Here is a 115343-nt window from a genome sequence, read left to right as displayed (position 1 = left end):
GCTTTACCGGAACTGGTAAGATTAAGCGTAATCATGCTTACCATAGTCATATCTTGACTAAGAAAACAAAGAAACAAAAGAGAAACTTAGTAGGTTACACCCTCGTTGACTCTGCAAATGTTAAGCAGGTTCGCGACTTGCTCAACTTGCGTTAATTAACTTTTAGTCAAACAATTTAAAAGGAGAAAAACTATGCCAAGATCAGTAAATCATGTAGCATCAAAAGCAAGAAGGACCCGAATACTGAAGCAGACTAAAGGTTATTTCGGAGCAAGAAAGAATGTTTGGACCGTAGCTAAGAATACTTGGGAGAAGGGACTTACCTACGCTTACCGCGACCGTCGTAACAAGAAGCGCACTTTCCGCTCACTGTGGATACAGCGTATCAATGCTGCTGCACGCTTGGAAGGTATGACCTATTCCACCTTGATGGGCGCTTTGAACAAAGCTGGTATTGAAATCAACCGTAAAGTTCTTGCAGATCTCGCTGTCAATAACCCTGAAGCATTCAAGGCTATCGTTGACAAAGTGAAGTAAAGCGAATTGAAATTAACAACATAAAAAGAGTTGCATCTCATTTGAGGTGCAACTTTTTTTTGATGCCATGCCACCAACTTCACCTGGTATTGCAACAGAATTTCTTCAGAAGGGTTAGCTCATCTCAGAGAGTGGCCATTACCAATGTGGATGTTTGCGAACATCCTGCGTGCGTTGGACAGCACTGGAGAGGCAAAGTAAGATGTCGCCTTCTTCCAGTGGCAACTGTCCATTGGGAACCAAAATGGTTTTCCCGCGTTTCACCATCATGACGAGCGTGCCCTGAGGAACATCCATCTGCGAGAGCAAGTTGCCGTTTTCGAGCATGGCTTCTGTGAGTGTCACCTCGCGCAACTTCGACCCCAACTCTTCGGGTATCTCCACCCCAAACTCGTTTCCTGTTTTTTCTTCGGGCATGTCAAGTTTGAGTTTTTTGGCGGAGAGCGAGATGGTAGTGCCCTGAATGGTAAGCGACAGCAACGTGATGAAGAACACAATGTTGAACAAGATGTCAGCACCCTCCACACCATTGATTAGCGGATAGGTGGCAAAGATAATGGGAACGGCGCCGCGCAGGCCCACCCAAGAAAGGAATGCCTTAGCCTTGAAGGGTATGTTGCGATAGGGCAGCAGGCAGAGGTATACGCTCAGCGGCCGTGCGACGAGCATCATGAACACGGCAATGGCCAGGGAGAACAGACTCACGCCAATGAGTTCGGACGGATTGACCAGCAGACCGAGCGTGAGGAACAACACGATTTGCAGCAGCCAGGTAAGGCCTTCCATGAAGGTGGTCATCTCGCGGCGATACGATAGGCGACAGTTGCCCACCACAAGTCCTGCGATATACACCGCCAGGTAGCCGTTTCCGTTCAGCAGGTCGGTCAGGGTGAATGTGATGAACACCATGCTCAGCAGCAAAACAGGATAGAGTGATGGGTTCGGAAGGTTGATACGATTGGCCAGCCATACGGACATTCGACCGGCACCGTAGCCCAATGCACTGCCCAACACAAACTGTTCGGCCACATCGAACAACAGGTCAGAGAAAGAAAGTTCGCCTCCCGACAGTGCTACATTCATCAGTGCGATGGTGAGCATGTAGGCCATAGGGTCGTTGCTGCCGCTCTCCAGCTCGAGCATTGGCCGTAGCTTGTGCTTCAGGCCGATGCGTTGTGTGCGCAACAGACTGAAGACTGATGCCGAGTCGGTGGATGACATGGTGGCCGCCAGTAGCATCGACACGATGAGCGACAGCCTGATATCCATCCCTGCCCACTGTGAGAGAGCAAAGATAAACCCGCCCGTGAGGACGGTGGTCATGATGACACCCAATGTGGAGAGCAGCACACCTGGGCCAATAATGGGCTTGATTTCCTTGAACTTGGTGTCCATTCCTCCTGAAAAGAGAATGACGCTCAAGGCTATCATACCAATCATCTGCGTGTCTTTCGGGCTGTCGAATGTTAAGCCGAGTCCTTCTTTGCCAAAACCCATACCGGTAAAAAGGAACAGCAGCAGGGTGGGGATGCCGAACCGATAGCCCGTCTTGCTGATGAGAATGCTAATCAGCACGAGGAACGAGCCAAAGAGAAATATGTTTTCTGCTGTAAAGGTAATCATAGCGCGTTAAGCAAATGGTTTAAATGTATGTCATCTTGTGAACAACTTCACCGTCCTTGGTGATTCCATTTATCATTTGCAAACTTACATAAAATTATTAAATTATATGTCTGATTGAGCAAGAAAAGCGCTTCTTCCTCATACGAATGTCATGAATAACTCATGCCATGAAAACATGCTTCCATGTATCGTAGTAGTCATTTCCTGTACATGTCAGCCTGATTGTCATTTTTTTTTCGTATATTTGCCAGTGGTTATCATGAAATAACCATTGTTCACGCTATTTTATTTACAACCAGAAATATATTTTATTTTAATATGATTCTTACACTCATTGTACTTCTTGTTACAGTCATCATGTTTGTCGTTGGTCGTCTGCGTGCTGATATTGTAGCCTTGTGCGCCCTGTCAGTGTTGCTTTTAGCTGGTATTCTGACGCCTGAAGAGGCCCTCTCTGGCTTTTCTTCCAAGGTAGTCATCATGATGATTGGCTTGTTTGTGGTGGGCGGTGCCATTCTGCAAACAGGATTGGCCAAGGCAGCCAGCCAGCGCATCATACGCTTATCCAAGGGCAACGACATCAAGCTCTTCCTGCTGGTGATACTCACAACCTCTTTCATCGGCGCCTTTGTCAGCAACACTGGCACGGTGGCACTGATGATGCCCATCGTGGTGAGCATGGCGGCACAGTCGAATACCAGTCCCGGCAAGCTGCTTATGCCACTGGCCTTTGCCAGTAGTCTGGGCGGAATGCTCACACTTATTGGTACGCCGCCTAACCTTGTCATTCAGGAAGCACTCACCGACGCAGGTTTTGAACCATTGTCGTTCTTCTCGTTCTTTCCCGTTGGCATCGTATGTATTACCTTAGGTATCATAGTGCTGTTGCCGCTGAGCCGTATATTCCTTGGCAAGGAAAAGAAAGAAGGTAGGCGCAGGAAGTCCAAGAGCAAGAGCATGGACGAACTGGTGTCCGAATATCAGTTGCAAAGCTATACGGAGGCCTACCGCATTGGCAGTCATTCGCCACTGGTGGGAAAGACGGTAGCCCAGCTCGACCTGCGCAACAGGCATGGCCTGTCGATTATCGAAATCAGGAAAGAACTAACCAATACCAATCGTATTATGCGGCAGGTTAAGCAAAATGTGCCAAAGCCATCTACCGTGCTGCGCGTTGGTAACCTGCTGTACCTTGCAGGTGACACCGACAAGATGGAAACCTTTGCTGCGGAAAATGGGTTGGCTAAGCTCGATGACAGTTCGGTTGACTTCTATGACATTGGTATGGCTGAGCTGGTGTTGATGCCCAATTCGCGCATCAACGGCATACGGCTTAAGGATTCGGGCATTGGCGAACAGTACAACATCAATGTGGTGGGAATCCGCCGCCATGGCGATTATATGCTGAAGAACCTCTCCGATCAGAAGTTATTGGCTGGCGACGTGCTGCTGGTGCAAGGCTTGTGGAGCAACATCGACAAGTTGGACATGGCTGAAAGCGACTGGGTGGTGTTGGGCAGGCCCATTGAACAAGCCAGCAAGGTAACGCTCAACTACAAGGCACCCGTTGCTGCGCTCATCATGTTGCTGATGGTATGCATGATGGTATTCGACTTTATTCCCGTTGAACCGGTTACTGCGGTCATCGTCGCGGGATTGCTTATGGTGCTCACAGGTTGTTTCCGAAATGTCGAGGCGGCCTACAAAACCATCAAGTGGGAGAGCATCGTACTCATCGCTGCCATGATGCCCATGTCCATAGCCTTGGAGAAGACGGGTGTTTCGACTCTTATATCCAGCTCGCTGGTCAATGCCTTGGGTAACATGGGTCCCATGGTGCTGCTGGCAGGGGTTTATTACACTACCACACTCTTAACCATGTTCATCAGCAACACCGCTACGGCCGTGCTCATGGCACCTATCGCCATGTCGGCCGCCTCACAGGTAGGAGTAAGCCCATACGCATTCCTTTTTGCCGTGACGTTGGGTGCCAGCATGTGTTTCGCATCGCCTTTCTCCACACCACCCAATGCGCTGGTGATGAAGGCTGGCCAATACCAGTTCATGGACTATATCAAGGTAGGCTTGCCCCTTCAGTTGCTCATCGGTTTGGTGATGACGTTTGTGCTGCCCTTGCTGTTCCCGTTCTAAAGACTCTGCATGCCTTTCATGAGGCATGTTTAACCCTCATAACGCCCAATTTTATTGTTTTGGCAACAGCATGGGCAAATGGGTTTGAAAGGTTGTGTGTGGAAATCACGATGCTCAACAATGATGAATTTTCTTGACAACAAACCTCTTCATATTTGGCGTATTTCCCAACAACCTTTTCAGTCTTTGCAAATACGGTTAGCATGCGAATGGTTTATAAGTAATTATAATACAATAAGTTATAAATCTTTTTACTGCTGGCCCACTGTTTTTCATGCATTTTTAAGCCAAAAGCAATGCTTTAAGGTTGTAATTCGCATGCTATTGCAGCATTAACCCATGCCTATTGGCCGCCAATAAGATGCATTTGTGTGCATAAAACCATCACTTTATTGGTAAAAATAGAGTTTTCGGACCCACCAATCAATCGATTTGCACCCTGCGTGCCTATCATTTTTTTCTAGATGATCAACATTGATGAGCTGTTTTAGGCCCGTTTTTCGGGTAAAATTTTCAACATTTACAAGGTCGTGATGTGGTTCATAACATTTTGCTTTGATGAATAATGGTGTTGCATTCAGTATGACAATTGATTGTTGCGAGGTTGACTGACAATGAAAAAAATATAGCAGGTGGCTATTGGATTTGCTGACAGACTGGTCGTGCGTCCCTACATTATTCTTATGACTGATTCAAAATAGGCTACATTTGTTGCCGTATAAGCATAGGATATTAAGGTGAGAACGACTTTTCTTGTAAATTTATATGGATAAATAAGATTGTTTTGTAAATTTGCAAACAATCAAATTCAAATTATTTTTTATGCTGAAATCATCTAATCTACGACATATCTTCTTGTCAACGCTCATGTTAGGAACTGCCACTTTGTGGGCCCAAGGTCCCAACCGCACGGGAACCTATTACGAAAGTACGAATGGAAAAACGGGTGCAGCGTTGAAGACAGCCTTTTTTCACGTCATTTCCGGTTCCATTCACGGTTCTTACGATGGTCTGTGGGCGATTTACCGTACGTCCGATCGGCGTGCTGACGGCAAACTTTACGACATCTATTCCAACACTACCAATTATATCATTGGCAGTAGTGCGCAAGGACATCAATATTCAGGTGAAGGCGACGGCTACAACCGAGAGCACACGGTGCCTCAGAGTTGGTTCTTTAAAGCCAAGCCGATGAAGTATGACGCTCATCACATCCTGCCCTCAGATGGCTATGTGAACAATCGAAGAAGCAATTTTCCTTATGGCGAAACTAAGGGTGAGAAGTACCAGTCGAACAATGGATTCAGCAAACTTGGAACGTGTACTTTGCCAGGTTACGGTGGAACGGTGTTTGAACCCAACGATGAATACAAGGGCGATTTGGCTCGAATTTATTTCTACATGATTACTTGTTATGAGAGTAATGTGTCAAAATGGTCGAGCGGAAGTGGAGGTGCCAACATCTTTTCGGGAAATGCCTACAAGCCGTTGGTCAAGTGGCAGATGGACATGCTACTGCGTTGGGCGAAGAAAGATCCTGTGAGTGACAAGGAGATCAATCGCAATGAGGCGGTGGCAAAAGCTCAAGGCAACAGAAATCCGTTTGTAGATTATCCGGGGTTGGAGGATTATATTTGGGGCGATTCTGTGAATGTAGCCTTTAGTTATGATCATTACCGCAGCGGAGGTAGCGTCGTGGTGCCTGATCCTACACCCGACCCAACACCCCAACCGGGTGTGGATGGCGTGGTTTTCAATGAGTCGTTTGCATCGGGCAAGGGGATGTTCACTGTCGACAACAAGAAATTGTCAAACGGGATGACTTACGTTTGGTTCAGTTATGCGAAAGACAACGTGCAGTGTATGAAGGCATCTGCCTATGTCTATAGCGCAAACCAGGCTGCTGAAAGTTGGTTGATATCGCCTGTCATCGATTTAACTGCGTATGAAAAAGCACAAATGAGTTTTGAACAGGCTTGCAACTTTTTAAAGAGTTACAAAAATAGGGGAGGAGAATTCTTGTCTGTGATGGTTCAAGAGGTAGGACAATCGACATGGACGAAGTTGAATGTTGAGATTCCTGGACTTGAAAATTGGAAGTTTGTACAGACCAATCCCATCAATTTGAGTGCCTATGCTGGCAAGAAAATACAAGTGGCTTTCGTCTACAAGAGTACCACTTCGTGTGCGCCAACCTGGGAAATCAGAAACTTGAAGGTGACAGGAAGTGTGCCTACGGGCATCTCCCGAGTAATTACCGATTGGAATAAGCTGGACCCAGCGGCACCGATGTTTGATTTGTTTGGGCACCGGGTGCGCAGGAATTACAGAGGAGTGGTGATTCAACATGGCAGAAAACATCTCAAGAAATAACGGCATTTAGTTGAGATAAATGGTGTGATACTGCTGAAAAAAATGTATATTAGCAGAAAAATTGGAGGCTTTCATGAGAAATGAGTTCCTTTTATGTAGTGTGTTTGCTCTTCTGGTGGGATGCTCATCAAGCCGTTTGACATCACAGCAGAAGGACGTGAAGTTGGCCTGGACGGCGCAAAAGGTTCACGAGGCCATTGAAAATAAAAAGATGGCAGTGGATATTAATTATGTCATTCCTTTCCGTGCGGGATTGAAGCATCTAGACTATGGGTATGGCATCCGCATGTCTGGCGACACGCTTTATTCATATCTTCCCTACTATGGGCGTGCCTACAATATTCCATACGGGGGCGGAAAGGCCTTGGTGTTCGACGCTCCTATTCAAGATTATGCTGTCAGTAGCCCTAAAAAAGGGTTGACAAAAATGGATATTTATGTGGAAAACGATGAAGATCGATACGCCTATATGATGGAAATTTTTGATAACGGACAGGTTGACCTGCTGGTAAGGGCGCAGAAACGAGAGCAAATTTTGTTCAGAGGAAAACTTGTTATCAAGGATGAAAACAAGCAATAGCAGACGTATCGACCTTCTTGCAGCCTGTGTTGGATGCGCATGGACAGGTGGATTGATGCCAGATGGCTTGTCCTATGATTTGATATGTCTTTAAAAAAATGTGCCAATCCATAGCTGTTTAAATCATGACCAACCAACGTTCACATTCCTATCGGCACCACCATCATCGCCATCACCACCACGGTTCAAGGTGGAAGAGAAGGCTGAAGGCCATGGCTATTGTGGTGTCTGTTTTGTTTTTTGTGTTCTGTTCGGTGGTTATCTTTTTCCCAGAGCAGTACAGAAGTTTTCTTTCAGGTTTGCAAACTACGGCTTGGCAAAGCGGTTTGCTGCCTCATCCCCGGAGCAAATATCATTATGATGGTATCGATGTTTCGCATCATCAAGGACCTATCGATTGGCCTTTGGTGGCCAGCGACACATGCATTCAGTTTGTATATATCAAAGCTACCGAGGGCAGTACGCACGTCGATACGCTTTATCAGTACAATATACGAGAGGCCAAGCGTGCGGGATTGTTGGTTGGGTCGTATCATTTTTTGACCTCTTCTAGTTCTATGCGTTCACAATTCAACAACTTTATCACCCAAGTTGACAGTACATCTCAGCATCTTTTGCCGATGGTTGATGTGGAATGGTCGGGGGTAAAAGGGTGGAATAAGCGCCAAATACAGGATAGTTTGGCTGTTTTTGTAGGGTTGGTGAAGCAACATTACGGTTCGTCTCCGCTACTTTATGCCGATAGTCGCTTCTATAATGCCCATCTTTCGTCCCGTTTTGATAAGCTACCCCTATTCATTGCTCATTATAGTGATGAGGCTCCCGTGGTGAATGGCGCTCATCGGCACTATATATGGCAACGCGATCAGCATGGATGGGTGAGTGGTATCAATCGTGAAGTGGATTTGGATGCGTTTGCATCCGGCACGACAATCACTGATATCCTGCTTCCATTAAAATCGAATGAATAATGACTTCTGGCAAGAAAAAGTTGTTCTAAGAGGTAAAAACCTGTCTGCCGAAGCCATTCATTGTGGTTTATTCTCGAATGGAATAATAGTATTTATCTTGATAATGATAGGAGTGGGAAGGATTTATAGTAGCTCCAATTCCACGGGACAGTGGTCGCTTCCTAAAATCTCTGTATGTATTTTAGCATCAACGAGTCGTTCTTTGAGTTGTTCTGAAATGAGAAAATAGTCAATACGCCAGCCGGCATTCTTTTCTCTTGCACGAAATCTGTACGACCACCACGAGTATGTTACTTGCTCAGGATAAAGATAACGAAAGGTATCTATAAAGCCATTGTTAAGCAAAATGGTCATCTTTTCACGCTCTTCGTCTGTAAAACCGGCATTGCGGCGATTGGTCTTGGGGTTCTTCAGGTCAATTTCTTCATGGGCAACGTTCAGGTCTCCGCAGATAATCACTGGTTTGATGGCATCCAATTGCATAACGTAAGCTCGGAAATCGTCTTCCCATTGCATACGATAGTCAAGTCGGCGAAGCTCATCTTGCGAGTTGGGAACATAGACGGTGATGAGGAAAAAGTCCTCCATCTCCAAGGTTATCACTCGTCCTTCGTGGTCGTGTTCGTCTATTCCCAAGCCATACGTCACGTTCAGTGGTTCGTGTTTGGTGTAGATGGCGGTACCCGAATAGCCTTTCTTGTCGGCATAGTTCCAATACGATTGATAGCCTTCAAACTGTAAGTCCAATTGACCTGCCTGCATTTTGGTTTCTTGCAGGCAAAAAAAGTCAGCGTCCAAATGATGGAATGATGCTTCAAAATCCTTCTTCACACAGGCCCTCAGCCCGTTAACGTTCCATGAGATAAACTTCATATACTTAGCTTAATCGTGAATAATTGTGTTTGGCAATCCTCAAGTTGCCATCTTATGTTGATTTTGAGAAGGCCGAATAGCCGTCCAATTGCTTGTTGATGGTGAGGAAACACCACAATGAAAGAGGACAGATGCCAAACACTATTGGTGAAAATTTATTTATATTCTCTTTGATTCCCCACGCAGAAGATTCATGAACTCCTCACGGGTTTTGGCTTGATTGAAGGCACCACTGAATGCACTGGTAGTGGTGATGGAGTTTTGTTTCTCCACTCCGCGCATCTGCATGCACATGTGTTTAGCCTCAATCACTACCATCACTCCAAGAGGTTTGAGTGCACTTTGGATGCAATCTCCGATTTGTTGCGTCAGACGTTCTTGCACTTGCAGACGGTGACTGTATATGTCTACCACGCGAGCTATTTTGCTTAATCCGGTGATGTGGCCGTTGGGGATGTAGGCTACATGCACTTTTCCATAGAAAGGCAGCATGTGGTGCTCGCACATGGAGAAGAAATCAATGTCTTTGACGATGACCATTTGATTGTATTTCTCATCAAACAGCGCATCGAGAAGCACTTGTTTGGGGTCTTGTGCGTATCCTCTTGTCAGCACTTGCATGGCTTTTGCCACACGCATGGGTGTCTTCTGCAGGCCTTCGCGCTGTGGGTCTTCGCCGAGAAGTGATAATATTTTTTCGTAATGTGAGGCCAGTTCGTCCAGGCCTTCACGAAATTCAGTATCTGAATTCATTTGTTTCTTCGTTCCTATTGTTTAATATTGTACAGTAATTTTGCCGCGTACAATGCTGGCTTGTTTATACCCAAGACCTTTCACTTGCTTGAGAATGTGAGCCGCTTCTTCATAACTTCGATAATTACCTACGCGACAAATCCATCTGGGAGAATAGAAATGAACGTAAACCGGCTCATTAGGAAACGTCTGTTTGATGATGTCTCTGGCGGCTTCTGCTCGTTGTCTGTCGGCTCGTGAGTTGCCTCCAGCATAGACTTGCACACGGTATCCATTGATCTTATACCCCTTCCGCATCACTTTTTTGCGCAAGTCGACGGTGGGAATCTCCATCTCATTGGTCGAAGTTTCTTCGTTTTGCAGTCGTTTATCTTCATGTCTAGCCGTGGAATCATGTTTCGTTTCAGCTCCCTCTTTAGGTTTCTGACCATTCTTCTCCGCCGGGTTTGTTGTGACTGCAGGTGTGTTTTGATTCTTTGTTGCTGCGACATTTTTTACGTCTTGCGCTTTGTTATCAGTCCTACCAGTCTGTGTTGTAGCGGTTTTCGCTTTTCCGTTAACCAATTCGTCGATATCCTTACTCTGGCTAACTTTGACAGATGCTTTTCCTGGCTCCTTCTTCTGAAGATGATCAAGGAAAGTCTGTGCATCAGCAAATGTTACTGAACAAATGATGATGATGAATAAAGTGACGAATTTCTTCATTTTTCTTGATTGTTAATTCAAAAATATCAAGTGAGACAAAGGCTCACTATTGGATGGGCCTTGCCTCACTCAACATGTGTGGAGTCTTATTTCTTCCAAGCGTCAATGATGCCCTTGAAGTCGGCGCATTTGAGTGATGCGCCACCAATCAGACCGCCATCGATGTTTTCTTTAGCGAACAATTCAGGTGCATTGCTAGCTTTGCAGCTGCCTCCATACAAGATAGTAGTGTCCTGAGCCACCTCGTTACCATACTTCTCAGCAACGATTGAACGAATATAGGCATGAATCTCTTCTGCCTGATCGGCTGTAGCAGTCTTTCCAGTACCAATGGCCCAGATGGGTTCATAGGCGATAATGATGTTCTTGAAATCCTCTTCAGAAAGGTTAAATACAGAACCTTCGAGTTCTGCCTTCACCACTTCGTTCTGCTTGTTGGCCTCGCGTTCCTCCAAAGTCTCGCCAATACAGAAGATTACCTTCAGACCATTCTTCAATGCCAATTGCACTTTCTCCTTCAAGATTTCTGGAGTTTCCTTGTAATATTGACGTCTTTCAGAGTGTCCAAGAATGACATATTGTGCTCCGGTGCTCTTTACCATCTCTGCAGAAACCTCACCTGTGTAGGCTCCTTTTTCCTTATCGGCACAGTTCTCAGCACCCAAACCCACTAAGTTTTTATCCAATACGTCTGCAACACATGCCAAGTGAATGAACGGTGTGCAGATGATAACGCCGCAGTTGGGCTTTTCTGCTACTAATGCTTCATTGATTTCTTTTGCTAAAGCAACACCTTCTTGCAGGTTCAGATTCATCTTCCAGTTGCCTGCTACGATTTTTTTTCTCATTTTACTATTCTTTTTTAAGAGTTGATTTATTATCTTTTTCTTTCTTTTGATAGCGTTCTTCTTTCTTTTTCTTGAACTTCAACCACTGGCTCCAGGCCCAAAGACGGTCGGCAATGGTTAGCAACATCAACGGCAGAATGAACCACAAGAAGATTTCAGTAATCCTGGTTGGCACGCTGTTGGCCGGCATTTGCCCAATTACCTCTTCGTTCAGCGGCCGTTGCATGTCGACTTCTTTCGGCAAGTCGTTGTGACTCCATTTCCTGATAATGGTTCCTTTTTTCAGTAAAAGCAGCCCAGGGTTACTCCTGATGATGGTCTTCAGCGTGGTTTCGTCAGTCATGTAGAACGGATATTCGGCGCCCGTTAGATCCTGCCAACGCTTGATGTGCGGCTCGGTGCTTGACGTGAGGCAATAAAATGGATAATTGTACGTCTGTGCATACTCGTAAATCCGGTCAATATCGCCAAAGTTTGAGTCGTCTGCATATTCCAGATGAGGCGAGATGAGCAAGAAGGTGTAACTCGTATCGTTCAACACTTCCTGGGTTAGGTCATCTCCCTGCTGGGTTTGTATGCTGAAGTCGTGTATGGGAGGTACGTACCCTTGCGCCGTCTGAACGGTCTTACTGTCCACGAAAGTCCAAGTAGAGTCTGGGTAATTGTCCAGTGTGAACTCCTTCGTCACACCATTTTTTTTCAGCAAGAACGTTGTTTCAAACTTGGGTTGCTCCGCTCCTTCGGGAATCACCATGCCCTGTTGAATGTTAGCTCCCACATGATAAGGCCTGAAATCGAACAGCGGCAGTTTGTACAGACAATACAGACTGGACACGATGATGAAGAAGATGGTATAGTTGAACACGATCCATTGGTTGGGCCTTGATATGAAGCGCCACATGCGTGTCGGCCAAATGGCCATGACGATGGCACAACCCAGCAGCACAATGTTCTTCAATAATGTCTCCGTATTGCTCAGTTTGATAGCATCACCAAAGCACCCACAGTCGCTGATGGGATTGGCGATGGCCAACCACAGCGTCACGACTGTCATGATTGCCATGAAAACCAGCGTGATTTTCGACACCACTCGCCGCCTGATAGCCAGCAGGATGAACACGCCCAAGCAGAATTCCAAAGCCGACAAAAACACCGAAGCTCCCAACGTCATCCAGTCGGGAACCATGCCTTGCCATGCCAATGCTTCCAGATAGTCTTCTATCTTGTATTGTGTCCCCAGCGGGTCAATTGCCTTGACATATCCCGAAAGGATGAATGTCACCCCCAGGAGCAGGCGGCAAACGTTGGTCGATATCGTCTTGAGTTTATTCACTGAGCCTGATAACACCGAAGACAGCGTAGTTGATGATGTCCATCAAATTGGAGTCGATACCCTCAGAAACGAGTGCCTGTCCATGGATGTCTTCCAGTTCTTTGATTCTTTGTATCTTTGTCAAGATAAAGTCAGTGTAGCTGCTCACGCGCATCGAGCGCCAAGCCTCATCGTAGTCGTGGTTTTTTTTCACCATCAGTGTGAGTGCTTCGTTCGCATGTCGGTCGTACAGCGCCATGGCCTGCTCGGTGTTGATGTCTATTTCGTCAACGAACCCCTTCTCTAGTTGAATCAATCCCACGATGCCATAGTTAATCAAGGCCATGAATTCCGGGCGGATGCCTTCGTCTATCATGGCTTCTTTCTTGATTTCCAACGAGCGTATGCGCTTGGCTTTGATGAACAGCTGGTCTGTCAATGACGACGGACGCAAAATGCGCCACGACGCACTGTAATCGTGAAGTTTCTTCTCAAAGAGCGTGCGACATTCGGTCAGCACCTTCTTGAACTGTTCTTCTGTCTTCGTATTGTTCATATTTATTGTTTGCAAAATTAGTCAATTTTCATGAAATATCCAAAGGAAGTGGATGTCGATTTTTCGCCGACAGATCTGCGCTGAATAGGTTGATAGGTTAACAACGAAAAAAATGAAGAATCGCTTTGCGGGGTTATCTCTCGCCAGTCGTTCTTCATTCTCTGTCTTCTGCGCAACCCTTCAGGCTGCATGATGTATTTGAAACCTGTGCTACAGCCCCTGTTTCTGCCGCATTCTAATCATTCGCACCACGCCACACATGGCCTCGTAGCGCGCTTTCAGCGAGTCGCGTTCCACCCTCATCATGTTGGCTTTGTACAGATTCGATTCCATGGGGATGCTTCTCAAGACAGTTTGTAGTGCCGAGTCAGTCTGGGCAATGTCGGCCTGCGCCTGCTTCAAGGAAGCGTTTTGCCAAATGCGCAAGGCTTCCTTGCGGCTCTCTATGGCTTTGGGAAACCGCATGCGCAGTGCCATGATGGAGTCGAGTGCTTCGTTATAGCAACCGTCCTTATATAAGGTCTTAATCTGGGAGAGCAATCTTGCTGCTTTTTCGTCTTCAGATGGTGTGCACGAACAGATGAGAAGCGTACACAGAATCAACCACATATATTTCTTCATGTCGCAAAAATACGATTTTTCTTTTTCATAGCATCCAAAACATGGCTAATTTTTAGTAACTTTGCAGCCACTTAAGAAGTTTTATAGTTTCAACATGCGTAATCTCTCCAATGCCGACTTGGCTCATCTCCTTGATCAACCTATCTTTCATCACCTATCCGCTGTGGCCGATGACTTGCAGCTGGAATGCTATGTAGTGGGTGGCTATGTTCGCGACCTTTTTCTCGAACGACCGTCCAACGACATCGACGTGGTGGTGGTGGGCAGCGGCATCAAAGTAGCCGAGGCCTTGAAGCAGCGGCTGGGCAAACAAGCCCATCTGTCGGTATTTCGCAATTTTGGAACGGCGCAAGTGAAGTATCGGGGGGTGGAGGTGGAGTTCGTGGGTGCCCGAAAAGAGAGCTACAGCCACGATTCACGCAAGCCCGTGGTGGAGGATGGCACCTTGGAGGACGACCAAAACCGACGTGATTTCACCATCAACGCCATGGCTGTCTGCCTCAACGAGGCGCGGTTTGGCGAACTGGTTGATCCCTTTGACGGTCTTTTAGACTTGGAAGATGGCATCATTCGCACGCCGCTCGACCCCGATATCACTTTCTCTGACGATCCATTGCGCATGATGCGCTGCGTGCGTTTCGCCACACAATTGAAATTTTTCATCGAGGACGAAACCTTTGAGGCATTGCAGCGCAACAGAGAACGCATCAAGATTGTGAGTGGCGAACGTATCGCCGACGAGCTGAACAAAATCATGATGACCGACCACCCCAGTCGGGGATTCGTAGAACTGCATCGCTGTGGATTGCTCGAACTTATCTTGCCTGAGTTCACCCTCATGGACATCGTGGAAACAAGGAACGGCCGAGCGCATAAAAACAATTTCTATCATACCTTGGAGGTGGTTGATAACATTTGCCAACATACCGACAACTTGTGGCTTCGGTGGGCCGCTTTGTTCCATGACATCGGGAAACCACGCAGCAAAAGGTGGGACGTACAGGCCGGATGGACGTTCCATAACCATAATTACATTGGATCCAAGATGATTCCAGGCATCTTCAGACGGCTCAAATTCCCCATGGACAGCAAGATGAAGTATGTGCAAAAGATGGTTGATATGCACATGCGTCCCATCGCCATTGCCGATGAAGAGGTGACCGATAGTGCCGTTCGTCGTTTGATGAACGATGCCGGTGACGACATCGACGGCCTCATGACGCTGTGCGAAGCCGATATTACCAGTAAGAACGCACAGCGCAAACAACGGTTCTTGGACAACTTTCGCATGGTACGCGAGAAGCTGGATGACCTGAAAGAACGCGACTATAAGCGGCTGTTGCAGCCTTGCATCGACGGAAACGAGATTATGGAGATGTTCCACTTGCAGCCATCGCGCGAGGTGGGGACACTGAAGCAGACCTTGAAAGATGCGGTGCTTGATAACAAGGTGCCGAACGAACGCGAACCGTTGATGGCTCTTTTGATTGAAAAAGCCAAAAAAATGGGGTTGGACGTACCTCAAAAATAGGAGTGAAAGAACTGCGGTTTTGTCAATATTTTTGGTCATTTCAAAACTTGCATTCTAGAAAAAATCCAGCTAATTTTAGCTTCAAAAATCACTTTCTGATGCCCTTGTTTGGCCAAAAGCATTGACTTTGGTCTTCTATAGCATGCTTTTTGACCCTGAAAAGCATACTCGTTGCAGGTCAAACTCAATGCTCTTGCCGTGCAATATGATTGCTTTTGAGGTGACGTTCATAGGGAATTAAGCAGGAAGTTGCTGTGGGTGAGGCACATACAAAATTCGCGTATTTTCGACCACCGAGGCAGTTGCTTGCAAATACGCGAGTATTTGAGCGGGTTTGCAAGATTTTTCAACATCCCAGGCAACCCGTTTTTGACATCTTGGTTGGGGTAAGATGGTATCGATATTAACGCTTACTTTCATCTTTCTCCTATCCGTTTGATGTGCGTGTTTTTGAATTTTGGATCACAGGTAGAATGTTTGTTCTCACTTGATGTAAATCCTCTATTTTCGTTATTTGCAGATAATATATGTTAAATGTAAGTGGTATTGATGCCATAGTGAGAAAAAATCATGTAAATTTGCATGACAAAAACTTATAGGCTTACAATAATTTTCAAATGAATTCTTATTGTATGTTTTTTGAGAAAGAATGAAAAATAATAGATTATATAAAGGTATGAGACAAAAAAGTATGTTTTTGTTTGCAGCCATGGCTGCACTCTTGGTTTCGTGTGGCGGTAGACCCAACATGAAATTCGGTGACAACGAATATCCTGTCACGCAAATCGAGTCGACGGGTTCTACAACCCAGACCACTTATCCAGCCGTGATCAAGGGTATTCAAGATGTTGAGATTCGGCCGAAGGTGTCGGGATTCATTACAAAACTGAACGTGAAAGAGGGCCAAACAGTAGGCAAGGGCCAGGTGTTGTTCGTGATAGACAACAGTACTTATCAGGCATCGGTTCGCCAAGCGCAGGCTGCCGTGAACTCAGCCAAGTCGCAACTCAACACCGCTAAGTTGACCTACGAGAACAGTGAGCAGTTGTTCAAGAGCAATGTCATTGGCCAATACGAATTACAATCAGCTCAAAATACTTACGCAACGGCACAGGCAGCGGTGGCTCAGGCACAAGCTGCACTGGCTTCGGCGAAGGAGATGCTGAGTTTCTGCTATGTGAAGAGTCCGGCGGCAGGTGTCGTTGGCAGCCTTCCTTTCAAGGTGGGGGCCTTGGTCAGCGCTTCAAGTCCCACGCCGTTGACCACCGTTTCCAACAACAGCACCATGGAGGTTTACTTCTCCATGACTGAAAAAGATGTGCTGGAAATGACCAAGACATCGGGCAACATGTCGGCTGTCATCGCGTCGATGCCAGCGGTAAAATTGCAGATGGCCGATGGCACCATCTACAACCAGCCTGGTAAGGTGGTGAAGATGAGTGGTGTGATAGACCAAACCACGGGTACCTTGACGCTGATCGCACACTTCAAAAATCCAGATCGGTTGTTGAAGAGTGGCGGATCTGGCTCTATCGTCGTACCACGGGTAAGCAACCACGCCATCGTTATTCCGCAGTCGTATGCAACTGAGGTGCAGGATAAGATTTTTGTTTATACGGTTGGCAAGGACAACAAAGCCAAGTACACGGAAATTAAGGTGGCTCCGCAAAACGACGGACAAAACTATATCGTGACAGAGGGACTGAAAGTGGGCGACCGCATTGTTACCAATGGCATCACAAAGTTGAGCGATGGCATGGAAATCAAGCCCATCACGCAGGCACAGTACGCCAAGAAAATAGCTGATGCAGAGAAACTTGGCGAGATTCAGGGTGACTACGGAAAGATGAAAGAGGCTTTTAAATAAAGGCGAATTTGATGGGTTGGGGTGAGAACCGGCCTATCATGAATGCTGAAAAGTAAGCGAGAAAACAACAACGAATTATGACATTTACAAAATTTATCAAGCGACCGGTATTGTCAACGGTGATCTCCGTGGTCATCGTGATCTTGGGATTCATCGGACTGTCCACGCTTCCCATCGAGCAATATCCGGATATAGCGCCACCTACCATTTCGGTATGGACCAGTTACATCGGCGCAGATGCTGAAACGGTGAAGAACTCTGTGCTCGCTCCTCTTGAGGAAAGCATCAACGGAGTGGAGAACATGGAGTACATGACCTCGCAGGCTACCAACGCTGGTTCGGCGCAAATTACCATTTATTTCCGTCAGGGAACCAACCCAGACATGTGTGCCGTCAACGTGCAAAACCGTGTTTCGCAGGCTCAATCCTTACTGCCGGCAGAGGTGAACCGCGTGGGCGTGACCGTTTCCAAGCGTCAAACCTCGCAGGTGTTGATGTACACGCTGACGTCAGAAGGTGGCAAATACGATGATAGGTTTTTAACCAACTACAACAATATCAACATCATTCCGGCCATCAAGCGTGTTCAAGGCGTGGGTGACGTGCAGAGCCCGGGTATGAAGACCTACTCTATGCGTATCTGGTTGAAGCCTGATGTGATGAAACAGTATGGCTTGATGCCATCTGACATCGCTGGCGCGTTGGCCGAACAAAACGTGGAAGCTGCTCCTGGTTCGTTCGGTGAACAGAGCAACATGGCCTACGAGTATGTGATGCGCTATAAAGGTCGTCTGAAAACAGCCGAGGAGTTTGGCAACATTATCTTGCACAGTACGCAGACCGGGCAGACCCTGAAGTTGAAAGATGTGGCAAAGATAGAACTTGGGGGATTGACTTATGCCGTGAGCATGCGCAACAACAACCAACCATCGTCCATGGGTATGGTTCAGCAAATTGCGGGTTCGAACGCCAACGACATTGCTAAAGCGGTGAAAGCTGAATTGGAAAATCAGGCAAAGAACTTCCCGCCGGGCATGGAATACAAGATTAATTATGATGTGACCGAGTTCCTTTACGCTTCTATCGCAGAGGTTCTCAAGACATTGGTCATTACCTTGTTGCTGGTGTTCTTGGTGGTTTACATCTTTTTACAGGACATCCGTTCTACTTTGATTCCGATGATTGCCGTTCCGGTGTCACTGATTGGAACATTCTTCTTTTTGCAATTGTTTGGATTCTCCATCAACTTGCTCACGCTGTCGGCCCTATTGCTGGCGATAGCCATCGTGGTTGACGACGCTATCGTGGTGGTTGAGGCCGTGCATGCCAAGTTGGATTTGGGGTATAAAAGTGCATTGACGGCCAGCATTGATGCGATGAACGAGATTGCGGGTGCCATTATTTCCATTACGTTGGTGATGGCTGCGGTGTTCGTTCCGGTGTCGTTCATCGGTGGAACATCAGGAACGTTCTACCGAGAGTTTGGTGTGACCATGGCGGTGTCAATCATCATATCGGCCCTGAACGCCTTAACGCTCTCGCCAGCATTGTGTGCCATCTTCCTGAAACCAAAGAATGAGGATGGAACCGAGCGTAAGATGAGTAGGATAGACCGTTTTCATGCGTCGTTTAATACCAGTTATGAGAAGGTCTTGGGTAAATACAAAAATCGATTGCAAAAGCTGGTTAGGAAGCCAATTCTTACGGGTGTCTTCATCGTGGTGGGTGCAATAGCCCTGTTCTTGACCATGAAAACAACCAAAACAGGATTGGTTCCAGATGAAGATACGGGTACGCTGTTCTGTACGGTGTCTATGCCTCCGGCAACAAGTGCGGTGCGCACGCAGCAGGTGATCGACCAGGTTGATGCCATGTTGGCCAGCAATCCGGCCATTCAGAGCCGCGAACAGCTGCAAGGATACAACTTCATTGCCGGGCAAGGGTCTGACCAAGCTACCTTTATTATCAAGTTGAAGCCTTTCAGCGAGCGTAACATGGGACAAAGTGCCATGGCGGTTTTAGGCATGATATACAAGCAGACGGCTCAGATTAAGGATGCTCAAATCTTGGCATTCGCACCTCCTATGATTCCTGGTTTTGCCTTGAGTAACGGTGTCTCCTTGGTGTTGCAGGACAAAACAGGTGGCGATTTGAATAAATTCTTCCAAGTAACCAAGGCTTATTTGGCCGAATTGAACAAACGTCCGGAGATACAAATGGCCATGACCTCGTACAATCCAAACTATCCTCAGTATCTGATTGATGTGGATGTGGCTAAGTGTAAGCAGGCAGGTATATCTCCTGCCACCGTTTTGAGTACGCTTCAGGGATATTACGGCGGCATGTACGCCTCTAACTTCAATGCATACGGCAAGCTGTATCGTGTCATGATTCAGGGCGATGTGTCCAGTCGTGAGCGTCCGGAAGGACTGAATGACATCTATGTCCGTACACCTGGCGGCATGGCACCCGTGCAAAGTTTCATTTCGATGAAGCGTGTTTTCGGCCCATCTAATATCAATCGGTTCAACATGTTTACGAGCATCAACGTACAAGTAACGCTGAATAGCGGTTATTCCACAGGTGAAGCCATTCAAGCCATCAAGGAAGTTGCCGCGACAGACTTGCCACAGGGCTACGGATACGACTTCTCTGGCTTGTCAAGGTCAGAGAGTGAGTCGAGCAATGTCACTGGCATAATATTTGTATTGTGCTTCTTATTCGTGTATTTGATATTGGCAGCGCAGTACGAAAGTTACCTGTTGCCCTTCGCAGTTATCCTCTCTATACCGTTTGGATTGGCGGGTGCTTTCCTCTTCACGCAGTTGTTTGGCCACAACAATGACATCTATATGCAGATTTCTCTGATTATGTTGATAGGTTTGTTGGCCAAGAATGCCATCCTGATTGTGCAGTTTGCACTTGAAAGACGACGCACGGGTATGGCCATCACATGGTCTGCCATTCTCGGATCGGGTGCTCGTTTGCGCCCTATCTTGATGACTTCGTTGGCTATGGTCATCGGTTTGTTGCCCATGATGTTTGCCATGGGCGTGGGAAAGAATGGTAATCAAACGCTGGGTGCGGCCGCTGTAGGAGGTATGTTGATTGGTACGCTCTGTCAATTGTTTGTCGTTCCTGGTTTGTTTGTCATCTTCCAGGCATTGCAGGAGAGATTCACACCGATTAAGTTTGATGATGAAGAGAATTCTGAAGCAGAGGCCGAGTTGCAGCAATACGCGCGTCGCCCGGTAGGAATCACAGTAGATGAGTATAATAAGGAATAGTGATGAAAATACAAAATATAATGATTATGGGACTTGCAGCATTGGCGTTGACCAGCTGCAAGAGCCTCTATGGAACGTACCAACGCCCCAATGTGAACACCAGGGGCATCGTTCGTGATTCGCTTTCGATGACAGATACGTTGGTTGTGACGGACACAACGAGCTTTGGTAACATGCCTTGGCGCAGTGTGTTTACCGACCCACAGTTGCAAACGCACATAGAAAGGGCGTTGACCAACAATGTAGATCTTCTGAATGCTGCGCTGAACGTGAAGATGGCTGAGGCACAATTGAAAGCAGCCAGGTTGTCTTTTCTGCCTTCTTTCACCTTTGCTCCCCAGGGAACCATCGCTTCTTGGGATGGTGGAAAGGCCGTTTCAACTTATCAATTGCCCGTTGCTGCCAGCTGGAATGTTGACCTGTTTGGCAATTTGCTCAGTCAGAAACGTGCCGCACAGGTAGCATTATTGGCCACAAAGGACTATCAGACGTTGGTTAAAACCAATATCATCAGCGGGGTAGCGAATATGTATTATACCCTTTTGATGCTCGACAAGCAGCTCGAAATCGTCAACAACATGCACGAATTGACCAAGGAAACGTGGGACAAGATGAAGGTATTGAAAGATCTTGGACGCGGTATTCGGTCGACAGGTGTACAGAGTGCCGAAGCTAACTACTACGCAGTGGAGGCCAAAAAGACCGATTTAGTGCGCCAGATACGTGAAACAGAGAACGCTTTGTCGCTCTTGATGGGACAACCGGCACAGAGTATTTCGCGCGGAAGGCTTGAGAATCAGGCTCTGCCCACCAACTTATCTACCGGCATCGGCATCCGGTTGCTGGCCAATCGTCCCGATGTTCATGCGGCTGAGATGCAATTAGCCGAATGTTTCTATGGCGTAGAAACCGCTCGAAGCCGTTTTTATCCAAGTCTGACGATTGCTCCTACCGGAATGTTTACTAACAGTGCGGGTGCTGCGGTCATCAATCCTGGCAAATGGATGTTGTCGGCTGTCGGCAGTTTGGTGCAGCCTATCTTCCAAAAGGGAAAGATTATTGCAGGCCTACGCGTTGCTGAAGCGCAATATGAAAAGGCCTACAACACATGGCAGAACAGCATTTTAAAGGCAGGAAATGAAGTGAGTAACGCACTTGTGCTTTATCATTCGTCAGATGAAAAGAGCAAGATTGAGGCTAAACAAATACAAACTCTGCAACAAAATGTGGAGGATACCAAGCTTCTTTTAAGTCAGTCGAGTAGTACATACCTTGAGGTAATCACTGCTCAGCAAACCCTTCTCAATGCGCAGATGGCTAAGATTACGGACGATTTTCACAAGATGCAGGCCGTTGTAAATCTCTATCAGGCCCTCGGCGGCGGTATGAAAGAATAGGGTAGGATGGTTGATAAGTTGACAAGGTAGGGCTCTTTAGACAAAATAGTCTTATGAAATAAGGTCTAACCCGCATGATGTATCAACTCATCTGCTAAAAAACAAAAAACTAAAAAACGAAGAATTATGGCATACGATATCAGTGAGAAAGCGGAAATATCACCCAAAGCGAAGATTGGAAACAATTGTAAAATCTTCCCTTTCGTATATATTGAAGAAGATGTTGTGATAGGAGACAACTGTGTGATTTATCCCTTTGTCAGCATTTTGAAGGGAACTCGTCTGGGATGCAACAACACCGTGCATCAATGTTCGGTGATGGGAGCCCTTCCACAGGACTTTGAATTCAAGGGAGAAGACACCGAATTGGTTATCGGAAACAACAACATCATTCGTGAGAATGTCGTCATCAATCGGGCAACCCATGCGGGAGGACAGACCGTCATCGGCCATGACAACTTCTTGATGGAAGGAACTCACATCTCACATGACACCAAAGTGGGTAATCAATGTGTGTTTGGATATGGAACCAAGATTGCCGGTGATTGTGAAATTGGCAATGGAGTGATTTTCAGTTCAAGTGTTATCGAGAATGCGAACACGCGCGTTGGCGATTACGCCATGATACAAGCTGGTACCACGTTCTATAAAGACGTGCCGCCATTCATCATTGCTGGCGGTGTGCCAGTAAGCTATGGAGGTCCCAACAAGACCATGTTGGAAACGTATGGCGTCACAGAAAAGGTTCAGAGTCACATAGCCAATGCTTACCGCCTGATATTCCATGGCCAAACAAGTGTGTTCGATGCGGTGCTGCAAGTAAAGGAACAAGTTCCCGGCGGTCCTGAAATTGAGAACATCATACGTTTCATTCAGGCTACAAAAGCAGGAATCATCGGTAAACTTTAGTTCGCATCGAACACATTTATATAAAGAATAGGATAGGTTGGCACAAAAGCTTTCCTATCCTTTTTTAATGCTCTCAACAAAATACTTGTGTATGCTTACATCCTCATCCAGCTCGGGATGGAAGGCTGTGACCAGCTGATGACCTTGCCGAGCGGCTACAATGTGTCCGTTGACCGTTGCCAATGCCTCAGCCTCGCCATATACTTGATTGATGTAAGGGGCACGGATGAAGGTCATGGGGATATCGTTTTCAATGCCTTCGAATGATGATACGGTACGAAAACTGCCCAACTGTCTGCCATAAGCGTTGCGGCAAACGTCAATATCCATCGTGGAAATGCGTGAAGCCGCTTGCCCATTCTCTTGTTTAGCCAGCAAGATAAGTCCTGCGCAAGTGCCAAACACCGGCAATCCCTCATGGATTTCACGCTGTATGGATGTCAGTAAATCGAGGTCATGCAGCAACTTCACCATCGTGGTGCTCTCTCCACCAGGAATAATCAGACCGTCCTTCGGCTGCTGCCAGTCGTCTTTGTTCCTCACTTCAAACGTTTCTACGCCCAAAGAACGGAGCATTCGTTCGTGTTCGACGAATGCTCCTTGTAATGCCAATATAGCTATTTTCATCTGTTTACTTTCCTCTTTCTGCCATTAGCACTTCAATCTCGTGTTCGTTGATGCCCACCATGGCTTCACCAAGGTCTTCTGACAGCTCGGCCAACCGCTTCGCATCGTTGTAGTTGGTCACAGCCTGTACGATGGCAGCTGCGCGCTTGGCAGGATTACCCGATTTGAATATGCCCGAACCCACGAACACTCCTTCTGCTCCGAGTTGCATCATCAGGGCTGCATCGGCAGGAGTTGCCACACCACCGGCGGCAAAGTTCACCACAGGCAGCTTGCCGTTTTCGTGTACATACTGCACCAATTCGTAGGGAACCTGCAATTGTTTAGCGGCCTCGTACAGCTCATCTTCAGCCATAGAGGTAAGCCTTCTGATTTCAGCCTGCATCATGCGCATGTGTGTCACAGCCTGAACCACGTCGCCTGTACCCGGTTCTCCCTTGGTTCTAATCATGGTTGCGCCTTCAGCGATGCGTCTGAGCGCCTCACCAAGGTTCTTTGCACCGCAGACAAAAGGTACTTCAAACTTGGTCTTATCAATGTGATAGACATTGTCTGCGGGCGAGAGTACCTCGCTCTCATCGATGTAATCAATCTCAATGGCCTGCAAAATCTGAGCTTCAACGAAGTGTCCGATGCGGCATTTGGCCATCACCGGAATGCTTACGGCCTTCTGAATGCCCTTGATCATGTGCGGGTCGCTCATGCGCGAAACGCCACCTGCCGCGCGTATGTCGGCCGGTATGCGTTCAAGAGCCATCACCGCACAGGCTCCGGCTTGTTCTGCGATACGTGCTTGCTCGGGTGTTGTAACGTCCATGATGACGCCTCCCTTGAGCATTTGTGCTAAATTACGATTCAATGTTTGTCTTTCAGTTGTTTTCATTTTATTTGTTTTTGTCGGTAAATACTTGGTGTTGAGTTTCCCATCTTCTTGAAAAACTTCGTGAAATGCGACTGCGAGTTAAACCCCAGCGCATACGCTATCTCTTGAACGGTCTTGCTGGTGGTGTCCAACAAGAACTTACTTTCGTGAAAAACTTGTTCGTCGATGAGGGTCTTCGGCGTTTTCTGCACGATGCGTTTGGTCACCTGTCCCAGGTAACGGGGACTCACGTTCAGCATGTCGGCATAGAACCGCACGTCGTTGTTGGTGGCATAATGCGTAGACACGGCTTTCATGAACGCGTTGAGCAGCTCGCTTCCCCGTCCTTTCAGTTCACCCATCTCGCTCATCTGCTGATGAATGTAAGCGTTGCCTCTACTGATGGCCTCTCTGAAATCATCTGTTTCGCCCAGAAAATAGGCGATGGCCGAGGTCAGGTTGCTGCCCAATCCGTGTGCGTTGGTTTGCCAAAGGGTGGGCGAGGGCTCTACATGCATGTCGCCATCTTGCTGCCATGCGATGAAATCGTGGTCATCGCCGCTGTGCAACAGCACGGCTCGGCACCCCATGTCCAACAGCTTTCTCATGCCGTTGACGATATCGTCGTGGGTCTTGAGCGGACTGTTCAGCAAGTAGGCTGCGTCGTTTTGCTTCAGGATAACCAGCGAGCACAGCGGCAACAGCTTGGTCTTGACGCTGTCAATCGTCTCTGGCGGCATCAGCAGGTCGCCCTGGCTCGACGTTACCACCGGGTCGTAGATGAGTTTCAGTGGTTGGCGTTTCGCCAAAATGCTCACTATGTTATCCAGCGTCTTCACGTTGCGAACCATGCCAACTTTCACCACCGAGGGCTTGATGTCATCAATAAGAGCTTCCACCTGCTCTGCCACAATGTCGGCCGGGATGTCGTAAAAGCGCTGGATGCCAAGCGTGTTCTGCATGGTGATTGACGTGATGACCGACACGGCATATCCGCCCAAGGACGTGATAACCTTGATGTCGGCCTGGATTCCGGCACCCCCAGAACCGTCAGAACCGGTGATTGTCAATATCGTGTTGCGCTGTTTCATGCTACGTCGGCCCCTGATGGTGTGGCACCATGCGCGCCGATTGTCAGATACAAAGGAAAACAAAAAAAGCGAGTTGTACAAATATTGTTCTCATTATGACAATGAAAAGGTTGTTTTGTGCAAGTCGTAACCCAGCGAGCAATGCGAAATTTTCTTGACAAAGCCTTCTTCATAACTCGCGTATTCGCAGCCTCATGCCCCTTTGCTCGCAAATACGGCCAGGATTTCGCGTGTTTGTAAGATGTTTGTGTTCAGTTTGTTATCTCTTTTGTCAAGGCTTCTTACTTTCAATAGCTATGCTTTTACCTTCCAATAGCATTGCTTTTGCCCGTCAAACCCATAACTTTAATCACTCAATGTCATGGTTATTTTTAGCCCAAAGTGCATAAGAAGTGTTGAAAAAGCATGGAGATTGGCCTTCAATGTGCATGAACACCCCGCCAAAACTCTCGTCACTGCATCTGAATCACCCTATTCTTTTTCTAGAAGAAGCGTTCGGGAAGTGTTAAAAAACGGTTGGTTTTCTTGACAAAATCCGGTTCTAGAAAATTATAAATCAGCAGGGTCTGGTCGTTTTGTGGATAATCATTTGTTTGGGTTGTGATGTTTATCAAGCAACAAATGTACAGTTTTGTTTATTAAAGCAGCAAAGCTATTTTTCTTGTAGAAAATGATTTACCATATTCGACAAGAAAAAAGATATGTTGATTCTTAGGAAGCAATCTGTGAGCTATGGGCTTACAGTACGTTTGAGCGCAAGCAATATCATTTGATTTTTACCGATAAAAAGTGGTAAAAGGAGGTTTAATTGTAAAAGAAAGTTAAAAACGATATTATACTTTTAAATCAACTTGCGTTTATAGTTTTTTTAACTTATATTTGTCCAAGATGTTTTAGTGACTATAACTCTTTTTTGTTATTATTTGTACTGTTTTTACTTTTAATTCATAATTTCATGTCGTGAGACAGGATGAAATACTCAATAATGATTAAATTGGGAGTAATCTTAACTTGAAAAATATGAAACAAAAATTAACGATTTTGCTTGTGGATTTGTTTCTCTGTATAGGAGTGGCAAATGCTCAGACGCTAATCAATGGTACCGTAACCTCTGCGGATGATGGCCAACCGGTGATTGGAGCATCTGTGATGGTTGTTGGGACAAAGACAGGCGTGGTGACGAATGTTGACGGTAAGTTTTCGCTTACTTCAACGAAGAGCAATCCTATGATTACGGTGACGTACATAGGAATGAAGACGCAGACCTTGCGCGGTACGCAAAACATGAAGATCGTGTTGCAGTCGGACGCGCAGAAAGTAGACGAAGTAGTGGTGACTGGTATGCAGAAGATAGACAAACGCCTCTTTACCGGTGCCTCCGCTAAAGTTAATGCCGCGGATGCGAAGATAGACGGTATGGCTGATATCAGTCGATCGTTAGAGGGTCGCGCGGCAGGTGTCTCCGTACAAAACGTGACGGGAACCTTTGGTACCGCGCCCAAGATTCGTGTACGTGGTGCCACCTCTATATATGGTAGCAGCAAGCCACTATGGGTGGTGGATGGTGTCATCATGGAGGATGTAGAGAATGTCAGTGCAGATCAGCTCTCCTCAGGTGATGCCAATACGCTAATTTCTTCGGCCATCGCCGGACTGAACGCCGATGACATCGAGAGTTTCCAAATCTTGAAAGACGGTTCGGCCACCTCTATTTATGGTGCACGCGCCATGGCTGGCGTGATTGTCGTTACCACCAAGAAAGGAAAAGCAGGGCAGGCACACATTAATTATAGTGGCGAGTACACCATGAGGCTGGTACCCTCGTATGCCGAGTTCAACATCATGAACTCGCAGGACCAGATGGCCGTATACCAGGAGTTGTTCCTCAAGGGATATCTTCCTTATGCAGGAACGTCCAACGCCTCCGACTCGGGTGTCTATGGAAAAATGTACCAGATGCTGAGTCAGTATGACGTGCGGACAGGGCAGTTTGCTTTGGAGAACACTCCGAAAGCCATTGCCGAATATCTTCGTGAGGCAGAGTATCGCAACACCGACTGGTTTGCCCAGCTGTTCTCAACCAATATCATGCACAACCATTCGGTTAGCATTTCTTCGGGAACGGACAAATCGCAGACGTATGCCTCGGTGAGTGCCATGTTTGACCCGGGCTGGACAGAGCAGAGCAAGGTGCAACGCTATACGGCGAATGTCAATTCGTCGTTCAACCTTTTGAGAAAGGTGAACTTCAATTTGATCGCCAATGCCTCCTATCGTAAGCAGCGCGCACCAGGAACCCTCAGTTCGTCGGTGGATGCCGTGATGGGTGAGGTGAAGCGTGACTTCGATATCAACCCCTACTCGTACGCACTGAACACTTCGCGCGCATTGGATGCAAATACATTCTATACCCGCAACTACGCACCGTTCAACATCATGCATGAGTTGGAGAACAATTATCTGGATCTGAATGTCATCAACTTCCGTGTTCAAGGCCGTTTGACCTATAAGCCCATCACACCTGTTGAACTCACAGTGCTGGGAGCGGTGAAGTACGATGCGACCTCAAACGAGCACAACATACTTGATGCCTCGAACCAAGCCATGGCTTACCGGGCCATGGGTACATCGACCATCCGTGACAAGAATCCGTTCTTGTACAGAGATCCCGAGAATCTAACGGCCCTGCCTGTGACGGTTATGCCTTATGGTGGTATTATGGAACGCACCGACAACCGTATGTTTGGATTCGACTTCCGTGCCACGGCGGCCTACAACAATGTCTTTGCCGAGGATCACATCGTGAACCTGTATGGGGGATTGGAAACCAATAGCTATGACCGCCATAAGACATGGTTCCGCGGATGGGGCATGCAGTACCAAATGGGTGAAATCCCAAACTATGCCTATCAGGTATTCAAGAAGAGCAAGGAAGAGGGCGCCGACTACTATTCGCTGCGTAACACGCATGTGCGCAGTGCCGCTTTCTTTGCAAACGCCACCTATTCATGGAAAGGACGCTATACGCTGAATGGAACCTATCGATACGAAGGTACCAACGGACTGGGTATGTCAAGACAGGCACGATGGCTCCCAACATGGAATATCTCTGGGGCTTGGAACGCACACGAAGAACCTTGGTTTGAGAAACTTAGGCCGGCATTAAGCCACCTCACTTTGAAAGCATCTTATTCACTGACTGCAGACCGCCCCTCGGTAACCAATGCACAGGCCGTCATAGGCAGTTTCACACCGTGGAGATACATCACCAAGGACAGCGAGTCGGGACTGTATATAGACGATGCGGCCAACCCCAATCTAACTTATGAGAAGAAGAAGGAATGGAACTTTGGCTTGGAGGCAGGCTTCTTGTCAAACCGAATCAATTTTGCAGTCGACGTGTATTCGCGTGACAATTACGACTTGATTGGGCTTGCCACTACGGCAGGTACCGATGGCTTTGTACGTAAATATGGAAATATCGCCTCGATGGAATCAAATGGTCTGGAGATAAGCTTGAGCACCACGAACATCAAGACGAAAGACTTCTCGTGGACCACCAGTCTCATCTACTCATACGTACATAACGAGGTGACTGATTTGGAAACGTCTACGCGTGTTATCGACCTGGTGAGTGGAGGCGGTTTCGCACGCGAGGGCTATCCCGTCAGGGCTCTGTTCTCCGTTCCATTTGCAGGATTGAATGGCGAGGGACTTCCCACGTTCACCAATTGGGACGGTACAACCACCGTGTCGGGCATCTATTTCCAGGACAGTAAGAAAGAGCAGCTTGACTTCTTGAAATACGAAGGCCCTACAGATCCCACCACCACTGGCTCGTTGGGAAACATATTCCGATATAAGGGACTGAGCATGAATGTATTCATTACCTATTCCTTTGGAAACGTGGTAAGGCTGGATCCTGTGTTCAAGGCATATTACAATGACCTGACTTCAACCCCAAAAGAGTTCAAGAACCGATGGATGCGGCAGGAGAGGAGAAAACAACAGACATTCCAGCGATTGCCACACAACGGCAGAACTGGAACGACACCGACCTGCGTATTGCCTACAACTCCTATAATTTCTCTACGGCGCGTATCGCCAAGGGCGACTTTATCCGCATGAAAGAGATATCTTTGGGATACGATTTCCCAAAGTCCCTATACGGTGCTATCGGTTTGAACAACCTTTCCCTGAAGTTGCAGGCTACGAACCTCTTCTTGATTTATGCTGACAAGAAACTCAACGGACAAGATCCCGAGTTCTTCAATACGGGTGGTGTTGCCGTTCCCGTTCCGAAGCAGTTTACACTTACCTTGCGATTAGGAATTTAAAAACATTTATCGATATGAGAACAATGAGATCTATATACCATACATTTATCCTGGCTTTGGGTGTTGCAGTACTCACAGGATGCGATAATTTTTTGGACGTGATGCCCGACAACCGTACTATTGTGGACGATGAGGTGAAGGTAAAGGACCTGCTCGTTTCGGCCTATCCTACCCACACCTATCAGATCTTCACAGAACTGATGTCTGACAATGTCGACGAGTATCCCAATACCTATACAGACCGATTCGTTGGTGAGTTCTATGCTTGGAAAGATCCCACGGAGAACAACAATGAGTCGCCCGAGAACTATTGGCAGAATGCCTACAACGCTATTACCACGGCCAACAACGCACTCGATGCTATTGACAAGCTGGGAGGTCCAACCACCCCTTTGTTGCGTGAGAGCATGGGCGAGGCATTGATGGTTCGAGCATACGGACATTTCATGCTGGTGAACATCTTCTGCAAAAACTACAACGCAGCCACGTCCGACAAGGATTTGGGTATCCCACTGATGTATGAAACAGGCTCGCTGATTGGCCAGGTCCCCGATAGGGGAACGGTTGCCGATGTGTACAAGTCGATAGATGCGGATATCCAGAAAGCCCTTCCGCTGGTTGGTGACAGTCATCTCAGTGTGCCTAAGTATCATTTTAATGTGGGTGCCGCTTATGCGTTTGCTGCACGTTTCTATCTGTATTATGAAAAATGGGACAAGGCCATTGAGTATGCCAACAAGTGCTTAGGAGGTAATCCTGCGTCGTTACTCAGAGACTGGGCTAATACGGCTAAGCTGCCCTCTAAATTTGATGTGCGTTCACAACATTATGTTTCATCAGAACTGAATTGCAATCTTTTGTTGGCTACGGGATTTTCAAAAGGTGGGTTAGCGTTCGGGCCATACAGGACTTGGAAGAAATACACGCATGGCACCTATATCTCTACCAATGAACTTGGCGGAGCTCAAAACATCTGGGGTGGCAGCACGAGGCTCTACGATGCTCCTCACACCTATCCAGGAACAGGCTATAGTTACGTGATTTACTGGCGCATACCTCATCTATTTGAGTATACTGACCCTGTGGCAGGTATAGGTTACAACAAGTCTATATTTACTTTGCTCACCACAGACGAGTGTCTGTTGAATCGTGCTGAGGCCTACATTATGACTAAAAAGTTTGACCAGGCGGCAGCCGATCTGACCCTGTGGATGCAGAATGCCACTAAGTCGAAGATGGTGCTCACGCCCAAAGAGATCGAGGAATTCTATAATAAGGCGAAGTATAGTTATGATGACAAGGAAAGTCCATTAGCCTCGACCATCAAGAAGCATTTGCATCCTGCGTTCACAATCGATAAAGAAGGCAGCACGCAGGAAGCGATGTTGCAGTGTGTGCTTGGCTTCCGTCGGATGGAAACCATTCATCAAGGCATCCGTTGGTTCGACATCAAGCGCTACGGTATAGAATATCCGCGCCGTAAGATATCTATGGCAGGAGAGCCCGAAGAGAAGACGGATTTCCTTTCTAAGGACGATGACAGGCGGGCACTCCAGTTGCCATCCAAGGTAATTGATGCAGGTGTTAAGCCTAATCCGAGAAATACAACTAAAAAATAATTTTCAAGAGTATCATTATGAATGTGAAGAAATTATCAATATACAGTCTGGCGTTGTTGTTAGGTGTGACCGCTTTCACGTCGTGTTCGGAAGATGAACTAAGCGACGAGAGCATCATCACCGTCGACGACGTTGACTACACGGAGTTTGACTATTGGCTGAAAGCTAATTTTATCAATACCTACAACATTGATTTGAAATATCGCTTTCAGGATATTGAGTCAGACCATGACTACTATCTGATTCCAGCCAACTATGAGCAGTCGGTGAAGTTGGCTCACGTCATCAAGTACGCCGTGCTTGAAGCCTTTGACGAGGCGGCCGGTATCAACTTCACGCGCAGTAACTTTCCCAAGCAAATTTATCTGGTTGGGAACTGGGAGTTCAAGAACAACGGCACGTTTGTACTAGGTACTGCCGAGGGAGGCAAGAAGGTTTTCCTGGCAGGTGTGAATCATTTAAACGAGAACCTTGGAAGTGTGTCTTCGCTGAATCATTATTATCTGAAGACCGTCTACCATGAGTTCACTCATATTCTTAACCAGACAAAAGATTATCCAGCCGACTACCAGCTGATCACCTCCACAGGTTATGTGGCAGGCGAGTGGAGTGATCCTCCGTACAATGGAAGTAATTATTGCCTGGAGCATGGCTTCATTTCTTCCTATGCGCAGCATTCTCATGGTGAGGACTTTGCCGAAATGGTTTCAATTTATGTTACCAATACCGCCGAGCAATGGGACGCATTGATGAAAAAGGCAGGCGAAGAAGGTTCTGGACTGATTGCTTCGAAACTCTCCATCGTGAAAGACTATATGGAAAAGGCATGGGGAATCGATATGGATGAGTTGCGAAAGATCGTACTCAGGCGCGAGGCTGAAGTTGTTGACGGAAAGGTCGACTTGTTGGATTTGACAGTAAAATAACGAGAGGAGACTATTATGAAAAAAAATAAATATTTCGCATATCTGCTGTTCTTGCTTCCCGCATTGTTGGCGGTAGTAGCCTGCAATCCGGAACAGGACGAATATTTTGATGTCCCATCATCCAAACGCGTCAACAATTTGTTGAATTCAACGCGACAAGCACTGATGAAATCGGAGCATGGATGGGTGTTTGAGGTTTATCCAGGGCTCAGGGACAAGGACCAGGAGAATGGTGGCTTTGTCTACACGGTAAAATTTGACAGCCTGCAGGCAACCATACGGGGCGAGATGAGTGGCAATCCGGCCGTTTCGGAAACATCCTATTATAAAATGACCAGTGAGGGTGGCCCCGGCATTATCTTTGACACAGGCAACAAATTGTTTCACATCTTGGCCGAAGGAACCAGTGACCGCTATCAGGCCTATGGAGGTGACATTGAGTACCTGATTGATAGCGTGGGCGTTGATGTTATCAAACTTCATGGCGCACGTTCGGGTAACACTTGCTACTTGCGCCGCCTCACCATGCCGGCCGAGGAATATGTCAAGGGCGTGATTGCCGTACAGTCCGATTTCATCTTTGGAACCTATGGTGGCAGCATTGGCGGTAAGAAAGTTGGGGTAGAGTTTGATTTGAATAATAACCAATTTTATGTCAATCCAGATACCACGAACAAAGCGTCTGAGGAAATGGAAGTAGCATTTGTATACACCAACAAGGGTATTCGCTTCTATCAGCCTATCACGGTGAACGGTGTCGAGCTCTCGGAGTTAGCGTTCGACTATGAGGCGGGTACACTGACGAGTGAGGGCGAGGGTGGAAAAGCCTTTACGCTGCAAGGGGTGCTTCCGGAAGGTTTCCGCAAGTTCAGTGAATATGAGGGCACCTACCAGTTGGTATACGACAAAACTAAAAAGCTGACAGTCAAACTCACGCCTAACAAGGAAAAGGGTTGCTACTACATGACCAATTTCTTTGCCAATTCACCCGAAACCCCTGTTGTACTTATTTACAACAAGGCCACTGGTACGCTATTCTGGAACTCACAACCTGTAGGCGAGGAAGGTGGAAACATCGTTTTCATGTGTGCATGGGCATTGGATGCTGGTGGAACCCTGACATGGAACACCGACGCCGGCATGAAGACATCATGGAATGGTGATGAGGCGCATCCTGTCTATACATGGGTGAACAACGGGTTGACTAATTATGTCATTGACTCGTTCATCATGTGGACATTGAAACCGTCAGGCGGAAGTGCTGGCAAATACAAAGGCTCCAAGTATCTTGTAGGGACAACGAGACTGAGTCATCAAATTGCGCATGTAACAAAAATGATTAAACAGTAAAGGAGAAAACGTATGAAAAGAATACATGGAATATTAGGAGTCTTCTTTCTTCTTATAGGCTTCGTGGCCTGTAGCAGGGACGAAGTGGACAACCCTTATGCAAAGGAATCTACTATTCGGGTAGACAGTTGCTCGGTGTTGTTCCAGGCAGCTCCGTCTACTGGGCATGTCAAGGTAGTGGCTCCTCATGGAATCACGAAAGTAGAGTCGGAGCACCCATGGTGTACGGCAACTGTCAGTGGCGATGTGGTGACCGTCAAGGTGGAGGAAAACGCTGGAGCCTTAGGTCGCTCATCGGTTCTGAAGATTTATTCGGGTGACGATTTTACAAAGGTAACCGTGCAGCAGACAGGCATCATCTTCGCCATGGAGGGAGGCAATGCCATGGCTTTCAATGATGCTAAACGCTCATTCAGCCTCGCACTGAAACATAATGTGGACGTTAAGCTCACCAGTATGGCAGATTGGATTACCTGTTCGTTGAAAGACGGAGAGGTGTCTATAGACCTCACGAAGAACGACACAGGACACATGCGGCAGGGCTACATCAAGTATCAAGCTGGTTCAACCATCGTAGACTCTATTAAAATCACGCAGTGTGATTTTGATAAGGATATTGTTGGTATGTATCATCTGGTGTTCTATAAGGATGCAAATAAGACACAAAAGGGTGCGGTCAACGTTAAAATTACAAAGGGATACATGAAGTTCCCGGGCTTGTTTACTGAGAAACTGAATGTGGATTTCGATTCAGAAACTGCGACATTATCAATACCTTCTTGCCAGTATCTTGGTGAAATGCAAAGTTTATACTTGTATACCTATTATGAGTCTGAGAAATATTGGACCGTAAGCAACAGCAAGGCTGTTTCTTTGGCTCCCTTCTCTTATTCAGAGAAAGAAGGAACTACGGCACCGCTGACCGCAATCATCAATGGTGAGGAAATGCAAGCAATGGTTATTGGCGCATTCAAGAAAAAAACAACTCCACCCAAGAGTGCAAACTTGGCGGGTAGTGCCCTTGATCTTTTCTATCCTTATCTGGTAAAAATCACTGAATAGCAAAGCACAGCAAACAGTTGATTACTGATGATAAAGTGAAGGATGACAATGCAGACAAGCAGTAATCCTTCATTAAAATGCACATCATTTATCTCTATCCTCTCTTTATTGCAAGTTTGGAGAAAAAGATAACTGATGTGCATTTCTTGTTTGTATCGATGAAGAACGTAACCAAGCAACCATTCGATGCCTCGCAAGTTGTTAATCAGCAACGTTCATGATTGGTGCAAAGTGATAAAACCATTGTAGACCTATCTGCTGGCATAAACATGGCTCTTTTATTAAAGAAAGGTTGTTTGTTGTCTAAAACCAATGTATTCACAACAAACTTGATGCAAAAACCAGCCATGAACCACAATGTGTGGAAGCACAACTGACCACGGCACTCACTTTTGTTAATAAATCTTTTATTTGTTAAATGCATTCTTTTTCTTTGACAAAATAAAATTGAGAAATAGCTCATATAAACCTTCAAATAATCAATTTGTGGCACATTCACACCGTACAAATCGCCAATTATCATGCTTTTGCCGCTCAATTGATATGCTTTTGCCTCTCAATCATCATGCTTTTGCCCTTCAACTTACATGCTTTTTCCTCTCAATTGGCATCTAATAGAAGGGATTTTAGCTCCAAACACATTACTTTTTGTTGGCGTTTTTAGTTCAAAAATCATTTAACAAGTTAGTAGTCAGTCTGTTAATAAATATTTCTCATAATTCGCATATTTGCAGAAATATGGCAGAGATGGCAGAAAAAACGCCTGCATTTGTGTTAAAATGACGTTGCGACAGAGAACATTTTACCGAAAAACGTTTCGTTTGACCTGAAAACTCAATGCTTCATTCTTCAATGAAAGCCCCGTGCAGAATTGACGTTAATTGTCGTTAAACCGTTGCTATATCGCTGTTTTTTTTGTTCCTTTGCAACAAATTTGGTGTATTATATCCGTATCGGAATGGGAAAAAAACGAAATAGAACCAGTAGTCATCGTGGACTACAGGCCATTACTCTTTGTATTAGCACAGCCTTGGTGCTTATTTTATTGGGATTGGTTGTGTTTTCAACGCTTACCGGCAGGAATCTTTCTTCGTATGTCAAGGAGAATTTGGTGGTGCAACTGATTTTGGAAAATGACATGACAAATCCTGAAGCTCAGAAGATTTGTGCCGACATCAAGAAGCGACCTTATATTAAACGCTTGGATTATATCAGTAAAGAACAGGCCCTTAAGGAGATTACGGCGGCCATGGGAAGCGACCCTTCCGAGTTTACCGATGGCGAGAATCCCTGCCCTGCCTCCATTGAGGTGACACTCAGGTCGAATTATGCCAATAATGATTCGTTGAAATGGATTACCGACGAATTGAAGAAATATCCCAAAGTCAATCAGATTAATTATCAAAAAGAGTTGATAGACAGCGTCAACCGCAACCTGGCTAAGACGGGTTTGGTGATGTTGGTGTTAGCCATTTTGCTCACCACCGTATCATTCTCCCTGATCAACAATACCGTTCGACTGGACATCTACGCACGGCGCTTCTCCATACACACCATGAAACTCGTGGGTGCCTCATGGAGCTTCATCCGCCGACCGTTTGTCAATCGTGCGATATGGATAGGTTTGATAGCCGGCTTGATAGCCAACACCGTGCTGGCTGCATGTATCTATGGCTTGTATGTCTCTGAACCTGACATCTTGAGCGTTGTCACATGGCGCGACATGGCCGTCACATCGGCTGTGGTGTTCTTGTTCGGCATCATCATTACGGCTATCTGCGCACATATTTCCGTGAACAAGTTCTTGCGGATGAAGGCTGGTGAATTATATAACATCTAAATAAGTAAACTCACAATCATATCGTCATGCACAGGATACAGGATACGCTGACGCATGGCAAAATCAATCAATAAGATGGATAGAAGAAACTTCGCATTCGACAAGGTCAACTTCATATTGTTGGCCGTCGGTATGATGATTGTCATCATTGGCTTCCTCCTAATGAGTGGAGGAGGCTCTACAGAAACGACATACAATCCGGACATCTTCAGCGTTCGCCGCATCAAGGTGGCTCCGGTGGTATGTTTCATCGGCTTTGTGTCAATGATTTATGCCATTGTTCGTAGACCCAAGGATCAGCATACTGAAGAATAAATGAGCATTATAGAGACCATCATTCTGGCAATCGTTGAGGGGTTGACAGAATTTTTGCCCGTGTCTTCGACGGGACACATGATTATCACGCGCGACTTGTTGGGCATGGAGGCCAACGATCCGTTTATCAATGCCTTCATTGTCATCATTCAGTTTGGTGCCATCCTGTCGGTTGTGACGCTCTACTGGAAGCGATTCTTCCGGCTCGACCACACGCCAGCACCGGCAGGAAGTACGCCAGTCAGAGCTTTCTTGCACAAATGGGACTTTTACTGGAAGCTGTTAGTGGCCTTCATACCAGCCGCTGTTATCGGATTACTGGCTAACCATTTGATTGAAAAGATGTTGGGAAGCGTTGTAGTGGTTGCGGTGATGTTGGTTATTGGTGGTGTTTTCATGTTGTTTTGCGACCGCCTGTTCAATCATGGAAGCGAGTCTACGCCGCTGACAGAGAAGAGAGCTTTGCGGGTAGGACTGTTCCAATGCATTGCAATGATACCGGGTGTCTCGCGATCGATGGCCACCATCGTGGGAGGAATGGCGCAAGGACTGACGCGTAAACGTGCAGCCGAGTTCTCGTTCTTTTTGGCTGTGCCCACCATGTTCGCAGCCACCTGTCTCGATGTGTTTAAGTTAATCAAGAATGGAGGTGTGGAAGCCTTGTCCGCGCATGTGCCCACTTTGCTGCTGGGCAGTGGCGTTGCCTTTGTCGTAGCGTTGCTGGCCATGAAATGGTTTGTGGCTTTCCTCACCAAGTATGGCTTCAAAGCCTTTGGCGTATATCGCATCATTGTCGGCGGTGCCATCTTGATTTGGTTGATGATGGGACATCAGTTGGCTATGGTTGATTAGCTGACAAGTTGACGAGTTGGCAAGTTGACGAGTTGATAGTTCATACATGATGAGTACATCACTCGTAAAAAACCATAAAACAACTCACAAACTCAAATACTTACAAACTCATCAACTCATCAACTCCCAAACTCATCAACTTAAAAACTCATTAACTCATAAACCCAAAAGCAATCACACCGTGAACTTTTATACAGGAGAAATATTTGCCATTGACAAGCCTTATGGCATGACCAGTTTTGGTGCTTTGGCCCATGTGCGGTATGTTATATCTCGCAAGTTGGGCGTCAAACGAATAAAAATAGGTCATGCCGGCACGTTGGATCCATTAGCCACGGGGGTGTTGGTGTTGTGTACGGGGAAAGCAACCAAGCAAATTGAGCAGTTGCAGGCACACGATAAGGAATATACCTGCACGCTCCAGTTGGGGGCAACCACTGCGAGTTATGATAAAGAACACGAGGTTAACCAGACATTCCCAACCGAACACATCACACGTGAGCGCATCGATGAGGCACTGAAACAGTTCGTTGGCGACATTCAACAAACCCCACCAACCTTCAGTGCGTGCAAGGTAGACGGCGAACGCTCATACAACTTGCGTCGCGCAGGCGAGGAAGTGGTGCTCAAACCGAAAAACGTTAGAATTGACGAGATAGAGGTGATGGATTTTGATTCAACGACCATGCTGCTCCAGTTGCGTGTCGTTTGTGGTAAAGGAACGTATATCAGAGCCCTGGCTCGTGACCTGGGACGCGCTTTGGACAGTGGGGCATACCTCACAGCACTGCGCCGGACCCGAGTGGGGGCTATCAAAGTAGAAAACAGTATTAACTTCGATCACTTTAAAGAGTGGTTGGATCAACAAGAAATAGACGAAAAACACCAATAAATGAAACTATCACAATTCAAATTCAATTTACCGGAAGAGCTTGTTGCTCTGTATCCTCATAGTGTTTACCATGAGATAGTTGATGACAAAGGAGAAAAGCATATCTCCCGAATGACGCGTCGTGACGAATCTCGATTGATGGTCTTGCATCGTAAGTCGCAGACCATTGACATGTTCCAGAAGAACAAAAAGGGCAAACCTGTAGAGGGGCAGTACTTGGAGTTCCGTCATGTACTCGACTATTTTGATGAAGGTGACACGTTCATCTTCAATGATACAAAGGTATTTCCTGCCCGCTTGTATGGAACAAAAGAAAAGACGGATGCCAAGATAGAGGTCTTTCTCTTACGCGAGCTCAATCGTGAAATGCGCCTGTGGGACGTGTTGGTGGAGCCTGCGCGTAAGATACGCATTGGTAACAAGTTGTTCTTTGATGAAAGCGGAACCATGGTTGCTGAGGTAATCGATAACACCACGAGTCGTGGACGAACGCTTCGTTTTCTTTACGACTGTCCTCATGAGGAGTTCAAGCAAGAACTTTTTGCGCTCGGTGAGGCACCATTGCCTCGTTATATCCTCAACCAGCGTGAGGTTCCGCATGCCGATGCGCACGACATGGAAGATTTCCAAACCATCTTCGCCAAGAATGAAGGAGCCGTAACTGCCGCCGCTACTGGTCTGCATGTTAGTCGAGAGATGATGAAACGGATGGAGATCAAGGGCATTCATTTTGCTTATATCACCCTGCATTGTGGCCTCAGTGCGTTCAATAACATTGAGGTGGAAGACCTGACGAAGCATAAGATGGACTCTGAGCCGATGAAGATAGATGCCCAGGCCTGCAAGATTGTCAACAAAGCAAAGCAAGAAGGGCATCGTGTTTGTGCCGTTGGAACGAGCGTTGTCAAGGCAACTGAAACGGCTGTCGGTACAGATGGCTTGCTGAAAGAGTACGATGGTTGGACCAGTAAGTTCATCTTCCCACCGTACGACTTTGGTCTGGCAGATACGATGATTGCCAATTTCTATCACAGTATGTCGCCTTTGCTCATGGAAACAGCTGCGTTTGGTGGCTACGAGCTGGTGATGGAAGCCTACAACCTGGCCGTGAAGCATGGTTATAAGTTTGGGTGTTACGGCGATTCACTCTTGATTTTGGACGATTAATCGCTGTCATAGACACGCAAAATGACTAAAGAGCATATCGTTTATCTCGCACTTGGTGCCAATTTGGGTGATAGGCGGCGAGCCATTCGCCAAGCTATTGTAAGAATAGCAGAACAGATTGGTCCCGTAGAACGCCAGTCTTCGCTCTACGAAACACAGCCATGGGGATTCTCATCGCCCCATGCTTTCATCAATGCTTGCATCTGTTGTCGCACCACCATGAGTCCGCTTCAGGTGTTAAGAGCTACCCAGAAAATCGAAAAAGAGATGGGGCGAGTGGAGAAGACGCACGATGAAGTTTACCAAGATCGCTGCATTGACATCGACATCTTGTTGTTTGACCATCTCAACATCCAAACTCCCGAACTGACAATTCCACATCCATTGATGCATGAGCGCGAGTTTGTGATGGTTCCTTTGCGTGAGATACTCAAAGAAGGAGAATAAAAAAAAGTAGGAGAAAACAAAAGTTGTTTCCTCCTACTTCATTCCTTAAGCTAAATAGCACGTTACGTTTTATCGACGCAAGCCAAGAGCCTTGATGATAGCACGATAACGCTCAATGTCATTATCATACAGATAATCGAGCAAAGAACGACGCTTACCTACCAATTTGGTCAATGAACGTGCAGTGTTATGATCTTTACGGTGCTTCTTAAGGTGCTCCGTCAAGTGGGAAATACGGTATGAGAACAATGCTATCTGGCTCTCAGCTGAACCAGTATCAGAGTTAGACTTTCCGTACTGTCCAAAGATCTCTTCTTTTTTTGCTTTGTCTAAATACATAGAACTTTGTTATTAAAAAATAAAAATGTTGTGCAATAATGCGGTTGCAAAGGTAATGCTTTTAATGTACATTTCATCATCGCTCTTTCATATTTTGTCAGCTTTGAGTCGTTTTTTAACATTTAATAAGTTCTTTTTTCTCGTTTTCTGTCCATGGATGTCTATTAAGGTAGAAAAAATATAGTTGATAGTTTATAATTACGAATGGTGCATTGCGAATTATAAATTAAAAGCGTTACCTTTGCAGTCGTAAAAGTTTAAGGTAACAGAAAATGCAAGACATTAGAAATATTGCCATCATCGCACACGTTGACCACGGAAAAACCACGTTGGTAGACAAGATGATGCTGGCAGGAAAATTGTTCCGTGACGGACAGGATAACAGTGGACAGGTATTGGATGCTAATGATTTGGAGCGCGAACGTGGCATCACCATTCTTTCTAAAAACGTTTCTATCAATTGGAAAGGTGCTAAAATCAACATTATAGACACTCCCGGTCACTCCGATTTTGGCGGTGAGGTAGAGCGCGTGCTCAATATGGCGGATGGTTGTATCTTGCTCGTTGACGCTTTTGAAGGCCCCATGCCGCAAACACGTTTCGTGTTGCAAAAAGCCTTAGAGATAGGCTTGAAACCCATCGTTGTTGTGAACAAGGTGGACAAACCCAACTGCAGGCCTGAAGAAGTGTACGAAATGGTGTTCGATTTGATGTTCTCATTGAACGCCACTGAAGACCAGTTGGACTTCCCTGTCGTATATGGTTCGGCCAAAAACGGATGGATGTCAGAGGATTGGAAGAAACCAACGGACAATATAGAATATTTGCTTGACAAGATTGTAGAGGTGATACCTGCGCCCAAGCAGTTGGAGGGTACCCCGCAAATGCTGATTACCAGTCTCGACTACTCAAATTACACAGGACGTATTGCTGTAGGAAGGGTGCATCGAGGCGTTCTTGCCAGTGGCATGAATGTCACCATTAGCCACCGCGATGGCAGTCAGGAAAAGACCAAGATTAAAGAACTTCATACCTTTGAAGGCATGGGTCACGCCAAGACCGACCAAGTGGGTAGCGGTGATATCTGTGCCGTTATCGGGCTGGATCGATTCGAAATAGGCGACACTATCTGTGACTTTGAGAATCCAGAGCCATTACCTCCCATCGCCATTGACGAGCCTACGATGAGCATGCTGTTCACCATTAACGACTCACCATTCTTTGGTAAGGAGGGCAAGTATGTCACTTCGCGCCACATCAACGACCGTTTGGAAAAAGAGTTGGAGAAAAATCTGGCTCTCCGTGTGCGTCCTTTCGAGGATGCAACCGATAAGTGGATTGTCAGTGGACGTGGCGTTCTCCACCTCAGCGTGTTGGTTGAAACCATGCGACGCGAGGGATATGAGTTGCAGGTGGGGCAGCCACAGGTGATATTCAAAGAGATAAACGGCGAAAAATACGAGCCTATCGAGGAACTCACCATCAATGTTCCCGAAGAGTTTTCCAGCAAAATGATTGACATGGTGACACGTCGAAAGGGCGAAATGACCTCCATGGAGAGCCAAGGCGACCGTACAAACATCGAGTTTGATATCCCTTCGCGCGGTATCATGGGACTTCGTACCAATGTGCTGACAGCCTCTCAAGGTGAAGCCATCATGGCGCATCGTTTCAAAGAGTATCAACCTTTCAAGGGAGAAATCACAAGACGAGTGAATGGCAGCATGATTGCCATGGAGACGGGTACGGCATTCGCTTATTCCATCGATAAACTTCAGGATCGTGGTAAGTTCTTCATCGATCCGGGAGAGGAAGTTTATGCAGGTGAAGTGGTAGGCGAACATGTTCACGACAACGACTTGGTAATCAATGTAACCAAGGCCAAGCAGCTTACCAACGTGCGCGCCAGTGGTTCAGACGATAAGGCGCGAGTGATTCCAAAGGTGGTGATGAGTCTGGAAGAGTGCTTGGAGTACATCAAAGCCGACGAACTGTTGGAGGTTACTCCTAAGAGCATGCGCATGCGAAAGATAACGCTCGACCATACTGAACGCAAGCGCTTGAACAAAGAGTGATAGTTCATGTAGCCTAATATACAAAGAAATCCTTGTCCCATGGGGCAAGGATTTTTTGTTCACACCCGGCAGTCCGACGCGTTATCAGGCTATGGTGTTTCTTATCTGCATCGATAGTTTTTCACCAAGTTCTATTCGTATGGTATCCAACCTATTAGAGGAGGCTTTTCAAAGTCATTGCTTTTGGGTGCCAAACTCAATCACTTTGGATGGCAAACTCAATGCTTTTGGATGCTAAACTCATTGCTTTTGCCATCCCATCTTCATGCTTATTGAAAAGAATGTCGCATTATCGCTGTCCGCTCCAATGAGAGGAGGTAAATTAACATCTATCTTCCTCGCAGTTTTAACGTGGGTTCTATAAATATTTTTTCAACACGTTAATCCACACTTCATATCCCTTTTCTGTTAGATGCAAGCCATCGTAGGTCAATTCTTGGCGCATGATATGTGTGCCTGGCTCAGTAAATAGAGGGAAGAGATTGATGTAAGTAACGTGGTTTTGCTTTGCCCATGCCTGCAACCTCGTGTTGATTTCGGGTATTTGTTCGGTCTTACCCACCAGTCGTTTCCATCTGCCTGTTGATTCGCGGATAGGAAGCATACTCTGTAGGTAGAGCTTGGTTTGTGGCGATTCGCGTCGGATGCGTTCCGTCAGTCGTATAATCATGTCGGCAATGCTGTCGGTGCTGAGGTCGTGGCTCACGTCGTTTACCCCAACCATCAAGAATATCTTGGCAGGATGTGCGGGCAAGATGGTGTGCAGTCGGTCGTAAATGCCTGTGGCTACATCGCCACTGATGCCGCGGTTGATGACCTTTTTGTTACCCAACTTGGCTGCCCAATCTTTGCCACCCTCCGTGATGCTGTTTCCCAACATCACGATGTTGTTTTTCTGTATGGCAGGTTCGTTTTCGAATTGCAGCATGCGTTGGTAGTAATGCTCATGGTACAAAGGTTCCTCATTGGTGATGCTGGCTGCAACGGCGTTGGCCACCAAGGCACGCAAACGTACGGTGTTGCCCTTGTCATGCGGATGTACGCAGTTGGTAAGCAGGATGATGGAGAGGTCGTTCACGGGGTCTATCACGATAGAAGTACCCGTATATCCCGTATGTCCGTAGGTCTCGTTGCTCAACAGATCTCCTTTATTCGAGGCGTATGGCGACGACACGTCCCATCCTAAGCTGCGTCCAAAGTCTTTCAGGCTTGATGGAATGTTGCGCATGGCATGGATGGTGTTGGGTGACAGGATGCGTTTGCCGTTCCACGAACCGCCGTTTTGCAGCATGGCACAAAGCACAGCCAAGTCGGATGCTGTAGAAAACAAGCCCGCATTGCCTGATATGCCCGCGTTCATGACGCGTGCCAAGGGGTCGTGAACCTGCCCTTTGAGCACTTGTCCGTTGGTTTGTTGCTCGGTAGGAGCGAGGGGATAAGCGGCAGAGTCGTTTCTTTTGCCCCATCGTGGCTCATCGGTGTTCGTCCAATTTCCCTTTTTATCTTGTGCGCAGGGTATGAAGTCAGTGTGGCTCATACCTAAAGGAATGAAGATGTTTTCGGCACAAAAAGTTCTTAACGATTGATGGGTAATGTGTTCAATAATGCGTTGCAAGGTGATATAGTTAAGACAACTATACCGCATGTCCGTACCTGGTTTGTATTGTCGCTGGCATTGATCGATGTAACGTGCCAACACTTGTTGCTTGTCAGCGTCGCGCTCGCTACTCAATTGTTTGACGGGAGCATAGGCAGGCAGGCCTGATGTATGTGTCAGCAGGTTGCTGATGCGTATGGTCGTGGTGTCATTTTGTTTGCTGTTCCAACTTTGAAAGTGGGGCAGATACATCTTGACAGCATCTGCAGTGCGCAACATTCCCCGCTCAATGAGGAGCATGCTAGCTATCGTTGTAGCCACAGGTTTGGTACACGACGCCAAGTCAAAAACCGTGTTCGTGGTCATGGGTTCCACCGTCGGAATGAGCTGACGGTTGCCGTATGCTTTGAGATAGGCCATCTTGCCATGTCTGACCACCGCTAACACTGCTCCGGGAATTTGCTTCTCACGGATGGCTTGATTGATAACGTTGTCAGCATTTTGCAGTCGCAGCCTGTTCATGCCTACTTGTTCGGGGTAGACTACCGGGATATCGTTGGCCCTGATGGAGGAAAGCATTCCCACCATCAAGAGCAACAGAAAGCTCATATGTTTCATCGTTGATATGTTTTTAAGTTAAGGGTGGTCATCATTCGTCTTTCGTGGGTAGTTTGGTTTCTTGCAACACCTTTTCTACTGAGCCGTGAAGTAGCAGCAGACTTTTGGCTTTGCCATAGTCTAACCCCAACAAGTCGACCAGCATGCGCGTGCCACGATCTACGAGTTTTTGGTTGGTCAGCTGCATGTTGACCATCTTGTTGCCCTTCACCCGTCCTAATTGTATCATGACAGCGGTGCTAATCATGTTGAGAATCATCTTTTGTCCCGTACCCGATTTCATGCGCGAGCTACCGGTGACATACTCCGGTCCTACAATCATTTCGATGGCTATGTCCGACTCTGCGGCCATTGGCGAATCAGGATTGCTGGTGATGCAGGCTGTCAGAATACCATGTTCGCGTGCATCGCGCAGTGCGCCCACAACGTATGGCGTCGTACCCGATGCGGCAATGCCAATCACGGTATCATTGCTGTTGATGTTATGCTCTGCCAGTTCGTTCCAACCATGTTCCTCATCGTCCTCTGCCGCTTCTACCGCATTGCGCAAAGCCGTGTCGCCACCAGCAATCAGTCCGATGACTAATGTTTTTGAAACGCCGAAGGTAGGCGGCAGTTCAGAAGCATCCAACACGCCTAAACGGCCACTGGTTCCGGCTCCCATGTAGAAAATTCGTCCGCCTTGTTTCATCCTTGGCACAATCAGCTTGACCAATTTGGCTATTTGTGGAATGGTTTTTTGTACGGCCAACGCCACCTTTTGATCTTCGGTGTTGATGTCTTGTAAAAGTTCTTCTACCGACTTATGTTCCAAGTCGTTGTACAACGAAGCTTCTTCGGTTATCTTCTTAAAGCTCATGACTTATCCTCCTGTATTTATAATGTGTGGTATTTGAGCAGTCCCTCCATGGGGGCCTTGCTGATGGTTCCTATCTTTACGCCCAATGCCTGTGCGGCTTCGGTGAGTTCCGATTGATAGACAAGGGCGATGGTGCCAATGCAATTCATGGGATACTGTTGGTAATCGTATTGCATGACGTTGCGACGGATAAAATCAGAGAAAGCGTTTACCAGCAGCGCGTGCACGGCTTTGTGTGTTTTATGCTGCTCCAAGAATACGTTTAGACTGGCTAAATAACGACTTGGAAATGGTTTGCGGTAAACATTTTCAATAATGTCGGCCATGTTGGTGTTGAACTGTGCGAAAAATTCTTCTTTAAGTTGATCATCCAACTGGTTTTTTAAGAGGTCGCTCACCAACCGCTTACCCAAGTTGGCGCCACTCCCTTCATCGCCAAGAATAAAGCCCAGCGCAGGCACTTGCCATGCTATTTGCTTGCCATCGTAGAAACATGAGTTCGACCCTGTGCCCAAGATGCAGGCAATACCAGGCTCTTTTCCGCACAAAGCGCGTGCCGCAGCCAAGAGATCTGAGTTTACTTCAACCTTTTCGTCTACCGTGAGCACCTGTCGCAGGGCATTTTCAACCACTGAAACCTTTTCGGGTATGCAGCCAGCTCCATAAAAGAAGATGTTGGAAAAATGTTTGGTGGGCAGGTGAGGCAGAAGGTTTTCTGTGATTTCAGCTACCATTTCGTCGGTCGATTGAAAGACAGGATTCATCCCTTTTGTGGTGATGACCTTTCCCAATTGATTGTCTTCAATGACCGCCCAATCTGTTTTTGTCGAGCCACTGTCGGCTATCAAATATATGTTTTGTTTCATGTCGTGCAGTAATTTTATAATTTAATGAATATACGTTTCTTATAGAGAATGTAGCCAAGACTCCAAAGTATCGTGATGATGAGCAGAGCATGGGCCAGCGATCCAAAGGTTTGTCCTAACAACGGTGAAAAAACATCACGGTAAAGAAAACCTGTGATTGAGGTTGGCTCATCGCCAAATGGGAACTGGAACGAACCAAACAAGATGGCAATCACACCACTCATGACATATAAGAAAAGTGGATTCATGCCAAATACTTCAAAAAAGCGGCACCAACGCTTATATCCTTTCACGTCGATGAGCCATATTAACAGGGCTAAAAGCGTTGAGGCCAATCCACAACTTGTCAGTACAAAGGTGGGCGACCATATCTTTTTGTTGAGCGGACAACCATAGGCAAGCAACAAACCACTGAAGGTCAGGATGGTTCCTGCAATGAACAGGGGAACGATGTTGTGTAAAATAAGACCTGTCTTGGGGTCGCTCGTGGTGGTGGCAGTAACAGTTTTTTGTTTGCTGAAAGCCAGTTTTCCAATCAAAAAGCCAATGAGGGTGTGGGCAATGGCTGGAAATGTACTTAACAATCCTTCGGGATCAATGCCGTTGTCGTGGTACATGTGCGCATCGGTAAGAACGGCTCGGTCGACAATGGACAGGATATTTGTTTCATCGTACGCGAAACCGTTGCCGCAAAACAATAAGATGGTGTAGCCTATCAACAAGGTGACGACGATGCCGAGCAAGTAACGATGACGCACGGTGATGGCCAACAGGGCGGTGATGCCGTAACAAATGGCTAACCGTGCCAACACGCCTGACAACCGAATGGTGTCGAACGACCATATAGTATGCCATATTTGCTGACCTAAAGTAGCATCTTCTAATGGGAAAGCCCAGCGATGGCAGAATCTTGAAAACCAACCAACGAATATGCCTACGAGGTAGAGTAGCAGCGTGCGGCGTATGATTTTGTAAACCGTTTGGCGGTTACAGGCAAACTGATACTTCTGCATGGAAATGAAAATACACATTCCCATGACAAACATGAAGAAAGGAAACACCAAGTCTGTGGGTGTCATTCCGTTCCATTCAGCATGCTCGAGGGGGGCGAAAATGTGTGCCCAGCTGCCTGGATTGTTCACGAGTATCATGCCAGCGATGGTGATGCCTCGTAGGATGTCGATGGCTAAGATGCGTTTACTCTGTGGCTTTTGTGTAACATTCATAGCGCAATATGATTTTAACGATATAGATAATATTTCTTTGACAGTTGCTTAAAGGTCTTCACGTCCTTGTTCCAATAAGGTGCAATATCCTCCCAGCGGTTGCGTTTCATGAAGCGTTCGCGTATTTGTTTAGAGCCACAAACTTTGTCGAACATGGAGAAACGGGCCTGATTGGCATGCTCCATGACCGAGTGTTCGGGATATAAACGAGCTATTTCTTGCATAAATACAAATTGAATGGGGGTGAGTTGAACTGTCTTATAGTTCGTGATATGTATCTGAACGCCTTGCAGTTGCTCACCTTTCCCTACGCTATAAAACGGACTAAGATGAATGGGACGGAAGGTAACACCAGGTAATCTATGGGCATTCATGGCCTTGGCAAGTTCTTCGGCCTTAATCCAAGGTGCGGCAAACAGTTGGAAGGGTAGGGTATATCCAACGCCAATAGAGAGATAACCAAACTCACCAACAATGCCGGTTGTTGGATAATACCATGCGGTAATGGCTTGTGGAATGTGTGGAGACGATGCGATCCACGGCAAGTTGGTGTCTTCGTAGGTCATTTTTCGTTTCCAACGTTTCATCTTAATGACCGTTAGTTTGCATTGAACGCCATGCTTCAACATACGCTCGCCATTAAGCATCTGCGCCAATTCGCCACAAGTAAGTCCGTAGATATAGGGAATGCGGAACTGACTGACAAACGACATGCAATCATCTTCCACCACATTGCCTTCAATGTGCAGACCGCCAAGAGGGTTTGGGCGGTCGAGAACAATGAATTCGATGCCGTTTTCGGCGGCCGCCTCCATGGCCAAACCCATCGAACTGATAAAGGTAAACGAGCGTGCCCCAATGTCTTGGATGTCGTACACTAACGCATCGATGCCACGAAGCATCTCTTTGGTGGGCTTTCGTGTCTTGCCATAGAGGGAGAAGATGGGCAAACCTGTTTTCTCATCTTTTTGGTCTTGCACCTTGGCACCTGCATAGATGTCGCCTCGCACGCCATGTTCTGGTCCATAGAGCGCCACCAGTTTGACACCAGGTGCATCGTGCAAGATGTCGATGGTCGACTTCAAATAGCGGTTAACACCCGTTGGATTGGTGATAAGACCAATGCGCTTGCCTTGCAATTGTTTGAAATTTTGACGTTCTAACACGTCAATACCAGTTAATACTTGTTTGTTTCTTGCCGGTAAAACGGTGGCAATGAAACAAAGCATGAAGGCAAGTAAAAATAGTTTTTTGAATGGATTATTTAACATTTTCAGCATCTTTTCGTCCATAATGAGGGTCAACTTTAATAATTAATGTAACCATGACGGTTGCCAAGCAGCAGGCAATGACCAACCAGAAGAAGTGTTCGTAGCCCAACCACTCTTGCAGATAACCGGCAAACATGCCTGGAATCATCATGCTCAGTGCCATGAATGCCGTGCAAATGGCATAGTGGGCGGTCTTAAATTCGCCTTCAGAGAAATACATCATGTACAACATGTAGGCAGTGAACCCAAATCCATAGCCAAACTGTTCGACGGCCACGCAAGCACTGATGATAATGATGTTGTGAGGAAGGAACATACTAAGGTACACAAAGGTAAAGCAGGGAAGCGTCATGCAGGCAGCCATTGGCCACAACGACTTCTTGAGTCCCCAGTTGGAAGCCGCAATACCACCGATGATGCCACCAATGGTCAGTGCAATAACCCCAATGGTTCCATAGACCAATCCCACCTCTTGGGTGCTCATGGCCAATCCTCCGTCAGCACTGTTATCTACTAAAAAGGGCACAGCCATCTTGAGTAAGAATGCTTCGGGCAAGCGATACAGCAACATGAAAGCAATGGCTATCCACAGTCCGGGCTTCTTGAAATAGGTTGAGAAGGTACGTCCAAACTCTGAAACGACGTCTTTAGCATGCACACCAGTAGCACCTACTTTTCCTTTGTCCTGTTGGGGATAAGGGATAAAGAACGTGTGATAAGTGGTAATGATGGTGAACAAAACGCCTGTTATGCCCAAAGTAATCATCCACGACAACGGAATGTTGCCCGTGTGCAGCTCTAAATATCCAGCAACGAACACCAAAACGCCTTGTCCGAAGATAGAGGCAAAGCGATAGAATGTACTCCTGATGCCGACGAAGAACGATTGCTGCGAAGGATTGAGAGCCAACATATAGAATCCGTCAGCAGCGATATCGTGGGTAGCAGATGCAAAGGCGGTGATGATAAACAGCACTAACGTAAGCGTAAACATGCTCACGGGTGTATTGCCCGAAGCGATGATGTCGGGTGAAGGATGTGGAAGGGTAAACGTCAGCAAAATGAAAGCCAAACTCATGAGGGCTTGCATCATCACAATCCACCAACGTTTGGTGCGCAGAATGTCGACAAACGGACTCCACAGGGGTTTGATGACCCACGGCAGATACAACAAACTGGTAAACATGGCCATGTCACCATTGGGTACACCCATCTTGGTAAACATAATGACCGATATGTTGTTAACGATAAAATAGGGGATGCCCTCGGCAAAATAGAGCGTGGGTATCCATGCCCAAGGACTGATGTTAGATGTTATATGTTTCATTCTTTATTCTCTGTTTTAATGCAGCTTCTATGTACGGAGTAAAACATTGGGTTTACAATCTCATTGAGTTTGTGCCTTAATCTCATTGAGTTTGCACCTTAATCTCATTGAGTTTGCACCTTAATCTCATTGAGTTTGTAACGCATAGATTCTATCATTCTATAACTACTTGATATTCAGTATAAAATTAGCTGTTCTTATTCTGTTTTTTGTTTGTTAAGAACCATACGAGCTTGTAACTCCCAAGTGCGGATTCGGTCTTTATAGATATTGTTGGCGTTTACTTGCTCTATGTTCAAGGCCGCATCCGAATTGCCGCCCCAACGACGGCACAGGTACAGCACGTCGAAGATACGTCCAATCTGATAGTGGCGCGAAATGTTCAGTCCCATGGCGTAGTCTTCACCATAACTTGTGTTGGGGAATCCAATTTGTCGTGCAATAGGGGTGTAGAAAGCACGAGGAGCACCGAGTCCATTGATACGCAATGCGTTGTTTCTTCCATTCTCAGGCGTCCACTCTCTGTGGTCAATCACCCCTGGAGGAAGCGTGTTGAGGTCGAAATCGGTCATGCGATAAGTGCCAATCACCATGGCACATTGTTGCTGGTAAAAGGCGTCTACGATGGTTTGTAGGGTGTGTTCGTCTGAATACAAATCGTCGCTATCCAACTGAACCGCGAACTTTCCGCAGTTGGCATGATGCAAACCATAGTTCCAGCAGCCACCAATACCGAGGTCGGTACGTTGGGGAACGAGATGAATGACACGCTCATCACCCTTGTGTTGGTCAATGATTTCGCTAGTGCCATCATCCGAATGGTTGTCAATCACGATGAGATTAAACTTGAAGTTGGTTTGTTGACGCAGGACAGACTGTATGGCAGCCTCGATGGTGCCGACCCTATTCTTGACCGGAATGATGACCGATGCCTCATATTCGAATGGAGTAAGGTTGAAATCTACCTCTTTGAACACGGGCTCGAGATAACCTCCAACAGCTTTTAGATGCTCGGTACACGCCTTTTCCATTTCTTTTTGACGTTCTTGGTTGCGTGGATCAACATAGTCGAACTGCTTTTCACCACTCTTTCGGTTGTCCTCTTCTATTTCTGTGTACAAGTATTCGTTAGCGTGAACCAAGTCATAACGTTGACTCAATTTTAGTCTAAGGTCATATAAGGCTGCGTGTTGATAAGAATTCTTCATTCGCTGACAACTTTCTTTCAATGCTTTTGAATTGAAAAGCAAGACCGATCCAAAATCGAAATCATCACGCAAAGAGCCTTGTTGGTAGTCTATCACAGGCGCATTAACACACCTGTCGTCCTTTAATTGATAATGGTCGGCATAAACAAGTCCTGCTTTGGTGTCTTCGGCTATTTGCTGTAAGCGTTCTAAAGCCAAGTAATGCAGCTTTAACGGTGTGGACTTTGTGATGAGCAAGCAGTATTCGCCCTTCGTTTCCTTTGCAATTTGTTGAATGGTTGTGGTTTGATAAAGGCTGTCTTTCAATGCGTGAAGTGTGACGAATGCGCTGACATCTTCAAATGCCTTTTGCAGTTTCTTGTACTGACTTTCATCAATGTATGGTAAAAAGCAATCTATTTGTTTCATAACGTATAAATGTTTTTGTGGTTAAATGCTATTGATATTTTAAGAGGCATAGCTCTCCACTGGCGGCCGTGACTAACAGTTGGTTGCGTCCAACGGGCACAACGGTGTTGATGAGTGAGTTGCCTATTTTGTGTTTCCATCTAATTTTACCAGTCTTCGCCTGTAAACCAAATATCAAACCATCTTTGGTGCTCCCCAAAACCACATCGCCTTGTTCGGCCATCATGGAGGTAGCGTGTTCGTAACCAAACTGTAAATTTGCTCTCCATAGTTGTTTGGGTTGTTCAGAGGTGGCGCTGTAGCACACCACACTGTCTTGCATGGTCTTGGCGTAGATGCGCGTTTGGTCTGCTGATAGGCCAATCGTTTCTCGTACTTTCGACTGATACGTGCGCCAAATGGTTGCACCCGTTGTTAAATCGATGGCCGTGAGGGCTCGTTCGGGATCTACAATAAAAACGCGATTCTGCGTGGCAACGGGCCAAACGGCTGCTGGCGAGAAGTGCATTCGAGTGAGATTGCCCGTCCAACGCCAGTTCTCATGACCGTTCTTTTGATTCAGCGAGTAAAGTGTGTTGTCCCATGCGCCAAAGATAACTTGATTGTTTGTAACCAAAGGCTTTGTTTCTACATATCCTTTTACCTTGTTATAGGTCCACACTACTTTTCCGTTCTGGATGTCAATGGCACGGAAAATATGGTCACTGCTGCCTATATATGCGATGCCTTGCTGGATGGTAACGGCTCCCAACACAGGTGCTTCGGCCTGAATACGCCATTTTAAACTTCCGTTTTTGGCATCAATGCCGTAGATGTACTGGTCGGCTGAGCCAAAAACCACAATCCCATTTTCAACCGCAGGCGTTCCCACAATACGGTTTCCCGACTGGTATGCCCACAGCTTTTTACCCGTTTTCAAGTTGTATGCCGTTAGTATGCCAGCGTCATCGCCCACAAATACTCTGTTTCCCTCAACGACAGGCGAACTATAGATGGCCGTACCCGTTTGTACGCACCATTTTCTTTTCACGTTTGGGTAGGTCTTGTTGACTGAAAAGTCAGGATAATTGTCGGCTTTCTGGTCGTGGCTGAACAGCTGATTGGTTAAAGAGTAGGCGCATATAAGCTGTTTCTTTTCTCCTATTCGTTGCTGGTAAACGATGATAGAGTCAGGAGAAACTTCATAAATGCCATATCCTGGCAGTGCGTCTTTATCGCGTAGATTGGATCGGATGAGTACGCCAGGGATTCCATCGTAAGTGGACTGTTTGTTTCTGTGATAATGGCCACCAACGAAAAGACGAATGTTGTAAGGCTTTACAGCATCGGTCAACTCATACCAATTGTCTACATCGCCTTCTAAAATAGGGTAGTGGGTGACCAATATCACCGGTTGTTTCTTGTCCTTGATGGTCGATTGAATCCACGATATATCTTGTGGTTTCACATGACCGAATGCCATGCGCATGAATGGACCTGTGTTGAAGCCCAAGAACTGAATGCCTTTGTGGAAAAATGAGAAGCGTTCGTCACCGAATATTTTGGCAAACATGGTACATCCTGATTCGCTCCACTTGGTTTCGTGATTGCCCATCACGATATAATAAGGATAGCGTAAAAGGTCTAAACACTGCTTTACTTTGTGCAGCGTTGCGTTGTCGCCCTCCTCGGTGATGTCGCCCGTAACGAGAACAAAGTCAAGACTGTCCGTTGCGTTAATCTGTGCGATAGATCGAAGCAAGTCTTCGGTTGGATTGGGATTATTTTGATTGAGGTGTATATCTGTCAGTTGGGCAAAGCGGAAAGTGCCTATTTGCGCTTGTACCTGTACACAGAAGGCAAGTGCTAATAAACTGTATATAAAGGTCTGTATTCTCTTCATAACCATAGGTATAATTTGTAATGGGATTTATTGTTTAAAGAACTGTATGACTTCTGCCATCAACTTCTCTCTGTTGGCAGCATCCAATATCGACTCAAATGGCACGCCCATGACCCATGTCTTGTAGTCACCGCGGTATGCCACTGCTGCACTAAAGTTGTTTTCGGGATAACGCATCACCGTATAGGCGTTGTCGCAAGCAGGTTCAATAGCGTCGGGCGATTCTACAATATAGGTTTTTGGTCCCAACGTGTGCGCGTAGTTGTAGGCAGCTGGTGAGAGATTGAATGACGATTTCACGGTCGACAACCGTCCTGTGACGGCCGCTCTACTGTTGCGCCACTTATACTTAAGTACGTTTGTTGCAAAGAGAATGTCTCCCTTTTGTGGCTTTGCCAATTTGTTATTCCACAGATCGCTGCCTACGTATGCACCCGATACGAATATGGATGTGCCTTGTTGGGTGTAAGCGGTGAGTATTTGTTGCATTTCGGGCGTAAAGACCTTGTAGCGCAAAGGATATATTTTGCCGTTGCCTAACTTTGTCTGTCGCTGTTTTCCCAAGATGATGTCAATCCATTGGATGTCTTTCTCAACACGGTTGAAGCGCTCCCGGCTACACGATTCGAACGAACAACCCGCCTTCAATATGGCATCTCCGTGCAGGGCGATGTAATCGAATGTGTTGCCTGCAATGACTGTTGTCTCTTCATTTCCGTGACTGTCGCCAAAGCCACCCGAATCATCATCGAGCCATGGGAGCGACCTGTTAAACTCTTTCTGGCTGCCTACATAACTGATATCTACCATATATGGTACACCGTGGTCTTCATTATCCAAGAATCCGGCATATAAAGTGTCTAACGGAGCGGGTGCAACAAAATCGGCCGGAGCCGATACTCGGTTGAATCCGTTTACCACCAAAGCCTTTTTAGCGTCTGCTTTTCCGCTGCGTCCTACGGCCACAATCTCGGATGGGAAGCTCACACCGCCCTCGTTCATCGCCACCACTTTGTAGCTGCACACCATGTCTTGGGGTACATCTGCCACATATTTACATTGCTTCACCACTTTTCCATGGTCAAACTCTCCATTTCCATAGCGCGTATACACAATGTAGCTGTTGGGTTTTGCCGTGGGTTCAAGTGTGTCTTCAACAGCTTGCCAAGTAAGTTCTACCTGCCCCTTATCCGTTAAATGGGCTGCCATGTGACTCACGGGGAGCGGTGTCACCACGTATTTTTGTTGGTGTTGTTTGCACGAAAAGCGTAGCATGGCTTTGTAAATGGCGCGACTTACCGCAAATCGGAAACGAGGATCAAGTCCATAACGCATGTCTGCAAAGTTCTGATGCGACAGCAATTCCAACAACATAGCTGGCACTCGTGGCGTGCGAGCCTCAAAATAAGTGGCGTCTTTGTTGCCCCTGCTGTGCCATGCGGGTTCAAATTGTGCCCGTATGTCTCGTAAAATACTGTTATGAATGGTTTCGGCATACTCCTTACAAAGTTGTCGCGAGGCGCCATTGGCAAACACACTGTCATACGATTGCGTGAAGTAAATGCCCAAAGTGCCAATGGTACTGTCGTTTTTGGTGACACCCGCATCGGAGTGAAAGGCCAAAGACATCTCTATGGGAATGTTCAAACCCCTGCCGCTGGGATAGCTTTCAGACCCTCCGGCCAGCCAGTTCACCCATTCGCCACGTGCTTGATAATCGTCTTTGTAATCGTCTTTGCCAGCCGTAGGACTGTAAATGCTGTCAGGAACGCCCGCCCATTGCATCCAGTAGCGTGCTGCTTCGGTGAAACGAGGGTAGGTACTTATTTCTGGTCTGCCGATATTGCCCATTCCTCCACCTATTTTAATAGCATCGGCTGTCACCACTTCGCCTGCTTTACCTGTCTTGTTACTGAGGACGATTCGCTGACTTTTGCCTAAATTCTTGTCAAAAGCGAATTTTCCAAGATAAATCCAGGTACCGCCACCCATTTGTTGATTGACCTTAAACTCGCTGATTCCTCCCCGATGATAAACGGTATAGCGGGCTGAATTGGTACTCCCAGGCACAGTATGATAGGCTATATAAACGGCGTATTCGCCTGTTTCGTCAATCTGTGGAACCCATTCGGCCGTGCTTTCTGCTCCTTTTTTTATCGAAGTCACCATGCGATAACTGCCCTCGGTAAATGGGTTTTGAAAGTTGGTATAGGTCTTTCGAAGGTAAGCGAAGCCTTTTCCTGTGCCGTTTTTCCAACTTTCTTTTCCGTTGTATTCACTATATTTTGCCTTTGGTTGAAAGCTGTTGCCGTCATTGTCCACAATGGCTTCAAAGCTGTTCCAATCCCTTTCGCGCGGAATCAGTACATTGGCTCCTGCTTGTTCGAGCATGGGAACTAAGAAAGGTAGCACATAACTCTGGGTATATAGGTCTTCAACGGTTTGTAAGAGGCGGCATCTCTGCCACTCCCAGCGGTCTAATTTGGCTTCGTAATATCGTCCATGACTTTGCCACATCGCAATATGGCGGTTTGACAGACCGTATTTTGGACGGTTATGAGTAGTGAGCTCTTGCACCAAAGGGGTGTCGCAAGTAGGTGCAAAGACCGCAGGTCTATTTTGAGCATGTATGCCAATGGTAAACAGCATACAACATACGTGAGTAGTAAGTATTGCAATTGCTTTCATATAGATGAACGATTGTTTGGGTTTATTTTGTCGTTATTTTCGTCGAATCAACAAGCATAGTCCTAAGAAGGTAAACAATGCGTTGAAAATAAGTATCTCGTAGCTAAACTGATAGCCATTGAACCATTGCATGGAGTGTTTGTCTAATATCAAACACAGCACAGGTGCAGCGATAGCTACCCATGGCACATAGCGGTCGTGTACTTGTTGTTTCATGATGATGCCAAAGGCGAACATTCCTAAGAGGGGACCGTAGGTGTAGCTGGCAAGGGTGTAGACGGCATCTACCACACTGGTGCTGTTCAGGATGTTGATGGCGATGATAACCACACCCATCAGGATGGCCATTCCAAGGTGTACACGTTGACGCATGCGTTTCACACGGTTCTCGCTCAGCGAGTGGCCACCAAGGATGTCGATTGTGAACGAGGTGGTGAGTGCTGTCAGGGCTGCTCCGGCAGCATTGTAGGCCGATGATGCCAGACCAACAATGAATAAGATGCCGACAATCATGGGGAGATAGGGCCCTGTGGCGATGGCTGGGAACAGTTTGTCGCCTGTTTCTGACATTCCATGCTGTGCTGCGAAGAGGTACAGCAGCACACCAAGCATCAAGAAAGCGGAAACCACGAAAAACTGAAGAATGATGCTGAAAATCATGTTCTTTTGTGATTCCCTGCTGTTGCGACAACTCAAGTTGCGTTGCATCATATCTTGGTCAAGTCCGTTGGTGGCAATCATCGTGAAGATGCCCGCCAAGAATTGCTTGAAGAAAAACTGCTTATCGTTGGGATCATCAAAAAACAACATTTTGCTCATGCTGCTTTGTCCAATCGCATGGAAAGTTCCGCTAAGCGAAAGCCCCATGTCTCGGGCGATGAAGTAAATACAGAGTGCCACCGAAATGATTAAACAACAGGTTTTGATGACATCTGCCCAAATCACCGATTTTACCCCTCCGCGATGCGTGTACAGCCATACGAAGCCCACAGAGATGAAAACATTGACAATGAACGGAATGCCCAGCGGGTCGAAAGCCAGCATCTGTAGGATAAAACACACCAGGAACAGGCGCACCGCAGCTCCCAACATCTTACTGATGAAGAAGAACCACGCTCCCGTATGGTAAGCCTTCAAGCCGAATCGGTTGCTCAGATATTCGTACACCGAGGTGAGCTTCATGCGATAAAACAGTGGGGTTAAGACAAAGGCGATGATGAGTTGGCCGACGATAAACCCCAAGACTAATTGCAAATAGCCAAACCCACTCTTGTTCACCATGCCAGGAACCGACACGTAGGTCACACCCGAAATGCTGGCACCAATCATGGCAAAGGCAACAATATACCATTTAGATTGTCGACTGCCCGAGAAGAAATCGGAGTTAGCTGTCGTTGATTTTCTAAACGACACGGCGAGTTGTAGGATGAAATAGATACCTACGGTGATGAGAATGATGATGGCGTTCATGTGGAAAGGATGGTTTTAGTTCATTCGCTTATTCTTGGTAAAGTAGATAGGGCCGCCGTTGTTGGTTAAATTGTTCAACGTCTTTCTGCCACTTAGCTTTAATCGTATCAGCGTCACAGCCACTCATGATCATCTCTCTGATGTAGCCTACGCCTGTTAGCTTTTCAAAGAAAGGCGTGAAGAACTTGCTGCCAATGTTTAGGTTGCGGTATGCATTGATGACATACGACAGGTCTATTCCTCGCCGCTGTATGAGTGCGGTGTCTGCGTTGCTCAAGTCAACGCCATGACACGTCTTCCCTAATTGTGGCGGATTCTTGGCACCAGCCACGCTTTGCGGCGTGAAGCTGTAGCCGTACCCTGTCATGTCAGGATGCCCATACTGCTGAAAAGGCTTTGATGTGCCTCGCCCCAGACTCACATTCGTTCCCTCGAAGAAACATGTGCTTGGATAGAGATACACCGCCTGCATGTTGGGAAGGTTGGGCGAAGGTGGGATGGGTAGCTCATACCGTGTCTGGTGCGTGTAGTTCTTGCAGGGGATGACGGTGAGTTTGCATTGGCGGTGGTTGCTCAGCCACCCTTCTCCGTTGATCATTCGCGCCAGCTCACCCAAGGTCATTCCGTGTACGATGGGGATGGGTAGGGCACCCACGCCCGATTTGTACTTCATGTCTAGGATGGGGCCGTCTACATAAAAGCCATTCGGATTGGGACGGTCTAAAACCAGTACCGGTGTCTTTACTTCCGCACAGGCATCCATGAGCTTGAGCATGGATATATAATAGGTGTAGAACCGCAGTCCTACGTCTTGTATGTCCACCACCAAGATGTCGGCACTTTTGAGAACTTGCAGGCTCGATTTTCCCTTCTTTCCGTTGTACAACGAATAGATTGGCACGCCTGTTTGCGCGTCCACAGAGTTGGTGACATGCTCACCAGCATCGGCTGTTCCCCTGAATCCGTGCTCGGGCGATATCACGCCAATGACCTTCATTCGGTAGTTGACCATGATATCCAGCAAGTGTTGATTGCCCACCATGCCGGTATGGTTGGAGAACAAAACGATTTTTTTACCCTTTAGAAGCGGGAAGTAAAGATGAGTTTGCTCCGCTCCGGTAACGACGTGTGATGTTGAGCACCAGCTGGTGGTGCTGAAAGTGCCTAAAAGCAGCAGTAGGGCAATCAGTTTTTTCATGTACTATGTTGATTTTTAGTTATGAGCAAAGATAGGTTATTTTTTTAGAATTAGAAATATAAAATCAAGAATATTCACTATTATTTGTATGATTTAACGCTTGATACCAAATGAGCACCGTTCCGAAAGGGTTTCTGTGGTTTTGCAAACAACAAGTGGAGCGATTGGAAATAATCACGGATTGCCCCTAATTTCCTCTGTTTCATGATGATGGAACCATGTCATTTGTTCGCTTGTTGAATTCGTGTTTTACTCTCAAGTCAATTCCTATTAGCCTTTGTTTTTATTCCACGGCAGTCTCTTGTTTGTGATTGAACAGCTGAATGGCAATGGGGATTGTTCGCCGAAGAATAAAAAGTGGGTGTTCTCCTCATCTTTTTCATCAAGAAGAATGATGGTGAAAGAAAATTGAAAAAATCTTTGTAACTTTGCGACTTCATGTAGCAAACTAAGTAAAAGCACGATGAATTTGATTGCAGTGAGCGGTTCTGATCAAACAGAATGGGCTTTTGTTGAGCAAGATGAGTTGGTTGATTTGCAAAAAACCGAAGGCCTGAATCCGTATTTTCAAACTCGCAGAGAGATGAGCAGGAGCATTCGTTTGGGTTTGGGCGAAGCCTACTTCAAGCGAAAGTTGGGACACGTTTATTTTTATGGGGCCGGTTGTAATGGTGAGGATAGGAAGAGAATGGTGGGTCATTCCTTGGTAGCACAGTTCAAGACGCCGGTCACGGTGGAGAGCGACTTGCTGGGTGCCACCCGTTCGATGTGCATAGATTCGGCTGGTATCGTGTGTATTTTGGGCACGGGATCCAACTCATGCTTCTATGATGGTGCTCACATCGTTAAGAATGTGCGTGCCGGTGGTTATATCTTGGGAGATGAAGGCAGCGCATCTTCTATTGGGCGCGCTTTTCTGTCGGATGTATTGAAAGAGTTGGCACCTTCTGAACTGATTTCGTCTTTTTATTTTAAGCGTCAAACGACAGCCCATGAAGTGATGCGCACTGTTTACGACAAGCCACTTCCACATTATTATTTATCCTCGATAGCAACCTTTTTGACCGATTATCAGCACACGGAATATGTGCGAGATCTGGTGACTGATAATTTTAAACGATTCTTAACGCGCAACTTGTTCCAGTATGCGTACCATCAATATCCCGTGTATTTTACAGGAAAAACGGCCGTGACCTTTGCGCCCTTGTTGCGAGCAGTTTGTCGTGAGGCAGGTTTTGAGCCTGAAATGGTTAGTGACCATATTATTGAGGGACTGATGAAATACCATGCCACACATCTGTTGTCTGAATAGGGAACTTGATGCATCCTGTTGATTGGACTATCTATTTGGTTACAAAGAAAAGTCACACTTCCCGTTCTCGTGTTGACATTTTTCTTGACAAACACCTCTTTATATTTCGCATATTTGTCAGCAACGCTCCGTATCTTTCAAATAATGAAAATATGGAGCAAAAACGTTCTCTCTTGATAGACAGGTGGTTACGGGTTTTGTGCGTTTCTTCTGCACCTCATGTTCGTTTGATTTCACGTTTAAAGCATGCTTTTAGCCGCCTTAACAGCATGCTATAAGGCTCTTAACCCATGTACTTTACCTGACAAAAGCATGTTGATAACCACCTTTACTCCATGTTATTGCTCAAATGAGCCTTTTACATTGCATTCGTAGGGAATGATTGTCGCATGTTTGCCTATCGTTTTTTTCTATTTCATCAATTTGTAAGTAGCTTTTTTTTGTCATTTATATTGACAAGTAAACACCTGTTCATGAAGAATTAGGTGTATTGTCCTGCCCTTTTAGTGTAAAATTAAACATTATTTGCAAGTTAGAAACATAAATTAATCTAAATAAAGTTTGTATTTTAATGATATATCGCTATATTTGTGCCGCAGAAGTAATTACTATGATTAGGTGAGCCAGATTAACCACTCTACCACTTCTAAGCTAAAACCTTTTTTTTGCAAACAATATTCAAGTAGAAATATATTATTAACTTAAATTTTGGGTCTATGAAAACAAAAAATTATCTATGTGCGATACTTACGGTCGCAGGTAGTGCTTTTGCGTCCCAACCGATGCTGGCATCAGCAAGTGATTGGAACTTGCCTGGTGTGATGATGCAACAGCAAGCCGTTCGTGGTATCGTAGTTGATGCCCATGGCGAACCTATTGTGGGTGCCACGGTTGTTGTGGTTGGTAAAACGTCGTCAGGTACGATTACGGATTTAAACGGTCGTTTTACACTTTCTGTGAATGCTGGTACTCAAATTCAAATTTCTTACGTAGGGTACAAGACGGTAACGCTTCGAGCAAGTGACAACATGCAAGTAAAGCTTGAGGAAGATGCCGGACAGCTTTCAGAAGTAGTCGTAGTGGGTTATGGTACTCAGAAAAAAGCCAACTTGACGGGCGCTGTGGCCAGTGTTGATCTTGACAAATCTCTGAGCAGTCGTCCTATAGCCGATGTTGGTCGAGGATTGCAAGGAGCGGTTCCGGGGTTGAATATTAGAATACCAACCGGTGAAGTTGGTTCGGATCCTTTGATTAAGATTCGTGGACAAATAGGTTCTATTTTAGGATCGAGTAATCCGCTTATCTTATTAGATAATGTAGAGATTCCAAGTATTCAGCTGGTGAATCCTGATGATATTGAATCGATTTCGGTGTTAAAAGATGCCGCTTCAGCTTCTATTTATGGTTCTAAAGCAGCTTTCGGTGTAGTTTTAATTACGACCAAGAGTGGTACCAAGAAAGACAAGTTTGAAGTAAATTATTCGAATAACTTCTCTTGGCAAGACCCAGCGAAGAAAATTGAAATGGGAGGAATCGATGGTTTGAGGTACACTCTTGATGCACACAAGAACCGTCAAGGTACAATGCCTGCCGGAGGTTTTTGGCGTGTCAATGATGAGAGTTTTGAAAAGATATTGCAATGGCAGGAAAAATATGGCGGTTCTGTTAACTGGAATGATCCGGTTGTGTATGGTCGCGACTGGATGTTTGACGGTGTAAACAAATACGGATACCGTATTTACGATGGTGTAAAAGCCATGATTCGTCCCTGGGCTCCGACACAATCACATAATCTATCCTTTTCGGGCAAATCAGGTAAAACGTCTTATAACATAGGATTAGGCTATTTAGGACAGAACGGAATGTCGAGAGCTGCAAAAATTGATGATTTCAAACGTTACAATGCTTCGATAAGTATAAACTCGGAAATCAACAAATATCTGTCGATTAGAGCAAGTTCTATCTATTCGGATCGTAATAAACGATATCCCGGCGTGGGAACTACAACAGCCGACCCATGGCTTTATTTATATAGATGGAGTGCATTGATGCCAATTGGTGTTACCGAAAATGGTCACAATTTGCGTGAGGCTGCCTATGAAATTGGTGCCTCTAATACCGACAATTTTGAAAATAAGTATTATAACATCAATTTGGGCTTTACCGTTAATTTTACCAAAGATTGGGATCTTAAATTCGATTATACTTACGATCATCAAATGCAGGAGCGTAATTCTTCTGTCATGCAATATGAAGCAGGGCAAACGTGGTACAGCCCTTCAGAATTGTTTGTTGATGGAAAACCTGTATTTGTGGATGAAAACGGCAATGTTTCTCCTGACGGAACGATGAGAGCCTATACGTTCCCGCTGCAGAAATATTTCTCTAACAACACAGCATCTCATGTCAGGGATTATAACCGGTTTGTGAATAGAAATACAGTTAATGCTTACACAACTTATAATTTGTATCTGGATCAGGAGAAAGAACATGCGTTTAAGTTCATGGCTGGTATGAATGCGGTTACAAGTAAGAGCAGATGGATACAAGGACAGAAAAACGATTTGATTGATTTGGAGAATCCACAGTTTCCATTGGCCACCGGCGATCAATTTATATCAGGTGACCGATTTTGGGAAGGTCAGATGGGCTTCTTCGGACGTGTTAACTATAATTTTGCAGACAGATATCTTTTGGAGGGCAACATTCGCCGCGATGGTTCATCAAAATTCCCCAGTCATTTAAGATGGGAATGGTTCCCCTCTTTCTCTGCAGGATGGGTGTTTAGTAACGAAGCCTTCATGGAATCGATTTCCAAAGTTTTCTCTTTCGGAAAGTTGAGAGCTTCATGGGGTAGCATCGGCGATCAGACAGTTCCTAACACGCTCTACAAATCAATTCTTAGTGATGGAGATTCTAATTGGTTAGGAGTTGAAAGCAGCAAGAGAAAGTACTATGGAACACCATCAATTATCGATTATGATATTTCGTGGCAGCGAATTGAAACATTGGATTTCGGTGTAGATTTGCGCTTCTTTAAAAATGAGTTAGGACTAACTTTTGATTGGTTCCAGCGTTATACGAAGGATATGATCATACCTGGAGAAAGTCTTCCCGTTACATTGGGAACTGGTGCTCCACAAGGTAACTATGGAGACTTGAGAACCAGAGGTTGGGAATTGTCATTAGATTATAGGCACCGGTTTGAAAATGGCTTAGGTATTAATATGACAGCCATGATTTCCGATTCTTATACTGACATTACGAAAGGTGCAGATCACTTGATTCCTTGGGAAAATCGTTCAGTTTATAACTCCTATTCAACAGGTAGACGTTATGGTGACATCTATGGATTGGTAACGGATCGTTTGTTCCAAAAAGATGATTTCGTTTATGATACAGATGGAAATCTTGTTAAAACGAACGTAATTTATAAAGGTACATTACGCAAAACCAACCAGCAATCAACCAAATATCCAGTTTATCAGGTACATTATGAAAACGGAGATAAGTTGATGTTTGCCCCTGGTGACGTCAAATTTGTCGATTTGGATCATGATGGTTACATTACTCCAGGTGCCGCAACCAACGGAGATCATGGTGATTTAACGGTTATAGGAAACTCTACACCGCGTTATGAATACAGTTTCAGGTTAGGATTGGATTATAAAGGTTTCGACTTTTCCATCTTCTGCCAAGGCATTGGCAAGCGTAAGATCTGGGGTAGTGGTCAGTTGGCCATTCCAGGATTTTTTGCCAAGGAAGGCGCTATGCCAAAAACATTTGCAACAGAATATTGGACGCCTGAACGCACAGACGCATTCTATCCAAGAGCTTGGGATTTAGGTGGTTCAAACTCTGGCTTCGGCATGCAAGTTCAAAGCAAGTATCTCTTGAACATGGCATACCTGAGAATTAAGAACATCAACATGGGATATTCTTTACCCAAGAATTTACTATCGAGTTTATATTTAACTAAAGCAAGAGTATATCTGTCGTTAGAGAATTTCTTCACCTTTGACAAGTTGAGAGGTTTGCCAATTGATCCTGAAGCCATTTCTGGATACTCTATGTTTAGCAGTTCATACAATCTATCACGTACGGGAACAGGAACTCCTGTGTTCAAGTCTGTTTCTTGCGGTATTCAATTATCCTTTTAATTAAAGAAATTATGAGACGATATAAATTTTTATTATTCATTATATGTGCTGCAATCTTTGCGAGTTGCAACGACATATTGGATCGTCCTTCGATAACAACAGCCGAAGATGATACCTACTGGAACAACGAACAAAAGGTTCGTTTGTATGCCAATTCATTTTACTCGTATTTCTTTGTCGGGTATGGTTTGAAATATTCTGACGTAGCATATACACCAACAAATTATAATTTTAACGATGATGTTGTCAGTCTTTCGACGCAGCCTCAGTTTAACCGTGTAGTTCCTACTTCGATAGGTAGTACGTCTTTGGGGCTCATGTGGAAAAGTGATTTTGCAGGTCCAACATGGAATTTTTCCTGGATTCGCAAGTCTAATGTGATGATTGATCGTCTAGAAAGAGATATGGGAAGCGTGCTGTCTGCTAATGCGTACAATCATTGGATGGGAGTAGCTCGCTTTTTTAGAGGGTTAGAATATGCACGATTGGTGAATGTGTTTGGTGATGTGCCTTATTATAACCATGAAGTCAAGAATACTGATTACGATGCATTGTATAAAGACCGCACACCACGCAATGAAGTGATGGATTCTGTTTACAATGATTTTGTTTATGCCATGCAAAATGTGCGACTGAATGACGGAGAAATGTACGTAAATCGTTATGTTGTTGCTTCGTTTGTGTCAAGATGGGCACTTTTTGAAGGCAGTTGGCAGAAGTATTACTATCACAATGACGAAAGAGCAAGCAAATTTTTCCAATTGGCTATAGAAGCTGGTGACATGGTCATCAATAGCGGAAAGTATGACATCGAACTGGATTTCCGTTCTTTATTCGGATCTACAGATCTTGCTAAGACCAAAGATTGCATACTTTACAGACGATATGATCCCGGTCAGGGCATCACGCATTGTGTTGCCTCGAAATGTAACATGAACTCTCCTACGGATGTAGGACCAAACTTGGATTTAATCAAGGCGTTTATTTGTACAGACGGCAAGGATTATCAGTCTTCTGATATTAAAAATGCCAAAGATTTCTCTATGGAGAATATGATAAAGACTCGTGACTCGCGCTTTGAAGCATCGTTCTTTGATACTCCAACCCCGATGTCTAAAAGTTCTTATCTATATATTACTAAATTTATTCCACGCCAAGCCTTGGATTACCTGAAAACTGGTGGAACCCCAACCGCAGAGTTTCAGGGAGAAAAGAATGTTACAGCTTACCCTGTGATGAGATATGCTGAAGTTTTGTTGAACTGGATTGAAGCAAAAGCAGAATATGCTACAGTGGGCGGTCCCGCAGTAATGCAAAGCGACATCGATATTTCTATTAATAAGATTCGCAATCGTCCTTTGGCTGAAGAAGCTATTGCAAAAGGTGTAAAGAAAACAGCCCCGATGCAGTTAACCAATCTCAACCAAGATCCGAACAGGGATAAATCGGTTTCGCCGTTGTTGTGGGAAATCCGTCGCGAACGCAGAATGGAACTTGCATTTGAGTATGCCAGAATTATTGATCTTCGTCGTTGGGGAAAACTCAATTACATGGACACTGAGGCCAACGAAGATTTATTGATAGGTACTTGGGTTAACTTCCCTAAGGAAGCGAAAGATCAATTGAAACCCGCCAATGCCAAGAAAATCCGCGTGGTGAAAGCCAATGGTAAAAAGGTGACTTTTGATGGAACTAACGGTGCAGAGATGGTAGGATTCTTCTATCCATTAGAGAATTTACCACGATTCCCATTCCTGGATCTTCCAAATGTGAATCCGTATCTTGCCCCAATTGGCACCAACCAGATCGTTGATTATAAAAACAAAGGCTATCAGCTGACACAAACTGAAGGCTGGCCATCAACAGCGAACTAACATTTTATGTATTTTAATAAAATAAGAAACTATGACGAAACATATTAATAATCTAGGACTGATAGTCGTTGCGTTGCTTTGCTGTTATGTTTTTACAGCTTGTGACGATGACTATCCGGCAAGTACGGTAGATCCTTATGAAACCGAATTGCTTGCCATCAAAATCTTGAATGCCGGACCTGATGGAAACAGAGTGGTCGAAGGAACGATAGATGAAGAAAATAAGATGATTAATTTCCCGAGGCTTGAAGTAGAATCAAACTTTTCTGCTTTGCGGGTAGAAGCAACTTTATCACAAGGAGCACATCTTAAAGATTCTGTATTTGATTTCTCTATGGATGAGGCTGATGCCTATAAAACGCTTATCCTCAGGGTGATGAATCAAAAGCGCTACAAAGATTATTTCATGAAGATAAGAAAGAAGATTCCTGTGTTTGGTGCAGACTTTGATAAGCCTTCCGTTTACAACTTCTCTGGAGATAAAGTTTACGACAGCTATAAATCTTTGTTAACGCGCTGTGCCGACTTTGACGGAGAGCATGTGTTGGTTGTCACAAGGAGTGAAACGAAGCCCCATTTGTTGAAACTGTCTGACTTGAAGGAAGGAAAAATCAATCCAATTAAATTGGATTTAACAGGTGTATCAGGTGGAACATTCCCCTACAACACAGGTGCTCTATCGGGTGGACACATCTATCTCGCGTCGCTTTCAGGCGGTCATGCTTCACCACTTAAGATTTACTATTATGAAACTCCGACCTCTGCACCAGAGTTGATAGCAGATATTAATGTTGGAAAAATCGAGGGTGCTGGTAACCGTCATGGTGATGCGATGACATTGAATCTTGATGAAAGCGGTAACGGATACATTTTCTTCCCAGACAATGGGGCCAAAGAAGTTCTTCGATTTACCGTTAAGAATTTCAAGACTATCAGCGATCCTATGGTGATTCCTCACAAAATGGATGTGACTACCTTTAACAGCATCCATAGAATTGAGAATTCTTCTGACTATCTGTGGGCTGGTATTCGTACTCCGATTATGTTGACCGATGCCAATTTGACCGTTAATTACTCGATGAAGAAAGATAACTTCCCACTAGAGTCGATTGCGCCTCGCATCTTTACGTTTAACAAATCACGCTATTTGATTACCTGTACAGCTGGTTTGGGAGGTTCAACTAAAGCAACACCGACATTATCCGTCTACGATATTTCAAAAGGCAATACTGTTAAGGAAGCGTTAGAGATATTTGATAAGGGCGATAATCACAATCCAGTGTATTCATTTATACTCGGCGGTTCTGGTAATGGTGCTCCTGGCACACACACAAATTACTATATCGAAAAAGATGCGAATGGCAAAGATGCCAAACTGTATATATTTGCTTCTCGAGCCAATTCTGGATTTGTTATCAGCGAATTCCCAGTAAAAGTAGCTGAGGACGATTAATATATTACGACCAGATAGAAATGAAAAGAATAAATAGATTTATATTTTTTGCCTTTATTGTGATGTTTCTCTTTTCGTGTAACGAAGAGAGAGACGATCACAACAAGGGCAAAACCCCGCCTCCTACACCTTCGGGACCGACTGCAGAGCAACCTATTGTTCCACGAAAGGAACTGAGAGGTGTATGGATGGCAACGGTTTGGGGACTGGATTGGCCTATGGGGAAATATGATCAGGTTTCCCAGAAAGAATTATACTTGAAATATTTGGACCTTTTTAAGGACAACAATATCAATGTTGTATTCTTCCAAGTAAGAGGAATGGCTGATGCGTACTACAATTCACAATATGAACCATGGAGTAAGAGCATCACCGGAAAGGCAGGTGTTGATCCTGGGTATGATATTTTGAGATTCTTAATTGACGAAGCGCATAAGCGAAACATTGCTTTTCATGCATGGATCAATCCTTATCGCATATCGACACGTACAGGCAGTGATACATCTTTTCCTAAGTTAGATTCGAAGATTCCTGCAAATCTTGTGAAAGACTATAACAAAATTCGCATTTATAATCCCGCTCTCCCTGCAGCTCAGGATCGTATCGTGAATATTGTCAAGGAACTGATTACCAAATACAACGTTGACGGCGTTCACATGGACGATTATTTCTACCCGTATCTTTCAAGCGGAGAAGGCATGAACGACCAAAACGAATATGCAACGTACGGTCGGACTTTTAATACGATTGAAGAATTTCGTAGAGATAACGTCAATAAGGTTGTGAAAAACCTTCATGACATGATCAAAAATACCAATCCAAACTTGGTGTTTTCCATTGGTCCTGGAGGGAACATTGAGAATAACATGAACTTGATGTTTGCTGATGTTGCAAAATGGTCAAAAGAAGGTTGGGTAGACGTGATTATCCCTCAACTATATTTCCATACAGGTAGTTCAATCTATAATTTTGATAAGGGATTGGCTCGCTGGAGTAATATGATTACTAAGTCTAAATTAGTGATTGGATATGGAATATATAAGTTTGGAGACAGCAAGCAAGGCTCCGCTTACATGAACTCTTCTGAGCTGACTAAGCAGATGCGTCTTGCGGATGAAAATCCTAAAGTGATGGGTGGGCTTCTCTATAGTGCTAAATATCTCTTTTCGAATCCTGTAAACATCATGAGTGCCATCAAGCAGCGTTACAAAGAGCCGGTAGTAATGCCGTACTTGCTGGTAGAAAACCCCACTTTGCCCAATGCACCAAAGAATCTCAAAATAATGAATGACATTCTTCATTGGGATGCTGTTTCGGGTTGCTATTATGCCGTTTATTTGAGTACAGGATCAAAACGAATGGCAAAACTGGTAGCAACGACGAAGGATAACAATGTAAAATTGTCGCGACTAGGAACCTATTTTGTGACAGCCGTCAATGAAAAAAACAACGCTGAAAGCAAAATTTCCGATTTGATAAAATATGGAAACTAAGCGGGGCCATATTTAATAAGGTGGAATGAATCGAACTGTCTGGCAGAAATGCAGGATAAAGGATTCGGCATTTTGATGTCAACAGCTCGATTGCTTCCATTGAAATCTAATGCTAAAGTAATGTTTTTTTAGATGGAATATATAGATGATAAAAAGAGGAAGGTAGTTTAGACTGTCGACAAAAATCTGTTTTCATCTATATATTTCATTCTAAAAGATAACAACCAATGGTCATAAAATGAACAACGTACCATTGATTTTGATTTCTATTGTTTAACTATTATCTGTCTATTATGAAAAGAAAAATGCTACTAATTTGTATCATCTGTCTACCCTTCATCGGGCAAGCGCAGGTGTTGAAGGTAGGATCGATGAAGAAGATCGACCTTCCTAATGGGCCTACAAAAACAGTTGTCGGGCTAAGTCCTGTGGGAGATTATATCCTTTTGTCTACAGCTTCCAACAACGGTCTTGTAAAGTTCGATTTAAGTACAGGGAAAACTCAGGAATTGACATCAGGAAAAGGAACAGGATTTAACGTTAAAATTTCCAATGATGGAAAACAAATTCTTTATCCTGAGAGTAGTTATTCCAAGAATAATTTGCGTCGTGTGAGTTTGAACGCTATTGATTTATCTACAGGTAAGACGCAACAGCTTGTGAAACCGTCGCGCAACCTGCAAGGTTATTCAATTGGTGGAGCAACTGTTTCGGTTGTCAAAGACAACAAACAAAAGCTAACTCGTCTACAACCCAATGCCATCAAGCGCTTTGAGATGCCTACGTTGTCCATCAAAAATCGTCAATTACTGATTACTAAAGGCGGAAAGACACAAGTTTTCTCGCCCAATGGAAAGCAATTCAGCTACATTTGGCCTTCTGTTTCGCCTGATGGAACCAAAGCCCTCTACTATGTTTGTGGCGTTGGTGCCTTTGTTTGCGACATGAATGGTTCAAATCTCAAATCTCTGGGTACACTGCGTGCTCCTCGTTGGTACAACAACGATGTTATAATTGGTATGAACGATCAAGATGATGGTGAGTATGTTTATGCCTCTTCTATCGTAGCCAAATCATTAAGCGGACAAGAGCAAGTCTTAACTAATGATTCTGTAATCGCCATGTACCCCTATGCAACGTTGAAAGGCGATAAAATCGTCTTCTCTACTCCTGCTGGTGAGGCATACATGATTGACATTAACATTAACAATAGATAAAGTACAATGCTATGAAGAAATATATTTTACTCACATTATCATTGCTCTTTGCATTCGTTGCCGTTCAAGCAAGAAACGGGGGCAATGATGTTCGTATTTATTTGAATGCGGGGCATGGCAGCTGGGGACCTAATGACAGGCCAATGGCAACAATTCCGTATCCGGCAAATCCAGAAACAGGTCGTCCAGATACGCTTGGCTTTTATGAAACAAACACCAACTTATGGAAAATCCTGAAGTTGGGTAAAACGCTGGAAAAGATGGGTGTGAAAAAAGAGAATATTCTTTATTCCAGAACCCTCAATGGGCCTTATCCTTATGTGAAAGGTGCACCCGATGAAGAGAAATACAATCGTAATTTGTCGGAAATATGTGCTGAAGTTGAAGCAAATAATATGGATATGTTTATCTCCATTCACTCAAATGCAGCAGCAGACGGCTCACTTACTAACTATCCTTTGTTCCTTTATCGTGGACAAGATGGTAAAGGAAACGACTGGTCACCTGGAAGTTATGATATGTGTAAAGCATGTTGGGAACCGCATTTCACAAACGACATTGATATATACAGCTATTACAGCAAGACCCAGATGAATATTCGAGGCGACTCTACATTCTATGGAGGAGCTTGGGTTAGTCCAGTTACAGGGAAAAAAGGTTATCTGGGCGTACTTCGTCATGGTGTTCCCGGTTTCTTGCTCGAAGGTTATTTCCATACTTACCAGCCTGCTCGTCACCGTGCCCTCAATCCTGACTATTGTGGACAAGAAGGTATACGCGTAGCACGCGGCGTGTGTGATTACTTTAACCTCACACCTGAAAAAACAGGTTATATCATGGGAACAGTGAAGGATATGCACGAGAAAATCGTTCACCAACTGTTCAACTATGCGCCAAATACAAACGATCAATGGTTGCCACTCAATGGTGCAGAAGTCACCCTTTTGAAAGATGGAAATCAGGTAGGAGCCTACAAAGTTGATAATAACTACAACGGAGTTTTTGTTTTCGAAGGACTTGCCCCTGGCGATTATACACTTTCTGTAAAAGCAGATGGTTACAAAGAGCTGACAGAAGAGTATAAAAAAGCAATCAAAGTTGAGGCTAATCAGACGTCATACGCCAAACTTTTGCTTGAATCAGAAAGCTATGTGCCACCTGCAATTGTTTATGAAAACTATCCCGAACCTAATTTAAAGAGTTATATAGGCGTTCCTGATAAAATAGAGTTCTCCAATTCTTCGAAAGCCTATGAAGATATTACTGGAAAAATGCAGCGTGCCATTGTTAGAGGTGATTCTACGATTATCTTATCAAACAATAATGGCGAGCCAGTGATCAGTCTGATCAATAACAAGACAAACGAGTTTGTTAAAAAACTCAGCATCAATGGTATTGCAGCGGCCGAACCTGATAATGATGGGTTCAAATCGCGTTTGAGCGATATCGCTTTCACAGCTGATGGAAAGCTTGTTGGTGTAAATAGTGAGGAATGCCAATTTAATGACGGCCAAGTCAGAGAAGGCTCTACCCGAGGAGAAATCTTCGTTTATAAGTGGGATGATTTTGATGCAGATCCCGCCGTATGGGTATCCACCAAATCTTCAGCCAACTATTATAATGCCATTGTTGGCCGTACGCTGGCTGTCAGCGGTCCGTCTAACGACTGTCATGTGTTCATGTCTGCCGCTAATTATTGGGGTGATAAACATATCAAGCGCTTCATCGATCTGAACATTGTTGACAATCAGATTGCAAGTACGGTGTTTACTGAAAAAGATATTAAATCAACAGCTCCAAGTCCAGTTAACAAATTGGCTACAGGATTAGAAGTTCTTCTTCAGGTTTCACCATTGGCAGACGATCAATATGTCATTGACGGAACCGAATTCCTGCCTGTTGAGTTCAAGCCAGCTAAAACAGTTAACGTCAATAGCGAAGTACTTGGTCAGCTTTCCGATCAAGATAATTTAGTAGGACAGGCGGCAACTGGTGTTTCATTCTTTAAGTATGCTCATCATTCTATGATGGTAACTCCATTTGTTACGGATGGAAAAGTTGGCGGCTTGCGTCTCTACGATATTACTGACGGTATTGATAAAGCCAAACTCATTCAAACAAATACTGAATTGCCAGAAGCACTTCCAGCAACAACCGATATGGGTACAGGATCAAGTGTTGATGGACAAGACATCAATTTGTATCTCATCGTAGGCAATGTGATTACCACATTTACTACGAAAGGTATCGAACAGTCTGCCGTTAAACGTATTATGGCTTACGATTTGAAGGGCGAACAGTTGCCTGACAACTCATATAAGTTCACTTTCACTTCAAACGACAAGGCGCAATCTGCACAATTGGTATTCACTGATGCGGCAACAGGCGAGGAAGTTGGAACTGCCGACGTTCCTGATGTTAAACAAGGAAGCAATACTATTACCTTAGCAGCCGATCAATTGCCAGGGCAATCGGGCCAAAAGCTTAATTGGGCTGTAAGGTTAACAGGTTCTGCGGTTGCAAATATCAGTCGTTTAACCTCGAATGATGCATCGATGCAATATCCAAAGACCGTATTTGTGGCTGTTGACAACTCACCTGAATCCGATTATTTCGGTCGCTTCTATGTCAATGCATATTCTATTGGTATGTATGCATACAATCCTGATTGGACACGTATCAATGAAAATCCTTATATAGGGAAAGAAGCCAAGTGGGGTTCACAGTACCGTTTGGGTGTTGATTCTAAGGGAACTGTCTATATCTCTGATTGGAGTGACGATCATTCCGGCGTATATCTGATGAATCCTGCCGATCTTGAAGGTGAATACACTCAATTCTTTGTTGGCGAACGCAATAGCGACGGTCTATTTGTTAATAATGGCGTTAATGTCGGTTCATCATCTCCAGGTTTGTGTGTTTACGGTACTGGAGCTGATACGAAGCTGTTCGTTTCCTTGGAAGACTTTGGAAAGGATGTCGGAGTTTATAATATCGGTAACGAAGATGGTACGATAGCATCAACGTGGGATAAAGCTCCAAGTCAAATTTTCAAGGTTGGCAGATACGAAATCAATGGAAACTGTAATCTCGTTGGTGGACTCGACGGAGGTGTTTGGGTAGCTCAGTACCGAGGTGCCGGAAATAACGTGAAAGGTGTACCATCTTTGATTTACGTTAATCATAATGGTGAAATCGTATTCAATTCAGGTACACAAGAATTTGCACCCCTGTTGAATGGTTCTGCTAAAGCAGGATTTGCCGTCAACAGAGATAACTCGTTGTTGGTGATCAATGATGGTACAAACGTACTCCAATTCTTTGACATCACATGGAACGACGGAGTACCTACGTTGACCCCTAAATATTCGTATAAGGCTTCACTCACGGGTAGCGGCATTCAGCAAATGGCATTCGATTATGCTGGTAATTTGGTGATTGGTCATCAGGGCGTATCGATTTTCTCTATACCTTCCGAGAAGAATGTAACTACGGTTCCGGCAAAGAAATCGCTCGTTATCAACGCAACAACTGGCATTAACGAAGTAGCAGCTGCACCTCAATTGAGAATATCACCGAATCCGACAACTGGACGCATTCATATTGAAACGTCAGAGGCTATTAAGTCTGTACGCGTTTACAGTGTTTCGGGCTCATTGGTTGCTGAAGGCTTAGACGATTACATGGATTTGAGCCGTCTGCCCAATGGCATCTATATTGTCAAGGTTAACAACTTTAATGGTGTTCGAATCATCAAACGGTAAACGTTGAATAAAGAAAGAAGACTTTTTGCTGGTTGATAACTATTGAAAAGTTCAATTGAGCTATCGGTTATCGGCAAAAGTCATTTAAACTTTGCAATCTGCAGGCATGTTTTTAGACATTGCCTGCAGATTTTTTTCATTGCTTCTATGTATCTAACTATCATTAGCCGCTTTTGTGTGGTATGGTCGCTTTTACCACCAAGGCCTTTGTTTGTGACTGAATAACAGCAGCTCGATGGGAATTGCCCGGCGAAGAATGAAAAGTCTTGTTATCGCATACATGTAGAAGAACGATGGTGAAGACTAATTGAAAAAATCTTTGTAACTTTGTGACTTCATGTAGCAAACTAATTAAAAGCACAATGAATTTGATAGCAGTGAGCGGTTCTGATCAAACAGAATGGGCTTTTGTTGAGCAAAACGAGTTGGTTGACTTGCAAAAAACCGAAGGCCTGAATCCGTATTTTCAAACCCGCAGAGAGATGAGTAGAAGCATTCGATTGGGTTTGGGCGAAGCCTACTTCAAGCGAAAGTTAGGTCACGTCTATTTTTACGGGGCCGGATGTAATGGCGAGGATAGGAAGAGAATGGTGGGTCACTCCTTGGTTGCACAGTTCAAGACGCCGGTCACGGTGGAGAGCGACTTGCTGGGTGCCACCCGTTCCATGTGCATGGATTCGGCTGGTATCGTATGTATTCTGGGTACGGGGTCTAACTCGTGTTTTTATGATGGTGCTCAAATCGTTAAGAATGTGCGTGCCGGCGGTTATATCTTGGGAGATGAAGGCAGCGCATCGTCTATTGGACGTGCTTTCCTGTCGGATGTATTGAAAGAGTTGGCACCTTCTGAACTGATCTCGTCTTTTTATTTTAAGCGCCAAACGACAGCCCATGAAGTGATGCGCACTGTTTACGACAAACCACTTCCACATTATTATTTATCCTCGATAGCAACTTTTTTGGCCGATTATCAACATACTGAATATGTGCGAGATCTGGTGACTGATAATTTTAAGAGTTTCTTAACGCGCAACTTGTTCCAATATGCATACCATGAGTATCCCGTGTATTTTACAGGAAAAACGGCTGCGACCTTTGCGCCCTTGTTGCGAGCAGTTTGTCGTGAGGCAGGTTTTGAGCCTGAAATGGTTAGTGACCATATTATTGAGGGACTGATGAAATACCATGCCACGCATCTGTTGTCTGAATAGGGAACTTGATGCATCCTGTTGATTGGACTATCTATTTGGTTACAAAGAATAGTCACACTTCCCGTTCTCGTGTTGACATTTTTCTTGACAAACACCCTCTCATATTTCGCTTATTTTTCAGCAACGCTCCGTATCTTTCAAATAATGAAAATATAGAGCAAAAACGTTCTTTTCTGATAGACAGGTGGTTACGGGATTTGTACGTTTCTTCTGCATCTCGTGTTCGTTTGATTTCACGTTTAAAGCATGCTTTTAGCCGCCTTAACATCATGCTGTAAGACTCTTAACCCATGTTCTTTGCCTGGCAAAAGCATGTTGATAACCACCTTTACCCCAAATCGGTCATTAGGATTTCTCTGTGTCGTACGGCAAAGAGAAATCCTTTAATTTTTTCCATATGGACAAGAATGATTGTCGTGTTTTTAGTGATCTGGCTAAATATAGGATATGCTTGTCTTTTGTTCTCCCCAGATAGGCTGGCGTTGATAACAATTCGTACCGAATTGTCTTCAGAAATTTCTTCTTGTTGGAATTAATCAGCGCATGTCTGAACAACGACATAAAATTATATGCCATTACAATGAAACTCCTACATGCCTCTGTTGCCCAGAAGTTATGTGTGACAAAATCATCAATGGAGAAATCATTCTTCAGTTCCTTTATTCTGTTCTCAGAATCCGCCCTTCCACGATATGAGTCATATACAATCTTGGCCGGCAGGTCAAGGTCTGTTACGAAGCAGCTGTATCGGTATTTCCCGAAATCTCCCTCATACTCGAAAAGATCCAGCTGTTTGATTTGCTTTCCCGCTGCTTTTGGGCGCTTCTCAATTTCTTGCCTGACCATCACAATGCGTCAGGGTTTCTCCCAACTGTTTGCTTGATAGATGGTTTCGGATATTTCCAATCCGTCTATCTGCTCTATCCATTTGCGTTCATGGGTAAGACTGTACTTTATACGGTTATTGAAACGGCAGGCTATGATATAGTGTAACCCTTTGTTTTCCAGATAGTCAAGTATTTCCTTTGCAAAGAAGCCACTATCCATGCGGACCAGTCCGACACGTTTGCCCTCAAGTATTGAGAGTGTGTCCTCAAGAAATGACAGATAGTTGGTACTTGCAGATGTGTTGCCAGGACGTAGCCAGTAATTTGCTATCATCCTCACATCGGAAACGAATGCAAGAAGCGGATGGTGCGATAGTCGTCCAGGACGTTTTGGGTTGTACCCTTTGGCTGCTCCCTCCTGGTTTCCCTCACGGACCATCACGGTCGGATCGAAGTCCAAGGTGTAATTGTCGAACTTCAACTCTGAGAAAAACCAACGGAACAAATTTCCGAAAACACGCTGGTTGACAGCTTGGGAGAATTTGTTGAGATAGCGCTGGTATGCACGATGGTCTGCTCCGCGTTTCCACCCAAGTAGATCACATAGTGCAGTGTCATAACGTACCACGTCAAGATGGCCAAAGCAACTTGCGCCACACCATACACCTGCAAACAATCCCAATATTAACTGGATCGGGTCGTAGCCCCGATTGGATCCTTGAAGCGGAACACCACTTTGCATAACATGCTCTTCAAAATGGCATTTCTCAAGCATTTTGAAGAACAGGGAAAGATCACCAAAAGGTGTTATTTCCTTATTTACGAACTTTATCCGTAGAGTCAACCAGCAAGTGCAAAATTACAAAACGTGTTTGAAGAATTCACTCTTTGGTGTAGCAAAGTTTAATTTTTCTCTCGGTCTTTCGTACATTTTTTTTGTATCGACATAATTCTCTTGTCCGTATAACGTTCAAACGAATCCTTTTTCGGTATATACTGTCTGATTAGTTTATTTGTATTCTCAATCGCTCCTTTTTGCCATGAGCAATATGTATAGGCGAAGTACACAGGTACGCCTAAGTACTTGGTAATGTCCTTATGTGCCGCAAATTCAGGTCCGTTGTCTGTTGTGATGGTCTTCAGGCAGTCCTTGTATGGCAGCAGCAGTTTCCTAACTACCTTTGCCAGAGGCTTTGACTGTTTTCCAAATGCAGTTTCTGCATAAGCAGCATACTGGTAGACTTCTCCACTAGCGTGAGTATGGCGTGCTGGTCAGGGTCTACGATCAAGTCCATCTCAAAATCTCCGAATCTCTTCCCGTCAACTTCCTTACTTCTTTCATGGATGCTGACCCTATCTTTGATTGGAAGATGTTTGCTCTTGGGACGATGCCTGTACTTCATCTTATGCCTTGTGTGCTTGGCAAGTTCCACTGTTGTGTCATTGTGGATGATGTTGTAGATGGATTGATGGGACACCTTTATCCCCTCATTCTTGCGCAAATAACCTGATATTTGTCTTGGAGACCACTGGTCATTGATGATATATTCCCTTGATTCTCCAGACCAATTCGTCGGGGAGTCTGGCATTCGTTACCGTCCTCTTTCTGCGCTGCATGGCCATATCCTGCGCCTTTGTCCAGATATACTTTCCCGATGGCGTGCTGTTGTTCTTTAGCTCACGACTTATCGTAGCTTCACTCGTGCCCACAATGCTGGCAATTTCTTTTCTCTTTGTTTTCTTTTGGAGTAAGGTGAAAATTTGCGACCTTTGCTCCGAGGTTAATTGATGATACATATACAATACAAAGTTAATTAATCTTTGGGAGACTGCGGTCTCCCTTTTGTTTTTTTTTGTATTGCTGATTGTGCTCTTCGGGGGCTTCGCGCCCCCGGCCGCATGGCAAACCTCCGCGGTGTTTTTCATGGTTTTTGTACAATCCAAACACCAACAAATTTTGCACTTCGATTTTGAATCTTCAGACGCTTTTTCTAATGACCGATTTGGGGTAAATGGCGAATGAGCCGTGCGGAGATCATGACTATTCTCATCTGTTTCCACTTCAATGACTTCCGCAATTTCAAGCATTACTATCTATTTTATGTCAGGGAGCACATGAGGGATTTGTTTCCCGAGCAACTCTCCTATAACCGTTTCATAGAACTGGAAGCAAGAGTTGCCGTTGAGATGATGCTGTTTCTGCAAGTGTGCTGTCTGGGACGTTGCACCGGAATAAGTTTCATAGACAGCACGTCCATACCAGTGTGCCACAACAAGCGCATCAGTCGCAATAAGGTTTTCAAGGAATACGCCTCAATAGGGAAGAGCACGATGGGGTGGTATTTCGGCTTCAAACTGCACTTGACTTGCAACGAGCGTGGAGAGTTGGTCAACTTCATGTTCACCAAGGCGAATGTGGATGATAGGGATGAAAGAGTGCTCAACAGGCTCAGCGACAACCTCTTCGGTAAGTTGTTTGCTGATAAGGGATATATATCCCAAGGGCTTTTCGAAAGATTATACAATGATGGCATTAACCTTGTCACGGGGTTGAGGAGTAACATGAAGAACAAGCTAATACCCTTGTATGACAAAATATTACTCAGAAAGAGATCGGTCATAGAAACCATCAATGATGAACTGAAAAACGTGGCACAGCTGGTACACTCCAGACATAGGAACGTTTTTAATTTTGATATAAATGCACTGTCGGCACTTGCAGCCTACTGTTTCTTTGAGAAGAAGCCGGCTATCAATGTAGATTTCTGCATAGACCGACAAGGACAGCAGCTTACACTGTTCTAAAACCAGTCATATCAGAGTTTGATGGAATTTTATGGATAACCTCTGTCTCAAGATAGAGGAGAGATATTTATGCCTTAGGTGAACTATTGAGAACGGGACATTTTTATCCCGAACTCAGGTTGTAAGTACTTTCCTATAATCAATTGACAGTTTTTTTATTTTTTTGATCTAAGTTGCTTGTTAATATCTCTATGAACGCAATAGTTGAGTGCTGTGACAGAAGAAAGATATAGATAAATTATATAATATTAGTATAATTTATGATTGTGGGGGGGGGGTAAAAAACTTACCTTTGCAACAAATTATTTGAAGGTACTTTTCACACATGGTATCTCTTTTGATGAAAAGTTAATAAACGTAATGAATACAAGATGAAGAAACCTTATTTGTCCCCAAGTATTTTAGTGCTCGCATCACAAGGTAATGTTGGGCCAAACATCGGTTCAGGCGATGATGATGCTGAGTTGCAGCCAGACGAAAATGATGATGAAGGCTCAACTCAACCGGCCAAGTGGTCATTGTTTGAGTAGTGCATGGGTTAAACACATGCAGACATGCTTTGACTATCTATGCTGTGCTGAGCGCACAGTTCATGGGTAGCATGTGAGATGAACAACAAAACAAATTTATTGATATCAAAGATGAGAAATTATTTACAACGAATGGCGTTATTGCTGTTGATGTTGCCATTATGCATGGCCGTATCGGCGGTTACATTTGTCAATGTGACTCCTGACAACAGCAAAGTGACGAAGGTTGATGTGGGCGAGCAGCTAAGCAGCATCACGTTGACCGTGACGTTGGGTGCCGACGAGGCGCTTAACGGACAGGCACAGTTGCGGACCAGTACCAACGAGACAGACCAAGTCAATAATGGGAGTGGCTTTCTTTCAGACAATGTGCTGAAGCAGAAAACCGCAAATCCCAACGTGTGGGAAATAACATGGTTGAACGTGCCGGTAGGGAAATATAAGGTTTATTTCCAACAAGCAGGTGGAACGGCACACACATTCTTGCACGATGTGGAGATAGTGGAGATACCTTCAACTGATCCTCCTGTGATCTCGTTCAAGGTGAAAGACGCCACGTGCAACACGTCGCCAACAGACACCAAAAATGGTAGCATAACCGTGAATGTGGAGAAGGGTGTAGCTCCTTTTTCCTATAAAGCCACCATTCATCACGCAGACAATACTACTGAGGAGAAGACCTTGGAGAAGACTCCGAATCGTGCATGGATTGTAGACGGATTGGCATCGGGCGATTATATCGACGTGACCGTTACCGATTCGAAAGGCAAGACCGTCACGAAGAAATCTGAGTTGGTGGGCTTCGGAAAGACAACAGTGTCTTTCGGGCAGGACATTTTCATTAAGCAGACAGGCGATTGCACATTTGATTATTACATCAGGGCAACCATTAAAACGGAAAACCAAGATGCGTTGGATGCTCAGACCGAACTCTTGGCGCAGACATTGAAGTTGCGTAGTAATGCCGATGGTAAATATTACGATGTGGAACATGTGGCGGCTTACGACATGGCAAAGCCATATTATTCAGGCCAGTACTATCGTTTTTACAAGGTTGCATCTGCTGCCAACCTCTCGTCACAACGATATAATAGAATTTTTGGCTTGAAATATTCTACCCTTTGTGATGGAGAAAAAACAACGCGTGACTACTTTGCGCATGTGCGTACGCTGGATGAAATGATGAATTTTAGCACTTCGTCAAAGGGAAGTTTGAACCCTGCTGACTGTTCTTACCAAGACGCTAAGTTCACCATTAAGTATGATTTTCAGGGAGGAACAGGGCAATATTATTATTTGTACTCCTATTACTTCATGGACGAAGCACACCGCTATGCAAAATTGTTTAAAAAAAATGAGGATGGCACTTATCCTTCCACACCAGTCAAGGAGGATGTGCCTATGCCCATCAACGAGTTTGATACACGATGGTCGCAGACAATAGAAGTGGCTGAACCGGGTACGTATAAATTCGTATATGCCCCTGGGTGCCCTGATTTGAAAATAGAAAAGGAAATTGTGGTTGAACCTATCAAGCCTGAGTTTAAGGATGTAAGCGATTGGATGTCTCCTACTATAAACAAAGAGTTGGGAATACATGGCAATACCGCTGGCTTGGCAATAGGCCTTGCTAATGTTTCTGCCCCATTGACCCTGACCGTGAAACGACTTGATGACAAGAGAGATTTTGTCATAACCGACTTTGCGGATGACAAACCGTACACCAAGCACATTGATTTCCCACAGGATATAACCTACGACAAGTTGCGTGACGCCTATTTCATCGCCGACCTGCCTGCTGGCAAATACGCACTTGATTTGAAAGACAATTGCAACAATACTGCAACCTATAACTTCGAAATTCCAGAGAGCAAGCTCCAGCATTACAAGCCAAAGCGCGATGAGGGCTACAAGGACGGAGTGTATGTAGGCGTTGATTGCAATGGCAACAATGTGGTTAAGTTCGATTTCGGTCCGGAAGGAGACAATGTTGCATATGCTTATAAAGCCAGCACGGGGGAGCAAGGAGCATCAAGTAGCAGAAAGACATGGGCATCTAATGTAGATCCTATCACTCCATTGGAAAAACTGACAGGCACCAACTATTTTGGCGCTGCCTTTGCTCCGAGTTTATATAATGGACACAGTTATTCTGATGGGAACAACATCTACTCTGCCATAGCGAAAGAAGATAGATATTATAATAGTGACGAGGTTGTCATCCGCCCTGATGAGCCAGGCGATTATGCCCGCAAGACATACAAGTTTGATTTCACCGATTATGCTGACAAGGCAGCGTTCGAAGTCTTTGGTGCCATGTGCAATCGTGATGGTAATGGTACCGGCATGGTGAGTGTTGGTGTTGCTAAAGGCGTGAATGTAGCGTTGCCCGTTAAGTATGAATTGTATAAGACGGAGGATGGTTCGACCCGAATTGGGGAACCACTTAAGACTTACGAAGCCACCAGCGCACAGGATGCTCTCAATGTAGTATGGAAAGATGTGGAGGTAGGGAAGTACCTCGTTCTTACCATTTTTAACGGCACATGCGAAGGAAAGAAATTTGTTCAGGTATCGCCTACCGACATACCAGAGCCTTCGGTGGAGACAGAAAACGGTTTCGAGGTGAAGAGCATTATCAACCTTGACATTACCGACGGTATGAAACCGCTACATCTTTATTTGCCTGTTTCACCTTATATATATAATGTAGAATGGTACGACATTACGAACACTCCCGAAAAGAAAGTGTTTGACGGTAACGATATCAACGTGACATTCAACGAGCCAGGCGTGTACACCTATCAGGTTCGCACCACGTTTACTGACCGCACATCGTGTCCGGGAAGCTCAGGTGGTGACCGAATTGTGAAGTTCTACGTCACAAAGACCGACAAACCCAACTACTGGGTAGGCTCGACGAGCGAAGATTTCAGCACCGCTTCCAACTGGACAGCAAACAAGGTACCTGACTATGAAGAGGACATCGTGTTTGCTACGGAAGAGAATAACAACGGACATGCTGCCGAAAGAGATTGCCGACTGACAGAAGGAAAGTCGCCTCTTTCGTTTTGGGCGGCAAGTCTGATTAACGAAAGCAGCGAGGCGATGGTTGTTCCAGCAGGTAGTGCTTTGGTGGTTAAGAGTGGAACGGTGGGCTTCGCGCATGAAATTAAGCAGGATGGAAGCTTAGATCCTGTTCGCTTGAGGATTGAGGCATCCGCTGAAGATGTGCCAAACGGAACTTTCATTGCGAAATATCCCGGTGCGGCATCAGACAAAGTGTATGCCGAGGTGCAAATGTATGTACGGTCACGTAAACTTGAGCAGCCTACATCATGGACAGATAATTTGGAGGGTTCGCCTACCAAGGGTACGACTTTCCCTGTAAAATATACGGATCAATTCTTTGGAATACCGTTCCAAGAGATGTCATCGGGCATGCTCGGCGGTTCATATATTTACAAATATGATGAGGCGCATAACGCTAAAAACCAGTTCTATCAAAAGTTTGTTGGTTTGAAAGCTAAGGCGCCGATGACCGCTTTTGCAGGCTATTCAATTCGAAATGCGTCTACAACGCCTAAGATTAAAACTATGAAGGGATACCTAGATTTTAACAATGTGACGTTGACGCTCACTCAAAAAGCACCGAAAGTGAATGGCGCTACAAATCAAAGCGACGCCGTGAATTATTGGGGGTTGGGTCAAAACCTATTTGGAAACTCCTATACGGCACCCATAAGCTCAGCTGCTTTGGCACAAGCTATCGGATCCAACACTAATGTGGAGAATACCGCATACCTATATCGTACAGGCAGTGGGAAAGACTGGGGAGAAAAGGTCGTAACTGGAGATAATGAAGGAGCGGGTTCTTACCAGGCCGTGCCATTGTTCGCTGCTTCTGATTTGACTTTCTATGTAATTCCTTCTATGCAAGGTTTCTTGTTGAAATTTACGTCAGAGGAAGTCAAACCAAATGGTGACAATGCTGTGTTGACATTGGATTACAACAAGGTTGTGACATTAGATGGCAATAGTCCACAGATGGCTAAGCGTTTTGGTGCTGCTCCAAGCGAAACTTCTGGTTCTGTGAAGTTTGAGCTAACTGGTGAGCATGCACACGAGACGATGTGGTTGTTGGAAAATGCCAACACGTCTGACGACTTCGATAATGGTTGGGATGGCTTCAGACTTGGAGCCGAATCGGTGCCTACAACGATCTATTCCAATGCCAAACCAGGCATGTTGCAGGTCAATACCACGAACGATTTGACCAAGGCGAACATCACCGTGAAAACAGGAAAGGCAGGCAATTACACCTTAACCCTTACCCGTAGAAGGCTCAACCAGTATCCCGACTTGAAGCTTGTCGACCTGAAGCTGCAGCAGTTGGTACCCTTTGATGGCGACAAACTGTCTTACATGTTCACCGCTGGTGAAGGCGAGACGGCTACAGACCGATTTACATTGGTCAACACCACGGCAACAACGTTCTCAGATTGGACTACAAGCATATCGTCCATTGATAACGACATGGAAGGTGAAGTAACAGTTTATACGCTGTCTGGACAAATGGTGGCACGATTTAATTTGCCCCAAGACAAGAATTTGATGAAGAATAGTATGAAACGAGGAATTTATATCTTATCGGTTAAGAACGGAACAGTGACCAACAACCGAAAATTTATAATTAAATAATAACGCATTCTCTCGTTTGTTTATAAAAGGAGGTAGCTTCCCAATTCATAGAGGAAGTTACCTCTTTAACGTAAGAGGTGTCAAGATTATTATGGATAACGTTTTCTGTGGATATCATCTCTATGGAAATTGAAGGGAAGAGCGAACACAACTTTATTATTTAATAAGGATATTTTTACAACGGAAAACACCTGCAAAGTTGCAAATGTAAAATTAGTGACATGCTACATTGAGTGAAAATAAATGCTGAATTTTCTTTACAAAGTACCTCTCATAACTCGCATAAAAATAACCAACGTCAAAGTTGGTCGCAAATACGCTAAAAATGAGCGAGGTTTGTAACAGTCTGTTGTTAAGGATGTTATGCAGAATGTTGCCTATTTCATCCCTCTCTCTCTTGAAATTTAACAATATTTAGAGAATATTTGGATTTTAGGTATAAATAAGTAAAAGAAATTTATAGTTAGCTTGTCTCTGATCCGACGGGAAGTTGGAAACATCTTTGATGGGCGTGATTCGCCTTTTCTATTCATAGGATGACCCTAATCGATATGTAGAAATAATAAAAGAAGATTTCTATGTGGAGATTACATAAAATATAGATGATACTAAAACGGTTAATCCTTCGACGAGGATTAACATATATTATTTTTTGGATGCCTTATCATCACGACAAGAAGGTGTATTATATTAAGAAAAAATGGTAATATATGCACAAAGCGTTAGCTAGAACTCAGGCTTCATAATTGCTTTAACAACCGCTATGGGTGGTGCGGTGGTGTGGTAGCTTGGTTCACGGTTCATTCTTCGATTTCAGATAAACTTCGAACTAAGTTTGCGATGAAATGACTGGATGTTTCGATAGGGGAGTAGTTGATGTATCTCATACTGCGCCGGAGATTACGCCGGAGCACTTTGTTGTTGTTTTGCACAAATCCTGCTTTGCCTTCTCTGAAATGCCATTCCTTTGTCGTATCGATTTCTGTATGGGTCAGGGTTCTTAAAATCAGAGGATAGGCCTCGCGTTCTACATTCTCTACGAAAGGTATTTCGTCTTGCTCAAAATTAAAGACAACAATCAGGATGCTTCCCTGAAGTTGTGCCATGCGTTGTAGGTGAAGTTTGGAGAGCCAGGTTTCAAGTTTGACAAAATCAACCTTGTCACCTCTGGTTCTTAAGTAGCTACCCAGTTCGATGATGCCTCTGACGGAGATGCCTTTGGCTAATATGTGGTTGACGTTAAAGATAATGATGTCAAGCAGTTGAAGTGTTTCCATGGAAGTATCAATTGCATGACGCTCATCGTGTTTGATTTTTTTTAAACGCTTGTTTAACGTGGGATTGCTGAGATGTGGGTTGGTAAACCATTCCTGTTCATCCTTGTCAGTCATTTCCTGCAAATCAAGAATGAGCTTTTGTGGAATGTGGATGTTAGTATCATACTGATGGTTCTTGATGCCTTTCAGCGCGATGGACACTACGTTTTGAGATGCTGCCATCTGAAACAGTCGGTTCCACTTGAAGGTCGTCATGGGCTCTAACGTAACATACTCATTGAGTGCTCCAGAGCGCAGCAACCGAAAGAAATTACGTTTGATGATATCCATATTTGATGACGTGTGAATGAAACCTGATTGATGTCGCCCAGAGGCGCGTCCACAGTAGCTGTAGGTCAACGCGGCCGTTGCTGATGGGCAAGGGCTGATTTCCTTTTTTTACAATTGCGTGCGACGATAAAAATCCATGTTTTCTTTCGTCAACAACTCTATCGGCATGTAGTTTACGGGTTCAACCTTCTTTTTCAGTACGATGGCTTTGAACAACGTGTCAATGCAGCAGTAGCCTTGCTGGTAGGCATGCTGAGCGACCAGGAACGACACGCTGCCCTGTCTGAGGCATTCAGCGTTTTTGCCCACCATGTCGTATCCCATGATTTGGGTGCTTCTTCTGTTGGTTCTTAACAGAAAGTCGCCCATGATGTGTGCTTTAGAGCCAAAGGTGATGCAATGATGTATTTGAGGATACTCATTGAAAAAGTTTTCTAACCTCAAGTCATATTCTTTTTTGGTGGCCTTCATGGGCAAGCCCAACTCGATGATTTCAATCTCGGGAAAGTGTTCTGACATGTAATGTCTGAATCCAACCTCACGATTTTCCTGCTGTTTGCTGGTCACCTTTCCGTCCTTGTTGCGCTTCATCAGCACGATTTGTTTCTCTTGATGGGCTACCATCATCAGAATCCTTGCCGAGAAGTAGCCGCTTTTGAATGAGTCTTGTCCGAAGAAGGAGAGTGGATTCAGTTCGGGCATGTACGAATCGAGCAAGACGAAAGGGATGTTCAATTCGTGCAATTGATCTGTGAACGCTCTTGTCAAGTTGAGTGTTGCCGGAACGATGATCACCCCGTCGGGCTTCTCTTGCAAACAGGTGGCTGCCACCTTTTTGAACGACTCTTCTTTGAGTCGCTCGTAATAGAGCGTTTTCGTCTCGAGATTGAAGTCGCGTCTGGTTTCTATGGCTTTCTTTGCACCTTCTTCAATTTCCTCCCAGTAAGTTTCAGATTCATGTTGTGGGATGATGAGATAGAAGGTGTATGACTTGTTGTACGCCAAGGCACTGGCATACACGTTGGGTTGATAATTCATCTCCGAGAGTGCTTTCTCCACCTTCTCACGCGCTGAGGGAGAAACGTTGGGACGTCCGTGCAAGACCCTGTCAACCGTTCCAACCGAAACGCCCGCCCGCTGGGCGATATCCTTGATTCTGATTTTTTCTGTCATATCACATTTAAAATATGTGCAATCATCGTGTAAGCCGAACACAACGTAAGTTTACTTACTTTGTTGAGGCGCAATCTATGTGATGCAAAATTACAAAGAATAGTTGTATTGTGCGAAAGCACAGTTGCATATTTTAAGCATAATCAATATTTTCCTTCGATTTTCTTCATTTTCAAACAGCAAATGGTTATCTTTGTGTGACAGATTATTTGCCAGCCTAAGCATGTGTCATCAAGAAACAACCAAACGCATCTATTCGGTATTGCTCACACTTGTCGTTCTCTTGTGTGCGATAGCTTGCTCAGACCCTCACGGTGACGACGTGGTGGCTCTGAACGAAAGAGCGTACCAGTATCGCTACCGCAATTTGGATAGTACGTTGCTTTATGCCAATCGGGCGTTGCAACTGGCAGGCAAACATGGTGATGGTTATGCCGAAGCCCTCAACCATCTGGCGTTCGTCCATATAGCAAGGATGGAATATGCCAAGGCAGATTCGCTGCTGTCTGAAGTGCGCAAATCGACCAACAATCAAATAGAATTGTTAGTGGCAGATGTTCAGTTGATGCGTCTTTGCCAACGTTGCTCCAAAAACAAGGACTTTTATGTTTATCGAGAGAGTGCCATGAGGCGTCTACATCGAATTGAGGAGGAGTACAACAGTTTGGATGAGCACCAAAAACGCCGAATGATTTATGCCGAAAGCGAATTTTATCTCACCACCTCCACCTATTTTTATTATGTGGGTTTGGAAGATTTATCGCTCGATGCCATCAACCAAATTGATGTCAACGGCGAGATAGCTCAAGACACCTCCCAACTGTTGAATTATCTGTATAACGTTGGTGCGGGCGGCATCATCCTCGATGGCACGCGTGAGGAAATCAACCAGGTTGAGTTTGAGTATCTTACGCGATGCTATGTGCTGGCCAAGCAGCATCATTATCCCTATTGGGAGGCCAACTCGATGCAGGCCATGAGCGAGCATTTGCAGCGAAAAAGATACCGAGACAAGTTGATTCGCGACAATTTGCCCTCCATGCAATTCATCAATCCGTACGACATGCCCGATTCGTTGTTGGCCGGAAATTTGGCGCAACGCTCGTTGAAAACATTCATTCAATATGGCGACGTTTATCAAATTGCCGGCTCGTATCGAACGCTTGCGGAGTGTTATTGGGAGTTGAAAGATTACAAGTCGGCCTTGATTTGTCTGCACAACGCATTGGAAACCAACCATGCCATCAATCAAGCTCCCGACCTGGTGGCATCTATCCGAGAGCAATTGTCACTGGCTTACTCGGCCATTGATGACAAGCAAAACAGCGATTACAACCGAAATTTATACCTCGACATACAGGAAGGAACCAGGCAGGACCGGCAGTTGGAGGCCCGCGCTGAACAATTGGATGTGTCATCCAAGCAGTTGAATCGGATGATTCTGGCCATCATCATCACCATCGTTGTCGTATGCTTGTTGTTGTTTATCTTCTACTACATGAGAAAGAGGAACGACCGACAGGCTTCAACGTTGACAAAACTCATGGAACCCCTTGAAAAATGGAAGCACGACAATGAAGAGGCACTCGAGGAAAACCAAGAGAAATATGAAGAGATTGAGGAAGAAAAACATGTTCAGCAACTGCACGTTTCCAAGAATAAGAAGCGTAATCTTGAGCAACGAACCAAAGTGTCGCTTGTCAACAGCATCATTCCTTTGATAGATCGGATGTTGCACGAAATACATCAACTGACCAAAAAGACCGAGGCGAAGTCCATCAGGGACGATCGGTATACCTATATCGCGGAGTTAGCCGAGCAGATTAATGATTATAACAGCATTTTGACCCATTGGATACAGTTGCGGCAGGGTGTGTTGAGCCTGAGGATTGAAAGTTTTCCGTTGCAAGATGTCTTTAATTTGTTGTCACGCAGCCGGATGAGTTTCTCCATCAAAGGCATTGATTTGCAGGTAATGCCCACCCAAGCTGTGGTCAAGGCCGACAAGACGCTCACCGTGTTCATGCTAAATACCTTGGCTGACAATGCAAAGAAGTTCACGCCTTCTGGCGGACAGGTTCGGATAGACAGTAAGGAGGGTGACGACTATGTGGAGATTAGGGTAGAAGATACGGGCGTTGGCATGTCTGAACAACAAATTGAGCACCTGTTCGTCAACAAGCCCATCGTTGACCACACGCTTGAAAGCGTTGATGGCAACCCTCCGTCGCACCGCATCAGCAACGGATTCGGGTTGATGAATTGCAAGGGCATCATCGATAGATATCGTAAAACCAGTAAGATATTCAACGTCTGCACTATTCGTGCCGAGAGCGTAGAAGGCAAGGGTAGCACGTTCGCCTTTAGGCTGCCGAAGGGAGTAGCACGTACCATCGCGGTGCTTTGCATGGTGGGTTCGTATTTCATCAACGTGAACGCAGGCGAGTCGGGAAGTGTGCCGCACACGCCCCATCCGATTGGTCAAGCGGAGGTGGTGCAGGGCGAGTTCATCCAGCAAGCTACTGCTTTTGCCGATAGTGCTTACTTCAGCAACACTACTGTCCACGAAAACCCTTTAACATTTCAAAAAGTAACAAATTGATAGTTACCCATCAAAATTGAGGCAGAGCTGCAGGTTTTTTCCTTCAGTAAATTCTTCCTCTTTCTGTTCAATGAGCAAGTCACACAATGGCATTTTTGTCAACAATGCCGTGCTTAAAATTCTTAGAACATCATAGGTTTGAAGCTTTAGCCCCATACATTCTTGTACGATAACGACAAGACAATATGCAATGATAGCTGCATAGATTTGTATTTTTACAGCATTCTCCGAGGTTCCATAAAACTCTTTGATGCGCAGATGTTGCTTCAGCCATTTGAAGAACAGTTCTACTCTCCATCTGTATTTGTAAAGCATAGCAACCTGTTCCGCTGTAATTTCAAAATTGTTCGTGTAAAATACAAATGTCCTATTACCATCATAGTCATAGAATACCACTCGTCGAAGTTTATTTGGATATTGCTTCTTAGTCTTGTATCCCTTGAAACGTATAATTTGGTCAGCCATAATTCCAGATGAAGGGTTGTTGTATTCTTTATCCTCTATGACCTCAAACGGCATTTTATGCTTCTCTCTCACGACAAAGTAAGCTTCTGCTCCTTCTATTATATAAAGTTTCCTAGTTGCCATATACGCTCTGTCAAATATATAGAAACTCTCTTTCTCATAGGGAATTAGCTCCATCACTTGAGAATCGTGAACTGAAGCGTCTGTAATGACAGAAAATGTCGGAATGTCTGTCTTCACGTCATACAGTTCATGCAATTTCACTCCTCCTTTCCCATGATGCAGTTTAGTCCACCAGTATACAGAAAGGCACAATGATATTGTTGAGGAGTCAAACGCATAGACATTGTTCGATATGAAGAAGTCCTTGACGACTCCTCGTTTCTCTCTTGCTATGGAAACCATCTTGTCTGCAAACTCTTGGAATATCTTGACTTCGCGTATTTCATTGGCCTTGCTCAAATTGCTTCTACTGACATTCTTTCCAAAACCAAGATGGTGGAACGCTGACTTGAACGGAGTGATGGTTACAATAAGGTCTCGTAATCCCTCACGATTAGACAACTGACCAAATAGAAGAACCATCAGATGATTCCAACAAGTGAAACTCTTCACATATTTATTACCTTCATACTTTTTTATCAACCATTTGAAATGGTCTGTCGGCAGAAAGTCGCACAGCTGTGAAAATACGTATCGACCTTTGTTCATAAGTATCTGCTTTCAAATTGTAATTTGTGGCAAAGATACTCTTTTCAAAAGTAGGGAGTCTATTTTATCTCCTACAAGCTTGTATTTATAGGCGTTTCAAGAGATTATTAAAAGATTTTCGTGGACAGTAGTGCTTCAGCAACATCCAAGGAACTTATCAGAAAACCCTGTTGTTTGCAGACAGTTGCCTGTATTATCTCAACCGCCATTACCGAACATGCAGACCTCATGGCGTAGATACGATGACCATCATGTCAAACAGTACCGCATTGCCGGCAGAAATTAAATGGTTATACGATAGTATTCCAACCAATTACAACATCATCCTTGGCATCAGAAACGAAAGTGCCGTGGCCGCATTGGCCTTGCACAAGTGGGCCTTGTACGCTTATAACAACAAGGCTTATACGCAGTTGTTCCGCGAACGCAGTGCAGACAGTACGTTAGGCACGTATGTTCAAATGATGCAACGTTCAGAAGTTAATAAGAATGTGGCCCTCGTCATCCTTTCTTTGATTTTCATGCTGATATTCCCAGCCTATTATTTTTTGTATGATCGACATCGGGTGTATTATCGGTTCAGCGTTGATCGAATCCAGGAAATCAACCAGACGTTGTTGAGTGAGGCCCCCGCTCAGGAGAAATTACAGAAGATACAGACGCTTTGGACGTTCAACCGCAGAATGTTGAATACCCGATTTACCAAACTTAACGCTATCGTTGAACAAATCATGGATGCGTTACGAGATCGCATTCATGTGGAGGAAGTGCAGACAACCAGCATGGAACTGGCTCAAGACGAATTGCGAAGAACGAGTTACGAAAACGACCAGTTGCACATCAGCAACAGCGTGTTGGACAACTGTCTTTCAACCTTAAAGCACGAAACGATGTATTATCCCGCTAAAATAGGTGTTTTGGCTGATGGTAAAGACGAAAATCTTCCAGTGTTGAGCGAGCTTTCTTCTTATTACAAAGACCTGTACATGCTGCTGAGTGCGCAGGCCATGCGACAGATAGACAATCATGTCAAGGTGGATGACGACATGCTGCGCTATCTGTTTGACATCTTGAAAGAGCAAAATGGCGGCGAGCTGGTGCTGACTGCTGAAGACAAAGACCCCGTATATTGTCTTATTCATGTAAAGATGAACAATCTTCATCTCTCCGATGAACAAGTCGCCGCTCTATTTACGCCCAATACCGTTGACATGCAGTTCATGCTGTGCAGGCAGATTGTTCGTGAGGTAGGAGAGGCTACCAATGCGCGTGGCTGCGGCATCCAGGCTGTGAAAGATGAGACAGGACGAATAAACATAAATATCACCTTAACAAAAACGATATGGAAGAATTTAAAATTATCATAGTAGAGGATGTTCCTTTGGAACTGAAAGGTACCGAGGGCATCTTTAAAAACGAGATTCCTGAAGCCGAAATCATTGGTACGGCAGAAAACGAACAAGAATATTGGCGCCTGATAAAGCAGCAGGTACCTGATTTGGTTTTGTTGGACTTGGGACTTGGTGGCTCCACGACCGTTGGCGTTGAGATATGCAGGCAAACGAAACAAAGCTATCCGCAGGTGAAGGTGTTGATATTTACCGGCGAGATACTGAATGAAAAATTATGGGTCGACGTGCTGGACGCGGGGTGCGATGGAATCATCTTGAAAAGTGGCGAACTGCTCACGCGGGGGGATGTTGGCAGTGTGATGGCCGGCAAACGCATGGTGTTCAACCAGCCGATATTGAAAAAAATCGTGGAGCGCTTCAAGTTAAGCATCCATAACCAACTGATGCGGCAAGAGGCGCTTGTGAATTATGAGATTGACGAATATGATGAGCGTTTCCTCCGTCATCTGGCCTTGGGCTATACCAAGGAACAGATTACGAACTTGCGCGGGATGCCCTTTGGCGTAAAAAGTTTGGAAAAGCGACAGAACGAGTTGATACAAAAGTTCTTTCCCAATGGCAACAACGGGATTGGAATCAATGCCACCCGACTGGTAGTCAGGGCCATTGAGTTGAGAGTGCTTGACATTGATAATTTGCAAGCCGATGAAGAGTAAGGTCTTTGCCATCGTTACGTTCAGCTTAGGAATCGTACAAATTCTGCTCATTCTGGTGTCGTGGTTCATAACAGCCACGATGCCCATGTCGCCTGTGCGTTCGTTGTTGAGCAGTGAGGGAATCAGATGGTTTTTCGGTCAGTTCACTTACAACCTCGCCTCTCCCTTGCTCGTCTGGCTCATTCTTGCGGGAATGACGCTGGGCGCATTGAAACAAAGCAGACTGTCTAAGGCTTTTACACCTTCTGCCAGGAAGGAATATCGACAGCGTTTCGCACTAAAATTGGTTTTGCTCGAACTGGTAATCTTCGCAGGGATTATTGGTTTGTTGACACTCATGCCCCAAGCCATCCTGCTGAGCGTGACCGGTCATTTGTTTCCAAGTAGTTTTTCGCAAAGTGTCTTTCCAATAGTATGTTTCATGGGTTGTGTGGCATCCGTCACCTTTGGCTTGTTAAGTGGCGCTTTTCGTTCGCTGACTGATATTTTTAATGCTTTGTCAGTCGGGATAAGCAGGCTCTCTCCCTGGCTGGTGGTCTATGTGATGGCTGCCCAACTGTACCATTCTTTCTTGTTCGTCTTCTAATCTATCCCATACCACATTTTGTGGAAAAGATTGGGGAACGAAACGGGCTGCAAGCCCAAAAACTTTTAGCCCAAAGCAACGCCCAAAGTAAACGTGTGATAATATGTATGCTCTAAAGGGGCAAAAGCAATCGGTTATCATTGTATTTCGATTGCTTTTGCCCCCGTAGGTCATAGCTTTTTCAACGCATTCAATCCCAGGGTGTTACCCTAGGCAAAAAAACTTTTGGGACTTGCAGCCTGTTGGGTGTCGCGTTAACCAACCAGAAAAAGACGTGGTTGGTTATCGAAGTTTTACACCCTTTTCGTGAAAAAGTGACAAAAGTAAGTAGGTGGGGCGGGAGTGTCAAGCCATTCCCCTAAGACAGTTCGGATAATTCGAGCCATCTCATGCTTTTTTCATCCAGCTCTTCTTTTAAAGTGGGTAGCAGCATGCTCTTGGTTGTGAGGTCTTCAACGGTCAACTTTCCGCTGCATATCTCTTCTTCCACATCCTTTATCTGTTGCTCCAGCTTTGTAATGTCCTCATCCAAAACTTCAAACTCTCGTTTTTCTTTATAAGAGAGCTTTTTCTTTTCGTTGTTTCTGTAATCCTTTGCGGCAGGCTTCTCCTTCTTTTCTTCTGGCTTCTGCTCGATGGGTTTCAGGCTGTTCCACTCTCTGAATTGCGTGTAATTGCCGGGGAAGTCTTGAATTTCGCCCTCACCCTTGAACACTAAGATGTGGTCAACTACCTTGTCCATGAAATACCTGTCGTGACTGATGACGATTACGCACCCCGGAAAGTCTTGCAAATAGTTTTCCAGCACCTGCAGTGTTTGAATGTCTAAATCGTTCGTAGGCTCATCAAGCACCAGGAAATTGGGATTTTTCATCAACACCGTGCAAAGGTATAACTTGCGCAACTCGCCGCCACTGAGTTTGTAAACAAAGTTGTGTTGCTGCTCAGGCGTGAACAAGAAGTGTTGCAGCAGCTGCGAGGCCGTCATGCTTTTGCCGCCACCCAGATTGATGTTCTCGGCAACGTCACTGACCACATCAATCACTTTTTGCTGTTCGTCAAACTGTAATCCTTCTTGAGAGAAGTAGCCAAAACGAACGGTTTCACCGATGTCGAATTTCCCACTGTCGGGTTCAACGAGCCCCATTAACAACTTGATGAACGTTGACTTCCCGGTTCCGTTGTTGCCGATGATTCCTAATTTCTCAAATCTGGCAAAGTTGTAATAAAAGTCTTTCAGTATCACTTTGTCGCCCCAAGCCTTCGATACATATTGACACTCGAAAATCTTGGAACCGATATACACATTGCTCGATTTCAGTCTGATTTGTCTTTCCTCAACCTTTTGTTTGGCTACCTGTTGCAGTTCGTAGAAAGCCTCCTCACGATAGCGCGCCTTGTGTCCGCGAGCCTGTGGCATGCGCCGCATCCATTCCAGTTCGGTACGATACAAGTTGTTGGCACGCGCCACCTCTGCCCGCTTGTTTTCGATGCGTTCTTGGCGCTTTTCCAGATAATAACTGTAATTACCGCGGTATGCGTAGATGGTTCGGTCGTCTAATTCAAGAATCGAATTGCACACGCGATCCAAGAAAAAGCGGTCGTGCGTCACCATCAGCAGTGTCTTGTTGCCCCGCGACAGGTAGCTTTCTAACCACTCCACCATTTCCAAATCCAAATGGTTGGTCGGCTCATCGAGGATGAACAGTTCGGGTTCTGTAATCAGAACGTTCGCCAAGGCCACCCGTTTTTGTTGTCCACCACTCAGTTGTCCCATGGGTTGGTCAAGATCATCAATGTGCAACATCGTTAGTATTTGCTTGGCCTTTAATACTTTCTGTGGATCGCCTTGATGATTAAAGCAAGCGTCTAACACCGATTCGTTTTCATCAAACAGGGTCTTCTGTTCAAGATAACCAATCTTGAGATCTTTCTTCATGATAATCTCGCCACCGTCTTTGCCTTCCTTACCGGTAAGAACCGACAGCAGGGTAGACTTGCCGGTGCCATTCTGGGCGATGAGACCGATGCGCTGACCTTCGGCAACGGAGAAGGAGATGTTGTTGAACAAAACAAGGTCGCCGAAAGATTTCGTTAGATTCTGAACGTCTAAATAGGGTATTGGTCCAGCCATGTTTACAGAAGTGATTGGTTTATTTCATCGATATAAGCCAACAATTCTTCGCGGCCCGTTCGTTTTTCCGAACTCGTAATAAAGTAAGGTGGCAGTTCTTCCCAGGCATCTTTTAATTGTTCCATCCACTGGGCTGCATTGGCTTTCGCCTTCACCGTGCCCAGTTTGTCGGCTTTGGTGAACACAATGGTGAAGGGTATCTCGTTTTCTCCTAACCAATCGATGAACGCACGGTCTATCTTTTGTTGCTCGTGGCGCACGTCAATCAGCACGAACAGGTTGACCAACTGCTCTCGTTGCAAAATGTAGGTGTTAATCATTTTCTCAATATCCGCCTGCACTTTCTTGGATCTCTTGGCAAATCCGTAGCCCGGAAGGTCAACCAAGTACCACTCATCGTTAATCAAGAAGTGATTGATGAGAAGGGTTTTGCCCGGTGTGGATGATGTCTTGGACAGTCCCTTATGGTTGCAAAGCATGTTGATAAGACTGGATTTTCCTACATTCGAGCGTCCGATGAATGCATATTCTATCCGATTGTCTTTGGGACATTTGTCTATGGTTGGCGATGATATGAGGAATTCGGCCTTCTTTATTTCCATATTCTTACGTTCTTTCTGCAAAGATAATCATTATTAGGCAAATATGCTGCGGCCATCAGATAATTCTTCGGGGAGGCTCGTTCTGTCAAATATATTTGGCAGTTCAGCCAACAACCACTATCTTTGCAGAAGATAGGCTTCGCCTCAACAAAGAAAGTAAACTTTCTCTGTCTTCGGCTTGCACTATCTTTTCATAAGATAGGCTTCGCCTCAACAAAGCAAACAAGCTTTCTTTGTGTTCGGCTTGCACTATCTTTGCACAAAAAGAAAGTAGATATGAATAAATTTTTAACCAAGATAAGGCTGTTGCTCTTATTCGTGGTATGTAGTAACTTGTTGGCAAGTAAGGCCGATAATCTGAAAAAACGTGAGTTTCGAGGGGCTTGGATACAGTGTGTAAATGGCCAGTTCGAAGGAATGGGAACGGCCAACATGCAGCGCACGTTGAGTTATCAATTAGATGAATTGCAGAAGAATGGTGTCAATGCCATCATCTTCCAAGTCAGGGCAGAGTGCGATGCGCTCTATCAAAGTAGTTATGAGCCATGGAGTCGTTTCTTGACAGGCGTGCAAGGACAAGCGCCCTATCCTTTTTGGGACCCACTTCAATGGATGATAGAGCAGTGTCATCAGCGAGGGATGGAACTGCACGCATGGATTAATCCTTATCGTGCCAAAACCAAGAGTACTTCCGCTCTGGCCGGCAATCATATTGCCATCAAGCAACCTGGCAAGGTATTTTCGTATGCCGGACAGTTTATTCTCAACCCGGGCGACCCCGCCAACAGGGAATATATTTATAAGGTGGTTGACGACATTGTGCGTCGCTATGATGTGGATGGTTTGCACATCGACGATTATTTCTATCCTTATCCAGCTCCTGGTGAAGTCATTCCCGACGGTCGCGAATTCCAACTCTATAATAATGGATTGAAGAACGTCAATGACTGGCGTCGCTATAACGTCAACTTGTTCATCAAAGAGTTGGGAGAAAAGATACACCAGCGTAAGCCTTGGGTGAAATTTGGCGTTTCGCCCTTTGGTATTTACCGCAACAAGAAGAATGATCCAACACTTGGCAGCAACACCCGGGGATTGCAAAATTATGATGATCTTTATGCCGATGTCTTGTTGTGGGTGAACAAGGGTTGGGTAGATTATTGCGTTCCGCAGTTATATTGGCAAATCGGTCACCCAACGGCCGATTATGACACGCTCATCAGGTGGTGGAATCGTTATGCCGGTAACCGACCTTTATACATTGGCGAGAGTGTGGATCGTACAGCGAAGTATGCCGACCTGCAAAACCCGAATAGCAATCAACTACCGGCAAAATTCCGTTTGCACGATCAGATGTCGAATGTGAAGGGTACTGTTTTGTGGTATGCCAAGGCTGTGGTGGATAATGTAGGCAACTACGGAACGGCTCTTCGCAACTACTATTGGAAATATCCGGCCTTGCAACCCGAGATGCCGTTTATTGATGGCAAGCGTCCAAAGAAACCTCGAAAGGTAAAACCTGTATGGACAAGCGACGGCTATATCCTGTTTTGGACACAACCTCGTGGTAAAGATTGGGATGACGTAGCAACAAAATATGTGGTTTACCGTTTCAACAAGGGAGAGCGTGTCAACTTGGACAATCCCTCCAAGATTGTCGCCATCACTTCGGAAACGATGTATAAACTGCCTTATGTTGATGGCAAAACCAAATATCGATATGTGGTTACTGCGCTTGACAGAATGAACAACGAGAGCAAAGCTAAGAAAAAGAGCATCAAGCTGTAATACTCTTTTCGTATTAGAGCTTCTAAAAAAGAATGGTGAAATGAAAATGGTAGGGACGTGACTCATCATGTTCCGCCTCATTTGAAATCATTGGCCCTCACCATGCAGGGGCGTGATTCATCATGCTCCGCCGAACGGCATTCATGAAAGGGTGTCAAATGAAAGAGGCAGCCAGGTAGCTGGAAAAAATAAAAAAGGTTCAAGAAAAACAGAAATTTGTTTTCTTGAACCTTTTTTGGGTTGGTAGGGATAATCGGGCTCGAACCGATGACCTCTGCAATGTGACTGCAGCGCTCTAAACCATCTGGGCTATACCCCTGTTTGCCGCATCGTAGAGAACGACGACACTGCAAAAGTATATTTTTTTTGTATTCTAACAAAAGGTTAATCGCTTTTTTTATAAAAATCTGTTTCTGTCATGATATTTCCCTTTAGTTTTTGACAGATTCATAGGATATTTTTACCTTTGCAACCATTAGTTTTTTAATGTAAAAAGATTTTACACATAATGATTCATTTAAAAAGAGAAGCCAATTTGTTGACGATAACATCATTGGTTGCTTTTCAATCATTGGCTTACCTGCCCGCGTTCGCAAATCCTGGCACAAGGGCGATGATGGTGACGGATGACAATCATGCCAATGTGCATGCAGAGATGGTAGACACGATGAGGTTCAACTCGCCCATCAGTCTTGACGAAGTAGTGGTGACGGGGCAGGGCGGAGCCATTGAACGGCGAAGGTTATCCTCGAACGTCACCAAGATTTCAGGTAAAGACTTGCAGAAGTTGACCGTGGGGCGTATGGACGAAATGCTGCGCAACGCCATCCCTGGGGTTCAGTTTTCACTCTCAGGTGCGCAGCCCGGCAGCACCTCTGTCATCAAAGCCCGGGGATTGTCCTCGGCGTTTTCTAATTCTACCCCCATCATCTACATCGATGGCGTTCGCACCGACAACCTCAACACCGGTGCCATTCTCAATTATTCCAAGAAAGGTTATGGCGCCCAGCCTTACACCATTGGCGACATGCCCATGGGTGAGATGGCGGCGTCGAGCGCGCTGAGCGATATTTCCATGGAGAACATCGACCATATAGAGTATGTGAGCGGTGGAGCGGCCACCACGCTCTATGGTTCTGATGCGGCCAATGGCGTGATACAAATCTTCACGAAGAAGGGAAGCTCGGATGGTTTTCACGCTTCCGCGTCAGTGGACATGGGATGGGACAAGGCCACCACGCAGTTTTATCACTTCCGCCGTACGGCCGATTTGCTCAACCAGACGGGTTTCGAGCAGCGTTACCGGCTGTCGCTTGCCGGCGGAAACAGCAAGTATGGGTATAGCCTGGGTGCCAACATGATGGAAAACACGGGTGTGGTGATACACAACAACAATGCCCATAAGCGTTACGACCTGCGTTTTGGCTCGCGCGCTCAGCTCACTACCCAACTGGAGTATCAGAACTCATTTGGCTTTGTGGCCGATGATTATAATCGCAGTCGCAATGGCAATCAGGGTTTCTATACGGGACTATGGTTCACGGAGGGCAGCGCTTCCAGCCGCTTCAAGTTCACCGATGCCAATGGCCATGAACAGAGATATCCTGCCGATATCGATGCCGCCGATGATGACACGTTTGAGAAGATGCGAGCCTTTGTGGACAAAGCCGAGGCTTTGCAGCACTATCGCGAGTCGACCAAACATTTCCAAACATCGCACACCTTGCTTTACAAGCCATTGCCCCAACTCACCGTTAAAGGCGTTTTTGGAATTGACTATCGGGCTAACAACAACAAGGAAATCGTGACCAACGAGTATCTCATTCATATTGGTGAGAAGCATGTGGGCACGACGGATGCCGGTCGTGTCAACAATTTCGACCGCAATTACTTCGGGCTCACCGCCGACATCAACGGACAGTACAAGTTTTACCATGCCAACCGGTTGAGCAACGTGCTTACTGCCGGCTTCCAATATTTCAACACGCATGACCGTCAGGCCATCTATCGCGGTACCAACGTGCGCGATGGGGCCAAGGTGATGAGTGGAGCCGGAACCGTTCAGGCCGACGAGTGGCTCAACTTCCTGCACAGCTACAGCTTTTACGCGCAGGACAACATTGGGCTGTTCAATAAATATTACGTTGATTTAGGCGCACGCGTGGACTACAACACCGCATTTGGCGACAATGTGAAGTGGCAGTTTTATCCCAAGCTCGGCCTGTCTTACGTGATGAGTGACGAGCCATTTCTCGCCCCATTGGTCAGCAGTGGCATGCTGTCCATGCTGCGCGTGTTCTGCAACTACGGTGTCGCGGGCAGCTATCCGCCGCCATTCGCCTATCAGCGCACCATCTCCGTGACAGGCTATCAAGGCAAGCAGGCTGGCACGTTCGGGCAGTTTGGCAACCCTGACTTGGGACCCGAGAAGAAACATTCGTTCGAGGTGGGTTTCGAATCATCTTTCCTCCATGATGTCGCCACGCTTTCATTCACCTACTATCACTCCGTTACCAAGGGTGCGTTGTTCACGGTTCCCACCTTGCCGTCGGCCGGACGCGCGGCCAGCTACTTGGCCAACATTGGCGAAATCAGTAACCTGGGCGTTGAGATGGCACTTGCCCTCAACATCGTGCGTACCAAGGACTGGCAGGCCACCCTGCGCACGGCTGTTAACACCAACCGGAACCGCGTATTGAGTGCAGGTGGCACGGTGCCGTTCAGCATTGGCGGGTTCGGTCCCGAAACCATTCAGACGGCAGTGGAGGAGGGTAAGCCCGTAGGCTTCTTGCGCGGCAACAAGGCCGTTCTCAATGCCGATGGCACCCTCAAGGAGGTGCTTCGCATGCAAGATTTGGGTTCTACTATCCCCACCTGCTATGGCAATGTGTCGATGGATGTTCATTATAAAAACTGTAGTCTGTGGATGAGTGGTGACTATCAGACAGGTAGTTACGTTCACTCGTTCGACCGTCAGTTCCGCTTTCAAAAGGGATTGAAAGACGATGTGGTGCCCCAGAAGGCACTCATGGGCAGGAAGCAGAAGGACGCATGGCTCGACTTTACCAACTATTTCGTGGAGAAGGCCGACTTTTTCAAGGTGCGAAACGTTGGCTTGAGCTATCTTTATCACCTCAAAGGCTCAAAGCCCGTGGTCAAGAGCGTGCTGTTCAGCATGAGCGTCAACAATCCGTTGAACTTCACTGCGGCATCCGTAGACCCCGAAGCGGTCATCTCGGGCGCGCACTCGCAAGGGGCTGTGGCATCGGGAGGACTGAATTATGCCACCTATTCGTTACCCAGACAATATATTTTCTCACTGAAATTCAATTTGTAAAATCATGCAATCAAACTTATCATATTCCCTCATCATCGGGGGAACGTTGCTGTTGGCCTCGTGTAACTTGGTGGCCCCCGGCGACATCGAGAATCCTAACGTCACAGAAGATGGTTATCTCCAGGGAGGCAACGCCATGGACACTTGGGTGAACGGTGCCGAGAAGACATTGGCCCTTACGGTTGGTGACTTCTGCTTGCAGACCGAAATCATCTCTGACAACTTTTTCAACAACTACACACGCGAGAGCAAACTCTTTGACGAACCGAAAATATTGTACAACGATCCCGACGTGAATGGCTTGGAACGAGCTGTGCAGCAGTTGCGCGCTACGGCCGATTTCGCCTTTGACAAGGTGAGCAAGTATGACAAGAACGTCACGAAGGCGCAGCTGTTCAAACTTCATACCATCAAGGCTTACGGCTTTTTGCTCGGCGGTGAGAACTTCATGGCCCTGCCTGTGAGCGAGCGGGGTGCGGTGAAGACCTGGCAAGAGCTGTTGCAACTGGCGCTGCAATCGCTGGGAGAAAGTGAGAAATATGCTGAAAACGACACGCTTCGGTCGTTTGTTCACACGCTCAAGGCGCGCGCCTATTACCGTCTGGGCAAGGTAGACGAGGCGTTGGAGGAGAGTGGCATGGCGTTGAAGCTGTGCGACAATCTGCTGTGGCAGGTGCAGTTTGATGGCTCAAACAGTGTATTCAACGCGATGCAGGATGACATCTGGAAAGCCCTGTATCAGCCATTGCCGCGTCTTAACTTTCTCAATCCCAAATATGTGCAGCTCACGTCCACTTATGAAAGTCCCATCTGCATAGCCAAAGCCGAGGAGAACCACCTCATCATGGCCGAAGCCTTGCTGGCCAAGAAAGAAACGGACAAGTGCAAGGCGCAACTCAAACAACTGCTCGGTCTGGTTAAGTCGCGCCCCGTGCGGCACGATGTGAAAGATTGGGCCAAAACACGAGCCGTGGGAGGCATCAAGGAATATCCCGACGGAGCCGCCTACACTGTTGCCGCATCGCCGGGTGAACCTTATCGTGAGGGGTTGGTGTTGAGCCGAAAGAAGCCGCAAGTGGTGAGCGTGCCCACGGTTTCAGGTACGTCGGTGACGGCAGAGATGATAGACCGGTGCCAAGGCCACGACGCTCTGCTCGAGCTGATTTACCTGATGCGCCAAGAAATTTTCATTGCAGAGGGACGGCGCATGAACGATTTGGGCATCCGCTTACCCATCAGCGAGGTGGAGGCCAAAGCCAATCCTGCGGCCGCTCCTTACATCAAAGCGCATATCCCAGCTTTCATACCGCTTGGACAGGGCATGGATGCTTTTGAGCTTGATAAGAAAAACTTGCGGGTCACCATCCGATATAACATGAATCATCTCATCGTCGGCAACAAGACCACAGCTGATGTCGTGCCATTCGAATAGTGGCGTATATGCGTAGGGGCATGATTTATAACGTTCCGTTAAGAAAGAAAAATAAAAAAGGTAGGGGCAAGTTCAAGAATGCGACGGGACTTTCGCTCCAGCTCCGCATCCTTGTTCTTAAGCTCCGCATCCCTTTGCTCAAGAAGTTTAACAACAGCTTCCCGAGTTAGAGAATGGTAGTCAGATGTTATTGTGCAACGAGTCGTATCTATCACATTATCAACTTTTGTTTCGTTGAGTACAAACATAAGTTTTTCGGGCAAAGGTAGTAAAGCAAGAAAGCTACACAAAGGCGGCTAATATTGGATGCTAACTTTTTTATTCATAAGTTTTCAAATACCACATAGGTAATAAATAATGGACATCTGGAGCTTTTCGGCTTACCAAATGTCCATTACGCCAAAATCATTATATTCCTACATGCTTTTCCCAAAGAAACAGACACTTGTTATTTGTGATGATTTAAATAATCTGCTATTATAAGCAATAATAAGTTGATAGCAAGTAGGCTAAAGTTGAATATTTTTGCTTTCTTACATTTCGATTTCATTTCTGGTGTATTGCTTTGCTTGTTGTATTCATCAAAAATCTCTCTATATATATTATTTCGAAAGAATATCATGTATTCAAAAATCACCCAGAAGACAATATATCCCCAAGCAACAAGTTTGTCAACACGAAGTGGAGTTCCAAGTAATAAACACACGAAATAATCAATATTTCCTATTAATGTAAATGATAAAATCATATGCAAACCGCAAGCATATAACATCGACATAGTATAGCTCTCTTTATGCCTTCTGTAATAGCGATACACTATGTAGTGTGTGATATAATAAAATTCTATCAAATTTTTAAATGTTATTTGTTCCAAAAATCTAAGTCATTATACTCCTACATGCTTTTCTCAAAGAAACAGACACTTGTTATTGGTAATGATTTAAGTAATTTGCTATTATAAGTAATAATATATCGAGAACAAGTAAGCTAAAGTTAAATATCTTTGCTTTTTTACATTTTGACTTCATTTCTGGTGTATTACTTTGCCTTTCGTATTCATTAAAAAGTTCTCTATATCTCCCATTTCGGAATAATACTATGTATTCGAATATCATCCATAAGATAGCATATGCCAAGATTGAAACTTTATTAAAGTGCCCCGGTATATTAAGGAATAAACACACAAAATGATCAATTAAATCTATAAATCCTAATGATAACCCACCAAGAATTGTGAAAGCATACATAATCGATGTGTCACAGGTTTCATTATGCCTTCGGTAAAAGCGATATATTACATAATGTACGATATAATAAAAATCTATCACCTTTTATATTATTTATTCCAAAAATCTAAGTCATTATACTCCAATGCACTTTTTCCCAAAAATATCAGTTAACTTGTCATTCTTGGAATCATAGCTGTAAATAGTCTGGTATTCAACAGTGCCGCTTGGATGAATGATCGCCACTTTTGATTCATTCAGTTTGCCAGTGTATGTGTATGAGTTGTCAACCTTCTCAATGATACCATTAAGTTTCTTCTTAATACTTCCTGTCGTATTACCTTTTACGTCAGCGTGATTTGTCACGTCCCTACCTGTTTTTCACATAGTTGACGAAAGCGTAGCGGTGGGCGTGGCGCTCGTCGATGCCATGTTCCTCGCGTGATATCTCGTGCCAGTCGTCATAAGGGGGGAAGAACACGTCTGCGTGTTCTGGCACGTCGTCTACCTCAGTGAGGCACAGTCGGTCGGCTCGCTCGATGGCTTGTTGGTAGACATGGGCACCGCCGATGATGTAGATGTCCTCGTCGTCAGCGCAGTGAGCCAGTGCTTCGTCGAGCGACGCGAAGCTATCGCAACCCTCAAAATGGGTTTGCGTACGACTCAGCACGATGTTGCGCCGGTTGGGCAATGCGCCTTTGGGCAGCGACTCGAAGGTGCGCCGCCCCATGATGACGGTGTGTCCGGTGGTGAGTGCCTTAAACCGTTTCAGGTCGTTGGGCAACCAATATAACAATTTGTTCTGATAGCCGATGGCTCGGTTGCGCGCCACGGCTGCGATGATGGTGATCAACATGATATTTACTTTTAAAAACGGCCTCTCCCCCTTACCCCTCCCCAAAAGGGAGGGGAGTGATTAGCCGGTTAATTTGCACTTTTGGCCTCTCCCCCTTACCCCTCCCCAAAAGGGAGGGGAGTGATTAGCCGGTTACTTTGAACTTTTGGCCTCTCCCCCTTACCCCTCCCCAAAAGGGAGGGGAGTGATTAGACAAGCCATCAACTCGTCAACTCGTCAACTTGTGAACTCGTCAACTATATATACTATCAACTTGTGAACTCGTCAACTTGTGAACTCGTCAACTAAATCTCTCACACCGCCACCTCTGCCTTGATGTGGGGCCAGGGATCGTAATTGAGGAGCTCAAAGTCTTCGTATCGGAAGTCGAAAAGACTCTTCACGTCTGGATTCAGCTTCATCTGCGGCAGTTCACGGGGCGTGCGGGTGAGTTGCAGCTTGGCTTGCTCGATGTGGTTCAGGTACAGGTGCGTGTCGCCCGTGGTGTGGATGAAATCACCCGCCTTCAGTCCTGTGACCTGCGCCATCATCTGTAGCAGCAGGGCATACGAGGCGATGTTGAACGGCACGCCCAAGAAGGTGTCGGCGCTGCGTTGATACAATTGCAGCGACAAACGCCCGTCGGCCACATAAAACTGAAACAGACAGTGGCAGGGCGGTAGTGCCATTTCACTGATGTCGGCAGGATTCCAAGCGGTGACCAGCATTCTGCGGCTGTCGGGATGATGCTTAATCAGGTCGATGACGTTTTGTATCTGGTCGATGGTGCCGCCGCGATGATCGGGCCACGAACGCCACTGATGTCCGTACACGGGACCCAAGTCTCCGTTTTCGTCCGCCCACTCGTTCCAAATGCTCACGCCATGTTCTTGCAGATATTTCACGTTGGTGTCTCCTTTGAGAAACCACAGCAGTTCGTAGATGATGGACTTCAGGTGCAGTTTCTTCGTGGTCAGCACGGGGAATCCGTCCTCCAGGTTGAACCTCATCTGGTGCCCGAAAATACTCTTCGTGCCAGTTCCGGTGCGGTCAGTCTTCACCTTACCTTCTTCGAGGATGCGATGTAGCAGGTCTAAATATTGTTGCATAGTTCGTTTGTTTTATTCAATGTCAATGATGTGTGGCTCTTCCTTGGGGTTATACTGGCTCTTGATGCGCCATTCGTTGGGGTAGAGGTTGTTGGCTCGGTTGCCGATGTTCTTCATGAAGCCCAGCGGCAGACCGCGGTAAGTCACGAGGATGAAGCCCCGCGGGGTGTCTGCCGGCAGGGCGATGGCCTGACTTCGCAGATAGTTCAAAGCCTCAGCATGACTGAGTTCCACCTTCGGAAAGGCCGCCGCGTTGAGACAGGTAGACAGAGCGAGCGACTCACTGGGAATCCAATTCTTGCCCTTCTGCTGACCCAGGCAGATGCCGGCCGACAACACGCGCAGTTGGCTGGCAGCCTTTTCGTACAGTCCAACCAGCGGTTGTCGCAGAGCCAGCAGCTCGTCACCTTTATATATATAGCAGAAATTGTCGGGTTGCAGCAGCCATTCACGAACCATGTCGTTGTCCTTGCCGCTGCCGCTTTTCGCCTCTTTGCCCTTTGCCCCTCTCAAACTCGATTGATTTTTGAAAGACTTGTCCGGCTTTCTCTCCCCATCTTTCCGCAGCACCGCCATAAACAGACCTTCGCCCATTTGCTTTCCCTGGGCATTGTGATAACCGGGAATAAAGCGGTAAACGTGCAGAGGTTCAGCGAGATAAGGCGAACCGCCGATGGGCTTGCTGCCCTGGTTTTCTTGATGCAATGGAGTTGGAGCAATAACCCAATGAGTTTCCGTGTCAATAGATAAGGTTTTAGCCCCCAATTCACTACATATCCACGCCACGTTTTCCTCATTCTCTTTGGCGTTGAAAGTGCAGGTAGAATAAATCATCAGTCCGCCCGCCTCGAGGCATTCCCAGGCATCAGCCACGATGTCGCGTTGCAGGCGAGCGCAGTTCTCCACATTTTGCTCGCTCCATTCATCGATGGCGTTGCTGTTTTTGCGAAACATGCCTTCGCCGGAGCATGGTGCGTCGCAAAGAATCACGTCAAACCGTAGCCCGGCCTTGCGGTAATCAGCTGGATAATTGTTGGTGACAATCACGTCCGTATGTCCCCATTTCTGCACGTTTTCCGCCAGCACCTGCGCACGGTTTCTCACCGGTTCGTTGCACATCAGCACGCTTCCCTCGGGCAGTTCCGCACGAGCCAGCGTTGACTTTCCGCCCGGGGCGGCACACAGATCCAGCATCTTGACCGGTTCTCGAACATATTGTCTGAGCACGGCCGACAAGAACATCGACGACGGTTCCTGCACATAGTAGGCACCAGCGTGCAGCAGTGGGTCGAAGGTGAACGCGGGCCGGCATGCCAAGCGATAGCCCTGGTCGCACCAAGGCACCCGGACATGGGGCACGGCAACCCGGGCCGATGGACATTTCTGGCGGTTCAGCCGGATGCAAGCAGCGGGTTCGTCTTGCAAGGCTTGCACGAAGTCATCGTACAAGTGGTTGCCCATCAGGGTGCGGGTGTAGGTTTCAAATGCTTCGGGAAGATGCATTGGCTTGTTTGTTTCGTGCAAATGTAGAAAAAATTTTGTTTCTTTGCAACTAAAAGCATGGCTGTTGCGTCCAACAAACAGAAAATTAAAAAATAAGGATTGAAAATATGAAACAGTATCTTTTAGCATGTTTGATGTTGCTGGCCATAGGCATCAACGGAGCCACGGCTCAAGGTCATCATCGTCACCATCAGCCCGTAACGGGTGTAACAACGTCGGTCGACTCGCTCAACCAGGGTGTTGAGGCCTATTCGGACACCACCTCCGCGGCATCCGCTCCCGCTGATTCGATGGCGGAAGATTCGGGGTACAATGCTGCTGCTGATGACGACGCCTACTGGGATGACGCAGACTCCGACTTTGTTGTCGAAGGAATTCCCTCCTGGTTGAGGCATCTTGGCGGCTCCTTCGGGGCCAAGGCCTTCGCCATCGTGGTGTTATTCTGCGTGTTGTTCTTCATTTTGTTGCCAGTTATCATCGTGATTATGGTGTTGCGCCATATCATCAAGCGACACAACGACAAGGTGGCGCTGGCCGAAAAGGCCGTGGAGAACGGGCAACCCATTCCCGAAGAGTTGCTGCGGGTGGACAAACAGAGTTCGGAATATCTGTGGAAGACGGGCATCCGACATGTCGCTATCGGCGTGGGACTTATGGTGATGTTCGGCATCTGGGGATCAGAAACGCTCATTGGCATTGGTGGACTGATTGTCTGTCTGGGCATCGGACAACTCGTCATGGCGAAGACTTCCAGCAAAAATCACGATGAATTGAAATAGCGTGAAACCCCTCGACGATTTAACCCTTGTGCGACAGGTGACTGTTTCTCACGACAAGCGGGCCTTCGACCAGCTGGTGGTGAGGTATCAGTCGCCCATTCGGCGTTTCTTCTTGAGTCAGACCTTAGGCGACCAACCGCTGAGTGACGATCTGGCGCAAGACACTTTCGTCAAGGCTTACACCAAGTTGGTGCAGTACAGGGGACAGTCGAAATTCTCTACCTGGCTCTACCGCATCGCTTACAACGTGTTCTACGACTATACGCGACAGCGAAAGATGACCGAAGGACTGGATTCGCCAGCCGTTGCCGTACGCCACGCTACGGTGAGCGACAGTCAGCTGAAGATGGATCTGTACGATGCCTTGGACATCCTCACGCCCACCGAACGACTCTGCGTGACCCTGCAGCTCATGGAAGGACAGCCCATCGACAAGATTGCCGACATCACAGGACTGGCGGAAGGAACGGTGAAATCGCATTTGTTCAGGGGCAAGGGTAAACTAACAACTTATTTAAAACAAAATGGTTATGATGGAAAATAAGGATGACGAACTGCTCAGACAGTTCTTTGCACAACATACTTTCGAGCTCGCCGACAATGGTTTTACCCAACAAGTGATGCAGAAGCTGCCACGGCGGTTGGTCAACCTCAACCGCATTTGGGTATTCTTCTGTTGTCTCTTGGGCGTGGTCTTCCTGCTGGTGAGCAACGCGCTGAACCAGCTGCGCATGGTGTTCAGCAATTTCGTGGGCGACATCAATGGCTGGATAGCTTCCATAGAACTGGGGATACAAACGCCCATCATGGTCTATCTCACCATCCTCACCTTTGTCTTCCTCGGTGCTTATCAGGCGGTGGAGTCCAACCGCTGATGTGACCACGAATCGTGTTGTTAACTACGAATTACACGAATTACACGAAAGAAATTGCTGTACAGGAACGCAAACCATTAAATTCGTGTTATTTGTGTAATTCGTAGTTGAAACCACCCAAGCTTAATTCGTAGTCGTAACTACTCAAACTCAATAAATATTCCTCCGTCATCCTCTTTGTTGTTGTCGTGGTTCTGGGGTTTGGGCTTCACTTTCAGGTTGCCCTTTTCGTCAAACAAACCGTAGGTGGTGCGCAGCACCTTGAACTCTGTGCGGCGGTTCAGTTGGTTGCATATCTCTTGTTTTTCGGGGTCCAACTTCTTGATGAACGCTTCTGTCAGCACGTCGTCTTCTTTCAGCCATGGGTAACGCTCGGTCAGCTTCTTGCGAACCACCTTTGGCTTCTCCTTCCCATAGCCCACGGGCGATAGGCGGTCTTTGGCAATGCCACCTGCAATGAGGTATTGCACCACCGACTCGGCGCGCCGCTGCGCCAACTGCTTATTGTATTCCTTCGAACCTTTATAGTCGCAGTGCGCGCTCAACTCGATGGTTACGTTGCCATTTTCGTTGAGCAGCTTTACCAGCTCATCGAGCGCCTGTTTGGATTCGGGACGCAGGGTGGCCTTGTCAAAGTCGTAGAAGATGTTGTCTATCAACACCGGAACGGTGATGGAGGCCAGCGGGAATTGCAGGGTGTATTCTTTCGATTCGTCCACCTTGCCCACGCGCAACTCTTCGGTGTGGTTCAAAAATCCCTTGCATGTGGCCAACAGCAGATAGTCGACATCCGGCTTGATGACGTAGGTAAACGACCCCTCGCTGGTCACGCTCAGTGTCTTGTTGGTGCCGTCGCTGCCCACGATGCGCACCTGTGCGGCCGGCAGTTCGTAGCCATCCATCTCGTACACCCATCCCTTGATGGTCTGTACAATCTCTGGATTCTCAAACCAGTAGATGTGGTCCCAGCCCCGTGCGTCGCCTCGGTTGGATGAGAAGAAGCCTCGGTTGTACGCCCCCTCGAACGTCATGCCGAAGTCGTCGCCCTGCGAGTTGAGAGGATAGCCGGGATGGAATAGGCGATAGGCCGATGCCTCTCCCTGCTTCGTTGAGTCTTGCCGCCCCACTTGTTCGGCGGAGGCGTTGGGTAGAGCGATGTAAATGTCCAGTCCGCCCAATCCTGGATGGCCGTCGCTGGAAAAATACAGGTCGCCATTGGGGCGGAAGGTGGGGAACATCTCGTTGCCCGGCGTATTGATGGGTGCCCCGAGGTTCTCCACGCCACCCAGTCCGGCCGGTGTGATGCGCACGCGCCAGATGTCCATTCCGCCCATTCCCCCCGGCATGTCCGAGACGAAGTAGAGCCATTGTCCATCGGGCGAGATGGCTGGATGGGCGTAGCTTGAGAGCGTGTCGCGGGTGATTTCCAAATTGTTGGCTTTGCCCCAAGCCGCATCCGCTCTACTGGATTTCACGATCTTGGCATAGCGGGGATTGGTGGCGTCGGTCACACATTGGGTGAGGTACATCTCCCGTCCATCGGGACTGAAGGCACACGCACCCTCCTCGGCATCGGTGTTCAGTCCGCCCTGCACGGGTTCGGGCTTGCCCCAGTTGCCTTTGTCATCCTTGACAGATACAAAAATATCGGCGGGCTTGCACCCCGTGATGCCGCTCAGCTCGTTGCCCGTGGCCTCGTTGCGGGTCGAGGTAAAATACAGTTGGTCGTGGTCGTCGCCCAGGAGCATGGGCGAATAATCGGCGCGTCGCGAGTTCAGCACGTTCATCTTCTTCACCGTGTACCGGCTGCCCGCCTCTTTCCATCCATTGGCACGCTGTGCCGAGAGCAGTCCTGTGCGGGCCAGCTCATGGTCGGGCATCGAGTCGAGCACCAACTGGTATTCGTTGGTCGCCTGTTTGTAGTCGCCGTGCCGGAGCAGTTGGCGAGCCAACCCCAGGTGCGTCATGATGTCGTCTTGCCGGTATCTGATCACGTTGCGGTAGGCGGCGATGGCCTGTGGCGTAGCGTTCAGTCGGTCATAGCACAGCGCCATTCGCTTGGCACGCTGGCCGCGGGTGTCTCTTTCCTTGGGCGGTGTCTTGCGATAGGCCTGCTTAAACTGGTTGGCCGCGTCGTGATACTCGCCAATGACTAAAAACTGTTCGCCCTTCTTCATGTTCCGTTCCGCACCACAGCCGGCCAGCAGTAGGGTAATGAGGATGAGCAACGTGAGATGATATCGATTGTGCATGCGTGAGGTCTACATTTATATATATGATATGACAACGCTAATATAGTTGCTTTTATTGCCCCGCTTCCCTGTTTGCTGTCAGTTTTTCTCTCTCAGATTTCGTAAAAACACCCATGCGAATGATGTGTTATTTTATTCGTATTTGTATAAATTACATTTAATTAACTTTTCGGGGGGGGTAATTTTAACAAAACTTCATAACTTTGCCACCGTAATATGCACGACTCTTCCAATTTCTTGAGTCGTATTTTTGAAATAAGTTAAACTAAATATAGATTTTATGAGGAAAAGTTATGTAACGCCAAGCATCTTATTGCTACCCCTGCAAATCGGTCCCAATGCAGGAGTGAGTGGCGAAGACAGTGGGGGTATGAAACCGATTGGAGCAAAGAAAGGCGACTTCGACGAAGACGACTTCGACATGTATGGTGGCTGGGGCGACTGATGCCCTATGTTGCATGTACGCTTTGAAAAACAATGAAAGTTCAGAGAATTAAAAAAAAAGAAATGAAAAATTTTACTTCTTCGAGGTCGTATAGACCTCAAGTGTGGCAACGCTGCCTGCTCATGCTCGTCATGATGCTCACCTGTGGCGTGGCGGCTTTTGCACAAAGCTACACCTACGAAATTAGCCATGTAGATGTCATTTGTGGCAACGATGCAGGTTCTGTGACGCTGACTATTAAAAACACAGCAGGAAACACCATTAATGGTTCTGCAGAAATCCGTAAGACGGGCGACCCTGACCATATTGTTAATACAGGGACTGGAACACTTGATGATGACGGCAACTTTGTTGCTGGTGAGGGAAACACATGGAGCAAGACATGGGCAGGTGTTCCCGCAGGCTCGTATGATGTGTATTTCCGTCATGATGGAACGAGGGATAAGGCTGGCACGGTGACCGTTGTCAATGTTACGGAAAATTATACGAGTCCAACCCTGACCTCAAAGATTCAGGCTCCATACTGCTCTCCTGGTGGAGCTGCCAATGGTAAGGTAACGGTAACGGTAAAAGATGGTGTTGGCCCCTTTTATTACACAGCAGAAATCAAGCGTGCAGCAGGTGGAAATCCCGAAACGCTGACTTCTGGCGGAAGTATCTCTGAACGTACTTGGACTGTCGAAGGACTTGCCCAAGGCGATGTAGTTAAGATATCTGTGGCCGACACACAAAATGGTGTTTGCCCCGAAACGTCGTCGGCAGCACAGGTGGAAGTAACCATGACCAAGGAGAACAATCCGAGAGTGGGATATAATGGTGTTGGTCTTTACCGCGAAGTCTTGGATGGAACAGGGTGTAACATCAATGACTATGTCAGATTGTTTATAGACCGAGGTACCGAGGAGGCTCGGAAAGCCCAAAAGGATCTTTTGATTACCTCTTTGCAAATGTATCGTTGGAGTAGTTCTAAAATTTCAGATATGGAATATGTGAAAGACAAGAGTTACACGGATTCGGACGGTACCGAATATCTTGTCTTTAAGTTGCCTAAGGGTGTCAATGCAAGTTCGAATACTTATCTCCAATTAAAATATAAGGACTTATGTTCTGGAGAAGAGATTTTTATTAATAACTCAAATAATCCTTTTACATTTGTATCAAAGTTTGGAGAAAAGAGCAATTCTCTGTGGGGTGGTGAAACCATGAAGTTAAATCCTGTTGCTGAGCAAACTTTTGATGCAGAATGTAACCAGCTGACCAAAAATTATCGTATTGATTATTGGGTAACCATGAACGATAGCAAGTGGGGGCAAGGTTTTACCCAATATTATTTCCCTAAAGGTACGAAGGCTACCGTTGAGCAGAAACAACCTGATGGCACTTGGAAGGATTTGAATATTGACGTGCCTTTGGATGGAATATCTTTGTTTGGCAGGCAGAGAACAGTACGCACCATCGACTTGAACAAATATGGTGATGGAACCTACCGTGTTGTATATAAGTCAGGATGTATCTTTACCAACCTCTCAAAAGAGGTGACACTCAAGGCTACAGGGTCACCGCAACTTAAGAGTAACACCCTTGATGCGCTTTGCTTCTATGGCATCCATGGCAATACGGCAGGTACAGTGATTGACCTGCTGAACAGTCCTGAAAAGGTGAATGTAACTATCGAAAAGGCTGATGGTAGCAAGTCTACCACCTTCATGGCCACCGACTTCCTCAGTGACAAGGAGTATCAGTACACCATGAATTTCCCTATCCGCATAGAGGGGTACCAGCCAGTGATAAATGCAAATAGTAAGGAAGGACGCATCACCATTGGCGACCTGCCCGTAGGGAAATACAAAATTTATGTGGATAAATGTGGACAAATGTCAGAGCCTGCCACATTGGAGATTAAAGATACTGATTTGCGACGCTATAAGCCAAGTAACGAGAATGGATACAAGGATGGTATCCGTGTAGACATGGGTTGTAACAATGATCATCAGGTTAGTTTTGATTTTGGAATCTCAGCATGCACACCAACGAAATGGTACGATGCAACTAATTTAATTTCTTGGCAATATTGGGAAAAATCTCCAGATAACTCATCCAGCAATGTTCATGGACCCTATGAAGAAAAGACACCTATTACGGGCATACGGTCACAGGAGGGTTGGCAAATCTCTATAGGTTTTTGGAAGCGTGCCAATGTGCTGTACTCGGCCATGGCCAATGCCTATGTGCCTGGCTCTGGTCCAAGTTTGTCAGAAGAGTCGTTCTCTAATAAAATCTTCACGATAGACTTCGCACCAACTGAGGGTAAGGGAGCATTTGAGTTCCAGGCAGCCATGTGTGATGATAAAAACTCTACTTCGGGTATGATCAGTGTGGGTATCAAGGAGGGCTTCAATGCTACTTATCCACTGCACTACGAAATTAGGAAGGCCACCTGGAACAACGGTATCGTAACGCCGGATGCTACGGTTTTGGCTTCAAAAGACATCACAGGGTCGACTTCTTCCAAACATATTTTCACTGGACTGGAAGCTGGCTGGTACCAGGTTACGGCAGCTTACAATTATGGCACTGTATCTGGCTGTCCTGTTCAGAAGAAGAATGTTTATGTGGGGAGTGTAGGTATTCCTGATGTAAAAGCAGAGTGGATAGAGAAATGCTATGGTCAGGGACTGGCTCCCAACCATTTGGAGTTGCCAGTATCTACTTATATGTATGATGTGAAGTGGTATCTGGATGACCAGGAAGTAGGTGTCGGTAATACTTATGACGCTGTATTCACACAACCTGGAACTTATACTTATAAGGTGAAGACATGGTTTGCAGAGGGTACGTCTTGTAAGGGAAATCCAGGTGGTGAGCGTACCGTAATCATCACTGTTGGCGACTGCACGGGACCGATGGAGAAAAACCTATGGGTAGGTAATGAGGACACCAAGTTTGAGAATCAAAACAACTGGACGGTCAAGGTACCGGCAGATGGCGAGGACGTGGTATTTGCCACCGAATCGAACAATGCCAATCCTAAGAACCCTGCACAGACAGGCGCAGCCAAGAACGATTGCGTATTGCCAGAGGGCAAGGTGCTGACCATCGGAACTCTGGAGAACCAGTCAGACAAGGCTCTTGTGGTATCGAAGAAGAGTAGTGT

General features: G+C 45.8%; 75 protein-coding genes, 1 tRNA gene and 5 pseudogenes (2 of these 81 running past the window's edge). 46 read left to right on the top strand and 35 right to left on the bottom strand.

Translation table 11 applies throughout. The features are described 5' to 3' along the window. Nucleotides 1-155, top strand: the 3' portion of a protein-coding gene (rpmI, locus tag NQ518_RS04845; RefSeq protein WP_004348506.1) for a 50S ribosomal protein L35. It extends 43 nt beyond the left edge of the window; 155 of the gene's 198 nt are visible here — the last part of the coding sequence; its start codon lies beyond the left edge, outside the window; the stop codon is at nucleotides 153-155. Between the two features lie 37 nt (nucleotides 156-192). Next, nucleotides 193-537 carry a 50S ribosomal protein L20 gene (rplT, locus tag NQ518_RS04840; RefSeq protein WP_102696848.1) on the top strand — a complete coding sequence of 115 codons (345 nt, stop codon included), beginning with the start codon at nucleotides 193-195 and terminating at the stop codon, nucleotides 535-537. Between the two features lie 138 nt (nucleotides 538-675). On the opposite strand, the gene NQ518_RS04835 is transcribed toward rplT, so the two are convergent. Beyond that, complete coding sequence (locus NQ518_RS04835) at nucleotides 676-2160, bottom strand: potassium/proton antiporter (RefSeq protein WP_227206198.1); 1485 nt, start codon at nucleotides 2158-2160, stop codon at nucleotides 676-678. 318 nt (nucleotides 2161-2478) lie between these two features. Between NQ518_RS04835 and NQ518_RS04830 the strand changes: the two genes are divergently transcribed. From NQ518_RS04830 to NQ518_RS04815, 4 genes are all read left to right on the top strand, one after another. Then, nucleotides 2479-4311 (top strand): SLC13 family permease, encoded by a 1833-nt coding sequence (locus tag NQ518_RS04830; protein WP_227206200.1) that lies wholly within the window; start codon nucleotides 2479-2481, stop codon nucleotides 4309-4311. Between the two features lie 822 nt (nucleotides 4312-5133). Then, complete coding sequence (locus NQ518_RS04825) at nucleotides 5134-6684, top strand: endonuclease (RefSeq protein ID WP_227206202.1); 1551 nt, start codon at nucleotides 5134-5136, stop codon at nucleotides 6682-6684. 73 nt (nucleotides 6685-6757) lie between these two features. Then, nucleotides 6758-7264 (top strand): DUF4251 domain-containing protein, encoded by a 507-nt coding sequence (locus NQ518_RS04820; RefSeq protein WP_227206204.1) that lies wholly within the window; start codon nucleotides 6758-6760, stop codon nucleotides 7262-7264. Nucleotides 7265-7389: 125 nt separating this feature from the next. Further along, nucleotides 7390-8235: a glycoside hydrolase family 25 protein gene (locus NQ518_RS04815; RefSeq protein WP_227206206.1), complete on the top strand. Its 846-nt coding sequence runs from the start codon at nucleotides 7390-7392 to the stop codon at nucleotides 8233-8235. Between the two features lie 123 nt (nucleotides 8236-8358). On the opposite strand, the gene xth is transcribed toward NQ518_RS04815, so the two are convergent. From xth to NQ518_RS04785, 6 genes and pseudogenes are all read right to left on the bottom strand, one after another. Then, on the bottom strand, nucleotides 8359-9108 hold the full coding sequence (gene xth / locus NQ518_RS04810; protein ID WP_227206208.1) for an exodeoxyribonuclease III: 750 nt from the start codon (nucleotides 9106-9108) through the stop codon (nucleotides 8359-8361). 159 nt (nucleotides 9109-9267) lie between these two features. Beyond that, nucleotides 9268-9861, bottom strand: coding sequence for a GTP cyclohydrolase I FolE (folE, locus tag NQ518_RS04805; RefSeq protein ID WP_004348514.1), 594 nt, complete (start codon nucleotides 9859-9861; stop codon nucleotides 9268-9270). Nucleotides 9862-9882: 21 nt separating this feature from the next. Next, nucleotides 9883-10566, bottom strand: a complete 684-nt coding sequence (locus tag NQ518_RS04800) for an SPOR domain-containing protein (RefSeq protein WP_227206210.1) — start codon at nucleotides 10564-10566, stop codon at nucleotides 9883-9885. Between the two features lie 86 nt (nucleotides 10567-10652). After that, nucleotides 10653-12747 (bottom strand): annotated as a pseudogene (locus NQ518_RS13585) (BT_3928 family protein). Then, entirely contained in the window at nucleotides 12740-13282 is a 543-nt protein-coding gene (locus NQ518_RS04790; protein ID WP_227960685.1) for a DUF1599 domain-containing protein, read from the bottom strand. Before NQ518_RS04790 ends, NQ518_RS13585 begins: the two are co-directional and overlap by 8 nt. Before the next feature lie 210 nt (nucleotides 13283-13492). Next, nucleotides 13493-13903: a hypothetical protein gene (locus tag NQ518_RS04785; RefSeq protein WP_102696856.1), complete on the bottom strand. Its 411-nt coding sequence runs from the start codon at nucleotides 13901-13903 to the stop codon at nucleotides 13493-13495. A gap of 94 nt (nucleotides 13904-13997) precedes the next feature. Here NQ518_RS04785 and NQ518_RS04780 point away from each other — a divergent pair, with 94 nt between their 5' ends. The 5 genes from NQ518_RS04780 to lpxA all read left to right on the top strand — a co-directional run bounded on the left by NQ518_RS04780 (nucleotide 13998) and on the right by lpxA (nucleotide 22894). Continuing rightward, complete coding sequence (locus tag NQ518_RS04780; RefSeq protein WP_227960687.1) at nucleotides 13998-15434, top strand: CCA tRNA nucleotidyltransferase; 1437 nt, start codon at nucleotides 13998-14000, stop codon at nucleotides 15432-15434. A gap of 676 nt (nucleotides 15435-16110) precedes the next feature. Then, complete coding sequence (locus tag NQ518_RS04775; protein ID WP_227960689.1) at nucleotides 16111-17301, top strand: efflux RND transporter periplasmic adaptor subunit; 1191 nt, start codon at nucleotides 16111-16113, stop codon at nucleotides 17299-17301. 77 nt (nucleotides 17302-17378) lie between these two features. Then, nucleotides 17379-20588, top strand: coding sequence for an efflux RND transporter permease subunit (locus NQ518_RS04770; RefSeq protein ID WP_227960691.1), 3210 nt, complete (start codon nucleotides 17379-17381; stop codon nucleotides 20586-20588). 2 nt (nucleotides 20589-20590) lie between these two features. Beyond that, nucleotides 20591-21985, top strand: coding sequence for a TolC family protein (locus tag NQ518_RS04765; protein ID WP_227960692.1), 1395 nt, complete (start codon nucleotides 20591-20593; stop codon nucleotides 21983-21985). Between the two features lie 126 nt (nucleotides 21986-22111). Then, nucleotides 22112-22894, top strand: coding sequence for an acyl-ACP--UDP-N-acetylglucosamine O-acyltransferase (gene lpxA / locus NQ518_RS04760; RefSeq protein ID WP_227960694.1), 783 nt, complete (start codon nucleotides 22112-22114; stop codon nucleotides 22892-22894). A gap of 54 nt (nucleotides 22895-22948) precedes the next feature. Here the strand turns inward: lpxA and pdxT are convergent, their stop codons facing one another. Genes pdxT through NQ518_RS04745 form a run of 3 tightly spaced genes read right to left on the bottom strand, consistent with a single transcriptional unit; the run spans nucleotide 22949 to nucleotide 25474 of the window. Continuing rightward, nucleotides 22949-23521, bottom strand: coding sequence for a pyridoxal 5'-phosphate synthase glutaminase subunit PdxT (pdxT, locus tag NQ518_RS04755; protein ID WP_227206230.1), 573 nt, complete (start codon nucleotides 23519-23521; stop codon nucleotides 22949-22951). A 4-nt stretch (nucleotides 23522-23525) separates the two neighbouring features. Further along, the gene (pdxS, locus tag NQ518_RS04750) at nucleotides 23526-24404 is read right to left on the bottom strand and encodes a pyridoxal 5'-phosphate synthase lyase subunit PdxS (RefSeq protein ID WP_227206232.1); all 879 of its coding nucleotides are present in this window, start codon (nucleotides 24402-24404) and stop codon (nucleotides 23526-23528) included. Continuing rightward, nucleotides 24401-25474, bottom strand: coding sequence for a hydroxymethylpyrimidine/phosphomethylpyrimidine kinase (locus NQ518_RS04745; protein WP_227206234.1), 1074 nt, complete (start codon nucleotides 25472-25474; stop codon nucleotides 24401-24403). The genes pdxS and NQ518_RS04745 overlap by 4 nt, the downstream gene beginning before the upstream one ends. Before the next feature lie 1020 nt (nucleotides 25475-26494). On the opposite strand from NQ518_RS04745, the pseudogene NQ518_RS04740 reads away from it, so the two are divergent. The 11 genes and pseudogenes from NQ518_RS04740 (at nucleotide 26495) to folK (ending at nucleotide 40281) form a co-directional block, all read left to right on the top strand. After that, nucleotides 26495-29811, top strand: a pseudogene (locus tag NQ518_RS04740) (SusC/RagA family TonB-linked outer membrane protein). A gap of 14 nt (nucleotides 29812-29825) precedes the next feature. Further along, entirely contained in the window at nucleotides 29826-31430 is a 1605-nt protein-coding gene (locus NQ518_RS04735) for a RagB/SusD family nutrient uptake outer membrane protein (RefSeq protein ID WP_227960696.1), read from the top strand. 17 nt (nucleotides 31431-31447) lie between these two features. Continuing rightward, on the top strand, nucleotides 31448-32356 hold the full coding sequence (locus tag NQ518_RS04730) for a zinc-binding metallopeptidase (protein WP_309565794.1): 909 nt from the start codon (nucleotides 31448-31450) through the stop codon (nucleotides 32354-32356). Nucleotides 32357-32371: 15 nt separating this feature from the next. Next, nucleotides 32372-33706 carry a DUF4302 domain-containing protein gene (locus NQ518_RS04725; RefSeq protein ID WP_227960697.1) on the top strand — a complete coding sequence of 445 codons (1335 nt, stop codon included), beginning with the start codon at nucleotides 32372-32374 and terminating at the stop codon, nucleotides 33704-33706. 12 nt (nucleotides 33707-33718) lie between these two features. Then, nucleotides 33719-34768 (top strand): BACON domain-containing protein, encoded by a 1050-nt coding sequence (locus NQ518_RS04720; protein WP_227960698.1) that lies wholly within the window; start codon nucleotides 33719-33721, stop codon nucleotides 34766-34768. Nucleotides 34769-35726: 958 nt separating this feature from the next. Further along, the gene (locus NQ518_RS04715) at nucleotides 35727-36608 is read left to right on the top strand and encodes a cell division protein FtsX (protein ID WP_227960700.1); all 882 of its coding nucleotides are present in this window, start codon (nucleotides 35727-35729) and stop codon (nucleotides 36606-36608) included. A 75-nt stretch (nucleotides 36609-36683) separates the two neighbouring features. Then, entirely contained in the window at nucleotides 36684-36923 is a 240-nt protein-coding gene (locus NQ518_RS04710) for a DUF3098 domain-containing protein (protein ID WP_227960702.1), read from the top strand. Next, nucleotides 36924-37775, top strand: a complete 852-nt coding sequence (locus tag NQ518_RS04705; protein ID WP_227960704.1) for an undecaprenyl-diphosphate phosphatase — start codon at nucleotides 36924-36926, stop codon at nucleotides 37773-37775. Between the two features lie 181 nt (nucleotides 37776-37956). Continuing rightward, nucleotides 37957-38667: a tRNA pseudouridine(55) synthase TruB gene (truB, locus tag NQ518_RS04700; RefSeq protein WP_227960706.1), complete on the top strand. Its 711-nt coding sequence runs from the start codon at nucleotides 37957-37959 to the stop codon at nucleotides 38665-38667. Then, nucleotides 38668-39834 carry a tRNA preQ1(34) S-adenosylmethionine ribosyltransferase-isomerase QueA gene (gene queA, locus NQ518_RS04695; protein ID WP_227205034.1) on the top strand — a complete coding sequence of 389 codons (1167 nt, stop codon included), beginning with the start codon at nucleotides 38668-38670 and terminating at the stop codon, nucleotides 39832-39834. Nucleotides 39835-39855: 21 nt separating this feature from the next. Continuing rightward, complete coding sequence (gene folK / locus NQ518_RS04690; RefSeq protein WP_227205036.1) at nucleotides 39856-40281, top strand: 2-amino-4-hydroxy-6-hydroxymethyldihydropteridine diphosphokinase; 426 nt, start codon at nucleotides 39856-39858, stop codon at nucleotides 40279-40281. Nucleotides 40282-40350: 69 nt separating this feature from the next. Here folK and rpsO read toward each other — a convergent pair whose 3' ends face one another. Further along, nucleotides 40351-40620, bottom strand: coding sequence for a 30S ribosomal protein S15 (gene rpsO, locus NQ518_RS04685; RefSeq protein WP_004348548.1), 270 nt, complete (start codon nucleotides 40618-40620; stop codon nucleotides 40351-40353). Nucleotides 40621-40892: 272 nt separating this feature from the next. Between rpsO and typA the strand changes: the two genes are divergently transcribed. Beyond that, nucleotides 40893-42695, top strand: a complete 1803-nt coding sequence (gene typA / locus NQ518_RS04680) for a translational GTPase TypA (RefSeq protein WP_227960708.1) — start codon at nucleotides 40893-40895, stop codon at nucleotides 42693-42695. 358 nt (nucleotides 42696-43053) lie between these two features. Here typA and NQ518_RS04675 read toward each other — a convergent pair whose 3' ends face one another. From NQ518_RS04675 to NQ518_RS04625, 11 genes are all read right to left on the bottom strand, one after another. Further along, entirely contained in the window at nucleotides 43054-44910 is a 1857-nt protein-coding gene (locus NQ518_RS04675) for a serine hydrolase (protein ID WP_227205040.1), read from the bottom strand. A 31-nt stretch (nucleotides 44911-44941) separates the two neighbouring features. Next, complete coding sequence (gene murQ / locus NQ518_RS04670) at nucleotides 44942-45769, bottom strand: N-acetylmuramic acid 6-phosphate etherase (protein ID WP_004348551.1); 828 nt, start codon at nucleotides 45767-45769, stop codon at nucleotides 44942-44944. Nucleotides 45770-45786: 17 nt separating this feature from the next. Next, nucleotides 45787-46635, bottom strand: a complete 849-nt coding sequence (locus NQ518_RS04665) for an ATPase (protein WP_227205042.1) — start codon at nucleotides 46633-46635, stop codon at nucleotides 45787-45789. Between the two features lie 14 nt (nucleotides 46636-46649). Further along, nucleotides 46650-47861, bottom strand: coding sequence for an acyltransferase family protein (locus tag NQ518_RS04660; protein WP_227205044.1), 1212 nt, complete (start codon nucleotides 47859-47861; stop codon nucleotides 46650-46652). A 14-nt stretch (nucleotides 47862-47875) separates the two neighbouring features. After that, nucleotides 47876-49090 (bottom strand): exo-beta-N-acetylmuramidase NamZ family protein, encoded by a 1215-nt coding sequence (locus NQ518_RS04655; RefSeq protein ID WP_227205071.1) that lies wholly within the window; start codon nucleotides 49088-49090, stop codon nucleotides 47876-47878. 31 nt (nucleotides 49091-49121) lie between these two features. Further along, nucleotides 49122-50459 (bottom strand): MFS transporter, encoded by a 1338-nt coding sequence (locus tag NQ518_RS04650; protein ID WP_227960710.1) that lies wholly within the window; start codon nucleotides 50457-50459, stop codon nucleotides 49122-49124. A 197-nt stretch (nucleotides 50460-50656) separates the two neighbouring features. Beyond that, on the bottom strand, nucleotides 50657-52075 hold the full coding sequence (locus NQ518_RS04645) for a glycosyltransferase family 2 protein (protein WP_227960712.1): 1419 nt from the start codon (nucleotides 52073-52075) through the stop codon (nucleotides 50657-50659). A 28-nt stretch (nucleotides 52076-52103) separates the two neighbouring features. After that, nucleotides 52104-53957, bottom strand: coding sequence for an outer membrane protein assembly factor BamB family protein (locus tag NQ518_RS04640; RefSeq protein WP_227205049.1), 1854 nt, complete (start codon nucleotides 53955-53957; stop codon nucleotides 52104-52106). A 27-nt stretch (nucleotides 53958-53984) separates the two neighbouring features. Next, the gene (locus NQ518_RS04635) at nucleotides 53985-56606 is read right to left on the bottom strand and encodes a golvesin C-terminal-like domain-containing protein (protein WP_227962425.1); all 2622 of its coding nucleotides are present in this window, start codon (nucleotides 56604-56606) and stop codon (nucleotides 53985-53987) included. 72 nt (nucleotides 56607-56678) lie between these two features. Further along, entirely contained in the window at nucleotides 56679-58115 is a 1437-nt protein-coding gene (locus NQ518_RS04630) for a sodium:solute symporter (protein WP_227205051.1), read from the bottom strand. Nucleotides 58116-58143: 28 nt separating this feature from the next. Beyond that, entirely contained in the window at nucleotides 58144-59313 is a 1170-nt protein-coding gene (locus tag NQ518_RS04625) for an exo-beta-N-acetylmuramidase NamZ family protein (protein ID WP_227205053.1), read from the bottom strand. 463 nt (nucleotides 59314-59776) lie between these two features. Between NQ518_RS04625 and NQ518_RS04620 the strand changes: the two genes are divergently transcribed. The 8 genes from NQ518_RS04620 to NQ518_RS04585 all read left to right on the top strand — a co-directional run bounded on the left by NQ518_RS04620 (nucleotide 59777) and on the right by NQ518_RS04585 (nucleotide 75797). Further along, a complete protein-coding gene (locus NQ518_RS04620) occupies nucleotides 59777-60625 on the top strand; it encodes a hypothetical protein (RefSeq protein ID WP_227960714.1) in 849 nt (282 codons plus the stop codon). Between the two features lie 716 nt (nucleotides 60626-61341). Then, the gene (locus tag NQ518_RS04615) at nucleotides 61342-64785 is read left to right on the top strand and encodes a SusC/RagA family TonB-linked outer membrane protein (RefSeq protein ID WP_374211135.1); all 3444 of its coding nucleotides are present in this window, start codon (nucleotides 61342-61344) and stop codon (nucleotides 64783-64785) included. Nucleotides 64786-64796: 11 nt separating this feature from the next. Further along, complete coding sequence (locus NQ518_RS04610; protein WP_227205057.1) at nucleotides 64797-66659, top strand: RagB/SusD family nutrient uptake outer membrane protein; 1863 nt, start codon at nucleotides 64797-64799, stop codon at nucleotides 66657-66659. A 31-nt stretch (nucleotides 66660-66690) separates the two neighbouring features. Further along, nucleotides 66691-68112 carry a DUF4623 domain-containing protein gene (locus NQ518_RS04605; protein WP_227205059.1) on the top strand — a complete coding sequence of 474 codons (1422 nt, stop codon included), beginning with the start codon at nucleotides 66691-66693 and terminating at the stop codon, nucleotides 68110-68112. A gap of 20 nt (nucleotides 68113-68132) precedes the next feature. Continuing rightward, the gene (locus NQ518_RS04600) at nucleotides 68133-69605 is read left to right on the top strand and encodes a glycoside hydrolase family 10 protein (RefSeq protein WP_227205061.1); all 1473 of its coding nucleotides are present in this window, start codon (nucleotides 68133-68135) and stop codon (nucleotides 69603-69605) included. A gap of 305 nt (nucleotides 69606-69910) precedes the next feature. After that, nucleotides 69911-70822 carry a TolB-like translocation protein gene (locus tag NQ518_RS04595; protein WP_227205063.1) on the top strand — a complete coding sequence of 304 codons (912 nt, stop codon included), beginning with the start codon at nucleotides 69911-69913 and terminating at the stop codon, nucleotides 70820-70822. Between the two features lie 11 nt (nucleotides 70823-70833). After that, complete coding sequence (locus NQ518_RS04590; RefSeq protein WP_227205065.1) at nucleotides 70834-74586, top strand: carboxypeptidase regulatory-like domain-containing protein; 3753 nt, start codon at nucleotides 70834-70836, stop codon at nucleotides 74584-74586. Nucleotides 74587-74948: 362 nt separating this feature from the next. Continuing rightward, a complete protein-coding gene (locus NQ518_RS04585) occupies nucleotides 74949-75797 on the top strand; it encodes a hypothetical protein (protein WP_227960716.1) in 849 nt (282 codons plus the stop codon). Nucleotides 75798-76142: 345 nt separating this feature from the next. On the opposite strand, the pseudogene NQ518_RS04580 reads toward NQ518_RS04585, so the two are convergent. After that, nucleotides 76143-77468 (bottom strand): annotated as a pseudogene (locus tag NQ518_RS04580) (IS1380 family transposase). 15 nt (nucleotides 77469-77483) lie between these two features. Then, nucleotides 77484-78421: pseudogene (locus NQ518_RS04575) on the bottom strand (IS30 family transposase). A 213-nt stretch (nucleotides 78422-78634) separates the two neighbouring features. Between NQ518_RS04575 and NQ518_RS04570 the strand changes: the two are divergent. The 3 genes and pseudogenes from NQ518_RS04570 to NQ518_RS04560 form a co-directional block, all read left to right on the top strand. Then, nucleotides 78635-79429 (top strand): annotated as a pseudogene (locus tag NQ518_RS04570) (IS982 family transposase); the annotation flags it as partial. A gap of 371 nt (nucleotides 79430-79800) precedes the next feature. Then, nucleotides 79801-79959 (top strand): hypothetical protein, encoded by a 159-nt coding sequence (locus tag NQ518_RS04565; protein ID WP_227208012.1) that lies wholly within the window; start codon nucleotides 79801-79803, stop codon nucleotides 79957-79959. Between the two features lie 111 nt (nucleotides 79960-80070). Then, nucleotides 80071-84660, top strand: coding sequence for a T9SS type A sorting domain-containing protein (locus NQ518_RS04560; protein WP_227960717.1), 4590 nt, complete (start codon nucleotides 80071-80073; stop codon nucleotides 84658-84660). Nucleotides 84661-85460: 800 nt separating this feature from the next. Here the strand turns inward: NQ518_RS04560 and NQ518_RS04555 are convergent. Both NQ518_RS04555 and NQ518_RS04550 read right to left on the bottom strand, forming a co-directional pair. Beyond that, entirely contained in the window at nucleotides 85461-86267 is an 807-nt protein-coding gene (locus tag NQ518_RS04555) for a hypothetical protein (protein ID WP_227208015.1), read from the bottom strand. 108 nt (nucleotides 86268-86375) lie between these two features. Next, a complete protein-coding gene (locus NQ518_RS04550; protein WP_227208017.1) occupies nucleotides 86376-87440 on the bottom strand; it encodes a LacI family DNA-binding transcriptional regulator in 1065 nt (354 codons plus the stop codon). A gap of 223 nt (nucleotides 87441-87663) precedes the next feature. Here NQ518_RS04550 and NQ518_RS04545 point away from each other — a divergent pair, with 223 nt between their 5' ends. Continuing rightward, nucleotides 87664-90042 (top strand): DUF5112 domain-containing protein, encoded by a 2379-nt coding sequence (locus tag NQ518_RS04545; RefSeq protein ID WP_227960719.1) that lies wholly within the window; start codon nucleotides 87664-87666, stop codon nucleotides 90040-90042. 3 nt (nucleotides 90043-90045) lie between these two features. Here the strand turns inward: NQ518_RS04545 and NQ518_RS04540 are convergent, their stop codons facing one another. Then, complete coding sequence (locus tag NQ518_RS04540) at nucleotides 90046-91218, bottom strand: IS4 family transposase (protein WP_227208630.1); 1173 nt, start codon at nucleotides 91216-91218, stop codon at nucleotides 90046-90048. A gap of 143 nt (nucleotides 91219-91361) precedes the next feature. Here NQ518_RS04540 and NQ518_RS04535 point away from each other — a divergent pair, with 143 nt between their 5' ends. Genes NQ518_RS04535 through NQ518_RS04525 form a run of 3 tightly spaced genes read left to right on the top strand, consistent with a single transcriptional unit; the run spans nucleotide 91362 to nucleotide 93872 of the window. Beyond that, nucleotides 91362-92585, top strand: a complete 1224-nt coding sequence (locus tag NQ518_RS04535; RefSeq protein WP_227962426.1) for a DUF5113 domain-containing protein — start codon at nucleotides 91362-91364, stop codon at nucleotides 92583-92585. Beyond that, nucleotides 92561-93286, top strand: a complete 726-nt coding sequence (locus NQ518_RS04530) for a DUF5932 domain-containing protein (RefSeq protein ID WP_004349043.1) — start codon at nucleotides 92561-92563, stop codon at nucleotides 93284-93286. Before NQ518_RS04535 ends, NQ518_RS04530 begins: the two co-directional genes overlap by 25 nt. Further along, entirely contained in the window at nucleotides 93276-93872 is a 597-nt protein-coding gene (locus tag NQ518_RS04525; RefSeq protein WP_227208021.1) for an AbgT family transporter, read from the top strand. Before NQ518_RS04530 ends, NQ518_RS04525 begins: the two co-directional genes overlap by 11 nt. 358 nt (nucleotides 93873-94230) lie before the next feature. Here NQ518_RS04525 and abc-f read toward each other — a convergent pair whose 3' ends face one another. Continuing rightward, a complete protein-coding gene (abc-f, locus tag NQ518_RS04520) occupies nucleotides 94231-96006 on the bottom strand; it encodes a ribosomal protection-like ABC-F family protein (protein ID WP_227208023.1) in 1776 nt (591 codons plus the stop codon). Between the two features lie 2 nt (nucleotides 96007-96008). Beyond that, a complete protein-coding gene (gene yihA, locus NQ518_RS04515; protein ID WP_227208024.1) occupies nucleotides 96009-96608 on the bottom strand; it encodes a ribosome biogenesis GTP-binding protein YihA/YsxC in 600 nt (199 codons plus the stop codon). Nucleotides 96609-96884: 276 nt separating this feature from the next. On the opposite strand from yihA, the gene NQ518_RS04510 reads away from it, so the two are divergent. Then, nucleotides 96885-98396, top strand: a complete 1512-nt coding sequence (locus tag NQ518_RS04510) for a glycoside hydrolase family 10 protein (protein ID WP_227208026.1) — start codon at nucleotides 96885-96887, stop codon at nucleotides 98394-98396. 241 nt (nucleotides 98397-98637) lie between these two features. Here NQ518_RS04510 and NQ518_RS04505 read toward each other — a convergent pair. Then, nucleotides 98638-98715: transfer RNA gene (locus NQ518_RS04505), tRNA-Val, on the bottom strand. A gap of 189 nt (nucleotides 98716-98904) precedes the next feature. On the opposite strand from NQ518_RS04505, the gene NQ518_RS04500 reads away from it, so the two are divergent. Together NQ518_RS04500 and NQ518_RS04495 are read left to right on the top strand one after the other, a co-directional pair. Then, nucleotides 98905-101733, top strand: a complete 2829-nt coding sequence (locus tag NQ518_RS04500; protein ID WP_227960721.1) for a TonB-dependent receptor domain-containing protein — start codon at nucleotides 98905-98907, stop codon at nucleotides 101731-101733. A gap of 4 nt (nucleotides 101734-101737) precedes the next feature. Further along, nucleotides 101738-103165 carry a hypothetical protein gene (locus tag NQ518_RS04495; protein ID WP_227960723.1) on the top strand — a complete coding sequence of 476 codons (1428 nt, stop codon included), beginning with the start codon at nucleotides 101738-101740 and terminating at the stop codon, nucleotides 103163-103165. Between the two features lie 448 nt (nucleotides 103166-103613). On the opposite strand, the gene NQ518_RS04490 is transcribed toward NQ518_RS04495, so the two are convergent. From NQ518_RS04490 to NQ518_RS04475, 4 genes are all read right to left on the bottom strand, one after another. Further along, entirely contained in the window at nucleotides 103614-103943 is a 330-nt protein-coding gene (locus NQ518_RS04490) for a multidrug transporter MATE (RefSeq protein ID WP_260107759.1), read from the bottom strand. 818 nt (nucleotides 103944-104761) lie between these two features. Continuing rightward, complete coding sequence (locus tag NQ518_RS04485) at nucleotides 104762-105247, bottom strand: dihydrofolate reductase (protein ID WP_227960726.1); 486 nt, start codon at nucleotides 105245-105247, stop codon at nucleotides 104762-104764. 293 nt (nucleotides 105248-105540) lie between these two features. Further along, entirely contained in the window at nucleotides 105541-106335 is a 795-nt protein-coding gene (locus NQ518_RS04480) for a thymidylate synthase (protein ID WP_227960728.1), read from the bottom strand. Nucleotides 106336-106347: 12 nt separating this feature from the next. Beyond that, a complete protein-coding gene (locus NQ518_RS04475) occupies nucleotides 106348-107838 on the bottom strand; it encodes an RsmB/NOP family class I SAM-dependent RNA methyltransferase (RefSeq protein WP_227960730.1) in 1491 nt (496 codons plus the stop codon). A 107-nt stretch (nucleotides 107839-107945) separates the two neighbouring features. Here NQ518_RS04475 and NQ518_RS04470 point away from each other — a divergent pair, with 107 nt between their 5' ends. Genes NQ518_RS04470 through NQ518_RS04460 form a run of 3 tightly spaced genes read left to right on the top strand, consistent with a single transcriptional unit; the run spans nucleotide 107946 to nucleotide 109492 of the window. Then, nucleotides 107946-108617, top strand: a complete 672-nt coding sequence (locus tag NQ518_RS04470) for a DUF6249 domain-containing protein (RefSeq protein ID WP_227960732.1) — start codon at nucleotides 107946-107948, stop codon at nucleotides 108615-108617. Between the two features lies 1 nt (nucleotide 108618). Further along, nucleotides 108619-109161 carry an RNA polymerase sigma factor gene (locus NQ518_RS04465; RefSeq protein WP_227960734.1) on the top strand — a complete coding sequence of 181 codons (543 nt, stop codon included), beginning with the start codon at nucleotides 108619-108621 and terminating at the stop codon, nucleotides 109159-109161. After that, nucleotides 109148-109492 carry a DUF5056 domain-containing protein gene (locus NQ518_RS04460; RefSeq protein WP_227960736.1) on the top strand — a complete coding sequence of 115 codons (345 nt, stop codon included), beginning with the start codon at nucleotides 109148-109150 and terminating at the stop codon, nucleotides 109490-109492. Before NQ518_RS04465 ends, NQ518_RS04460 begins: the two co-directional genes overlap by 14 nt. A gap of 140 nt (nucleotides 109493-109632) precedes the next feature. Here NQ518_RS04460 and porE read toward each other — a convergent pair whose 3' ends face one another. Next, entirely contained in the window at nucleotides 109633-111744 is a 2112-nt protein-coding gene (porE, locus tag NQ518_RS04455; protein WP_227960738.1) for a PorE family type IX secretion system protein, read from the bottom strand. A gap of 280 nt (nucleotides 111745-112024) precedes the next feature. On the opposite strand from porE, the gene NQ518_RS04450 reads away from it, so the two are divergent. Next, a complete protein-coding gene (locus NQ518_RS04450; RefSeq protein WP_227960739.1) occupies nucleotides 112025-112189 on the top strand; it encodes a hypothetical protein in 165 nt (54 codons plus the stop codon). A 62-nt stretch (nucleotides 112190-112251) separates the two neighbouring features. Next, a protein-coding gene (locus tag NQ518_RS04445) for a T9SS type A sorting domain-containing protein (RefSeq protein WP_227960741.1) crosses the window boundary here: on the top strand, nucleotides 112252-115343 show its 5' portion. The gene runs 1546 nt beyond the window's last position; 3092 of the gene's 4638 nt are visible here — the first part of the coding sequence; its start codon is at nucleotides 112252-112254; the stop codon falls past the right edge of the window.

Source organism: Hoylesella buccalis ATCC 35310 (genome assembly GCF_025151385.1).
In the GTDB taxonomy this organism is placed as follows: Bacteria; Bacteroidota; Bacteroidia; order Bacteroidales; family Bacteroidaceae; genus Prevotella; species Prevotella buccalis.
The sequence above is the reverse complement of the archived record's forward strand: the minus strand, read 5'-3'. Positions and strand labels throughout refer to the sequence as shown.

Coding starts and splice junctions, on each gene's coding strand:
- rplT (WP_102696848.1), top strand. CDS start 193: ATGCCAAGATCAGTAAATCATGTAGCATCAAAAGCAAGAAGGACCCGA.
- NQ518_RS04835 (WP_227206198.1), bottom strand. CDS start 2,160: ATGATTACCTTTACAGCAGAAAACATATTTCTCTTTGGCTCGTTCCTC.
- NQ518_RS04830 (WP_227206200.1), top strand. CDS start 2,479: ATGATTCTTACACTCATTGTACTTCTTGTTACAGTCATCATGTTTGTC.
- NQ518_RS04825 (WP_227206202.1), top strand. CDS start 5,134: ATGCTGAAATCATCTAATCTACGACATATCTTCTTGTCAACGCTCATG.
- NQ518_RS04820 (WP_227206204.1), top strand. CDS start 6,758: ATGAGAAATGAGTTCCTTTTATGTAGTGTGTTTGCTCTTCTGGTGGGA.
- NQ518_RS04815 (WP_227206206.1), top strand. CDS start 7,390: ATGACCAACCAACGTTCACATTCCTATCGGCACCACCATCATCGCCAT.
- xth (WP_227206208.1), bottom strand. CDS start 9,108: ATGAAGTTTATCTCATGGAACGTTAACGGGCTGAGGGCCTGTGTGAAG.
- folE (WP_004348514.1), bottom strand. CDS start 9,861: ATGAATTCAGATACTGAATTTCGTGAAGGCCTGGACGAACTGGCCTCA.
- NQ518_RS04800 (WP_227206210.1), bottom strand. CDS start 10,566: ATGAAGAAATTCGTCACTTTATTCATCATCATCATTTGTTCAGTAACA.
- NQ518_RS04790 (WP_227960685.1), bottom strand. CDS start 13,282: ATGAACAATACGAAGACAGAAGAACAGTTCAAGAAGGTGCTGACCGAA.
- NQ518_RS04785 (WP_102696856.1), bottom strand. CDS start 13,903: ATGAAGAAATATATGTGGTTGATTCTGTGTACGCTTCTCATCTGTTCG.
- NQ518_RS04780 (WP_227960687.1), top strand. CDS start 13,998: ATGCGTAATCTCTCCAATGCCGACTTGGCTCATCTCCTTGATCAACCT.
- NQ518_RS04775 (WP_227960689.1), top strand. CDS start 16,111: ATGAGACAAAAAAGTATGTTTTTGTTTGCAGCCATGGCTGCACTCTTG.
- NQ518_RS04770 (WP_227960691.1), top strand. CDS start 17,379: ATGACATTTACAAAATTTATCAAGCGACCGGTATTGTCAACGGTGATC.
- NQ518_RS04765 (WP_227960692.1), top strand. CDS start 20,591: ATGAAAATACAAAATATAATGATTATGGGACTTGCAGCATTGGCGTTG.
- lpxA (WP_227960694.1), top strand. CDS start 22,112: ATGGCATACGATATCAGTGAGAAAGCGGAAATATCACCCAAAGCGAAG.
- pdxT (WP_227206230.1), bottom strand. CDS start 23,521: ATGAAAATAGCTATATTGGCATTACAAGGAGCATTCGTCGAACACGAA.
- pdxS (WP_227206232.1), bottom strand. CDS start 24,404: ATGAAAACAACTGAAAGACAAACATTGAATCGTAATTTAGCACAAATG.
- NQ518_RS04745 (WP_227206234.1), bottom strand. CDS start 25,474: ATGAAACAGCGCAACACGATATTGACAATCACCGGTTCTGACGGTTCT.
- NQ518_RS04735 (WP_227960696.1), top strand. CDS start 29,826: ATGAGAACAATGAGATCTATATACCATACATTTATCCTGGCTTTGGGT.
- NQ518_RS04730 (WP_309565794.1), top strand. CDS start 31,448: ATGAATGTGAAGAAATTATCAATATACAGTCTGGCGTTGTTGTTAGGT.
- NQ518_RS04725 (WP_227960697.1), top strand. CDS start 32,372: ATGAAAAAAAATAAATATTTCGCATATCTGCTGTTCTTGCTTCCCGCA.
- NQ518_RS04720 (WP_227960698.1), top strand. CDS start 33,719: ATGAAAAGAATACATGGAATATTAGGAGTCTTCTTTCTTCTTATAGGC.
- NQ518_RS04715 (WP_227960700.1), top strand. CDS start 35,727: ATGGGAAAAAAACGAAATAGAACCAGTAGTCATCGTGGACTACAGGCC.
- NQ518_RS04710 (WP_227960702.1), top strand. CDS start 36,684: ATGGATAGAAGAAACTTCGCATTCGACAAGGTCAACTTCATATTGTTG.
- NQ518_RS04705 (WP_227960704.1), top strand. CDS start 36,924: ATGAGCATTATAGAGACCATCATTCTGGCAATCGTTGAGGGGTTGACA.
- queA (WP_227205034.1), top strand. CDS start 38,668: ATGAAACTATCACAATTCAAATTCAATTTACCGGAAGAGCTTGTTGCT.
- folK (WP_227205036.1), top strand. CDS start 39,856: ATGACTAAAGAGCATATCGTTTATCTCGCACTTGGTGCCAATTTGGGT.
- rpsO (WP_004348548.1), bottom strand. CDS start 40,620: ATGTATTTAGACAAAGCAAAAAAAGAAGAGATCTTTGGACAGTACGGA.
- typA (WP_227960708.1), top strand. CDS start 40,893: ATGCAAGACATTAGAAATATTGCCATCATCGCACACGTTGACCACGGA.
- NQ518_RS04675 (WP_227205040.1), bottom strand. CDS start 44,910: ATGAAACATATGAGCTTTCTGTTGCTCTTGATGGTGGGAATGCTTTCC.
- murQ (WP_004348551.1), bottom strand. CDS start 45,769: ATGAGCTTTAAGAAGATAACCGAAGAAGCTTCGTTGTACAACGACTTG.
- NQ518_RS04665 (WP_227205042.1), bottom strand. CDS start 46,635: ATGAAACAAAACATATATTTGATAGCCGACAGTGGCTCGACAAAAACA.
- NQ518_RS04660 (WP_227205044.1), bottom strand. CDS start 47,861: ATGAATGTTACACAAAAGCCACAGAGTAAACGCATCTTAGCCATCGAC.
- NQ518_RS04655 (WP_227205071.1), bottom strand. CDS start 49,090: ATGCTTTGTTTCATTGCCACCGTTTTACCGGCAAGAAACAAACAAGTA.
- NQ518_RS04650 (WP_227960710.1), bottom strand. CDS start 50,459: ATGAAACATATAACATCTAACATCAGTCCTTGGGCATGGATACCCACG.
- NQ518_RS04645 (WP_227960712.1), bottom strand. CDS start 52,075: ATGAAACAAATAGATTGCTTTTTACCATACATTGATGAAAGTCAGTAC.
- NQ518_RS04640 (WP_227205049.1), bottom strand. CDS start 53,957: ATGAAGAGAATACAGACCTTTATATACAGTTTATTAGCACTTGCCTTC.
- NQ518_RS04635 (WP_227962425.1), bottom strand. CDS start 56,606: ATGCTGTTTACCATTGGCATACATGCTCAAAATAGACCTGCGGTCTTT.
- NQ518_RS04630 (WP_227205051.1), bottom strand. CDS start 58,115: ATGAACGCCATCATCATTCTCATCACCGTAGGTATCTATTTCATCCTA.
- NQ518_RS04625 (WP_227205053.1), bottom strand. CDS start 59,313: ATGAAAAAACTGATTGCCCTACTGCTGCTTTTAGGCACTTTCAGCACC.
- NQ518_RS04620 (WP_227960714.1), top strand. CDS start 59,777: ATGAATTTGATTGCAGTGAGCGGTTCTGATCAAACAGAATGGGCTTTT.
- NQ518_RS04615 (WP_374211135.1), top strand. CDS start 61,342: ATGAAAACAAAAAATTATCTATGTGCGATACTTACGGTCGCAGGTAGT.
- NQ518_RS04610 (WP_227205057.1), top strand. CDS start 64,797: ATGAGACGATATAAATTTTTATTATTCATTATATGTGCTGCAATCTTT.
- NQ518_RS04605 (WP_227205059.1), top strand. CDS start 66,691: ATGACGAAACATATTAATAATCTAGGACTGATAGTCGTTGCGTTGCTT.
- NQ518_RS04600 (WP_227205061.1), top strand. CDS start 68,133: ATGAAAAGAATAAATAGATTTATATTTTTTGCCTTTATTGTGATGTTT.
- NQ518_RS04595 (WP_227205063.1), top strand. CDS start 69,911: ATGCTACTAATTTGTATCATCTGTCTACCCTTCATCGGGCAAGCGCAG.
- NQ518_RS04590 (WP_227205065.1), top strand. CDS start 70,834: ATGAAGAAATATATTTTACTCACATTATCATTGCTCTTTGCATTCGTT.
- NQ518_RS04585 (WP_227960716.1), top strand. CDS start 74,949: ATGAATTTGATAGCAGTGAGCGGTTCTGATCAAACAGAATGGGCTTTT.
- NQ518_RS04565 (WP_227208012.1), top strand. CDS start 79,801: ATGAAGAAACCTTATTTGTCCCCAAGTATTTTAGTGCTCGCATCACAA.
- NQ518_RS04560 (WP_227960717.1), top strand. CDS start 80,071: ATGAGAAATTATTTACAACGAATGGCGTTATTGCTGTTGATGTTGCCA.
- NQ518_RS04555 (WP_227208015.1), bottom strand. CDS start 86,267: ATGGATATCATCAAACGTAATTTCTTTCGGTTGCTGCGCTCTGGAGCA.
- NQ518_RS04550 (WP_227208017.1), bottom strand. CDS start 87,440: ATGACAGAAAAAATCAGAATCAAGGATATCGCCCAGCGGGCGGGCGTT.
- NQ518_RS04545 (WP_227960719.1), top strand. CDS start 87,664: ATGTGTCATCAAGAAACAACCAAACGCATCTATTCGGTATTGCTCACA.
- NQ518_RS04540 (WP_227208630.1), bottom strand. CDS start 91,218: ATGAACAAAGGTCGATACGTATTTTCACAGCTGTGCGACTTTCTGCCG.
- NQ518_RS04530 (WP_004349043.1), top strand. CDS start 92,561: ATGGAAGAATTTAAAATTATCATAGTAGAGGATGTTCCTTTGGAACTG.
- NQ518_RS04525 (WP_227208021.1), top strand. CDS start 93,276: ATGAAGAGTAAGGTCTTTGCCATCGTTACGTTCAGCTTAGGAATCGTA.
- abc-f (WP_227208023.1), bottom strand. CDS start 96,006: ATGGCTGGACCAATACCCTATTTAGACGTTCAGAATCTAACGAAATCT.
- yihA (WP_227208024.1), bottom strand. CDS start 96,608: ATGGAAATAAAGAAGGCCGAATTCCTCATATCATCGCCAACCATAGAC.
- NQ518_RS04510 (WP_227208026.1), top strand. CDS start 96,885: ATGAATAAATTTTTAACCAAGATAAGGCTGTTGCTCTTATTCGTGGTA.
- NQ518_RS04500 (WP_227960721.1), top strand. CDS start 98,905: ATGATTCATTTAAAAAGAGAAGCCAATTTGTTGACGATAACATCATTG.
- NQ518_RS04495 (WP_227960723.1), top strand. CDS start 101,738: ATGCAATCAAACTTATCATATTCCCTCATCATCGGGGGAACGTTGCTG.
- NQ518_RS04490 (WP_260107759.1), bottom strand. CDS start 103,943: ATGTCGATGTTATATGCTTGCGGTTTGCATATGATTTTATCATTTACA.
- NQ518_RS04485 (WP_227960726.1), bottom strand. CDS start 105,247: ATGTTGATCACCATCATCGCAGCCGTGGCGCGCAACCGAGCCATCGGC.
- NQ518_RS04480 (WP_227960728.1), bottom strand. CDS start 106,335: ATGCAACAATATTTAGACCTGCTACATCGCATCCTCGAAGAAGGTAAG.
- NQ518_RS04475 (WP_227960730.1), bottom strand. CDS start 107,838: ATGCATCTTCCCGAAGCATTTGAAACCTACACCCGCACCCTGATGGGC.
- NQ518_RS04470 (WP_227960732.1), top strand. CDS start 107,946: ATGAAACAGTATCTTTTAGCATGTTTGATGTTGCTGGCCATAGGCATC.
- NQ518_RS04460 (WP_227960736.1), top strand. CDS start 109,148: ATGATGGAAAATAAGGATGACGAACTGCTCAGACAGTTCTTTGCACAA.
- porE (WP_227960738.1), bottom strand. CDS start 111,744: ATGCACAATCGATATCATCTCACGTTGCTCATCCTCATTACCCTACTG.
- NQ518_RS04450 (WP_227960739.1), top strand. CDS start 112,025: ATGAGGAAAAGTTATGTAACGCCAAGCATCTTATTGCTACCCCTGCAA.